117 protein-coding genes, 1 tRNA gene, 1 pseudogene and 1 riboswitch (1 of these 120 running past the window's edge) are annotated in these 110456 nt (G+C 63.8%); of the genes and pseudogenes, 75 read left to right on the top strand and 44 right to left on the bottom strand.

The window, feature by feature from the left end; genetic code table 11:
• The 9 genes from glgA to ACR65W_RS09770 all read right to left on the bottom strand — a co-directional run.
• Positions 1-1043, bottom strand: the 5' portion of a protein-coding gene (gene glgA, locus ACR65W_RS09810; protein WP_434499700.1) for a glycogen synthase GlgA. 415 nt of this gene lie to the left of the window's left edge; 1043 of the gene's 1458 nt are visible here — the first part of the coding sequence; the start codon lies at positions 1041-1043; the stop codon falls past the left edge of the window.
• Positions 1040-2302, bottom strand: a complete 1263-nt coding sequence (gene glgC, locus ACR65W_RS09805; RefSeq protein ID WP_434499699.1) for a glucose-1-phosphate adenylyltransferase — start codon at positions 2300-2302, stop codon at positions 1040-1042. Before glgC ends, glgA begins: the two co-directional genes overlap by 4 nt.
• 195 nt (positions 2303-2497) lie before the next feature.
• On the bottom strand, positions 2498-4690 hold the full coding sequence (gene glgB, locus ACR65W_RS09800) for a 1,4-alpha-glucan branching protein GlgB (protein ID WP_434499698.1): 2193 nt from the start codon (positions 4688-4690) through the stop codon (positions 2498-2500).
• 190 nt (positions 4691-4880) lie between these two features.
• Entirely contained in the window at positions 4881-7376 is a 2496-nt protein-coding gene (locus ACR65W_RS09795) for a glycogen/starch/alpha-glucan phosphorylase (RefSeq protein ID WP_434499697.1), read from the bottom strand.
• Between the two features lie 99 nt (positions 7377-7475).
• A complete protein-coding gene (locus tag ACR65W_RS09790; protein ID WP_434499696.1) occupies positions 7476-8342 on the bottom strand; it encodes an OmpA family protein in 867 nt (288 codons plus the stop codon).
• A 38-nt stretch (positions 8343-8380) separates the two neighbouring features.
• Entirely contained in the window at positions 8381-9499 is a 1119-nt protein-coding gene (dnaN, locus tag ACR65W_RS09785) for a DNA polymerase III subunit beta (protein ID WP_434499708.1), read from the bottom strand.
• Between the two features lie 337 nt (positions 9500-9836).
• Positions 9837-10613 (bottom strand): hypothetical protein, encoded by a 777-nt coding sequence (locus ACR65W_RS09780; protein WP_434499695.1) that lies wholly within the window; start codon positions 10611-10613, stop codon positions 9837-9839.
• Positions 10614-10685: 72 nt separating this feature from the next.
• Entirely contained in the window at positions 10686-10979 is a 294-nt protein-coding gene (locus ACR65W_RS09775; RefSeq protein ID WP_434499694.1) for a Fis family transcriptional regulator, read from the bottom strand.
• A complete protein-coding gene (locus ACR65W_RS09770; RefSeq protein WP_434499693.1) occupies positions 10979-11326 on the bottom strand; it encodes a type II toxin-antitoxin system RelE/ParE family toxin in 348 nt (115 codons plus the stop codon). Before ACR65W_RS09770 ends, ACR65W_RS09775 begins: the two co-directional genes overlap by 1 nt.
• Positions 11327-11559: 233 nt before the next feature.
• On the opposite strand from ACR65W_RS09770, the gene ACR65W_RS09765 reads away from it, so the two are divergent.
• Positions 11560-13815, top strand: a complete 2256-nt coding sequence (locus ACR65W_RS09765; protein ID WP_434499692.1) for a PBP1A family penicillin-binding protein — start codon at positions 11560-11562, stop codon at positions 13813-13815.
• Positions 13816-13847: 32 nt separating this feature from the next.
• Here the strand turns inward: ACR65W_RS09765 and ACR65W_RS09760 are convergent, their stop codons facing one another.
• The 3 genes from ACR65W_RS09760 to ACR65W_RS09750 all read right to left on the bottom strand — a co-directional run bounded on the left by ACR65W_RS09760 (position 13848) and on the right by ACR65W_RS09750 (position 15490).
• Positions 13848-14681, bottom strand: a complete 834-nt coding sequence (locus tag ACR65W_RS09760) for an FTR1 family iron permease (protein ID WP_434499691.1) — start codon at positions 14679-14681, stop codon at positions 13848-13850.
• A gap of 2 nt (positions 14682-14683) precedes the next feature.
• Complete coding sequence (locus ACR65W_RS09755) at positions 14684-14986, bottom strand: cupredoxin domain-containing protein (RefSeq protein ID WP_434499690.1); 303 nt, start codon at positions 14984-14986, stop codon at positions 14684-14686.
• A 162-nt stretch (positions 14987-15148) separates the two neighbouring features.
• Complete coding sequence (locus ACR65W_RS09750; RefSeq protein WP_434499689.1) at positions 15149-15490, bottom strand: hypothetical protein; 342 nt, start codon at positions 15488-15490, stop codon at positions 15149-15151.
• Positions 15491-15653: 163 nt separating this feature from the next.
• Between ACR65W_RS09750 and ACR65W_RS09745 the strand changes: the two genes are divergently transcribed.
• From ACR65W_RS09745 to nusG, 3 genes are all read left to right on the top strand, one after another.
• Complete coding sequence (locus tag ACR65W_RS09745) at positions 15654-16853, top strand: DUF2235 domain-containing protein (RefSeq protein ID WP_434499688.1); 1200 nt, start codon at positions 15654-15656, stop codon at positions 16851-16853.
• 186 nt (positions 16854-17039) lie between these two features.
• Positions 17040-17231, top strand: coding sequence for a preprotein translocase subunit SecE (gene secE, locus ACR65W_RS09740; protein WP_014891463.1), 192 nt, complete (start codon positions 17040-17042; stop codon positions 17229-17231).
• A 24-nt stretch (positions 17232-17255) separates the two neighbouring features.
• Positions 17256-17786, top strand: coding sequence for a transcription termination/antitermination protein NusG (gene nusG, locus ACR65W_RS09735; protein WP_018406586.1), 531 nt, complete (start codon positions 17256-17258; stop codon positions 17784-17786).
• Between the two features lie 3 nt (positions 17787-17789).
• Here the strand turns inward: nusG and ACR65W_RS09730 are convergent, their stop codons facing one another.
• Positions 17790-18050 (bottom strand): hypothetical protein, encoded by a 261-nt coding sequence (locus ACR65W_RS09730; RefSeq protein ID WP_434499687.1) that lies wholly within the window; start codon positions 18048-18050, stop codon positions 17790-17792.
• Between the two features lie 99 nt (positions 18051-18149).
• Here ACR65W_RS09730 and ACR65W_RS09725 point away from each other — a divergent pair, with 99 nt between their 5' ends.
• Entirely contained in the window at positions 18150-18497 is a 348-nt protein-coding gene (locus ACR65W_RS09725; protein WP_434499686.1) for a hypothetical protein, read from the top strand.
• 76 nt (positions 18498-18573) lie between these two features.
• Here ACR65W_RS09725 and ACR65W_RS09720 read toward each other — a convergent pair whose 3' ends face one another.
• A complete protein-coding gene (locus tag ACR65W_RS09720) occupies positions 18574-19296 on the bottom strand; it encodes an SDR family NAD(P)-dependent oxidoreductase (protein ID WP_434499685.1) in 723 nt (240 codons plus the stop codon).
• A gap of 311 nt (positions 19297-19607) precedes the next feature.
• Between ACR65W_RS09720 and rplK the strand changes: the two genes are divergently transcribed.
• From rplK to ACR65W_RS09690, 6 genes are all read left to right on the top strand, one after another.
• Entirely contained in the window at positions 19608-20054 is a 447-nt protein-coding gene (rplK, locus tag ACR65W_RS09715; RefSeq protein ID WP_196401094.1) for a 50S ribosomal protein L11, read from the top strand.
• A gap of 4 nt (positions 20055-20058) precedes the next feature.
• Complete coding sequence (gene rplA, locus ACR65W_RS09710) at positions 20059-20763, top strand: 50S ribosomal protein L1 (protein ID WP_434499684.1); 705 nt, start codon at positions 20059-20061, stop codon at positions 20761-20763.
• A gap of 257 nt (positions 20764-21020) precedes the next feature.
• Positions 21021-21905, top strand: coding sequence for a succinate--CoA ligase subunit alpha (gene sucD / locus ACR65W_RS09705; protein WP_175093938.1), 885 nt, complete (start codon positions 21021-21023; stop codon positions 21903-21905).
• Positions 21906-21973: 68 nt separating this feature from the next.
• Positions 21974-24961 (top strand): 2-oxoglutarate dehydrogenase E1 component, encoded by a 2988-nt coding sequence (locus tag ACR65W_RS09700; RefSeq protein ID WP_434499683.1) that lies wholly within the window; start codon positions 21974-21976, stop codon positions 24959-24961.
• A 27-nt stretch (positions 24962-24988) separates the two neighbouring features.
• Positions 24989-26278, top strand: coding sequence for a 2-oxoglutarate dehydrogenase complex dihydrolipoyllysine-residue succinyltransferase (gene odhB, locus ACR65W_RS09695; protein ID WP_434499682.1), 1290 nt, complete (start codon positions 24989-24991; stop codon positions 26276-26278).
• Positions 26279-26381: 103 nt separating this feature from the next.
• Complete coding sequence (locus ACR65W_RS09690; protein WP_175093935.1) at positions 26382-26651, top strand: DUF1150 family protein; 270 nt, start codon at positions 26382-26384, stop codon at positions 26649-26651.
• A 69-nt stretch (positions 26652-26720) separates the two neighbouring features.
• Here the strand turns inward: ACR65W_RS09690 and ACR65W_RS09685 are convergent, their stop codons facing one another.
• On the bottom strand, positions 26721-28031 hold the full coding sequence (locus ACR65W_RS09685; protein ID WP_434499681.1) for a hemolysin family protein: 1311 nt from the start codon (positions 28029-28031) through the stop codon (positions 26721-26723).
• Between the two features lie 38 nt (positions 28032-28069).
• Between ACR65W_RS09685 and ACR65W_RS09680 the strand changes: the two genes are divergently transcribed.
• Entirely contained in the window at positions 28070-28192 is a 123-nt protein-coding gene (locus tag ACR65W_RS09680) for a hypothetical protein (RefSeq protein WP_434499680.1), read from the top strand.
• A gap of 87 nt (positions 28193-28279) precedes the next feature.
• Here ACR65W_RS09680 and ACR65W_RS09675 read toward each other — a convergent pair whose 3' ends face one another.
• Complete coding sequence (locus ACR65W_RS09675; protein WP_123177288.1) at positions 28280-28705, bottom strand: Hsp20 family protein; 426 nt, start codon at positions 28703-28705, stop codon at positions 28280-28282.
• A 173-nt stretch (positions 28706-28878) separates the two neighbouring features.
• Here ACR65W_RS09675 and ACR65W_RS09670 point away from each other — a divergent pair, with 173 nt between their 5' ends.
• From ACR65W_RS09670 to ACR65W_RS09655, 4 genes are read left to right on the top strand one after another with little or no spacing between them, the layout of a single operon-like run.
• The gene (locus tag ACR65W_RS09670) at positions 28879-29325 is read left to right on the top strand and encodes a hypothetical protein (RefSeq protein WP_434499679.1); all 447 of its coding nucleotides are present in this window, start codon (positions 28879-28881) and stop codon (positions 29323-29325) included.
• Positions 29326-29361: 36 nt separating this feature from the next.
• The gene (locus ACR65W_RS09665) at positions 29362-29772 is read left to right on the top strand and encodes a DUF6460 domain-containing protein (RefSeq protein ID WP_434499678.1); all 411 of its coding nucleotides are present in this window, start codon (positions 29362-29364) and stop codon (positions 29770-29772) included.
• Positions 29773-29781: 9 nt separating this feature from the next.
• On the top strand, positions 29782-29988 hold the full coding sequence (locus ACR65W_RS09660) for a type II toxin-antitoxin system HicB family antitoxin (protein WP_434499677.1): 207 nt from the start codon (positions 29782-29784) through the stop codon (positions 29986-29988).
• Positions 29985-30197 carry a type II toxin-antitoxin system HicA family toxin gene (locus ACR65W_RS09655; RefSeq protein WP_434499676.1) on the top strand — a complete coding sequence of 71 codons (213 nt, stop codon included), beginning with the start codon at positions 29985-29987 and terminating at the stop codon, positions 30195-30197. Before ACR65W_RS09660 ends, ACR65W_RS09655 begins: the two co-directional genes overlap by 4 nt.
• Here the strand turns inward: ACR65W_RS09655 and ACR65W_RS09650 are convergent.
• Positions 30192-31145 (bottom strand): extensin-like domain-containing protein, encoded by a 954-nt coding sequence (locus tag ACR65W_RS09650; protein WP_434499675.1) that lies wholly within the window; start codon positions 31143-31145, stop codon positions 30192-30194. The genes ACR65W_RS09655 and ACR65W_RS09650 overlap by 6 nt on opposite strands.
• Positions 31146-32514: 1369 nt before the next feature.
• On the opposite strand from ACR65W_RS09650, the gene ACR65W_RS09645 reads away from it, so the two are divergent.
• Positions 32515-33000, top strand: coding sequence for an SH3 domain-containing protein (locus tag ACR65W_RS09645; protein WP_434499674.1), 486 nt, complete (start codon positions 32515-32517; stop codon positions 32998-33000).
• A 123-nt stretch (positions 33001-33123) separates the two neighbouring features.
• On the opposite strand, the gene ACR65W_RS09640 is transcribed toward ACR65W_RS09645, so the two are convergent.
• Positions 33124-33537: a DUF2852 domain-containing protein gene (locus tag ACR65W_RS09640; RefSeq protein ID WP_434499673.1), complete on the bottom strand. Its 414-nt coding sequence runs from the start codon at positions 33535-33537 to the stop codon at positions 33124-33126.
• A 351-nt stretch (positions 33538-33888) separates the two neighbouring features.
• Between ACR65W_RS09640 and ACR65W_RS09635 the strand changes: the two genes are divergently transcribed.
• Positions 33889-35034: a Fic family protein gene (locus ACR65W_RS09635; protein ID WP_434499672.1), complete on the top strand. Its 1146-nt coding sequence runs from the start codon at positions 33889-33891 to the stop codon at positions 35032-35034.
• A 116-nt stretch (positions 35035-35150) separates the two neighbouring features.
• On the opposite strand, the gene minE is transcribed toward ACR65W_RS09635, so the two are convergent.
• From minE to ACR65W_RS09610, 5 genes are all read right to left on the bottom strand, one after another.
• Positions 35151-35471 carry a cell division topological specificity factor MinE gene (gene minE, locus ACR65W_RS09630; RefSeq protein ID WP_434499671.1) on the bottom strand — a complete coding sequence of 107 codons (321 nt, stop codon included), beginning with the start codon at positions 35469-35471 and terminating at the stop codon, positions 35151-35153.
• Positions 35468-36283, bottom strand: a complete 816-nt coding sequence (gene minD, locus ACR65W_RS09625; protein WP_014891484.1) for a septum site-determining protein MinD — start codon at positions 36281-36283, stop codon at positions 35468-35470. The genes minE and minD overlap by 4 nt, the downstream gene beginning before the upstream one ends.
• 13 nt (positions 36284-36296) lie before the next feature.
• On the bottom strand, positions 36297-37097 hold the full coding sequence (gene minC / locus ACR65W_RS09620; protein ID WP_434499670.1) for a septum site-determining protein MinC: 801 nt from the start codon (positions 37095-37097) through the stop codon (positions 36297-36299).
• Between the two features lie 104 nt (positions 37098-37201).
• Entirely contained in the window at positions 37202-37822 is a 621-nt protein-coding gene (locus tag ACR65W_RS09615; RefSeq protein ID WP_434499669.1) for a TetR/AcrR family transcriptional regulator, read from the bottom strand.
• 43 nt (positions 37823-37865) lie between these two features.
• A complete protein-coding gene (locus ACR65W_RS09610) occupies positions 37866-38612 on the bottom strand; it encodes a YebC/PmpR family DNA-binding transcriptional regulator (RefSeq protein WP_434499668.1) in 747 nt (248 codons plus the stop codon).
• A gap of 104 nt (positions 38613-38716) precedes the next feature.
• Between ACR65W_RS09610 and ACR65W_RS09605 the strand changes: the two genes are divergently transcribed.
• From ACR65W_RS09605 to ACR65W_RS09565, 9 genes are all read left to right on the top strand, one after another.
• On the top strand, positions 38717-39655 hold the full coding sequence (locus tag ACR65W_RS09605) for a TIGR00730 family Rossman fold protein (protein WP_434499667.1): 939 nt from the start codon (positions 38717-38719) through the stop codon (positions 39653-39655).
• A 145-nt stretch (positions 39656-39800) separates the two neighbouring features.
• Positions 39801-40145, top strand: coding sequence for a YidB family protein (locus ACR65W_RS09600; protein WP_123177289.1), 345 nt, complete (start codon positions 39801-39803; stop codon positions 40143-40145).
• A gap of 211 nt (positions 40146-40356) precedes the next feature.
• The gene (gene gmd / locus ACR65W_RS09595) at positions 40357-41340 is read left to right on the top strand and encodes a GDP-mannose 4,6-dehydratase (RefSeq protein ID WP_434499666.1); all 984 of its coding nucleotides are present in this window, start codon (positions 40357-40359) and stop codon (positions 41338-41340) included.
• 14 nt (positions 41341-41354) lie between these two features.
• Positions 41355-42344, top strand: coding sequence for an NAD-dependent epimerase/dehydratase family protein (locus ACR65W_RS09590; protein WP_434502611.1), 990 nt, complete (start codon positions 41355-41357; stop codon positions 42342-42344).
• Complete coding sequence (locus ACR65W_RS09585; protein WP_434499664.1) at positions 42341-43765, top strand: glycosyltransferase family 4 protein; 1425 nt, start codon at positions 42341-42343, stop codon at positions 43763-43765. The genes ACR65W_RS09590 and ACR65W_RS09585 overlap by 4 nt, the downstream gene beginning before the upstream one ends.
• A 187-nt stretch (positions 43766-43952) precedes the next feature.
• A complete protein-coding gene (locus ACR65W_RS09580) occupies positions 43953-44483 on the top strand; it encodes a hypothetical protein (RefSeq protein WP_434499663.1) in 531 nt (176 codons plus the stop codon).
• A 160-nt stretch (positions 44484-44643) separates the two neighbouring features.
• Positions 44644-45666, top strand: a complete 1023-nt coding sequence (locus ACR65W_RS09575; RefSeq protein WP_434499662.1) for an adenosine kinase — start codon at positions 44644-44646, stop codon at positions 45664-45666.
• A gap of 41 nt (positions 45667-45707) precedes the next feature.
• A complete protein-coding gene (locus ACR65W_RS09570; RefSeq protein ID WP_434499661.1) occupies positions 45708-46145 on the top strand; it encodes an FKBP-type peptidyl-prolyl cis-trans isomerase in 438 nt (145 codons plus the stop codon).
• An 83-nt stretch (positions 46146-46228) separates the two neighbouring features.
• The gene (locus ACR65W_RS09565; protein WP_434499660.1) at positions 46229-48031 is read left to right on the top strand and encodes a patatin-like phospholipase family protein; all 1803 of its coding nucleotides are present in this window, start codon (positions 46229-46231) and stop codon (positions 48029-48031) included.
• A 48-nt stretch (positions 48032-48079) separates the two neighbouring features.
• On the opposite strand, the gene ACR65W_RS09560 is transcribed toward ACR65W_RS09565, so the two are convergent.
• The 3 genes from ACR65W_RS09560 to ubiE all read right to left on the bottom strand — a co-directional run bounded on the left by ACR65W_RS09560 (position 48080) and on the right by ubiE (position 51090).
• Positions 48080-48481 carry a DUF1398 domain-containing protein gene (locus ACR65W_RS09560; RefSeq protein ID WP_434499659.1) on the bottom strand — a complete coding sequence of 134 codons (402 nt, stop codon included), beginning with the start codon at positions 48479-48481 and terminating at the stop codon, positions 48080-48082.
• A 153-nt stretch (positions 48482-48634) separates the two neighbouring features.
• The gene (gene ubiB / locus ACR65W_RS09555) at positions 48635-50194 is read right to left on the bottom strand and encodes a 2-polyprenylphenol 6-hydroxylase (protein ID WP_434499658.1); all 1560 of its coding nucleotides are present in this window, start codon (positions 50192-50194) and stop codon (positions 48635-48637) included.
• Positions 50195-50319: 125 nt separating this feature from the next.
• Positions 50320-51090 carry a bifunctional demethylmenaquinone methyltransferase/2-methoxy-6-polyprenyl-1,4-benzoquinol methylase UbiE gene (ubiE, locus tag ACR65W_RS09550; protein WP_434499707.1) on the bottom strand — a complete coding sequence of 257 codons (771 nt, stop codon included), beginning with the start codon at positions 51088-51090 and terminating at the stop codon, positions 50320-50322.
• A 108-nt stretch (positions 51091-51198) separates the two neighbouring features.
• Between ubiE and mutM the strand changes: the two genes are divergently transcribed.
• The 8 genes from mutM (at position 51199) to ACR65W_RS09510 (ending at position 57869) form a co-directional block, all read left to right on the top strand.
• Positions 51199-52068, top strand: a complete 870-nt coding sequence (gene mutM, locus ACR65W_RS09545) for a bifunctional DNA-formamidopyrimidine glycosylase/DNA-(apurinic or apyrimidinic site) lyase (RefSeq protein ID WP_434499657.1) — start codon at positions 51199-51201, stop codon at positions 52066-52068.
• Between the two features lie 51 nt (positions 52069-52119).
• On the top strand, positions 52120-52488 hold the full coding sequence (locus ACR65W_RS09540) for a hypothetical protein (RefSeq protein ID WP_434499656.1): 369 nt from the start codon (positions 52120-52122) through the stop codon (positions 52486-52488).
• A gap of 54 nt (positions 52489-52542) precedes the next feature.
• Entirely contained in the window at positions 52543-53301 is a 759-nt protein-coding gene (locus ACR65W_RS09535; protein ID WP_434499655.1) for an ABC transporter ATP-binding protein, read from the top strand.
• Positions 53298-54110 carry an ABC transporter permease gene (locus ACR65W_RS09530; RefSeq protein WP_434499654.1) on the top strand — a complete coding sequence of 271 codons (813 nt, stop codon included), beginning with the start codon at positions 53298-53300 and terminating at the stop codon, positions 54108-54110. The genes ACR65W_RS09535 and ACR65W_RS09530 overlap by 4 nt, the downstream gene beginning before the upstream one ends.
• Entirely contained in the window at positions 54107-54841 is a 735-nt protein-coding gene (locus ACR65W_RS09525; RefSeq protein ID WP_434499653.1) for a TlyA family RNA methyltransferase, read from the top strand. The genes ACR65W_RS09530 and ACR65W_RS09525 overlap by 4 nt, the downstream gene beginning before the upstream one ends.
• Positions 54838-56106 (top strand): class I SAM-dependent RNA methyltransferase, encoded by a 1269-nt coding sequence (locus tag ACR65W_RS09520; RefSeq protein ID WP_434499652.1) that lies wholly within the window; start codon positions 54838-54840, stop codon positions 56104-56106. The genes ACR65W_RS09525 and ACR65W_RS09520 overlap by 4 nt, the downstream gene beginning before the upstream one ends.
• 153 nt (positions 56107-56259) lie before the next feature.
• Complete coding sequence (locus ACR65W_RS09515; RefSeq protein WP_434499651.1) at positions 56260-56409, top strand: hypothetical protein; 150 nt, start codon at positions 56260-56262, stop codon at positions 56407-56409.
• Positions 56410-56444: 35 nt separating this feature from the next.
• Positions 56445-57869, top strand: coding sequence for an FAD-binding oxidoreductase (locus ACR65W_RS09510; protein ID WP_434499650.1), 1425 nt, complete (start codon positions 56445-56447; stop codon positions 57867-57869).
• Here ACR65W_RS09510 and ACR65W_RS09505 read toward each other — a convergent pair.
• Together ACR65W_RS09505 and ACR65W_RS09500 are read right to left on the bottom strand one after the other, a co-directional pair.
• Positions 57866-58150, bottom strand: coding sequence for a hypothetical protein (locus ACR65W_RS09505; RefSeq protein WP_434499649.1), 285 nt, complete (start codon positions 58148-58150; stop codon positions 57866-57868). The genes ACR65W_RS09510 and ACR65W_RS09505 overlap by 4 nt on opposite strands.
• Before the next feature lies 1 nt (position 58151).
• Positions 58152-58601 (bottom strand): RT0821/Lpp0805 family surface protein, encoded by a 450-nt coding sequence (locus ACR65W_RS09500; RefSeq protein ID WP_434499648.1) that lies wholly within the window; start codon positions 58599-58601, stop codon positions 58152-58154.
• A 102-nt stretch (positions 58602-58703) separates the two neighbouring features.
• Here ACR65W_RS09500 and pdxH point away from each other — a divergent pair, with 102 nt between their 5' ends.
• The 4 genes from pdxH (at position 58704) to ACR65W_RS09480 (ending at position 61734) form a co-directional block, all read left to right on the top strand.
• Positions 58704-59318 (top strand): pyridoxamine 5'-phosphate oxidase, encoded by a 615-nt coding sequence (gene pdxH / locus ACR65W_RS09495; RefSeq protein ID WP_434499647.1) that lies wholly within the window; start codon positions 58704-58706, stop codon positions 59316-59318.
• Positions 59315-59953 carry a TIGR02301 family protein gene (locus ACR65W_RS09490; RefSeq protein ID WP_434499646.1) on the top strand — a complete coding sequence of 213 codons (639 nt, stop codon included), beginning with the start codon at positions 59315-59317 and terminating at the stop codon, positions 59951-59953. Before pdxH ends, ACR65W_RS09490 begins: the two co-directional genes overlap by 4 nt.
• Positions 59954-60140: 187 nt before the next feature.
• Positions 60141-60395 carry a hypothetical protein gene (locus ACR65W_RS09485; protein WP_434499645.1) on the top strand — a complete coding sequence of 85 codons (255 nt, stop codon included), beginning with the start codon at positions 60141-60143 and terminating at the stop codon, positions 60393-60395.
• A gap of 244 nt (positions 60396-60639) precedes the next feature.
• Complete coding sequence (locus tag ACR65W_RS09480; protein ID WP_434499644.1) at positions 60640-61734, top strand: histidine phosphatase family protein; 1095 nt, start codon at positions 60640-60642, stop codon at positions 61732-61734.
• A gap of 38 nt (positions 61735-61772) precedes the next feature.
• On the opposite strand, the gene ACR65W_RS09475 is transcribed toward ACR65W_RS09480, so the two are convergent.
• A complete protein-coding gene (locus tag ACR65W_RS09475; RefSeq protein ID WP_434499643.1) occupies positions 61773-62879 on the bottom strand; it encodes a cupin domain-containing protein in 1107 nt (368 codons plus the stop codon).
• A gap of 284 nt (positions 62880-63163) precedes the next feature.
• Here ACR65W_RS09475 and ACR65W_RS09470 point away from each other — a divergent pair, with 284 nt between their 5' ends.
• The 7 genes from ACR65W_RS09470 (at position 63164) to gcvPB (ending at position 70939) form a co-directional block, all read left to right on the top strand.
• Positions 63164-64495, top strand: a complete 1332-nt coding sequence (locus tag ACR65W_RS09470) for an Nramp family divalent metal transporter (protein ID WP_434499706.1) — start codon at positions 63164-63166, stop codon at positions 64493-64495.
• An 85-nt stretch (positions 64496-64580) separates the two neighbouring features.
• Positions 64581-65624 (top strand): HpcH/HpaI aldolase/citrate lyase family protein, encoded by a 1044-nt coding sequence (locus tag ACR65W_RS09465; protein ID WP_434499642.1) that lies wholly within the window; start codon positions 64581-64583, stop codon positions 65622-65624.
• Positions 65625-65717: 93 nt separating this feature from the next.
• Entirely contained in the window at positions 65718-66050 is a 333-nt protein-coding gene (hspQ, locus tag ACR65W_RS09460) for a heat shock protein HspQ (protein ID WP_123174367.1), read from the top strand.
• 104 nt (positions 66051-66154) lie between these two features.
• Positions 66155-66245, top strand: a riboswitch (glycine riboswitch).
• A 155-nt stretch (positions 66246-66400) separates the two neighbouring features.
• The gene (gene gcvT, locus ACR65W_RS09455; RefSeq protein ID WP_434499641.1) at positions 66401-67558 is read left to right on the top strand and encodes a glycine cleavage system aminomethyltransferase GcvT; all 1158 of its coding nucleotides are present in this window, start codon (positions 66401-66403) and stop codon (positions 67556-67558) included.
• Positions 67555-67929: a glycine cleavage system protein GcvH gene (gene gcvH, locus ACR65W_RS09450; protein ID WP_196399232.1), complete on the top strand. Its 375-nt coding sequence runs from the start codon at positions 67555-67557 to the stop codon at positions 67927-67929. Before gcvT ends, gcvH begins: the two co-directional genes overlap by 4 nt.
• 128 nt (positions 67930-68057) lie before the next feature.
• Complete coding sequence (gcvPA, locus tag ACR65W_RS09445) at positions 68058-69398, top strand: aminomethyl-transferring glycine dehydrogenase subunit GcvPA (protein WP_434499640.1); 1341 nt, start codon at positions 68058-68060, stop codon at positions 69396-69398.
• Positions 69398-70939, top strand: coding sequence for an aminomethyl-transferring glycine dehydrogenase subunit GcvPB (gene gcvPB, locus ACR65W_RS09440; protein WP_434499639.1), 1542 nt, complete (start codon positions 69398-69400; stop codon positions 70937-70939). Before gcvPA ends, gcvPB begins: the two co-directional genes overlap by 1 nt.
• Positions 70940-70942: 3 nt before the next feature.
• Here gcvPB and ACR65W_RS09435 read toward each other — a convergent pair whose 3' ends face one another.
• Both ACR65W_RS09435 and ACR65W_RS09430 read right to left on the bottom strand, forming a co-directional pair.
• Entirely contained in the window at positions 70943-72025 is a 1083-nt protein-coding gene (locus ACR65W_RS09435) for a cytochrome-c peroxidase (RefSeq protein ID WP_434499638.1), read from the bottom strand.
• Positions 72026-72129: 104 nt separating this feature from the next.
• Complete coding sequence (locus ACR65W_RS09430) at positions 72130-72774, bottom strand: S24 family peptidase (protein ID WP_434499637.1); 645 nt, start codon at positions 72772-72774, stop codon at positions 72130-72132.
• A gap of 166 nt (positions 72775-72940) precedes the next feature.
• Here ACR65W_RS09430 and ACR65W_RS09425 point away from each other — a divergent pair, with 166 nt between their 5' ends.
• A complete protein-coding gene (locus ACR65W_RS09425; protein ID WP_434499636.1) occupies positions 72941-74323 on the top strand; it encodes an anion transporter in 1383 nt (460 codons plus the stop codon).
• A 507-nt stretch (positions 74324-74830) separates the two neighbouring features.
• On the opposite strand, the gene ACR65W_RS09420 is transcribed toward ACR65W_RS09425, so the two are convergent.
• A complete protein-coding gene (locus ACR65W_RS09420) occupies positions 74831-76687 on the bottom strand; it encodes a cation:proton antiporter domain-containing protein (RefSeq protein ID WP_434499635.1) in 1857 nt (618 codons plus the stop codon).
• A gap of 259 nt (positions 76688-76946) precedes the next feature.
• Between ACR65W_RS09420 and ACR65W_RS09415 the strand changes: the two genes are divergently transcribed.
• Both ACR65W_RS09415 and ACR65W_RS09410 read left to right on the top strand, forming a co-directional pair.
• Entirely contained in the window at positions 76947-77210 is a 264-nt protein-coding gene (locus ACR65W_RS09415; RefSeq protein ID WP_434499634.1) for a type II toxin-antitoxin system ParD family antitoxin, read from the top strand.
• Positions 77207-77522, top strand: a pseudogene (locus ACR65W_RS09410) (type II toxin-antitoxin system RelE/ParE family toxin). The gene ACR65W_RS09415 and the pseudogene ACR65W_RS09410 overlap by 4 nt, the downstream one beginning before the upstream one ends.
• A gap of 134 nt (positions 77523-77656) precedes the next feature.
• Here the strand turns inward: ACR65W_RS09410 and ACR65W_RS09405 are convergent.
• A complete protein-coding gene (locus ACR65W_RS09405; RefSeq protein ID WP_434499633.1) occupies positions 77657-78859 on the bottom strand; it encodes a glycosyltransferase family 4 protein in 1203 nt (400 codons plus the stop codon).
• A 126-nt stretch (positions 78860-78985) separates the two neighbouring features.
• Between ACR65W_RS09405 and ACR65W_RS09400 the strand changes: the two genes are divergently transcribed.
• From ACR65W_RS09400 to ACR65W_RS09360, 9 genes are all read left to right on the top strand, one after another.
• The gene (locus ACR65W_RS09400) at positions 78986-79804 is read left to right on the top strand and encodes an alpha/beta hydrolase (RefSeq protein ID WP_434499632.1); all 819 of its coding nucleotides are present in this window, start codon (positions 78986-78988) and stop codon (positions 79802-79804) included.
• A gap of 104 nt (positions 79805-79908) precedes the next feature.
• The gene (locus tag ACR65W_RS09395; RefSeq protein WP_434499631.1) at positions 79909-80196 is read left to right on the top strand and encodes a ribbon-helix-helix domain-containing protein; all 288 of its coding nucleotides are present in this window, start codon (positions 79909-79911) and stop codon (positions 80194-80196) included.
• A complete protein-coding gene (locus ACR65W_RS09390) occupies positions 80193-80489 on the top strand; it encodes a type II toxin-antitoxin system RelE/ParE family toxin (protein ID WP_434499630.1) in 297 nt (98 codons plus the stop codon). The genes ACR65W_RS09395 and ACR65W_RS09390 overlap by 4 nt, the downstream gene beginning before the upstream one ends.
• Positions 80490-80655: 166 nt before the next feature.
• On the top strand, positions 80656-80805 hold the full coding sequence (locus tag ACR65W_RS09385; protein WP_434499629.1) for a hypothetical protein: 150 nt from the start codon (positions 80656-80658) through the stop codon (positions 80803-80805).
• A gap of 18 nt (positions 80806-80823) precedes the next feature.
• Positions 80824-81996: a homoserine O-acetyltransferase MetX gene (gene metX, locus ACR65W_RS09380; RefSeq protein WP_434499705.1), complete on the top strand. Its 1173-nt coding sequence runs from the start codon at positions 80824-80826 to the stop codon at positions 81994-81996.
• A complete protein-coding gene (gene metW, locus ACR65W_RS09375; RefSeq protein ID WP_434499628.1) occupies positions 81993-82661 on the top strand; it encodes a methionine biosynthesis protein MetW in 669 nt (222 codons plus the stop codon). Before metX ends, metW begins: the two co-directional genes overlap by 4 nt.
• 182 nt (positions 82662-82843) lie before the next feature.
• The gene (locus tag ACR65W_RS09370) at positions 82844-83656 is read left to right on the top strand and encodes a Crp/Fnr family transcriptional regulator (RefSeq protein WP_434499627.1); all 813 of its coding nucleotides are present in this window, start codon (positions 82844-82846) and stop codon (positions 83654-83656) included.
• A gap of 29 nt (positions 83657-83685) precedes the next feature.
• Positions 83686-84426, top strand: a complete 741-nt coding sequence (locus ACR65W_RS09365) for a M15 family metallopeptidase (RefSeq protein ID WP_434499626.1) — start codon at positions 83686-83688, stop codon at positions 84424-84426.
• Between the two features lie 50 nt (positions 84427-84476).
• Positions 84477-84767: a YARHG domain-containing protein gene (locus ACR65W_RS09360; RefSeq protein WP_434499625.1), complete on the top strand. Its 291-nt coding sequence runs from the start codon at positions 84477-84479 to the stop codon at positions 84765-84767.
• An 82-nt stretch (positions 84768-84849) separates the two neighbouring features.
• On the opposite strand, the gene ACR65W_RS09355 is transcribed toward ACR65W_RS09360, so the two are convergent.
• Positions 84850-84984 (bottom strand): hypothetical protein, encoded by a 135-nt coding sequence (locus tag ACR65W_RS09355; protein WP_434499624.1) that lies wholly within the window; start codon positions 84982-84984, stop codon positions 84850-84852.
• On the opposite strand from ACR65W_RS09355, the gene ACR65W_RS09350 reads away from it, so the two are divergent.
• Positions 84983-85459, top strand: a complete 477-nt coding sequence (locus ACR65W_RS09350) for a hypothetical protein (protein ID WP_434499623.1) — start codon at positions 84983-84985, stop codon at positions 85457-85459. The two genes, ACR65W_RS09355 and ACR65W_RS09350, sit on opposite strands and share 2 nt — an antisense overlap.
• 70 nt (positions 85460-85529) lie before the next feature.
• Entirely contained in the window at positions 85530-85892 is a 363-nt protein-coding gene (locus ACR65W_RS09345; RefSeq protein ID WP_434499622.1) for a DUF1636 family protein, read from the top strand.
• Here the strand turns inward: ACR65W_RS09345 and ppa are convergent.
• Both ppa and ACR65W_RS09335 read right to left on the bottom strand, forming a co-directional pair.
• On the bottom strand, positions 85889-86425 hold the full coding sequence (gene ppa, locus ACR65W_RS09340; RefSeq protein ID WP_434502609.1) for an inorganic diphosphatase: 537 nt from the start codon (positions 86423-86425) through the stop codon (positions 85889-85891). The genes ACR65W_RS09345 and ppa overlap by 4 nt on opposite strands.
• Positions 86426-86578: 153 nt before the next feature.
• Positions 86579-87100, bottom strand: a complete 522-nt coding sequence (locus ACR65W_RS09335) for a GNAT family N-acetyltransferase (RefSeq protein WP_175093883.1) — start codon at positions 87098-87100, stop codon at positions 86579-86581.
• Positions 87101-87544: 444 nt separating this feature from the next.
• Here ACR65W_RS09335 and ACR65W_RS09330 point away from each other — a divergent pair, with 444 nt between their 5' ends.
• The 4 genes from ACR65W_RS09330 to ACR65W_RS09315 all read left to right on the top strand — a co-directional run bounded on the left by ACR65W_RS09330 (position 87545) and on the right by ACR65W_RS09315 (position 94030).
• Positions 87545-89122 (top strand): 2-isopropylmalate synthase, encoded by a 1578-nt coding sequence (locus tag ACR65W_RS09330; protein ID WP_434499621.1) that lies wholly within the window; start codon positions 87545-87547, stop codon positions 89120-89122.
• A 465-nt stretch (positions 89123-89587) separates the two neighbouring features.
• Positions 89588-91420 carry a trypsin-like peptidase domain-containing protein gene (locus ACR65W_RS09325; protein ID WP_434499620.1) on the top strand — a complete coding sequence of 611 codons (1833 nt, stop codon included), beginning with the start codon at positions 89588-89590 and terminating at the stop codon, positions 91418-91420.
• 18 nt (positions 91421-91438) lie between these two features.
• Positions 91439-92317, top strand: a complete 879-nt coding sequence (locus ACR65W_RS09320) for a PP2C family protein-serine/threonine phosphatase (RefSeq protein WP_434499619.1) — start codon at positions 91439-91441, stop codon at positions 92315-92317.
• Between the two features lie 3 nt (positions 92318-92320).
• Positions 92321-94030 carry a serine/threonine-protein kinase gene (locus ACR65W_RS09315; RefSeq protein ID WP_434499618.1) on the top strand — a complete coding sequence of 570 codons (1710 nt, stop codon included), beginning with the start codon at positions 92321-92323 and terminating at the stop codon, positions 94028-94030.
• Here the strand turns inward: ACR65W_RS09315 and ACR65W_RS09310 are convergent.
• The gene (locus tag ACR65W_RS09310) at positions 94005-94331 is read right to left on the bottom strand and encodes a hypothetical protein (protein ID WP_434499617.1); all 327 of its coding nucleotides are present in this window, start codon (positions 94329-94331) and stop codon (positions 94005-94007) included. The two genes, ACR65W_RS09315 and ACR65W_RS09310, sit on opposite strands and share 26 nt — an antisense overlap.
• A 209-nt stretch (positions 94332-94540) precedes the next feature.
• Here ACR65W_RS09310 and ACR65W_RS09305 point away from each other — a divergent pair, with 209 nt between their 5' ends.
• The 3 genes from ACR65W_RS09305 to ACR65W_RS09295 all read left to right on the top strand — a co-directional run bounded on the left by ACR65W_RS09305 (position 94541) and on the right by ACR65W_RS09295 (position 99185).
• On the top strand, positions 94541-95581 hold the full coding sequence (locus ACR65W_RS09305; RefSeq protein ID WP_434499616.1) for an alpha/beta hydrolase: 1041 nt from the start codon (positions 94541-94543) through the stop codon (positions 95579-95581).
• Between the two features lie 165 nt (positions 95582-95746).
• Positions 95747-98023, top strand: a complete 2277-nt coding sequence (locus ACR65W_RS09300) for a L,D-transpeptidase family protein (RefSeq protein WP_434499615.1) — start codon at positions 95747-95749, stop codon at positions 98021-98023.
• A gap of 115 nt (positions 98024-98138) precedes the next feature.
• Positions 98139-99185, top strand: a complete 1047-nt coding sequence (locus tag ACR65W_RS09295) for a class I SAM-dependent methyltransferase (RefSeq protein WP_434499614.1) — start codon at positions 98139-98141, stop codon at positions 99183-99185.
• Positions 99186-99241: 56 nt separating this feature from the next.
• Here the strand turns inward: ACR65W_RS09295 and ACR65W_RS09290 are convergent, their stop codons facing one another.
• From ACR65W_RS09290 to ACR65W_RS09280, 3 genes are read right to left on the bottom strand one after another with little or no spacing between them, the layout of a single operon-like run.
• Positions 99242-99688, bottom strand: coding sequence for a cupin domain-containing protein (locus tag ACR65W_RS09290; protein ID WP_434499613.1), 447 nt, complete (start codon positions 99686-99688; stop codon positions 99242-99244).
• 57 nt (positions 99689-99745) lie between these two features.
• Entirely contained in the window at positions 99746-100447 is a 702-nt protein-coding gene (locus ACR65W_RS09285) for a VIT1/CCC1 transporter family protein (RefSeq protein ID WP_434499612.1), read from the bottom strand.
• Between the two features lie 42 nt (positions 100448-100489).
• Complete coding sequence (locus ACR65W_RS09280; protein ID WP_434499611.1) at positions 100490-101602, bottom strand: SbmA/BacA-like family transporter; 1113 nt, start codon at positions 101600-101602, stop codon at positions 100490-100492.
• A gap of 592 nt (positions 101603-102194) precedes the next feature.
• Between ACR65W_RS09280 and ACR65W_RS09275 the strand changes: the two genes are divergently transcribed.
• Positions 102195-102419, top strand: a complete 225-nt coding sequence (locus ACR65W_RS09275) for an antitoxin MazE family protein (RefSeq protein ID WP_434499610.1) — start codon at positions 102195-102197, stop codon at positions 102417-102419.
• Positions 102416-102772, top strand: a complete 357-nt coding sequence (locus ACR65W_RS09270; protein WP_434499609.1) for a type II toxin-antitoxin system PemK/MazF family toxin — start codon at positions 102416-102418, stop codon at positions 102770-102772. Before ACR65W_RS09275 ends, ACR65W_RS09270 begins: the two co-directional genes overlap by 4 nt.
• Before the next feature lie 167 nt (positions 102773-102939).
• Here ACR65W_RS09270 and ACR65W_RS09265 read toward each other — a convergent pair.
• Positions 102940-103029: transfer RNA gene (locus ACR65W_RS09265), tRNA-Ser, on the bottom strand.
• A 127-nt stretch (positions 103030-103156) separates the two neighbouring features.
• Here ACR65W_RS09265 and ACR65W_RS09260 point away from each other — a divergent pair.
• The gene (locus ACR65W_RS09260) at positions 103157-103474 is read left to right on the top strand and encodes a hypothetical protein (protein ID WP_434499608.1); all 318 of its coding nucleotides are present in this window, start codon (positions 103157-103159) and stop codon (positions 103472-103474) included.
• A gap of 31 nt (positions 103475-103505) precedes the next feature.
• Positions 103506-104156, top strand: coding sequence for a peptide-methionine (S)-S-oxide reductase MsrA (gene msrA, locus ACR65W_RS09255; protein WP_434499607.1), 651 nt, complete (start codon positions 103506-103508; stop codon positions 104154-104156).
• 4 nt (positions 104157-104160) lie between these two features.
• Here the strand turns inward: msrA and mepA are convergent, their stop codons facing one another.
• On the bottom strand, positions 104161-105099 hold the full coding sequence (mepA, locus tag ACR65W_RS09250) for a penicillin-insensitive murein endopeptidase (RefSeq protein WP_434499606.1): 939 nt from the start codon (positions 105097-105099) through the stop codon (positions 104161-104163).
• 157 nt (positions 105100-105256) lie between these two features.
• On the opposite strand from mepA, the gene ACR65W_RS09245 reads away from it, so the two are divergent.
• The 3 genes from ACR65W_RS09245 to ACR65W_RS09235 all read left to right on the top strand — a co-directional run bounded on the left by ACR65W_RS09245 (position 105257) and on the right by ACR65W_RS09235 (position 107879).
• Positions 105257-105808, top strand: a complete 552-nt coding sequence (locus tag ACR65W_RS09245) for a L,D-transpeptidase (RefSeq protein ID WP_434499605.1) — start codon at positions 105257-105259, stop codon at positions 105806-105808.
• Between the two features lie 149 nt (positions 105809-105957).
• Entirely contained in the window at positions 105958-106938 is a 981-nt protein-coding gene (locus ACR65W_RS09240) for a hypothetical protein (RefSeq protein WP_434499604.1), read from the top strand.
• Entirely contained in the window at positions 106935-107879 is a 945-nt protein-coding gene (locus ACR65W_RS09235; RefSeq protein WP_434499603.1) for a heparan-alpha-glucosaminide N-acetyltransferase, read from the top strand. The genes ACR65W_RS09240 and ACR65W_RS09235 overlap by 4 nt, the downstream gene beginning before the upstream one ends.
• Before the next feature lie 154 nt (positions 107880-108033).
• Here ACR65W_RS09235 and trpB read toward each other — a convergent pair whose 3' ends face one another.
• Positions 108034-109272, bottom strand: a complete 1239-nt coding sequence (gene trpB / locus ACR65W_RS09230) for a tryptophan synthase subunit beta (protein ID WP_434499602.1) — start codon at positions 109270-109272, stop codon at positions 108034-108036.
• Positions 109273-109461: 189 nt separating this feature from the next.
• Positions 109462-110103, bottom strand: a complete 642-nt coding sequence (locus ACR65W_RS09225; RefSeq protein ID WP_434499601.1) for a phosphoribosylanthranilate isomerase — start codon at positions 110101-110103, stop codon at positions 109462-109464.
• Between the two features lie 71 nt (positions 110104-110174).
• Here ACR65W_RS09225 and ACR65W_RS09220 point away from each other — a divergent pair.
• A partial coding sequence (locus tag ACR65W_RS09220; protein WP_434502606.1) for a GIY-YIG nuclease family protein occupies positions 110175-110456 on the top strand: 282 nt, incomplete at its 3' end.

The raw sequence follows: 110456 nt of genomic DNA, 5'->3' as shown, positions 1-110456 counted from the left end.
TGCGCCGCCTCCGCAGCCGCAAATCCCTCTTCAAGCGTCTTGTCGCCAGCGCCAAGCAGCGCGAGTTGCGCGCGGCCGCGCATGAGCTGCGGCAAAACGTCGAGCAGCAGGTCGAGCCCCTTCTGCCAGGACAGCCGGCTGACGACGCCGATGAGAAAGGCGTCGGGATCGACGCCCAGCCGCAAACGCTTCTGCAGCGCCGCCTTGTTCCTGGCGCGCGACGGCAGGCTCCAATGATCATAACGCGTTCCGAGATGCGCGTCGGTTGCCGGATCCCACGTCTCTTCATCGACGCCGTTCAATATGCCGCTCACGCGATCCGCGCGTGCGCGCAACAGCCCCTCGAGGCCCATGCCGAATTCCGGCGTCTCGATCTCGCGCGCATAGCTTGGCGATACGGTAGTGATGCGGTCGGCGAGTTGCAGGCCAGCCTTCAGGAAACCGATCGCGCCATAATATTCGACGCCGTCGATATCGAAGGCGCGCGGCGGCAGTCGCAACGGCTCCAGCAGTTCTTTGGGGAATTGCCCCTGGAAGGCGATATTGTGAATGCTGACGATCGTCGCCGGCCGCGGCCGCTCCGCATAATGCATATAGGCCGGCGCGAGCGCCGCCTGCCAGTCATGCGCATGCACGACGTCGGGCGCAAATTCATCGAGCGCGCCGAGCCCCATCTGCGCGCCCGCCCAGGCGAGCGCCGCGAAGCGGAAGGCGTTGTCGGGATAATCGGCGCCGTCCGGTCCTGTATAGAGTCCGCCTTCGCGCGCATAAAGATGCGGCGCGATCAACGTATAGATCGCGGTTCCGTTATGCCGCGCCGCGTGAATCCAGGCCGGGCCGCCGAAGAGATCATCGAACTCAAGAACCGTTTCGCCCGCGCCCAGCGTGGCGCGTACGTCGGGATAGCCCGGAATGAGCGTGCGCAGCTCGATGTTTTCGGCGGCGAGCGCATGCGGCAGCGCGCCGACGACATCGGCGAGTCCGCCGGTCTTGACGAAAGGCGCCATTTCCGAAGCGATGGCCAGCGCGCGCAACACGCTCATGCGCGGAGCCTGTCGATCATCGGCTGGGTGATGAGACAGATCCCGCCCTCGGTGCGGCGAAAACGCGCGGCGTCGAACTCCGGGTCCTCCCCGACGATAAGTCCCTGCGGGATCTGCACGCCGCGGTCAACGACGACATTGGTGAGTCGCGCCGAGCGGCCGACGTCGACATAGGGCAGGACCACGGCGTTCTCGACGGTCGCGTAGGAATTCACGCGCACGCCGGTAAAGAGCAGCGTTCGGCGCAGCGTCGAGCCGGAAACGATGCAGCCGCCGGAGACGAGCGACGACAGCGCCTGTCCGCGCCGTCCGACCTGATCGTGCACGAATTTCGCCGGCGGCGTGATTTCGGCGTGTGTCCAGATCGGCCAGTTGCGATCATAAAGATCAAGCTGCGGCGTGAAGTCAGTGAGATCGATATTTGCCGCCCAATAGGCGTCCACCGTGCCGACGTCGCGCCAATAGGCGTTCGGTTCGCTCGCCGCGCGCACGCAGGAGCGCTCGAAATGATGCGCGACCGCCTTGCCGTGCGAGACGATGTAGGGAATCACATCCTTGCCGAAATCATGCGTCGAGAGCGTCTCAGCGGCGTCGCGGCGCAATTGCTCGTAAAGAAACTTCGCCTCGAACACATAGATACCCATGCTGACAAGGGCGCGGTCGGGATGTCCCGGCATCGCCGGCGGATCGCTGGGCTTTTCGATGAACGACATGATCCGGTCGTTGTCGTCGACATGCATGACGCCGAAACCCGACGCCTCGGCGCGCGGAACTTCGAGACAGCCGATCGTCACGTCGGCGCCATGATCGACATGCTGCTGCAACATGGGCTCATAGTCCATCTTGTAGACGTGATCGCCCGCGAGCAGCACGATATATTTGGGATCATAGCTCTCGACGATGTCGAGGTTCTGATAGACCGCGTCCGCCGTGCCGAGATACCAGTGGTCTTCGGAAACGCGCTGGCTCGCCGGCAGAATGTCGAAGCTCTCGTTTCGCTCGGTGCGAAAGAAGCTCCAGCCGCGCTGCAAATGGCGGATGAGGCTGTGCGCTTTGTATTGCGTCGCGACGCAAATGCGCCTGATGCCGGAATTGAGCGCATTGGAGAGCGCGAAGTCGATGATGCGCGACTTGCCGCCGAAATAGACGGCGGGCTTCGCGCGCCTGTCGGTCAATTCCATCAGCCGCGCGCCGCGGCCGCCGGCAAGGACATAGGCCATGGCGTGGCGCGCGAGGGGCGGATTTTCAAAGGCGGACATCGCCAGTTCCCCGTAACTTGGCCCTCATGCTGAGGAGCCTGCGCAGCAGGCGTCTCGAAGCGCGAGGGCGAAGCTTGTCGCTTCTCGGGGTTTCCTCGTCCTTCGAGACGGCCCTTTCGGGCCTCCTCAGGATGAGGAACCCCCTGCCCCAGTCTCTTGAAGCGGACATCTTCATCATCTCACTCGATTCGATATTCATTTTAGTTCATCGCTTTCGAATGCGAAGAAGAGAGTCGAGAGCGGCGGCAGAAGAATATCGGCGCTCGCGGGAAAGTCGCGGAACGCTTCGGCGCGCGCATGAATGGCGCCGAGATTGCCAAGTCCCGAGCCGCCATAGACCGCAGCGTCGGAATTGACGAGTTCACGCCAGCGTCCCGCGCGCGGCAAGCCGAGCTTATAGGCATCGCGCATCACCGGCGTGAAATTCGTTACGACGACGATCGCGTGGGAACGATCCGCGCCAAAACGTGCGAAGGCGAATACCGAACTCTCCGCGTCGTCCGCGACGATCCACTGAAAGCCTTCGGCCTCGCAATCGCGCGCATAGAGCGCTTCGTGATCGCGATAGATGCGGTTGAGATCGCGGATGAACGCTTGAAGTCCGCGATGCGGGGGAAAATCGAGCAGGCGCCAGTCGAGGCCGCTTGCGAAATTCCACTCGCCCGTCTGACCAAACTCCTGGCCCATGAACAGGAGCTTCTTGCCGGGATGGCCCCACATGAATCCGTAATAGGCGCGCGCGGTCGCGAAGCGGCGCCATTCGTCGCCGGCAATCTTGCCGACGATCGCGCCCTTGCCGTGCACGACCTCGTCGTGGGAGATCGGCAGCACGAAATTCTCGGTGAAGGCGTAGAGCAGACCGAAGGTCAGCTCGTTATGACGCCATTTACGATGGACAGGGTCGGATGAGAGATAGCGCAACGTATCGTTCATCCACCCCATGTTCCATTTGAAGCCGAAGCCGAGTCCGCCCGCATAGGTCGGCCGGGTCACGCCGGCCCAGGCGGTGGATTCCTCGGCGATGGTGACGACGCCGGGATAAAGCGCGTAGACGAGCGCATTGAACCTTTGAAGAAAGGCGACGGCGTCGCGATTGTCATTGGAGCCGTCGGGATTGGGCGACCATTCGCCCGGCTTTCGCGAATAGTCGAGATAGAGCATGGAGGCGACGGCGTCGACGCGCAGCCCGTCGATGTGGAAGCGATCGAGCCAATAGAGCGCGCTGGCGATGAGAAAATTCGCCACCTCGCGCCGTCCGTAATCATAGATCGCGGTGTTCCAGTCGGGATGAAAACCGCGCTTGGGATCAGAATGCTCATAGAGCGGCCCGCCGTCAAATTGCGCGAGGCCATGTTCGTCGGTCGGAAAATGCGCCGGCACCCAGTCGAGAATGACGCTGAGGCCCGCCTGATGCGCGCGATCGACGAAACGGCGAAAGCCATAGGAATCGCCGTGCCGGCGCGTGGGCGCAAAGAGCCCGATCGGCTGATAGCCCCAGGAGGCGTCGAGCGGATGCTCGTTGATCGGCATCAGCTCGATATGGGTGAAGCCGAGATCGGCGACATAGGGCACGAGCTGATCGGCGAGTTCGTCATAGGTCAGGAAGCGCCCGTCTTCGCCACACCGCCACGACGGCAGATGAACCTCGTAAATCGATATCGGCGAACGTCGCGGGTCAAAATTGGCGCGCGCGCGCATGTGACTCTCGTCGCCCCAGTGATAGGACGCGCTCGACGCGACGACGGAAGCGGTCGAAGGGCGCAGCTCCGCCTCGAAGCCGAGCGGGTCGGCTTTGAGCGGCAAGAGCTCGCCATGCCGCCCGATGATTTCATATTTGTAATTCGCGCCGGCGCCGACGCCGGGAACGAAGATCTCCCAGACGCCGCTGTCGATCCGCTTGCGCATCTGCGCGCGTCGCCCATCCCATTGGTTGAAGTCGCCGACGACGGAGACGCGCCTGGCGTTCGGCGCCCAGACGGCGAAATGCGTTCCTTCCACGCCCTCATGCGTCAGCACATGCGCGCCGAGCTTGTCATAGAGCTTCTGATGCGCGCCCTCGACGAGCAGATGGTCGTCTGTGGGACCAAGCACCGGCGAAAATGCGTAAGGGTCGGCGAATTCCCATCGCGCCGCGTCGTGAGAGGCGACAAGGCGATAGGGCGCGCGCGCCTTCAGCGGCGTCACCCCTTCAAAGAAGCCATCGGCGTGAACGCGTTCGAGCGGCGCGATCATGGCGGGCGCAATCGCCTCCACTCTCGTCGCGCCTGGAACGAACGCGCGGATCACATAGCCCGCGGGCGTTTCATGCAGGCCGAGCAGCGCGAACGGGTCGCCATGGCGCGCGCCGACGATTGCGGCGATGTCGTCTGCGGAAGCGCGCCAGTCCATCAGTCGGAATCGTTTCGCGTCAACCCTCTCCCATTGGAAGAGGGTGGCTTGCGCAGCAAGCCGGGTGAGGGGCTACACACATGCAACTTATGAGAGCCGCCAACGGTTTGGCGAGGAAAAGCAAAAGCAACCCCTCACCCGACCCCGCTTCGCGGGGCCACCCTCTCCCATAGGGAGAGGGAACTGCGCCTCACACAGCGACATTCCAGATCTCTTGCGCATATTCGCGGATCGTGCGGTCGGAGGAAAACCATGCCACCCGCGCCGTGTTGAGAATGCTCGCCCGCCGCCACGCCTTCTGATCTCGCCAGCGCGCGTCGACGCGGCGCTGCGCCTCCCAGTAAGCGTCGAAATCCTTGGCGACGAGAAAGTGATCGTAATAGGTGAGCGTATCGACAAGCTGCGCGTAGCGATGCGGATCGTCGGGCGAAAAGACGCCGCCAGCGACGGCCCGCAACGCCTCGGCGAGACGCGGACTGGCGGCGATCGTCTCGCGCGCGTCGATGCCCTTCGCGCGGCATTCCTCCACCTCCTGCGCCGTGAGGCCGAAGATAAAGATATTGTCGTCGCCAACGCGCTCCCTTATTTCGACATTGGCGCCGTCCAGCGTGCCTATGGTGAGCGCGCCGTTGAGCGCGAATTTCATATTGCCGGTGCCCGACGCCTCCATGCCGGCGGTCGAAATCTGCTCGGAAAGATCGGCCGCCGGAATGATCGTCTCGGCGAGACTCACATTGTAGTTCGGCAGGAACACGATCTTCAAAAGCCCGCGCGCCGCCGGATCGGCGTTCACGACCTTCGCCACATCGTTCGCGAGCTTGATGATCAGCTTCGCCTGATGATAGCTCGCCGCCGCCTTGCCGGCGAAGATCTTCACCCGCGGCGCGAATTCGCGCGCCGGCTGCGCGATGATGTCCTGATAGAGCGCCACGGCTTCAAGCACGTTCAAAAGCTGTCGCTTATATTCATGGATGCGCTTGATCTGCGCGTCGAAGAGCGCGGCAGGATCGACGCTGACGCCGACGCGCTCGAAGATCGTCGTCGCCAGGCGCGCCTTGTTTTCGCGCTTTGCCGCCGCAAACCGGTTCTGGAACTCGACGTCGTCGGCGAATTTCTCGAGTTCGATCAGTCTTTCCGGCTCATCGAAGACGCCCGCGCCAATCGTGTCGGCGAGCAATCGCGACAGCGGCGGATTGGCCTCGAGCAGCCAGCGGCGGAAGGTGACGCCGTTCGTCTTGTTGACGATGCGGTCGGGGTAGAGCCGATGGAAATCCTTGAACACCGTCTCCTTGACCAGCGCGCTATGCAACGCCGAGACGCCATTCACCTTGTGCGAACCCAGAAACGCCAGATGGCCCATACGCACATGCCGTCCGTTATGCTCGTCGATGAGCGACACGGAGGAGAGCGTCGCCGGGTCGCTCGCGCCCTTGGCGCGCAGGCAGTCGAGATGCATGGCGTTGATGAGATAGATGATTTGCATGTGGCGCGGCAGCAGCCGCTCCATCAGCTGCACCGGCCAGGTTTCGAGCGCTTCCGGCAAGAGCGTGTGATTGGTGTAGGAGAAGGTCGCCTGGGTGATGCGCCAGGCCTCCTTCCACTCGACGCCGTGGACGTCGACGAGAAGCCGCATCAGTTCGGCGACGCCGATCGCCGGATGCGTGTCGTTGAGCTGGATCGCCACCTTGTCGGCAAGCCTGAGGATGTCGCCGGTCTGTCGCATGTGACGGCGGATCAAATCCTGCAGCGACGCCGAGGCGAAGAAATATTCCTGCCGCAGCCGCAGTTCCTGTCCCGCGGGCGTCGAGTCGCTTGGATAAAGAACTTTGGAAATCGCTTCGGCGCGCGCCTGCTCCGATTGCGCGCCCACGTGATCGCCCTGGTTGAAAGCGTCGAGGCGCAGCGCGTCAGGCGCTCGCGCCGACCACAGCCGCAGCGTGTTGACATGTTTGCCGCGCCACCCGACGACAGGCGTGTCATAGGCGACGGCGACGATGGTTTCGCCCGGCCGCCACACATGCGCCAACATGCCGTCGGCGAGGCGCGAACTTTCGACTTGGCCGAAGAAGCCGACGTCATAGGTGATTTCCGGCCGCGGGAATTGCCAGGAATTGCCGAAGGAGAGCCAGTCTTCCGGATATTCGTGCTGCCAGCCGTCCTTGAGCGTCTGGCGAAACAGGCCGTGGTCGTAGCGAATGCCATATCCCATGGCGGCGATTTCGAGAGTCGCCATGCTGTCCATGAAACAGGCGGCGAGGCGCCCGAGCCCGCCATTGCCGAGCGCCGCATCAGGCTCGAGCGCGCGCAGCATATCGAGGTCGACGCCAAGTTCGGCGAGCGCGTCGCGCATCGCCTCGGTCAGGCCGAGATTGGTTAGCGTGTCGATGAGCAGACGGCCAATGAGAAATTCGAGCGAGAGATAATAAACGCGACGCCGGTCTTCCCGATAATTGCGCTTCGTCGACGCGAGCCAAGAAGGTACGAGCCGGTCGCGGGTCGCAAGCGCGGTCGCGACGAACCAGTCGCGCGGACTGGCGTCGGCGTTGTCCTTGCCGACCGTATAGGTGAGGCGCCGCTGCACGTCGTCGCGCAGCGCGGCGACGACGGCCTTGTGAGCGGCCTCGGGCGGGTCAAAAGCGTTCAAGTCGATCCTTTCGCGACGGACCGGATTTCCGGTCCAAGACATCTCAGAAGGACATGTCTCAGAAGCGGCTGTTTTAGGTAGAATTGGAATTTGGCGCTACCGGGCCGCGCCGGCGCCTGAAGTTGAGGCGCCTAGGCGCGATCATCGCACCTCAAAAGTGAGGGCGCGGTTTTCCGCCTGATCCGGTTCGCCGTGGGATGCGAGGAGGCGGCGTCCGCCGACGCCCTGACCCTGGAGATAGCCGGTCGCCGCCGCCGCGCGCCGCTGCGCCAGCGCGTCATTGTGCGCTCTGGCGGCGGAACCGCGAACGTGGCCGCTAATCTCGATCGTCGCGTATTCCGGGCACCGACGAATGACCGCCGCCGCCTTGTCGAGCGCGCGCGCCGACGAAGACGTTAGCCGCGCGCTGCCTTTGGCAAAGGCGAGTTCGCCCGGAGTCGACGATTGTTCAAGCGCCGCTTTGCAATCGGCGAGCGTCATGCCGCCGGATACAGCCGTGGCTGACGCGCTCGGCCCTTGCGCGTGGACAGGCGATATGGTCGCGCCGGCGGTCGCCGTTTCATCGGCAGGCGGCGACGTCGCGGGCGGCGAATTCGCGGGCTGAATGTCGGCGCCCGCGCTTTTTGTCGGCGCGGCAAAGCGGCGACCCACTTCGCCGTCGGACTGGCCGATCACGACCGCTCCGACCCAGAGGAGCGACGCGGCGACCAGCCCTACGGCCCAGCCCTCATGCGCCCAGATCGACCGATGCCGCGCCAACGCGCCGAGCGCGGCGCCAATAATCAATGCCGCATAGGCCGCGAGCGCGCCTTCGACCAAAGGCGCGGCGGCCTCGAGCGCGCCGAGACGAACGACAAGCACGCCGACGCCGAAAGCGAGCGCGGTCCACACCAGCCAGCGGGCGACGATGCCGTTTTCGGGCGCGCGCCGAGTCAATGCCCCGGCGGCGGCGCCGATGGCGAAACAGGCGAGAAGCCATGGCCAGAGGCGAGAAAATTCAACAAGCACGCGCCGACCCTAACGGGCTGAACGCGTCTCTCCAAGACCTAAACGCGCATCGGCATCAGGACGTAGAGCGCGGTGGCCCCGTCGCGGTCCTGCACCAGCGTCGGCGATCCGGGGTCAGCGAGCTTGAACAGCGCCGTGTCGCTGTCGAGCTGCTGGGTGATGTCCAAGAGGTAGCGGGCGTTGAAGCCGATATCGAGCGGCGGCCCGTCATAGTCGGCTTCGAGCTCCTCGACCGCCGAGCCCTGGTCCGGATTGGTGACGGACAGCACGAGCTTGCTCTCGGAGAGCGAGAGCTTGACGGCGCGTCCGCGTTCCGAGGAGATCGTCGAAACACGATCGACCGCCTTGGCGAAGACGTCGCGCTCGACGGTGAGCCGCTTGTCGTTGCCGGCGGGAATGACGCGCCCGTAATCGGGGAACGTGCCGTCGATCAGTTTGGTCGTCAGCAGCGCGTCGCCGAACGTGAAGCGCATCTTGTTGATCGAAAGCTCGACTGAAACCTCACCTTGCGCGTCCTCGATGAGACGCTGCACTTCGGTGACGGCCTTGCGCGGCAGGATGACGCCCGGCATGCCCGCGCTGCCTTCGGGCGCGGGAAGCTCCAGCCGCGCCAGACGATGCCCATCGGTCGCGACGGCCCGGAGCATCGGCCGGCCCTCGACGTCGAGCGTATGGAGATAGATGCCGTTGAGGTAGTAGCGCGTCTCTTCGGAAGAGATGGCGAACTGCGTCTTTTCGATCAGCCGCTTGAGATCCGCCGGCACGAGCGCGAATTTATGGCTGAAGTCGCCGGAGGTGACGTCGGGAAAGTCGCTTTCGGGAAGACTCGAGAGGTTGAACCGCGAACGCCCCGAGCGCAACGTCAGCTGTCCCGCGTCGCCCGTCGCCTCCAAAGAGACCTGCGCGCCTTCCGGCAGTTTACGCACGATGTCATAGAGCGTATGCGCCGGCAGCGTCGTCGCGCCGGGTTGGGAGACTTCCGCCGGGGTCTTCTCGGTAATTTCCAGATCGAGATCGGTGGCCTTGAGCGTCAGCGCTCCGTCCTTGGCGGACAGCAGCACATTCGCCAGGATCGGAATGGTCGTGCGTCGCTCCACCACGCGGTGAACATGGCCGAGCGCCCGCAACAGCGCCGCTCTCTCGATGGTGACCTTCATCGCCGGGAAATCCGTCCGCATATTTTCTTGCGGCGCGGCAGGTCGCCGCGTCGGGGCGGAGACTTTGGCGCGGCAGGACGCGGAGCGCAAGGGCGGGTGACGATCTAAGCGAATGATTGTGCATAAGTGCGAGGGTCAGCGGAGCCGTGAGCGACCGCAATGAGTTTTGCGCCATCCGCCGAGGCGGGAGATAATAGAGCCTATCAGCTATGGGTTAGCGTTGGGAGCATGGGCTGGTTACACACCCGCTCGATGACAGCATAAGGAAGCTCAACTTTTGCAATGGGACTTGCTTGGCGGAAGTCACGAATTACGAGAAAGCCGGGATCGGTGCTTTCTATCCTTGAGGTAAATCCCCCTCAGGAACGTCGAAAAAATAAGGCAGTGAGAATTCAAATAAGTTAGGCGCGTTATGCAACTTTGCGACAACGGTTGCCTCAAACTCGTTCGCGACATTTTTCGACCACATGGCTGCAATCAAACATTGAAGCAACGTCACCATTTCATTGTTCGCTGTCCGGATATCGGATTGAAGGCGCTGCTGTGCTTCCGCAAAATTGCTGCATCCAGCGCTCTGTAAAACGCCGTGCATGACGATGATCTCGCTCAGAAAATAAAATGAGTTCCAGCCGGACTTCGCAAAATACCAATGCCAGTCTGCATCCGTCTCTGGATCAGCCGCCGCTAGCTGGCAAGCCGCCTCGATATCGTCGTCCTTGGGGTAGTGAAAAGCAAAGTCATTGCGGATTGCGGCCAACAAACCAGACTTGCCGAAAAGCTTTTTAAGATTGGCCAGCGCTTCTTTCCCCTGATTATCCATATCGTCAATATATACCCGCCCTTCTGGAGAATTCAAAAAATGCTTAGTGATTACGCCAGACCAAGTTTCGTGCAGAATACCCGCGACAGTACGAAGGATCATTATGCTTTGGGCTGCTGAAAGAGTGTTTTCAACGGCATCAGAAGAATTGTAGTTGGTCGATAGGATTGCGATCTTTGTGTAAAAAGCGACCTGATTTGCTGCGTATCCGAGCAATAAAAACATTGCTCTTTCACGCGCGGGCATCGCCATTATGCGCGCCTTCGGCACTGTGACCTTCAGAACGTCGCGCATTGTGATTCTCTGTTTTAGCCTACCGATCCCGCTTTGGACGTCTGTCGAGTGACGCTCGTATGGCGAAGATGCTCACACTAATTCGATACGCAGCGAACGGCCAACGGCCTGCGCCGCGCGGCGCAACGTGTCGAGCGTGACAGACGGGATAGCAGGGTCAAAAAGGCGGTCGAGCTGGCGGCGGCTGGTCTTCATTCGCGCGGCCATCTGAACCTTGGTTAGACCTTGCTCCGCCATCGCGGCGGCAAGCTGCTCCGCAATCATCTCCTTGATTGCGTGGTCTTCGCAAGCTTCCAACATGCCTTGGCTGGAGAGAAATTCATCGAAGGTCTCGTCGCTCACGTCGCCTTTCTTTTTTTGCGCCATTAGCTCACCTCCTTCTTGCGTTTCAGGGCAAGGTCTATGTCCGTCTGCGGCGTCTTTTGCGTCTTCTTGATGAAGCCGTGCAGCAAAATCATATGGCTTTCGCCCATGCAGAAAATCACCCGCGCAATGCGGCTGCTGTCCAGCGCACTGCGCACTTCCCACAAGCCATGTCCAAGTGGCGCGCAATGCGGTCGCCCGATCGGCCACCCAAATTCCACTCTCTGAATGTCGACGCCAATCCTGTGACGGTCGGCCTGCGGCAATTCGAGAATCCACTCTCGGACAGGTATCCGGCCTGCCGGGTTCACATAGAACCGCGCCGGCAATTTTTTGGTGCGGTCAATCATCAAGTGGCTTAGTGTGCCAAAATTGACACATTAATGCAAGCAAATTCTTCGCTGTTACGCTGCGTCATCGTCATGCGTCGCATCGTTATCCGACTATCTTCCTGATTGGTTTTCCTAAAATCTCACAAGATCACACAACGAAGTCCCGCCCGCCCTTAACCCGCCCTTAAACGGCCTTCGTTACGCTTCATCAGGCACTTCGGCCCGTGCGGCGGCGACAGGCGAGCAACCCGATGGCGCGCAGCGACAAGCGTCGCGAACCGCGGTTCGACGACGACGAAGACGGCGAATTGCGCGCCGAGCGCCGTCCGCCGCCCCGCCCGCGCGCGCGCAAGAAAACGCGGCGCTCGCGCTCGCTCTTTGGCGCGCTCATCTATTGGAGCTTCACGCTGGCGCTCTGGGGGGCGATCGCGGGAGGCGGCCTCGCCGTCTATTACGGCTCGCGACTGCCGCCGATCGACCAGCTGGCGGTGCCCAAGCGCCCGCCCAATATCGCCATCCTCGACATGAACGGCGAGCTTCTGGCCAACCGCGGCGACACCGGCGGCGCGGCGGTCCGGCTCGCGGACCTCCCGCCCTATGTCCCCAAAGCCTTCATCGCCATCGAGGATCGCCGCTTCTATTCGCATTGGGGCGTCGATCCGATCGGCATCGGCCGCGCCATTGTCCGCAACGTCACGGGGCGCGGCGGGATGCAGGGCGGCTCGACCCTGACGCAGCAGCTCGCCAAAAACCTGTTCCTGACCCAGGAGCGAACCATCTCGCGCAAGATCCAGGAGGCGATCCTCGCGCTCTGGCTCGAGCACAAATATTCAAAGGACCAAATCCTCGAACTCTATCTCAACCGCGTCTATTTCGGCTCCGGCGCCTATGGCGTCGAGGCCGCGGCCGAGCGCTACTTCGGCCATGGCGCGAAAACCATCACTTTGTCTGAAGCCGCCGTCCTCGCCGGGCTGATGAAGGCGCCGAGCAAGCTTGCGCCGGATCGCAATCCGGAGGGAGCGGCCGAGCGCGCGGCGCAGGTGATCGCCGCCATGGCGCAGGAGGGCCACATCACCGAGGCGATGGCGAAGGCGGCGCTTTCGCATCCGGCGCGCGCCCGCCAGGACATCGGCGGCGGGTCGATCAATTACGCCGCCGATTATGTCATGGACATGCTCGACGACACGATCGGGGCCATCGACCGGGATATCGTCGTCACGACGACGATCGACGCGCGCATGGAGATGGCGGCGGAAGGCGCGCTCAAGCAGGAACTCGACGAGAAAGGCGCGAAATTCGGCGTCACCCAGGGCGCGCTCGTCGCCCTCGATCCCTCCGGCGCGATTCGAGCGCTCGTCGGCGGACGCGACTATTCGGCCAGCCAGTTCAATCGCGCGGTCTCGGCGAAACGCCAGCCAGGCTCCGCCTTCAAACCCTTTGTCTATCTGACGGGGCTCGAACAGGGGCTCACCCCTGAGTCCGTGCGCGAGGATGGTCCGCTCGACGTCAAAGGCTGGCGCCCCGAAAACTACAGCCGCCAGTATCTCGGACCCGTCACCCTCGCCAAGGCGCTGTCGCTGTCGCTCAACACCGTCGCCGTGCGCGTCGGCCTGGAAGTCGGCCCCAAGGCCGTGGCGAAGACCGCGCATCGCCTCGGCGTCCAGTCCGACCTGCAGGCGAACGCCTCGATCGCGCTCGGCACGTCGGAGGTGACGCCGCTCGAACTCGTCGCCGCATATACGCCCTTCGCCAATGGCGGGATCGGCGTCCAGCCGCATGTCATTCTCAAGGTGAAGACCGCCGCCGGCAAGACTCTCTATCAGCGCAAGAACGCGTCGCTCGGCCGCGTCATCGCCCCGCAATATGTGGCGATGATGAACGACATGATGCGGGAGACGCTGCTCACCGGCACCGCCCGCAAGGCCGAGCTTCCGGGATGGGACGCCGCGGGCAAAACCGGCACGAGCCAGGATTTCCGCGACGCCTGGTTCGTCGGCTACACCGGCCGGCTGGTCGCCGGCGTCTGGCTCGGCAACGATGACAACTCGCCGACGAAAAAAGCTTCCGGGGGCAATCTGCCGGTCGAAATCTGGAGCCGCTTCATGAGCGTCGCTTTGAAGGGCCAGCCCCTCGCCGGACTGCCCTCGGGCGCCTGGCGGTCGGAGAACATTGCGCTCCCCGAGGAGATCGCCAAGCCGATGGATGACCTCATCGGCTTGTTCACCGGGGAGTCGAGGCCCGCGCCGCGGCCGCAATCCGCGAGAACGGCGCCGGCGCCGCGACCGCCTGCGCCAATCCCCGCCGGCTCGCCCGAGCAACCGCCTGTCGCCCAGGCGCAGCCGGCGTGGCCCGCGCCCCGCGACGCTCCGCCCAGGTCGCCGCCGCGCGCGATCGACGATCTTCTGCCGCCGGAAGACATCCCGACGGTCGGCTCGATCGAACGGCCGCGGCAGAGGCGCGGGGCGCCGGAAAGAAGCATTTTCGAGGATCTTTTTGGCGGCGGCTGAGACAGCGGTCGATCGCCGCGACCGGCCAGACGCTATTCCGCGGGGGCGCGCACCGAGGCCGAAGGCGGCCGCGCGGCGAAAAACTTGGTGGCGGCGACGATGGCCGCGAGCGTCGCGAGATACACCGCGACCTGCATGCCGGAAGGCTGGTCGGCGTAGCCAATCAGCGTGTGCAGCACCCGGCCGACGATGCTCTTGTCCGACAATAGCCATGAACTGTCCCAGGCGGTGTCGGAGAGCGCCGTCACAAAGCCCGCCTGCTGCAGAAAAGCGACGCATTGCGCCGCAAGGCCTGCGGCGAGCAGCGTGATGAGCCATGTCGTTACGGCGAACAGGCGGCGCGGAGGGATTGCGACGAGCCCATAGAATGTCGCGACGCTGGTCACCGCGCCGAGCGCCAGTCCGGCGAGCCCCCCGGCGAAGACGTCCCAGCCGGATTCGCCCGAGGCGAGAATGCCGTAAAGAAATAGCGCCACCTCGGCGCCTTCGCGCAGCACGGCCAGTCCGACGACGGCGGTCAGCGCGAAGAGCGTCTCGTCGCCGCGCGCGACCGCCCGCCCGACATCGGAAAGATTCTGCGCCAGCTCGCGCCCATGCTGCGCCATCCAGATGTTGTGCCAGACGAGCATGACGACCGCGACCGCGAGGATTGCGGCGTTAAAGAGTTCCTGGCCGCTGCCGGCGAAGGCTTGCGAGAGTCGATCGGCGAAGGCGGCGACGACGATTGCGCCGAGCGCGCCGATCCCGACGCCGGCGGCGACGAAGCCGCGCGAGCCGGCGACGCCGCGCGTCACGGCGAGAACGATGCCAACGATGAGGCCGGCCTCGATGGCCTCGCGAAAGACGATGATGAGCGCGCCGAGCATGCCTATTCCGCGATGACCTCGCCCTTGGCGGCGTCCTCGTGGAACTCGCCGACGAATTTGTAGCGGCCGGCTTTCAGCGGCCGAAGCGTGAAGGTCGCCTCGCTGTTGCCGGGGATCACCTTCTCGATCCGCAGGCTCTTGCTTTCAAACTCTTCGGGCGTGGCGTCGAGGTTCTTCACGGTCAGCGTCGCCGGCTGATTGGCTGGAACGCGAAGTTCGGCCGGTTCGAAGCGGTGATCCTTGATCGTGAGCGTGAAGGCGTTCTCAGCCGCAGCGGCGCTGGAAATGCCCAAGACCGAGGCCACGAGGACCCCCACAAAATGGTCGCGCTTCAAAAACCGCATCTCCCGAGTTCGCTGGGCGCCGACGGTCCCGCCGCGTCCATATCGAAAGTAAGAAGGCCAAAACATGAGGTCAATCAATCTAGTCTGGAGCGCTTCCAAGCTGATGCCGCAGGGCCGCGCGCCTTACCCTGGATAGCCATGCCGCGATTTCGAGGCGCGCAGCAGCGACAGCGCGCGGCCGTCCTGGCCGCTGGAGCAGGCCGACGCCGCCTCGCCGATCTCATTCGAGATCTGGGCGTGGACGCTCCGGTTGACGTGTCCCATCGCGAGATCATTGTCGATGACGGAGCGATAGCGGGCGACGGCGCCGGCGCAGCCCGGGGCGTCCGGCGGAAGCGCTTCGCCCATCCGCGCCGGCGGCGGGCCCGCTGGTCCGGGAGGAACGATCTGCGGTTGGCGCGCGGCGTTGCAGCCGGCGAGGCCAGCCGCGGCGCATGCGGCCAAGAAAAGCAAACCTGCGCGCATCCGTTTCTCCAATGCTTGGTTGAAGTTTCGCCTCTCATAACGGCGAGCGCCTTTCTTGGGCAAATATTTTCCTCTTCGCTTGCCGACGCCGCCAAACCGCGTCAGCATCGCAATGCGCCCTGACGCTCTTTTGTCCGCAGTTGCTTGAGCTGTTGGAGGAAAAATGATTCGCAACATTGTCTTGCTCGACGGCACATGGAATACGCCGCGCGATTTCACCAGCATCTGCAAGAAGTCCTGGGACGAGAAAGTCGCCGAAAAGCTCATCCCTCCGAAAGGCGCGGACGGCGTCGAACAGAATGTCCGCTACTTCTCGGGCGTCGGCGCCGAAGGATTCAAGATCGTCGGCGGCGCCGCTGGCCTCGGCCTGCGGACCATCGTGCAGGACGCCTACAATTGGGTCGTCGACAACTATCAGGACGATCAGGAGCTGTACATCTATGGATTTTCGCGCGGCGCCTACGCCGCCCGCGCCTTGGCCGGCCTGATCGGCGACTGCGGCATCCGAAAGACCAGAGACAAAAGCATCTTCGGCATCGCGCGCGCCAACAAGAGCGCGAAAAAAGCCTCCCGGTCGGGCGCGCCGCCGAGCGGTCCCGACATTCAGGCGAACAACCGCATCAAGCTGCTCGGCGTGTTCGACACCGTCGGCTCCTATGGGGTGCCCGCGGGGTTCAGCGGACTGGCCCCGCTCGGCCGCTATGTCACGCTGATGGTTTTCGGCGGGTTCGAGGATACGCAGCTGGGCGCGCATGTCGATCACGCGCTGCACGCGATCGGGGTCGACGAGCGCCGCCGTCCATTTACGCCGACCTTCTGGACGGTGAAGAAGGGGGCGCCGCATCCCGCGAACATCGAGCAGAACTGGTTTCCCGGCGTCCACTGCAACGTCGGCGGCGGCTATCCGGAATCGGGGCTGTCCGACATTGCGCTGATCTGGATGATCGCGCGCACGCAGGCGCTGACGGGGCTCTCCTTCGACGCGGCCGCAATTCGGCGCACGCTAAAGCCCAATATCGACGGCGACATTCCAGACTCGGCCGAGAAATTTCCCATCGACAGGAATTTTCCGCGCAGCCGCGAGATGTTTCCGGCCGGGGCGCCGGCGAATAGTCTTGTCAGCGCCGGCGGGGACCCCGGGGAGGAGCAGGTCAACGAAAAGGTCCATTGGAGCGTGCTCGCCAAGCTCAGTCGCAGCTGCAATATCTATGGCGCGGCGGACGCCCGCTACGATCCTCCGAATCTGAAGGAGGCGATGACGCGGCTTGGCCCCGACCTTGCGGGGAAGATCGCCGCGATCACGCCGGAAGAGCGGGACCTGCTGCCGCCGGAGCTGGCGGCGCTCGCCCGAGTCAGCGCGTGACCCTTCGGCTCGATCGTCCCGCCCAAGCGTTTTTCCGCTTGGCGGCGTGGCGGCGAGAGGCTATAAGCGCTGGAATTCGTGGCGCGCGGCCGGCAGGTCCCGCGCCGCGATCGTTTTGCGGCGCGAGTCATTCGCGACGCGAGTCAGAGGGGCGGGTCGCGCGCCCCCGCACAGCCCGGTAGCCGAATGGTCAATCCGTTTCAATTCCTACAGGAAGTCCGCGCCGAGGCGGGCAAGGTCACCTGGCCTTCGCGGCGCGAGACGCTCATCACGACCGGCCTCGTCATCCTGATGGTGCTATTCGCAAGCCTGTTTTTTGTCGTCGTCGATTCGGCGCTGCGTTTCGGCGTCGGACTGATGCTGGGCGTCGGTCAATAGACAATTGGAGCTAGTCGCGCCGCTATGAGCATGCGCTGGTATATCGTTCACGCCTATTCGAACTTCGAAAAGAAGGTCGCCGAGGCGATACGCGAGGGCGCGGCGCAGCGCGGACTCGCCGACCAATTCGAAGAGATTCTGGTCCCGACCGAACAGGTCATGGAAGTGCGTCGCGGACGCAAGGTCTCCGCCGAGCGCAAATTCTTCCCCGGCTATGTGCTGGTGAAATGCGAACTCACCGATCAGGTGTTCTCGCTCATCAAGAATACGCCGAAGGTCACGGGCTTTCTCGGCGCCGACAACAAGCCGATGCCGATCAGCGAGGAAGAGGCGCTGCGCATCAAGGGCCAGGTCGCCGATGGCGTCGAGCGGCCAAAGCCGACGATCATGTTCGAGGTGGGCGAGACGGTGCGCGTCGCCGACGGGCCCTTCGCCTCTTTCAACGGCCTCGTCGAGGAGATCGACGAGGCGCGTTCGCGCCTCAAGGTCGCCGTGTCGATCTTCGGCCGGCCGACTCCGGTCGAGCTGGAGTTCGCCCAGGTCGAGAAGGTTTAAGGCCTAACGCGCGGGCGATCTATCCGGCCCGCTTTCTCCCTTGGCGCCGCCGTCCGCGGGCGCATCTTTCCGCTCAGGGGGCGCCATGGCGCAACGCTGCGTTCGGCACGCCGGGCAAACGCCGCGCCATCCGTAATAATAGAACCCGATCCCCGCGAGCAGGCCAGCCCAGCCGAGCAGCGTCTCTCCCATGTATAAATTGGAGAAGATCATCGCCGCGAGTCCGGCGGCCATGAAGGCGAGGCGCTTTGCGTAATCTGACATGCAGGCTTCCTTTCCTCGATGGAGGTGGGAAGCCGGAGACAAAGGCGCAATGCGGCGCTATGTTGGGTCGGCACATTTCCGCAGTCGATGGAAGCCGCGATGAGCGACGAGCCCGAAAATTTCACGCTGGCGCTGCTGCGCAAGATCGACGGGAAGGTGGACGGCCTTCGCGAAGAAATGTCGGATATTCGCAAAGTGATGGCGACGAAGAGCGATATTGCTGATGTTCGCTCCGAGCTTCGGTCCGAAATTCATTCGCTGCGCGCAGACGTGGCCTCCGACATGATGGCGCTCGAAAAACGTCTTGGCGACCAGATTTCCGGTTTGCGCCGCTCGGTGATGGAATATCATTCCTCGCAAATCGGCCACGGCGTGCTGTTGACCGAATTCGAGGAGCGCCTGCGCCGCCTTGAGGAGCATGTGGGCCTCACGCCCGAGGGGCACTGAAGCCCCACGCTGGTCGACGCGCTCGCCTAGCGCCGACAGGGAGTCGTCGGCGAAGCGTCGAAATGCTGGGCGCGCGTTACGTCATATACCGCCCGGCGTTGAGATGGATCGTCTGTCCCGTCAGATATTCCGTTTCGATGATCATGCGCACGGCCGGCCAGATTTCGTCGGGACGTCCCATCCGTCCCAACGGCAGATCCGATGGCGGCGGCAGGTCCATTCCGGCCAGCATGTCGGTCTCGATCAGCAGCGGCGCGATGGCGTTCGCGGTGATGCGATCATCGCGCAGATAGAGGGCGTAATAACGCATCAGCCCTTCCATGCCCGCCTTGGACGCCGCATAGGCGGCGGAAACCCTGCCGCCGATGTGGGCCGCCCCGGATGACATGAAGATGAGCCGCCCGCCTTTTTGCTTGAGATGGGGAATGGCGGCCCGCGACACATAGAACGCCGAAAGGAGATTGGCGTTCAATGTCTGCTGGAAGGCGGCGCCGTCCAACGCGTCGATCGTTCGAATGACGCCCGCGCCCGCATTGTTGATGACGCAACCCAATCGTCCGAATTGGTCGATGCACGCGTCAACCAGCCGCTGCGCCTCGTGTTCGTCGCTCACATCCGCCCGGATCGCGCAGGCAAGCCCGTCCGCGCTGCGGATCTCTTCGACCACGTCCGCCGCCGCCGCCTCGTCCGATCGATAATTGACCACCACCGCCAGTCCGTATCGGGCGCAGTCCAGCGCCAGGCGCCGCCCGATGCCGCGCGACGCGCCCGTGATGATCACAACAGGCTCAATGCTCATGCTCACGCGCTTCGCCCTCCGACCGTCGTTCCGTCTTGCGGCGAACAAACATTGGTTCGTTGGTCATCCGCGAAAAAACGAGACTCCGTGGTACGGGCGTTTTTTGCAAAAGACAGGCGTTTGGTTGGTTCTTGCCCTTTCTCTCGCGTTCCCCTAAGAACCGCCATTCCTCGGGCGGTCCCGCCGCCTGAGGAGATCATACGTGGCGGGTCTGCCCTGACGCCATCGGGGAGCTCCAGACCGGACCACGAACTGCAACCGGCGCCGACGCGTGAAAAATCGCGGCGGGCGCCAATCGTTGGAGAAAGCAAATGGCGAAGAAAATCGCCGGCTATATCAAACTGCAAGTGCCCGCCGGCGCGGCCAATCCGTCGCCGCCGATCGGTCCCGCGCTCGGCCAGCGCGGCCTCAACATCATGGAGTTCTGCAAGGCGTTCAACGCCAAGACGGGACAGATCGAGAAGGGGACGCCGATCCCCGTCGTCATCACCGCCTATCAGGACCGCTCCTTCACCTTCGAGATGAGGCAGCCGCCGGTCAGCTTCTTCCTCAAGAAGGCGGTGGGCCTCAAGATCGGCAAGAAGCCCGCTTCCGGCTCCAAATTGCCGGGCCGCAACGTCGTCGGAACGATCACCCAGGCGCAGATCCGCGACATCGCGGAAAAGAAGATCGTCGATCTCAACTGCGCCTCGATCGAATCCGCGATGTCGATGATCGCCGGCTCCGCCCGCGCGATGGGCCTCGAGGTGGTGGAGTAAGATCATGGCGCACATCGGAAAACGTATTGCAAAGTCCCGCGAGGGCATTGAACGCACCAAGCTCTATCCAATCACCGACGCCGTGAAGCTGGTGCGCGAGCGCGCCAAGGCGAAATTCGACGAATCCGTCGAGATCGCCATGAATCTCGGCGTCGACCCCAAACACGCCGACCAGATGGTGCGCGGCGTCGTCAATCTGCCGAACGGCACCGGCCGCGTTCTGCGCGTCGCGGTCTTCGCGCGCGGCGCCAAGGCGGACGAAGCCAAGGCGGCGGGCGCCGACGTCATCGGCGCGGAGGATCTCGTGACGACGGTGCAGGGCGGAACGATCGACTTCGACCGCTGCATCGCGACGCCGGACATGATGCCGCTCGTCGGGCGGCTCGGCAAGGTGCTCGGCCCGCGCGGTCTGATGCCGAACCCGAAGGTCGGCACGGTGACGATGGACGTCGCCGGGGCGGTCAAGGCCTCGAAGGGCGGCGCGGTCGAGTTTCGCGTCGAGAAGGCCGGCATCGTTCAGGGCACCGTCGGCAAGGCCTCTTTCGACGACGGCAAGCTCGTCGAGAACATCAAGGCCTTCGTCGACGCCGTGGCCAAGGCGAAGCCGCAGGGCGCCAAGGGCACCTACATTCAGCGCATCGCGCTCAGCTCCACCCAGGGGCCGGGCGTGAAGGTCGACGTGTCGAGCCTGGGCGCAGCCCCGCACTGAGCGAAGTCCTTTCGACAAAAAAGCCGGCGGGAAACCGCCGGCTTTTTGTTTTGGTTCATCCAACGTAAAGACTCGCCGCGCCAAAACAGACGGCGAGAACGCGACGCGGCGGCCTGTCGCAGGCGTCGCTCCCCGCCTTGTGCGGCTGAGCTTTTGTCAATAGGTTCCGCGCGGGCGACGACGGGCGGCGGCTCCGGTTTTTCGCTTCATTCAAAGGCGCGCGCGCCGTTTTCGCTTGCTTTCGGGATTTGCGCTTCATGTCCGTGCTGATCGACAAGAACACCAAAGTCATCACCCAAGGCTTCACCGGCAAAACCGCCACCTTCCACTCCGTCCAGGCCCTCGACTACGGCACCAAAATGGTCGGCGGCGTCTCACCCGGCAAAGGCGGCTCGATCCATCTCGATCTTCCGGTCTTCGACACGGTTCTCGAGGCGCGCGAAAAGACCGGCGCCGACGCCTCCGTGGTCTATGTGCCGCCGCCGGGCGCCGCCGACGCCATCTGCGAGGCGATCGAGGCGGAGATCCCGCTGATCGTCTGCATCACCGAGGGCGTCCCCGTTCAGGACATGATCCGCGTCAAGCGCGCGCTTTGCGGCTCGAAGTCCCGGCTGATCGGTCCCAACTGCCCCGGCGTCGTCACCGCCGGCGAGAGCAAGATCGGCATCATGCCCGGCAATATTTTCTCGCCCGGCTCGGTCGGCGTCGTGTCGCGCTCCGGCACGCTCACCTATGAGGCGGTGTTCCAGACGACGCGCGAAGGCCTAGGTCAGACGACGGCGGTCGGCATCGGCGGCGATCCCGTCAAAGGCACGGATTTTATTGAAGTGCTGGAGTTGTTTCTCGCGGACGAGGCAACTAAGTCCATCATCATGATCGGCGAGATCGGCGGGGCGGCGGAGGAAGACGCGGCCCAATTCTTGAAAGACGAAGCGAAGCGCGGCCGCAAGAAGCCGGTGGTCGGGTTCATCGCGGGCCGCACCGCGCCTCCCGGCCGCCGCATGGGCCACGCCGGCGCGATCGTCTCGGGCGGCAAAGGCGACGCCGAAAGTAAAATCGCGGCCATGGAGTCGGCGGGCATCAAAGTGTCGCCCTCGCCTGCGAGGCTGGGAAAGACCTTGGTCGAAGCGCTGAAGGGCTAGCGCTGGCCCGTCATCGCTTCGAAAGTCGTCGGCGGCTTTGAGCGCCGGCGCTTTTGGGAAAGATTGAGATGGCGCGTTTTGAAACCAATGGCGGCGCCGGACCCGCCGCGCCGGTGGGCGCGCGCTCGCCGCAAAATGACTTTCTCGCTTCGACATCCTTTCTGCAGGGCGCGAACGCCGGCTATCTGGAGAGCCTGCTGGCGTCCTATGAGGCCGATCCCTCCTCGGTCAGCGCCGACTGGCGCAATTTCTTCGCCGAGATGGGGGTCAGACCGCAAGAGAAGGCCGTCGCCGACGGCCCGAGCTGGGCGCGACGCGACTGGCCGCAGCCGCAAAACGGCGAGTGGGTGAGCGCGATCATCGGCGAGGCGCCGGCGCCTGTTAAATCGCCAGTTGCCGTCCCCGCGCCGACGCCCGGCGGCGACGACGTGTTGCGGGCGACGCGCGATTCCGTCCGCGCCCTGATGATGATCCGCGCCTATCGCATGCGCGGCCATCTGCACGCCAATCTCGATCCGCTCGGATTGGAGCAGCGCTACGATCACGGCGAACTCAATCCGCAGACCTACGGGTTCACCGACGAGGACTACGAGCGCAAAATCTTCCTCGATGGCGTGTTGGGGATGCGATACGCCACGCTCTTTGAAATGGTCACGATCCTGCGCCGCACCTATTGCGGGACGATCGGCTTCGAATTCATGCATATCTCCAATCCGGAGGAGAAGGCCTGGCTGCAGGCGCGCATCGAAGGGCCGAAGAAGGAGATCGTCTTCACGCCGGAAGGCAAGCGCGCGATTCTGAACAAGCTCCTCGAGGCGGAAGGTTTCGAGAAGTTCCTGGACGTCAAATACACCGGCACCAAGCGCTTCGGCCTCGACGGCGCTGAATCCATTGTTCCGGCGCTGGAGCAGATCATCAAGCGCGGCGGCGCGCTCGGCGTGAAGCAGATCGTGCTCGGCATGGCGCATCGCGGCCGCCTCAACCTGCTCTCCCAGGTGATGGGCAAGCCCCACCGCGCCCTCTTTCACGAATTCAAGGGCGGCTCCTTCCTGCCGGACGAAGTCGAAGGCTCCGGCGACGTCAAATATCACCTCGGCGCGTCATCGGATCGCGTGTTCGACGACAACAAGGTGCATCTCTCGCTCACCGCCAATCCGTCGCATCTCGAGATCGTCGATCCGGTCGTGCTCGGCAAAGTGCGCGCCAAGCAGGACCAATATCATTGCGCAGACGGCGACCGCCGCGCGGTGATGCCGCTGCTCATCCACGGCGACGCGGCCTTCGCCGGCCAGGGCGTCGTGGCGGAATGTTTCGGCCTTTCCGGCCTCAAGGGCCATCGCACCGGCGGTTCGGTGCATTTCATCATCAACAATCAGATCGGCTTCACCACCTATCCGCGTTACTCGCGGTCCTCGCCCTATCCATCCGACGTGGCGAAGATGGTCGAAGCGCCGATTCTTCACGTGAATGGCGACGACCCGGAGGCGGTCGTCTTCGCGGCGCGCGTCGCCGCCGAATTCCGTCAGCAGTTCCAAAAACCCGTCGTCATCGACATGTGGTGCTATCGCCGCTTCGGCCATAATGAGGGCGACGAGCCGGGATTCACCCAGCCGCTGATGTATAAGAAGATCCGGGCGCACCGCACGGCGCTCGATATTTATGCGGACCGTCTGATCGCGGAAGGCGTGACGACTCGCGACGACGTCGATCGCATGAAGGAAGACTGGCGCACGCGCCTCAACGAAGAGTTCGAATCGGGCCAAAGCTACAAGCCCAACAAGGCGGATTGGCTCGACGGCCGCTGGGCGGGGAAAAAATCCGGCTGGCAACTCTCGGAGAACGAGCGTCGCGGACAGACCGGCGTGGCGCTCGAGACGCTGCAGCACATCGGCGCCGAGATCACGTCGACGCCGGCCGATTTTCACGCCCACCGCACGATCCAGCGTTTTCTCGACAATCGGAAGGCGGCCATCGAACATGGCGGGCCGATCGACTGGGCGACGGCCGAAGCGCTGGCGATCAGTTCGCTGCTCTATGAAGGCTACAATGTGCGGCTCTCCGGGCAGGACAGCGAGCGCGGCACTTTTTCGCAACGTCACAGCGTGCTCATCGATCAGGAGAACGAGGCGCGTTATTTGCCCTTCAATCACATCGCCGAAGGCCAGGGCCGCTACGAAGTCGTCAACTCGATGCTTTCCGAAGAGGCGGTGCTCGGCTTCGAATATGGCTATTCGCTGGCCGAGCCCGACGCGCTGGTGTTGTGGGAGGCGCAATTCGGCGATTTCGCCAATGGCGCGCAAGTCGTCTTCGACCAGTTCATTTCATCGGCCGAGCGCAAGTGGCTGCGCATGTCGGGACTCGTCTGCCTCTTGCCGCATGGCTACGAAGGCCAAGGTCCGGAACATTCCTCCGCGCGGCTCGAGCGCTATCTGCAGCTGTGCGCCGAAGACAATATGCAGGTGGCCAATTGCACGACGCCCGCGAACTACTTCCATATCCTTCGCCGTCAGCTGCACAGAAGCTTCCGCAAGCCGCTGGTGCTGATGACCCCGAAATCGCTGCTGCGGCACAAACGGGCGGTGTCGCGGCTCGGCGAGATGGGCATGGCGTCGAGCTTTCAGCGGCTGCTGCTCGACGACGCCGAAACGGCGCCGAACGAGACGTTCATCCTCAAAGCCGACGAAAACATTCGCCGCGTCATTTTGTGTTCGGGCAAGGTCTATTACGATCTCCTGGACGAACGCGAGAAACGCGGCGTCGACGACGTGTATCTGCTGCGGGTCGAGCAGCTCTATCCTTTTCCGCTCAAAGGCCTCGTCGCGGCGCTCGGGCGCTTCAGGAACGCCGACGTCGTGTGGTGCCAGGAAGAGCCCAAAAATATGGGCGCCTGGTCCTTCGTCGAATCCTATCTCGAATGGGTGCTGACGCAGATCGGCGGCAAGTCGAAGCGCGCCCGCTACATTGGACGCACCGCCTCGGCGTCGACGGCCACGGGCACCATGTCCCGGCACCTCGCACAGCTGAAATTATTCCTGGAGGAAGCGTTCGCGCCGTAAGACGCGACGCGAGCGAAGAGAGAGCCGATGGCTGAAATACGCGTGCCGACCTTGGGCGAATCGGTGACTGAAGCGACGATCGGCCGCTGGTTCAAGAAGGCGGGCGACGCGGTGCGCGCGGATGAGGCGCTCGCCGAGCTTGAAACCGACAAAGTCACGCTCGAAGTCAACGCCCCCGCCGCCGGCGTGCTCGCCGAGATCGTCGCCAAGGAGGGCGAAACTGTCGGTCCTGGCGCGCTGCTCGGACAGATCGCCGAGGGCGCCGTCGCGCCCGCGAAGAGCGGCGAGACCGCCGGCAAGAGCGCCGCGCCTAAACCGGCGCCGGCCCCCGCAGCGCTTGCGCCCAAATCCGCTTCGGCTCCGGCTGCGCCGGCCGCGACGACGATGCCGCCGGCGCCCGCCGCCGCCAAGATCGCCGTCGAGCAGGGGATCGACGTCGCTCAGGTTCCCGGCAGCGGCAAGCGCGGTCAGGCGCTGAAATCCGACGTCGTTCAATTCGCCGCGCGTCAGGCGGCTGCCCCGCAGCCCGCGCCAGAGGCCCGTGCGCAAGAGCTTCCCGCCCAGGAAGCGCGAGTCGAGGCGCCGGCGCCCCGCGTTCCTATTCCGCAGGAAGACGCCCGCCGCGAAGAGCGGGTGAAGATGACGCGCTTGCGTCAGACGATCGCGCGCCGGCTGAAAGAAGCGCAAAACACCGCCGCCATGCTGACGACGTTCAACGAAGTCGACATGTCGGCGCTCATCGAATTGCGCAAGCGCTACAAGGAGGCGTTCGAGAAGCGGCACGGCGTGAAGCTTGGCTTCATGGGCTTCTTCGTGACGGCCTGTTGCCAGGCGCTGGAAGAGATCCCCGCCGTCAATGCGGAGATCGACGGGACGGACATTATCTACAAGCGCTTCTGCCACATCGGCGTCGCCGTCGGCACGGAGAAGGGACTCGTCGTGCCGGTGGTGCGCGACGCCGACCGTCTGTCGCTCGCCGAGATCGAAAAAACCATCGCCGAACTCGGCCGCAAAGCGCGCGAGGGCGCGCTCGACATCGCCGATCTGCAGGGCGGCACCTTCACGATTTCCAACGGCGGCGTCTATGGTTCGCTGATGTCCACGCCGATCCTGAATGCGCCGCAATCGGGCATTCTCGGCATGCACAAGATTCAGGAGCGCCCTGTCGTCGTCGACGGCAAGATCGAAGCGCGGCCGATGATGTATCTGGCGCTTTCTTACGATCACCGTGTCGTCGACGGGAAGGAGGCCGTGACTTTCCTGGTGCGCGTCAAAGAGTTGCTCGAAGATCCTGCGCGGCTGGCGCTCGGCGTGTAGCCGCGACCCCTTCAAAATCTCCAAAGGCTACACATCTAATTTCAGACGGCGCGCCGCCTATGGGCGCCGTCGGCGGGGCGAAAGGACCGCCATGGAGGTAGAGATGGAAATGAAAACCGCCACCGAAACCAGAGAGTCTCCGCTGACGCCCGAGCAGTTCGCGCAGCTTGGCGATGGCCTCATCGCTTATGTGCGGTCAATGCGCTCGGAAGACGTCAACCGGCTTTACCCGCAGGCGCCACAGATTGCGCCAGGGCTGACGATCTTTGCGCTTTTCGGCGCCGATGGCGCGCCGATCGTGCTCGCGGATTCGGAAGAAGGCTGCATCGGCAACGCCCGTGAAAACCATCTCCAGATGGTGAGCCTGCACTAACCCTCCAACGACAGAGGCGCGCCGCCGGCGCGCCTGCCACCCGGCCCAAAACTAAGCGCAACTCATCCGTTAGCTTCTCTGCTGTGCGCCGTTGTGGCTCTCGGCGGTGAGCTTGGACGCGAGCACCTTGTCGAGTCGGCGTCCGTCGAGGTCGATGACCTCGAAGCGCCATCCGAGCTTCTCCACCGTTTCGCCGAGAGTCGGAAACCGAATGAGCCCGTCGAGCACAAGGCCGGCCACCGTTTCAAAGCTCCTGTTCTCGGGGAGCGCAACGTGCAGGAGCTCGGCCATTTCGTCGACCGGCATCCAGCCGGCGAGCAGCCAGCTGCCGTCTTCGCGCTGAAGCGCCTCGGGCTCCTCATGCCCCTCGTCGGATCTGAACGCGCCGGCGATGGCGTCGAGAATGTCCGCCGGCGTCACCACGCCTTCGAAATGGCCATATTCGTCGTGCACGAGCGCCATCGGCGTCTCGGCTTCGCGCAAAACATTCAGCGCGTCGAGCGCGTCGATCGAATCGGGCACGACCGGCGCCGAGCGAACATGGGATTCGAGGTCGAGCGGCTCGCCGCGCAGCGCGGGCCCGAGCAGGTCTCGAATCAGCAGGACGCCGATCATGTCGTCCATATCGCCCCGGCTGACGGGCAGGCGCGCATGGGACGTCTCGATGAGCTTTTCGCGCAGAAGGTTCTCGGGCTCGCCGAGATTGAGCCAGTCCACCTCCGTGCGCGGGGTCATCAACGCGCGCGCGGCGCGGTCGCCCAGCCGCAGCACGCCAGCGATCATCTGCTGTTCGTCGGCCTCGATGGCCCCCGCGGAATGCGCCTCGGCGACGAAGGTCTTGATTTCCTCGTCGGTGACAGAGGACTGAAGCTCATTCGCCTGGCCGACGAACAGCAAGATGAGCTTCGTCGACTCATCGAGCAGCCAAACCACCGGCGTGCCCAGAGTGGAAAGCAACGTCATCGGCGCCGCCATCCGGCAGGCGATGGCTTCCGCATGGCGTAGCGCGATGTTCTTGGGCAGCAATTCGCCGATCACGACGGAAAGATAGGTGATGAAGCCGATGACGCCGCCATAGCCGATCCAGTCCGCCGCACTGTCCGATAGACCAAGCGCGCGCAGCTCTTGCGAGAGCCGCTGACCGAGCGCTGCGCCAGAAAAGGCCCCCGCGAGGATTCCGACGAGCGTGATCCCGATCTGCACGGTGGAGAGGAAGCGTCCCGGATCTTCCGCCAGCGCCAGGGCGGCCGCGGCGCCGCGGCGACCTTCGGCGGCCAAAGTCTTCAGCCGCACTTTGCGCGACGAAACGATGGCGAGTTCGGACAACGAGAAAATCCCGTTGATAACTATCAACACAAGCGCGACGGCAAGCTCGAACATGACTCCTGATAGGGCTTTCTGCGCAGGCTCTCAAGCAAATGGCGCCGGCAAGCGTTGACGGCGACGACATTTGTCTCCTGGACGTCGATCCCGCCGAAGAGGACGGCCTCGATCGGTCCGAAAACGCCGATTTGCCGCGGATCGTCGTTCAGCCGACCTGAGCGCGGCGCTTGGAACGGCTTCCGAAAAAGTCAGACTTTTTCGATGAGAACCTGCTCCACCATTGATTTTGAGCGATTCCTTATCGATCAGTCGCGGGCCGCGATTTCGATCTTCTTGACGACCCGCGCCGGCTCGGGCCGCGCCAGATCGATGGAGAGCAGACCGTTGACGAGATCGGCGCCGAGCACCTGCATCCCTTCGGCCAGGAGAAAGGCGCGCTGAAACTGCCGCGCGGCGATGCCGCGATGCAGGAAATGGCGCTCTCGCTCTTCGGTTTGGCGCCCGCGAATGACGAGCTGATTTTCTTCGAGCGAGACGTCGAGCTGGTCGCGGGTGAAGCCCGCGACGGCCAGGGTGATCCGAAGCCGCTCCGGCGCGCTCTCGACGCGCGGAATGCGCTCGATATTATAGGGCGGGTAGCCATCGGAGGCGGTGCGGGCGACGCGGTCGAGCGCCCGTTCGATCTCATCGAAGCCGAGCAGAAACGGCGAATTGAGCGGCGGACGCGACATGTCGTTGAAGCCCTGTTGGCGCCTCTTCGGCCAGAGCCCGTGAAGCGCTCCGGCTACAGCTATATGATCGAGCCGGCCGCGCCATTCAAGCGCGGCCGATGCGCGCGGCCGCCATTGACGCGGGAACGACAAACGCCCATGTGCGAGCAAGCTTCCCCTTAAGAGCGGCGACCATGGGCAAAGCACAGCATCTCTTCCTCGCGATTGTCCTCGCCATCGCCCTCGCCGCGTCATTCGGAGCGGCGGCGGTCGCCGAAACGCCGCCGCCGATCATCGCGCCCGAGAGCGAACGCTTCACGCTGACCCCCGCCGAGGGCGGCTACGTCCGGCTGAATAAAGAGACCGGCGCCCTGTCCTATTGTTCGGTGAAGGACGGCGTCACGGCGTGTCGGCTCGGCGCCGAGGAGCGCGCCGCGTTCGAGGCGGAGATCGAGCGTCTGCGCAAGGAGAACGCCGCGCTCAAAGCGCGCGCCGAGGCCGCGCCCGTCCCGCCCACGGCAAGGCCGAACATGGCGCCGAGCGAGGAGGAATTCGAGCGCGCGCTCTCCTTTACCGAGCGCTTTCTGCGCCGCATAATGCGCCTCTTCCGCGAAGAGACGTCGCCCGGAGGCGCTCTGTGAGGGCCAGAGGGAAGATGCATCCGCAGGAGCGCCCCAATGGCTGATCAGGGACCTTTCGCCAATTGGCCGCATCTCGACAAGCCGGGCCGGCCTGAGCCGACGGAGGCCCAGCGCGACGTGCTGCTCCTGCCGAGTTCCGACAAAATATCACAGGAAACCAACGAGATGGCGTCGAACAACACGCTTGAAAATTTCCTCGGCGGCTCGCCGCTCAACACTTTCGCGCGATTGCTCGTCATTTCGCTGGTCGTGGGCGCCCTGCTGATGTGGCTGGAACTGCGGCCGATCGACATTTTTCGCGGCGTCCAGGCTTTCTTCGACCGCATCTATCAGCTGGGCTTCGGCGCGGTGCGGGAGCTTGTCAGCTATGTCCTCGCCGGCGCCATTTTCGTCGTGCCGGCGTGGCTCGTCCTGCGGCTCATCAATGTGGGCGCGAGCAAGCGGTGAGGAAGGGCGATGAAGCTGACTGTGGAGACCGAGCAGGAGGTGGACGGCCGCTGGATCGCCGAAATCCTGGAAATTCCTGGCGCGTTGAAATACGCGACGACCCGGGATGAAGCCATCGCTCAGGTGGAGGCGCTGGCCCTACGCGTTATCGCCGACCGCATTGAACATGGCGAACGCCCGACTGAGCCGATTCATATCACTTTCGCGGCCGCATGACGCCGTGGCCGAGCGTAAAGGCGAAGCGTCTTCGTGCAGCGCTGGCAAGAAACGGTTGGACGGAAAAGCGATCCGCCGGCTCTCACCGGACGTATGCCAAAAGTGGGTTTCCAGATTTCATATTTGCGTTTCACGACGGCGAGGAGATCGGGCCGCGAATGTTGGCGAGGATAGCCAAACGAACAGGACTGACGCGGGAAGATTTATAGTCGTCGCCGGTGGCCGATGCTCGATGTCTGATCCGGGTCGTCGATGAGCTGGCCGATGCCGTCGCGGCGCGGCGGCAGCGGCGGTGGAGGCGGCGCATAGGCCTCCGGTCCAGCGACGGCTCCAAACCCGTCCCGCGCGCCAACTCCAGGCCCCTCGAAGGCGGCGAGCGGCGGCTGGCCCGTCGTGTCATTGTCGGTTTCGTCGTCCGGCGCAGGCGGCGCGCGCCGCCCCTGAGCGATCAGCGGCGACGGGTCGGGCGGCGGCAGCGTCTCTTGCGGCTCGGGCTTGCAGATGCTGCGTCCCGAGCGGCCGTGCAGCGCCAGATCGACGTGAATATGGTTGTAGTGGAAGGCGTTGGAGCCTGGCGACAGCACCGTCGAGAAATGCCCGCATGAGCCGCGATGCACGTCCATCAGGAAGGCGCGCGTCTGTTCGTCGCCGCGGCGCCAGTCGCGCACGAGCGTGATCTCGCGGCCGTCGGCGAGCACGAAGCCGCCGATGTCCAGCGCATTGCCGAAGGAATGTTCAGAAAGCTGCGCGCCGCGCTGATTGTTCATGCCGCGGCAGGCGTAAGAGCCCATCGAATTGATCTGAACCACCTGCTGTCCGAAGCGCGCCTGAGCGGCGGGCTGGACGGTGTCGGCGAGCCAGGCGTCGAGCTCGGCGACCATCGAGCAGTCGAGGGTGGCGGTCGCGTTGAAGGAAACGGCCCCGCCCTGCAGCGCGGTCACCTTGAACGGCCTGGTGAGGCCGCAAATGCCCGGACCGTCGACTTCGGGCGCGAGCGCGATGTAGTCGGAAGGATTGACGCGCCTTTCGGCGAGACAGGCGTTTTCAGCCTGCGTGCGCCAGGCCGGCCGTTGCGGCTTTTGCCCGATCGAGCACGCGGAAAGCGTCGCCGCGACGAGCGCCAGCACAAGCAGCGAGTGATGGGCGCGGCGGACCATGCCGCGAGGATGGGCGCCAGGCCGTTAATTCAGGGTCGAGAATTGTGGTTAATGCTCAGATATTTGAGGACTGTGGCGGGCGATCCACACGCCCGCGCAAGCTGCACGGGATGCGCTGCGCATGAGCGCGGTAGGCGTGATCAGCGCGCAAATCTGCTCAAGCGCCGCTTCCATGTTTCGCCGGCCTTGAGTTCAGTCTTCAACACCCATTTCCTTCGAATCGTCCTGATTGCCCGCGACGATGTCTTGAGAATGACTTCCGGTTCCGGTTCTTTCGCGCGCGGCGCCGTGAGAATCGGGGTCGCCACTGCTGGCTGCGGCTTCACCTTTTTGGGTTCCGCAGGAACAGCCTCTGCAACTTTGGCCGGCTGACGCACACGACGCGTCCGAGTTGATGCGCCTCTCGCCGGCGGATCGCTAATGACGTCGTTTTCCAGTAGGTTCGGGAGCACGCGCCCCCGAGGGCCATTCGACTCCGGCGGAATTTGGGAACCTTCAGCCGCTCTGCCGCCGAAAACCGCGTCCGCCGCGTCTAGAGCCGCCAAATATGTGGCGTCACGTTCGACCTCGACGGCCGCCGCGACGCTCGGGTCCCTAAGACTCGGATCCCTAAGTGATATGCTCCCAGCAGCATTTTCAGCCTCTTTGATCTTCCAGGGATTGGAAATCCGAGATTTGGGAGACCGACCTTTATATGCCGTTATGAACGGACGCGTGGGTTGGCGCATTGAAGCTGAAGATCTTTCTGTTGACGTATATGGCAAGGAAGGTCGTTTGAAAGACCCGCCTCGGCACAAGCGTAATTGAGTATTGAGAAAACGCTCGGGCACGACGCTCAGTCCAAGCGTCCGGGACGAAGGACGTTTGCTACATATAACGGAAAAGGCGCAACACGTCACCGTCAAGGCGCGCTGATGGCGTAAATCGGACATTGCCGATTTGCGCCTTGTTCAGCTCCTTGAACCAATTGCGCGCTCCTTTTGCTTCCCTTTGCTGGCGGCGACCCTAATGGCGGACGATGTAGAGTCCGAACTTAAATTCGTCTTTCGCCAAGACGTGGCGCGCTCAAATCCGTTTTGAGCCGATCAGTCAGGTTGCAGACACACGCTGCGGCTGTAGGCGTGGTTGCGTCCTGCCATCTCGGAAATATTGTGCAACCCCTCTGGAAAAGCTTCAGGTCTATCCCAACTGAAAAGCCATCAAGCGCTGCGGTTTGTCTTTTTCTTGTCTCCTGAACAACGAATGAGTCGGGGCGTTGCTGAAAGACCCTCTAAACGGATCTCATTAGAACCCTCCATCCGCTCGCCTGATATGTCGGCGCAACGTGAGAAGACAGAAATCCGTTGTCGTTAATTTGGGAGATTTAGTCATGCGAAACATGCTCGCTGCAGCGACGGTCGGCCTCGTCGCTTTTCTTGTCCAGGACATTGCCCAGGCGGCCACCGCCCAAAGTCCGGCCGTGCTACGCTCCGGACCAGGAACGTCGTGGCGTAAAATCGGTCAGATCCCGGCCGGAGCCGATGTGCAGGTGTTGAACTGCGACCCGGGCTGGCGTCACAGCTGGTGCCAAGTCCGCTTCGGTTCGAAGACGGGGTGGGTGAACGCGCCTGCGCTCGGGACGTCCGGATCGCAGGTCGTCGTTGCGCCAGTTGTGACAACTGACGCAGCCAGTCTAAAACGGCGCGCCAGCATGTTTTCCTCCGTTATCACGGTGATTCCCGGCGGCAAAAAGGTCGATGTCCTTCGCTGTAGAAGTGGACTCGGCAGGGGCTGGTGCCGCGTCTCTTATCAGGGCAAGACCGGATTCGTCAGAGGGGGTCTTCTGACGCGCCAACGGTCCGTCATTCCCCGTTAAGGCGCGGGCGCGGCGAGAAAAAGCGGCCGCGAAGCCGGCGCAAAAACGTCAAGGCGCAAACCGGACATCGCCGATTTGCGCCTCTTCTGTTCAGGTCAGCGCTTGGCTCGCTCCCTTGAGCGATTACGCGCCTTTGCCCTCGCCGGTCTTGCGGCCGCGCATGAAGGATTCGAACTCCTCGCGGTCGCGGGCGCGGCGCAACTGGTCGATATGTTCGGCGAAGTCGCGCTCCGCTTCGGCGAGCTTGCGGCGCTCTTCCTCGAGACGCGCGAGTTCGCCTTCGCGCCATTCGTCGAAGGCGACATTGCCGGTCGAGCGCATGAAGGAGGGGCCGCCCCAAGCGGCCGAACCTTCTCGAGCGACGCCGCTCACGGCGTCCTTCACCCGCGTCCCCTGCTCCTGGGCGAAGGCGAAGAAATCGCCCTCAAAGCCCTGGCTGCGCTGCCAAAGCTTCCAGACCAGCATGGCCAGGCCGAGCGGCCAGAAGATCAAAAAACCGAGGATCACCGCCGCGATCTCGTAGGGCCTCCAGGACATTCGTCCGCAATGCCAGGAGGGCGATCCGCCCTCCCCGGATGACGACATGCGAGAATAACGATGGCAGCTCATGATGGGCTCCAGTTTGTCAACGGCGCGCCCGCCGCCAAAGCGGGGCCGACACCAATGTAATATGCATTAACATTGGTGCAAGGGAAAGCGCCGCGCCGCGGCTACGATTGAACTTACGGCTTATTAAGGAGGCGCGACACTATGGACCGAATCAGTGCCCGTAAGTTCGTTGAACGCATATATGGAAACCCGAAGCCATCCATATTAATGGATATGTTAAATATAGACAGGAAAAACGAATCATATTAACGTCCGCTGATAACAGAGGAGGCCGTCCACTTGTATGTAGCTCGATCAGGCCATTACGCGTTACAGCCGAGTGGATACAAGGCGTTCATACCGTCTTCCCTGCCCCCTGATCCAGCTGTTGATATCGATCCTGAAATGCAGCGGCTGCTATCTGAAGCCGATCGAGCATTGGGGCGCCTCGATGGATCAATTCAAACTCTTCCAAATCCAGACCTGTTCGTATTCATGTATGTGCGAAAGGAGGCGGTGTTATCCAGTCAGATTGAGGGCACTCAGGCGTCTATCAATGACCTTCTAAAGGCTGAAGCAAAGGTTTTTGATGCAGAAGCTCCCAGTGATGTGGATGAGGTTTTGAATTATGTAAATGCAATGAATTACGGATTGGCTAGACTAAAGGAGATCCCTTTATCAATACGATTGATTAAAGAACTCCATCAGCAACTACTGAAAGGTGTTCGAGGAAGAAATCTTCAACCAGGCGAACTTCGTCGTTGCCAAAATTGGATTGGTCCCCCCGGGAGCTCGCTTTTGACGGCGACCTTCATTCCCCCGCCACACCAACAAGCGGAAGCGGCGCTCGGAGAACTCGAACTATTTCTCCACGCCAGCGACCATCTCCCTCCTTTGGTCAAGATTGGATTAGCTCACGCTCAATTTGAAACTATTCATCCATTTCTGGACGGCAACGGACGTATTGGACGACTATTGATTACATTCTTCCTCTGCCAGCAAAATATACTGCAAAAGCCTGTTCTCTATCTGTCTCACTATTTCAAGCAAAATCGAAGCGAGTATTACGAGAAGCTGCAAAAAACACGAGATTCCGGCGATTGGGAGGGTTGGCTAAAATTCTTCCTCAGAGGCGTAGCTAACGTGGGAAAACAAGCCACAGATACTGCGCGTGAGATCGTCAATTTGAGGGAAAATCATAGACTGACCGTTATGAATGAATTTGGAGGTTCCGCGGCGAACGCCAATAAATTGCTAGAATATTTGTATTTGAGACCGACGGTTACCGTCAATGTTGTGAAGGAAATTTTACAAATTAGCTTTCCGAATGCGAATTCTCTAGTGGAAAGATTTTGCAGGAACCAGATATTATTTGAGATTACAGGGCAGGCTAGGAATAGAGTTTTTAGCTATTCTCCATACATTAACCTGTTCGCAAATTTATAGGGCGGCCGGCGCTCAAATGACCTTCCTCGGTCCGAGCGCCGACCCCTACATTTGCCTGCTTCGCGCTGAACGCCAGCGGCGGAGCGATTCCCAGTGCTTTGGCCTCGCGGGCTGGGTCAGGCCGCCTGGCCGCTCAGATCATCTTCAAGCACGGCGTCATCTGCGAATGGCGCGGTCGTTTCGCGCGTCGCCCCCGGCTCGATTTCGATGTCGATTTCGAGCAGCGACATGTCTTGCTTGCGATGCATCTTCACCATGACCTTTTCAGGATCGACGTTGATGTGCTTGGAGATCGCGATGAGGACTTCCTTGTGCAGCACGGCGATGAGATCCGAATCGCGCGCCGATTTGCGTTCATGCGCGAGAAGAATCTGCAGGCGCTCGCGCGCAACCGGCGCGGTGGCGCCGCGACGCCCGAACAATCCGAAAATATTCATGCCGCCCTCCGTCCAAAGAGCCGAACGAAAAGTCCCCTCTTGTCAGCGGGAATGTTCACCGGCAGTTTTTCGCCGCACAGCCTCTTCGCCGCTTCCGAATAGGCGCGCGCCGCGGGGCTCATGGCGTTGTGAAGAATGATGGGCGCCCCGACGTTCGACGCGCGCAGAACGTCTTCGCTCTCCGGCACGATTCCAAGCAGCGGTATCGAGAGAATTTCGAGCACGTCGTCGACGCTGAGCATCTCGCCGCGGCCCGCGCGCTGCGCGTCATATCGCGTCAGCAGCAGATGCTTCTCGACGCGTTCGCCCTTTTCGGCGCGTTCGGTCTTGGCGTCGAGCAACCCGATGATGCGATCGGAATCGCGCACCGAGGAGACTTCCGGATTGGCGACGACCACCGCGACGTCGGCGAAGCGCATCGCGAGCGTCGCGCCGCGTTCGATGCCGGCGGGACTGTCGCAGACGATCCAGTCGAATTTTTCGCGCAATTCGCCGATGACGCGCTGCACGCCTTCTTCGGTCAAGGCGTCCTTGTCGCGCGTCTGCGACGCGGGCAGCAGATAGAGATTGTTCAAGCGCTTGTCGCGGATGAGCGCCTGATGCAGCTTGGCGTCGCCCTGGGCGACGTTGATGAGATCAAACACCACGCGCCGCTCGGCGCCCATGACGAGATCGAGGTTGCGCAGGCCGACATCGAAGTCGACGACCGCGACCTTGTGACCCTGTTGGGCCAGCGCGGCCCCGAGAGCCGCGGTTGACGTTGTCTTTCCGACGCCCCCTTTGCCGGAGGTCACCACCAAAGTCTTGGCCATTTTTCGTCCTCTCTTAATCGAGCCGCGCGATCTTGACCGTCTCGTTTTCGAGCCAGGCCTGGATGGATTGGCTCTGAACACTCGCCGAGATCTCGTCGGCGGTCAGATAAACGCCGCAAACCGAGAGCAGCTCGGCTTCGAGCTTGCGGCAGAAAATTCGCGCGCGCTTTTCGCCATAGGCGCCGGCCATCGCGCGGCCGCGCAGCGTTCCGTAGATATGCACGGAGCCGCCCGCCATGATTTCCGCGCCTGACGCGACAGAGCCGATCACGGTCACGTCGCCATCCGGGTGATAAATCGACTGCCCGGAGCGCACCGGCTCCAGCAGGATCAGCGGCGTAGCCGATGGAGCCGGCGGCTCGGACGCCTTGACATCGACGGCCTGTGCGCCGCCGGCGCCGAGCGCGTTGGCGATATCCTCGAAGGCTGCTTCTTCGCTTGGGGTCAGCGTTCCAGGATTTGCGTCTTTGGCGCGCGTTGCGCCGGCGTCCGGCGGCGGTTGCGGGGTGGCGCGACCGCCGGCCAGAATCGGCGGCAGATCGTCGCCGGCCCATGACGGGTCGACGCCCGACAGTCCCATGACGCGTATGCCGCGCCGGGCGAGATTTTCGAGAAGCTCGGTGAGCTGCGGCCGCTCGAGCGTCAATTTGGCGAGGTCGATGACGATCGATTTCCGGCTGAAGAAGGCGGGCGACTGCTCAAGCAACGCGTCCAGCTGCTCGAACCAGCCTTCGATCGGCTGCTCAGGCTCCAGCGTCAGAACGGGAAAGGACCTGCCTCTGAAGCGGATATGTCGGGATGACGCTTGCGTCACGGGAGCCCTCACGCAATTGGGATTTGCGTCATTTGAGGGCGTTAACGTTAATGAAGGATTAAAGCGCGCGCGTAATTTGACGCTCGTCGCGCTTTATCAAGAGATTAAGCTGGCGCGGCTTTGGCGCGCGCCGCAGCGCTTTCCATGACGCCTTGCGCGGCGCTCTCGAGCACCAGCGCCGGATCCGCGCTTTTGACAGGGTCGAAATGGCCCGAGATGGTCAGCATCGCCACGCCATGCGCGAGCGACCATATTTGCAGCGCCGCGTAGCGCGCGCCCTGCGCCGGCGCGCCCGCCTGTTGCAGCCAGGCGACCACGGCGCGCCAAAGGATTTCGAGCGCATGGTCAGCGGCGCCGCCCGCTCCCGGATCGGCGAGCGTCTGCGCCTGCGCGAACATGGCTGCGTAAAGCCCCGGTTCGTCCCGCGCGAATTTGAGATAGGCGGCGCACATCGCCCGCATCGCGCTCTTGGCGTCGGGCCGGCCTTCGTGCCACGCCGTTTCAATTCGTGCGCCAAAAGTCTCGAAACCGCGGCGCGCCAGCTCGCTCATCAGCGCGTCGCGTCCGCTGAAGTGACGGTAAGGGGCGGCGGGCGAAACGCCGGCGCGGCGCGCCGCCTCGGTGAGCGTCAGCGCCGATGGTCCGCCTTCGGCGAGAATCTCAAGAGCGGCGTCGATCAGCGCCTGTTTGAGCGACCCGTGGTGATAGCCTCGCTTATTGTGCATCTCTCACCCCGGCGCGGATCGGCGTCATCGCCCCGTCGCCGGGTTATCCCGAGAGTTTGGCGACGAGCGCGTCGGAAACCTCGAAATTGGCGTAGACGTTCTGCACGTCGTCATTGTCCTCGAGCAAACCGACGAGCTTGAGAATTTTCTCGCCGGAATCATCGTCGACCTTGATCGTGTTCTGCGGGCGCCAGATGAGCGCCGCCTTGCGCGGCTCGCCGAATTTCTCCTCGAGAGCCTTGGCGACGTCGCGCAGCGATTCGACGGACGTGATCACCTCATGCGTCTCGTCGGTCGTCGAGACGTCGTCGGCGCCGGCGTCGATCGCCGCCTCCATCATCCCATCTTCCGTCGCCGCCTTCTTGTCGAATTCGACGAGGCCGACGCGATCGAACATGAAGGATACGGCGCCGGTCTCGGCGAGCGCGCCGCCGGCCTTGGTGAAATAGGAGCGCACCTCGCCGGCCGTGCGGTTGCGATTGTCGGTCAGGGCCTCGATGATCACCGCGACGCCGCCGGGCGCGTAACCCTCGTAGCGCACTTCATCGTAATTTTCGGCGTCGGCGCCGGAGGCTTTCTTGATCGCGCGCTCGATATTGTCCTTCGGCATGTTCTCCGCCCGGGCGGCGAGAACCGCGGCCCGCAGCCGCGCGTTCATATTCGGGTCGGGCAGGCCCATCTTTGCGGCGACGGTAATTTCTCGGGCAAGCTTTGAAAACAGCTTGGAGCGGATCGCGTCCTGCTTGCCCTTCTTGTGCATGATATTCTTGAATTGACTGTGCCCGGCCATGCGCTCTCGCCCTGCTCCTCGATCAATCTTCGCCTTTCGGCGTCCGGCGGGTCATATACGCCGGACGTATACGGAAATAAAGAAAAGCGCCAAGGAGAGCATGATTGAGCGCAAGCGATGAAGAGCGAAATTCTCGGCCTGAGCCCGATGGGCGGGCTCCGTCCGCCCTCCCCGCGCCGCACATCCCTGACCTCGCCGCCGCCAAGCGGCTGCAGGCGATTCTCGCCAGTCCGTCCTATCGCAAAGCCGACGAGGACATTCATTTCCTGACTTCGGCCCAAGCCCGCGGTCCCCGACTGGAGCTGGAATATCTCAAGGCCGAACTGCTGCTGCGACGCCATGGCGTCACCGATACGATCGTCGTCTTCGGCTCGACTCGCATCGTCGAGCCCGCCTTAGCAGAAAGCCGCCTCGCCGAAGCGCAGGCGCTCGCGACGGCAAATCCCGAGGACGCGACCCTCGCCAGACGGCTCGCGGTCGCGCAACGCGCCCGAGAAAATTCGCGCTATTATCAGATCGCCCGCGAGTTCGGCGGGCTCGTCGGCGCCGCCCGCGAGAGCGGCGACCAGCCGCGCCTCGCGATCGTCACCGGCGGCGGACCGGGCATTATGGAGGCGGCGAATCGCGGCGCCTTCGAAGCCGGGGCCGAGACGGTGGGGCTCAACATCACCCTGCCGCACGAGCAGTTGCCCAACAGCTATGTCACGCCATCGCTTTGCCTGCGCTTCCGCTATTTCGCACTGCGCAAGCTGCATTTTATGCTGCGCGCGCGGGCGCTGGTGGCCTTTCCGGGCGGCTATGGCACTTTCGACGAATTGTTCGAGACGCTCACGCTTGTGCAGACCGGCAAGGTCAAGCCGATCCCGATTATTCTGGTTGGTGAAAGCTATTGGCGACGCGCCTTTGACGTCGATTTCCTGGTCGACGAGGGCGTGATCGACGCGCAAGACCGCCAACTTTTCCGCTATGCCGAAACCGCCCCTGACATTTGGGAAGAAATCCGACGCTGGGGCGAACGCAAGGAGGATCTCCTATTTGAATGAAGGCCTTAGCCTGTGCCGGCGATCGCCTGCCGATCGCCTGCCCGATATCCCCTGCCCGATCCCCTGCCATTGTAAAGCCTATGCCCTGCCTTATCTCAGCTAACGCGGCGCAAGGCGCGCGCTTTTTTAAAATGGGAGAATGACCATGAGTTGGCTTAAAGCCATCGCGGGCGGCGTGATCGGCGCCGAAGCCCTGAATCTTATTAAGGATTATGTGGAGAAGCAGGGCGGCCTCGACGGCGTCGTCAAGAATTTCGAGAACTCCGGACTGGGGAAGCAGATCCACTCCTGGGTCGGCCTCGGTCCCAATGAAAAGATCAGCGAGATGGACATCAGCAAGGTGGTCAACGCCGACAAGCTGATGGAAATCGCCAAGAACGCCGGCGTCGACATCGACAAGGCGAAAGCGCTTCTCGCCCAGTATTTGCCCGAGGCCATCGACAAGGCGACGCCGGAAGGCAAACTGCCGCCGCCCGACAAGCCGGCGTAAGCGGACCAACGCCGTTCTCGACGCTGCGGACGGCGACGCCTGCCGCCGTCCGGCCCGTTCCCCCCACGCTCTTGCTTCAGGCGCCCTGATTCTGTAATTGCGTCGCGCGCGCCCTTTTGCGCCGCGCCAGGGCGAGAAACGCCCTGAGGCCGCGCGGCTGCGGGGGCTTCGCCTTCGCCACGGCCGCCGGCCAATTTGAATAGGATCATTAATGACCAAGCGCGCGCTGGTGACCGGCGTTACAGGACAGGACGGCGCCTATCTCTCCCAGTTTCTACTCGACAAGGGCTATGAGGTGCATGGCGTGGTGCGGCGCTCATCGCACCGAGGCGTCGAGGACCATCGCCTGCGTTGGCTCGGCATCAGCGGCAAGCTGAATTTGCACGACGCCGATCTCGCCGATCTCTCGAGCCTGCTGCGCACCGTCCAGGCCATTCAGCCGGACGAAATCTATAATCTCGCGGCGCAATCCTATGTCGCGTCTTCCTGGCGCCAGCCCCTCCTCACTGCGAACGTCACCGGCGTCGGCGTGACCAACGTGCTTGAGGCGATGCGGCTCGGCGCGCCCAAAGCGCGCTTCTACCAGGCGTCGTCCTCAGAAATGTACGGGCTCATCCAGGAGCCGATGCAGAGCGAGAAAACGCCCTTCTACCCGCGCAGCCCCTATGCCGTGGCGAAGCTCTACGGCCATTGGATCACGGTGAACTATCGCGAGAGCTTCGGCCTTCACGCCTCCTCGGGCATTCTCTTCAATCACGAAAGCCCGCTGCGCGGCGTCGAATTCGTCACCCGCAAGGTCACGACCGGCGTCGCCGCGATCAAACTCGGCCTCGCAACGGAGTTGCGGCTCGGCAATATCGACGCCAAGCGCGACTGGGGGCACGCCAAGGATTACGTGCGCGCCATGTGGTTGATGCTGCAGCAGGAGAAGCCGGACGATTACGTCGTCGCGACCGGCGTCACCACCACGGTGCGCGATATGTGCCACATCGCTTTCGAGCACGCCGGACTCGACATGGAGAAATTCGTCATCATCGACCCGGCGTTCTACCGTCCGGCCGAGGTGGACGTTTTGCTTGGCGACGCCAGCAAGGCGCGCAAGGTTCTTGGCTGGACGCCTGAGATTGATCTTCGCGAAATGATCTGCGAGATGGTCGACGCCGATCTCGAGCGGCTGCGGCGCGAGTCGGCCTGAAAAGGGCGCCCGCGATGGCCGCCTTCGAGCGCATCTTGGTGACGGGCGGCGCCGGATTTGTCGGCGGACACCTCTGCGCCGCGCTGGCCGCGGCCTATCCGCAGGCGACCCGCGCGGTCCTGCTGCGGCCGGGCGAGCGCGGCGGCCATCCAGCCTTTGAAGCGACCGCCGCCGACCTCACCGACGAGCCGGCGATCGACGCGCTGATCGCCCGTTTTCGCCCCGATCTCGTCGTCCATCTTGCGGGACAGGCCTCCCTCGGCCAGGCGCTGCACGCCGCGGAAACAACCTGGCGGGTGAATTTCCACGGGGCTTTCGCGCTCGGCGCGGCGATCGCCCGCCATGCGCCGGAGGCTGTCATGCTCTTCGCCTCGTCGGCCACCGTCTATGGCGCGAGCTTTCGCGACGGCGTCCTGACCGAAGAGGCGCCGTTGCGCCCCCTGGATGTCTACAGCCGCTCGAAGGTCGCCGCCGAGAGCGCGCTTTCCGATCTGCTGGCTGCCAAAGGGCGGCTCGTTGTGGCGCCGCCGGTCAATCATTCAGGACCCGGCCAGCGCAATCGCAACTTCGCTCTCGCCTCCTTCGCCGCGCAGATCGCGGCGATCGAGACCGGCCGCGCCGAGCCGCGACTCATGGTCGGCGATCTTTCCAAGGCCCGCGATTTCCTCGACGTGCGCGACGTCGTCGACGCCTATATGCGGCTGATCGAAAAAGCGCGGGATCTGCCCGCCTCCGTCTCGATCTTCAACATCGCCTCCGGAACGGCGCATCGCCTGGAAGCGCTGCTCGATCGGTTGCGGAGGCGGGCCAAGGCGCAATTTGCGATCGAGGTCGATCCGGCGCTGCTGCGCCCCGAAAGCGACATCGCCAGCGTCGCCTGCGACGCGACGAGACTGACCGAAGCGACCGGCTGGCGTCCCCGCCACGACATTGACGACATGCTGCAGGCGCTTCTCGACGACGCCCGCGCGGCCCAAGCGCAGGCCGCAACGGCGGCGTTATGAGCGAGCGGCAAAACCGAGATCCGGAGCAGGCGCGCGAACGCATCCGCCTGCTCGAATTTCAGCTCGATCATTTGCGCGCCGAACTCCTGCATCTGACTCATGAGCGCTACCGGCTGATCTACTCGGTCTCCGGCCACATCTACCGCTTTCTCCGACCGATCGAAGCGTTCCTCGCCGACGCCGCGAACGCTCTCGTCGCGCGTTTTCGCCCGCCGCCGCCCGACGCGACGACGCCATCGACGTCCGGTGAGGGCGCGCCGCCCGCTCGCGCGCCGCTGCCGGCGCGTAGGCTGCTGGTCGATGTGACGGGAACGATCAAGCGCGACGCCGGCACCGGCATTCAGCGCGTCGTCAAGGAAGTGACGCGAGGCCTCTATAGCGGCGAAAGCGTCGACCTGCCCGCGGTGGCGGTTCGCTGCGAAGGCGGCCGGCTGCTGACCGCCAACGGCTTTGTCGCGGAGCTTGTCGGCGGCGACGCCGCGCCCGACTCTGAGATCGCGATCGCCGGAGGCGACCGCTTTCTGATGCTTTCCGACAGCTGGAACGCCTTCGACGAACTCGCGCCGATTTTCGCGAAGATTCGGGACGAGGGCGGCGAGGTCGTCACCTGCATCTTCGATCTCATTCCGGAGCTTTATCCGCACGCCTGCCACGAAGTGACGGTGCCGCGCTATCGCGCCTGGCTGCGCAAGGCGCTCCTCGAGAGCGACAGTTTCCTGGCGATTTCGCAAACGGTCGCCGACGAACTCGCCGACTATGTCGCTGCGCATGGGCTGCCGCATCGTCCCGGCCTCAAGATCGGCTGGTTTCACTGCGGCTCCGATCTTGCGCTGCGCGCAGACGCCGCGCCGCGCGACAAGGTCAAAGCGGCGGTCGCCGGCGATGCGCCGGTCTTTCTCGCCGTGGGCACGATCGAACCGCGCAAGGGTCAGCGCGTCGCCCTTCGCGCTTTTGAAGAACTCTGGGCGCGCGGCCGCGACGTCCGCATCGTCTTCGTCGGCCGGCGCGGCTGGTTTGAAGAAGCGGTGGTGAGCGAAATTCTCGAACACAAAGAATTCGGTCGTCGGCTGTTCTGGTTCGACGATTCGGACGACGACGAGCTTTCGTTTCTCTACGATCACGCGGCGGCGCTGATCTTCCCATCCTATGCGGAAGGTTTCGGCCTGCCGATCGTCGAGGCGGCGCGGCGCGGCCGCCCGGTGATCTGCAGCGACATCCCGGTCTTTCGCGAGGTCGGAGGGGCCGGCGCGCTCTATTTTCGCGTCAATGACGCCAGGGCGCTGGCCGAGACGATCGCCGACTTTCTCGACGGCCGCCGCGCCGCCGACCCGGACCAGGTCTTGCGCGTCGCCTGGCGCGACGCCGCGCGGCGCATCGCCGAAGTGGTCGCGCGCGGGGATTGGAGCCGGCGCCTGCATTAGCCTGCCGGTTTGCGCTGCAGCATGAGAATCGCCGTATTTCCGCGCTCCGAGAAAGCATGGTAGAGAGGCGGCAATTGGTCGTGCGGCCCGGCCAGCGCCCTTGCGGCGCGCTGGGCCGCACGACTTTTCGCTTCCAATGCGGGTAGGGCTTTCGCCTTCTCCCGCGCCAAAAACGGAAACGCTCTCCATGCCGATCAATATTCCGCTTCTCAATCAGCAGACGCCGCAGACCGTGCTCAAGATGATCAATCTCGAAGCGTCGCAGCTCTCGCTGCCGGATTCGCGCGAATTGATGTGGGGCGCTTTCGGCGCTTACGGCGTGCTTCAGGCGATCGCGCAGTCGTTCAACCATTCGCTGCTCGGGAGCCTGATCTACGGCGTGATGAGCGTGGTCCTTCTCTACGGCGGGACATACGGCCTGCTGCGCGTTCTGAAAGAGGACGCAAAGTTTCAGCGCACCGCCACGGCGCTCGCCATCATGAGCGGGCTTGCGGCGCTCATCTACACTGTCCTGCACCTCCTCTTCGGCATCGCCCTGCCGCCGCCCTTGCCGACCGAAAAGCTACTGCGCTTTCTGCTCTTTCCGATTCTGATTTGGATGGTGTTCATGTACGCCTTCGTGTTCCGGCACGTGTCGCTGCGCCCGGCGCCGGCCTTCTTCGCGGCGGCGCTGTTCGTCATCGTCATCGAAGTGATCCTGTCGCCGATTAGCAGATAGCCGCAAATCCATATTCGGAAGGCGCGGCGCTCGGTCGCGTGATTTCGCGGATTTCGCGAATGCCTCCCATGTGATCGACGGGACCGCACCGCAATGCTAAACAACGCGCCTGCGGCGCGCAGACGCCCGATTGCCTACGCTAAACGGATTAACGACGCTCATGACCTTATCATTTGACGTTCTGGGCATTGGCAACGCCATCGTCGACACGATCGCGCGCGCCGAGGACGACGATTTGCTGCAGGCCGGACTGCGCAAAGGCTCGATGACGCTGGTCGACGAAGCGCGGGCCGCTGAACTTTATGCAGCGATGGGCCCGACGACGGTTATTTCCGGCGGCTCGGCGGCCAACACCATGGCGGGCCTTGCGAGCCTGGGCCGCGCCGCGGGATTCGTCGGCAAGGTCAAGGCAGACGACGCGGGGCGCGAGTTCGCGCATGACATCCGCAAGGCCGGAGTCGCCTTCGACACGCCGGCGGCCGCCGACGGCGCCGCGACCGCGCGCTGTTTGATTTTCGTGACGCCGGACGGCCAGCGCACGATGAACACGTTTCTGGGCGCCTGTCAGGCGCTCGCCCCCACGGACATCGACGAGGGGGCGGTCGCGCGCGCGAAGGTCCTCTACATGGAGGGCTACCTCTGGGACCCGCCCGGCGCCAAGGAGGCTTTCCTGAAGGCGGCGAAGATCTCGCGCGCCAACGGACGCAAGGTGGCGATTACCCTTTCCGACAGTTTCTGCGTCGATCGCTATCGCGGCGAATTTCTGTCTCTCATCCGCGATCGGGTGGTCGACATCGTTTTCGCCAATGAAAGCGAATTGCACGCGCTCTATCAGACGGGCGATTTCGAGACGGCCCTCGCGGCGCTGCGCGCCGAAGACGGGCTTCTTGGCGTCGTCACGCGGTCGGAAAAGGGCTGCGTCGTGGCGAATGGCGCGAGCGCCCTCGCCGCGCCGGCCTGTTCTGTCGATGCGGTCGTCGACACGACCGGCGCTGGCGACCTCTTCGCCGCCGGTTTTCTCGCCGGCTACACGCAGGACTTGCCGCATGAACGCAGCGCGATGCTCGGCGCGCTCGCCGCGGCGGAGATCATCTCTCACGTCGGCGCGCGGCCGCAGAAGGATTTGCTGCAGCTCGCCCGCGATGCTGGCGTGCTGGAATACGTTCGGGTTTCCTCGACCTGAGGCGCTCGATCGACGATTCAAACAAGCTGGAGGAACGAAAGATGCGCCTTGTCTCCAAAACAGTGCTGGCCGCATTTGCCGCAGTCGCGAGCCTCGCGCTCACCGTTGAGGCGCGCGCTGAAGAGCAGATGACGAAAAGCCTCACCGGCCTTCAGTACAAGGACACGAAGGTCGGGACCGGCGCGACCCCCAAGATCGGCCAGACCGCAGTCGTGCATTACACCGGCTGGCTTTACAACAATGGCGAGAAGGGCAAGAAATTCGACTCTTCCCGTGATCGCGGCCAGCCCTTCGAATTTCCGCTCGGCCAAGGCCAGGTGATCAAGGGCTGGGACGAGGGCGTGGAAACCATGAAGGTCGGCGGCAAGCGCACGCTGGTCATTCCGCCAGAACTCGGCTACGGGGCGCGCGGCGCCGGCGGCGTCATTCCGCCGAACGCCTGGCTGATTTTCGACGTGGAGCTGGTCGGGGTAAAATAAACGCCGCGTCGGCTGTTGACCGACCAAAGCGCCGCCCGCCATATTTGATGCGGGCGGCGTTTTTATTTTTTGAGGCAACCATTATGAGCAGCGATCAATCGCAAGCGGCGTTCGCCGCGCCGCAGGAATATTGCGACATCGTCATGAAGGGCGGCATCACGTCCGGCGTCGTTTATCCGCTCGCGCTGACCTCTCTCGCCAAGAAGTATCGTTTCTCGAACATCGGCGGCACGTCCGCCGGCGCCATCGCTGCAGCCGCAGCGGCCGCGGCGGAATATGGGCGCTTGTCCGACAAAGGCGGATTCCTAAGGCTCGCGACAGTGCCCGACGAAGTCGGGCCACATCTCAAGAGCCTGTTTCAACCGACGCCCGTGCTAAAACCGCTGTTCGATATTTTCGTCGCGCTGCTCGAATCGAGATCGGCGTTCGGGAAGATTGCCGGCCTGCTGCGCGCAGCCTTGCTTGGCTACCGTAAGGAGGCGATCATCGGGGGAAGCCTTGGGTTCTTCCTCGCGTTGCCGCTCGTCGCTCAGGGCGTCGCCTTCTGGCCGAGCCTTGTCCTTTTTCTTCTGCTTGTAGCGCTTGGAGTCGCCGTCGCGCTCGTCTGGCGTCTGATAGAAGCGTTCAAGCGCGACCTGCCCGACAACGACTACGGCCTCTGCCCCGGCCTCCGACAAGAGGGAGGCGAAGACGAAGGTTTTACGGACTGGCTCGCTCGGCTGATCGACGAAGCGGCAGGCCGCGCGCCCGACTCGGCGCCGCTGACATTCGGCGAGCTCAAGAAGCCGCCGCAAGACGGGCGTCCGATCACGCTGATGATGATGACGACCAGTCTGATGGAAAAGCGTCCCTATACGCTGCCGCTCGATAGCGGACGCGAGGGCGACGCCACCTATGGTTTCGTCTTTGAGATTGGAGAGTGGAAAAGGCTCTTTCCCCAACGGGTCATCGACTACCTCCTCAAGGTCTGCGAACGAGATTTTCAGTCGCAGGGGGAGCCCGGCGAATTTTATACATTTCCCCACCGGGACGATTTGCCGATCGTCGTCGCCGCGCGCATGAGCCTCAGCTTCCCAGGGCTAATTTCCGCTGTTCCGCTCTGGCGACGCGACTACAAATATGCCTCGAAGCCCGATCAGCAGACATTACGGCGCTGCCTTTTTAGCGACGGAGGGCTCTCGAGCAACTTTCCAATCCATTTTTTCGACAAGCTGCTGCCGAATTCGCCGACCTTCGCCATCTCGCTCGATCGCTTTGATCCGAAGCGGCATGATCCAGAGGAGGGTGACGGGCGCATCTGGATGTTCCGCAAGCCGCGCGAAGGGGCAAGCTTGCCCATTCTGCCTTTCTCGGGCTTCGGCGACTTCCTGTTCCGGCTCGTCGACGCAGCGAAGGACTGGCAGGATAATCTGCAGAGCGTTTTGCCGGGCTACCGTGAGCGTATCGTCCATGTCGGACTTTCGGACGACGAGGGCGGCCTCAATATCGCAATGACCGAGGAAACTGTCCGAAAGCTGGTTGCGCTCGGCGAAAGAGCGGGCGAACGGCTGGCGGATTTTGACGGCGACGACATGGACGCGCATCGTTGGCGTCGCTTCCTCGTCGCCATGGCCCGCATGGAGCAGACGCTCGACGATCTCACCCGTTCGTGTGAAGGGGTCGCGCAGACGAGTAGCGGACCGACTATCGAGTCCTTCGGTCGTTTTCTGGAGCGCTACCCCGCGCTTGCGCGGGAATACGAGCAAACGCCCGAAGTTCTCAACGCTCTGCTGACGCGCGCCGCGGAAATCCAGGAAATAGGCGCACAGTGGCGGGATTCGCCGACGATCCGATCAGGTAGGATTCCTCAACCAGACACCAATCTGCGCATCACGGCGAAGCCCTGAGAGCCGGCGGCAGATTCGTGAAACTTTGCCGCCTGCCCGGATCATTCGCTACTGAGGAAAGGGTTCAACGTGCGTCTCGGCTGTGCGGCCAAAATATACGGCGCGGCGACCAGAGAACGACACGACATATCCCGCGCAACCGCCTGCCATGACCTTCGTACAGAATCCCAAATATGTGTAGCCGGGCGCAGATTGTTGGGCTTCCCTTATGGCGGTCCGCACAATGTTTGTATCGAGCGTCGGAGCGATCGGCGCTTCGAGCCGATGCGTGGAAAAAACCACGCTTTCGCCATCCGTCAGGTAATAAGTCGCCGTTGCGCGGCGGAAATCGATCGCGTAGCTCTCAAACCCTGCCTGCATCAGCTTCCCGACGATTTCAGGAAAGCTCATGCTGTTGCTTTCGGCTCCGCGCAGGCAGCTTTCGGCGATTTCGATCGGTTGAGCGTTCATGGCATCTTCTATGTGTTGAGCTGAGAGTTCTCAGTCGAGCGGCATTCGCGTCAGGCCAAGTCGCGCAACGGTCTCTTTCAGGATTCGTTCGAGCGCGCGTCGATCTTCGGTGGCAAGGTGCGCTGTTAAGCAACGTTGGCTAAATTCGCCTCTTTAAAGTAGCCAGATCGCTAAAAGCGCCACGGCGATCACGGCCAGCACGAACCAGCGGTCGGACCGACGTCTCATCCCCTCGAGCGCGCTAAGTGAGCGGTCCGACAGTTCGACGCCTTCGTCCGCCATCTTCGAAAGGCGGTGGATGGCGAGCTCCGCCTCCGCCAGTGTTCGTGGCAGATGCGTCGCGAGTTTGGCCAGTTCAGTGACGCTTCTGCTCGCGTCCTCGATCTTCGCCTTGACGCCGAGATTCTCCTCGATCCAGGAGCGCACCACGGGATCGCAGGTCTTCCAGATATCGAGCTTGGGATCGAAGGCGCGGGCGACGCCCTCGGCGACGACCATGGTCTTTTGCAGCAGCACCAGCTCGGTGCGTGTGCGCATGTCGAACAGCGCCGTCACTTCGAAGAGCAGGGTCAAGAGATGCGCCATCGAAATATCGGCGGCGTTGATCATGTGCATCGGTTCGCCGATGGCGCGCAGCGCCTGCGCAAACTCTTGAATGGAATGGGCGGCGGGGACATAGCCCGCCTCGAAATGAACCTCGGCGACGCGCTTGTAGTCGCGAATGATGAAGCCGTAGAGAATCTCGGCGAGGAACCGGCGCTCCTTCAAGCCCAGCCGGCCCATGATGCCGAAGTCGATGGCGACGAGACGGCCCTTCTTGTCGACGAAGAGATTGCCCTGGTGCATGTCGGCGTGAAAGAAGCCGTCGCGCATGGCGTGGCGCAGGAAAGACTGCAGCACATTGCGGCCGATGGCCTTGAGGTCATAGCCCTCGGCCGCAACGCGCTCGATGTCCGAGAGAGGAACGCCGTCGACCCATTCGAGCGTCAGCACTTCGCGATCCGTGCGGCTCCAGTCGACGCTGGGCACGTGAATCTCCGGATCGCCGGCGACATTTTCGGCGAATTCGGACGCGGCCGCCGCCTCAAGACGAAAGTCGGTTTCAAGCCTGACGGTGCGCGCGAGCGTATCGACGACCTCGATCATACGCAGCCGGCGCGCTTCGGAGGAATAACGCTCAGCGAATCGCGCCACGCGATACATGTCGCGCAGATCGAGCGCGAATCGGCCTTCGATGCCCGGCCGCAGCACTTTCACCGCAACCTTGCGCACGCCCTCCTTGTATTGCGCCTGGGCGACATGCACCTGCGCGACGGACGCGGCGGCGACAGGCTCGCCGAACGACACAAACAGCTCGTCGATGCTGCGGCCCAGCGACTTTTCGATGATCGCGACGGCCTTGTCGCGGCCGAACGGCTCCATACGGTCCTGCAGCGCGGTCAGCGCATCGGCGATCTCGCCCCCGACGATGTCGGGGCGCGTCGCCAGAAACTGCCCGAGCTTCACATAGGAGGGGCCGATCTGCGCCAGCGCGCGCACCAGCGCCCGCCCGGTCCCGTCGCGCTTGCCGCCCGCGAAGAGATTGGCGAAGCGCACGAGCGGCGCCGCCGCCGGCGGCAGAAGCGCCGGATCGAGAAGCGCAAAGACGCCTTCGCGCGCCATGATGTAGCCGGCGCGCGCCAGACGATAGAAATGACCGACGCCAAGGATCACGAACGCCGCCGCTCTTTAGATCACGCTGCATTTGGACGGTATCGCCCAAAATAGCGTGATCGAATCCAAAAGATTAGAGCGCGGCGTCACCGGGTCCCGATTTTTCGCAGCGCGCTGTTGAGAGATCAGCTCTTCCAGCCGGAATGGATCGCCACCACGCCGCCCGTCAACCGCTCAAAGCCCGTGCGCCGAAAGCCCGCCTTGCGGATCATCCGTTCGAATTCTTCCGCGCTGGGGAATTTGCGGATCGATTCGACGAGATAGCGGTAGGGCTCCGAATCTCCCGCGACAAGCTTGCCGATGGCCGGAATGACGTTGAACGAATAGGCTTCGTAGAGCTTGTCGAGGCCCGGAACGGCGACCTGCGAAAACTCAAGGCACAGGAAACGGCCGCCGGGCTTCAACACGCGATGGGCTTCGGCAAGGGCGACGTCGATGCGCGGCACGTTGCGAATGCCGAAAGCGACCGTGTAGCTGTCGAAATGCGCGTCGGGAAAAGGCAGCGATTCGGCGTTGGCCTGCACGAACTCGACGCCGGAAACGCCGCGCTCGCGCGCGCGATCGCGGCCGACTTCGAGCATGTCGCCATTGATGTCGAGCACGACGATTTCCGCGTCATGCGCCGCGCCGGCGGCGATGCGGAAGGCGACATCGCCCGTGCCGCCGGCGACGTCGAGATGGCGAAAGCCCCTGCGCCCTCGCGCATTGACCTTGGCGGCGAGCGTGTCCTTCCACAGCCGGTGCATACCGCCCGACATGAGGTCGTTCATGATATCGTAGCGCCGCGCAACCTTGTGGAAGACGTCGTCGACGAGGCCCTGTTTCTCGTTCAAGGGAACCTCGGAATAGCCGAAATGGGTCGAGCCCTCTCGCTCGGAAGTTCGATCAATCATCAGGCGCTCGGGTGACGAGGAAGGAAGAGGACGGTATAGCCTGTCGCCGAGCCGGTGGCTACGCCCGCGCCGTCCCAGCCCGCCGGCGCTTTGATGGGGTCAACCCGCTTCATGCCAGAGCTGCCCGAAGTCGAAACCGTGCGACGGGGATTGGCGCCCGCGCTCGTCGGCGCGACCATCGAGGGCGTCGAGCTGAGGCGCCAGGATCTGCGCTTTCCCTTCCCCGAACGCTTTGCCGCGCGTCTTCAGGACCGGCGCGTCCTCGACCTTCGCCGTCGCGCGAAATATCTCCTCGCCGATCTCGACGACGGCCATTCGCTGATCATGCATCTTGGCATGAGCGGCTCGTTTCGGATCGACGAAGAGACGCGAGGCGCGTTTCACCCCAAGCGCGACAAAAACGCCGCGCATGACCATGTCGTCTTGCATCTCGATCATGCGCGGCGCGTCGTCTACAACGACCCGCGCCGTTTCGGCTACATGCTGCTCATCGCCACGCATGCGATCGACGAAGACAAGCTCTTTCGCGGCCTCGGCGTCGAGCCTTTGAGCGACGCGCTCGACGCCGCGTTCCTTGCCCGCGCCTTTCGCGGACGCGCGGCGCCGGCGAAGGCGCTGCTGCTCGACCAGCGCCTGATCGCCGGCCTCGGCAATATCTACGTCTGCGAGGCGCTGCATCGCGCGCATATTTCGCCGCTGCGCGCCGGGGGATCGCTCGTCACGGCGAGCGGCAGGCCGACGGCGGCGCTGGCGCGGCTGCCGCAGGCGATCAAGGATGTCTTGACGAATGCGCTGAAAGCGGGCGGCTCGTCGCTGCGCGATCATCGCCAGATCGACGGCTCGCTGGGCTATTTCCAGCACAGTTTCCGCGTCTACGACCGCGAAGGCGCCGCCTGCGGGGCGCCGGGCTGCAAGGGTACGATCACGCGCGTCGTCCAATCCGGCCGCTCGACGTTCTATTGTCCCGCGTGTCAGAAATAGTGAAGGCTTTTCATTGAAGAACGCGTCACTCGGCTAATTGGAGAAGGAAAAATGCGGCTTTTGCCCTTAACCATCGCTATCGTTGCGCTGCTTGTCGGCTTAAATCCCGCCCATGCAAAAAGCCGCGCCTACAGCGCGCCGCCCTGCTGGGCGGGAACAAGCGATATTCCGGCCTGCGCCGCCTATATGGCCTACGTCCACCAAACATTTCTTGAACAGACGCCGCCGGCCACAAGACTTGGTTATGGCGACGCTGGCGTCGACTTCAAGGTTTCGCCCTCCGGCCGCGTCACTGTAATGAGATATTACGGCTCGACCTTCGCGCACGTTCAAATGGCGCTTTGGATTCTCAAGTCGATCCGCTTGCGGCCTCCGCCGGGTCCTTATGCGCTCGCGAGACAGCAGTTCGTCTTTCATTGAGCGGCGCCGCGCCAATGGACTTGCGCCGCGGGAGAGCGACGATAATGTGCGCACATGTCCGCCACTCCCGCCGCGCCGACGCTCGCCGTCGCCGGCCTTTCCAAGAATTACGACAAGCGCAGAGTGGTCGGCCCGCTCGATTTCTCGCTTGAGGCCGGCTCCGTCACCGGCCTCCTCGGCGGCAACGGCGCCGGCAAGACCACGACCATCGGCATGGTGATGGGGCTGATCGAACCGACGCAAGGTTCGGTCCACGCTTTCGGCTGCGACATGTCGCGCGAACGCTACGGCGCGCTCGGCCGGATGAACTTCGAAAGTCCCTATGTCGACATGCCGCATCGCCTCACCGTGCGGCAGAATTTGCGCGTCTTCGGCATGCTCTACGGCGTCGAGGATCTCGACGCCAAGATCGAACAGCTTGCGAAGGATCTGGCGCTTGGCGATTTTCTCGACCGCCAGACCGGGCGCCTGTCCGCAGGCCAGAAGACGCGCGTCGCCATCGCCAAATCGCTGATCAACGACCCGCAGCTTCTGCTGCTGGACGAGCCGACCGCGTCGCTCGACCCCGACACGGCGGACTGGGTGCGGGCGCGTCTCGAAGCGCATCGGCGCACGCATAATTGCGCGATCCTGCTTGCCTCCCACAATATGGGCGAGGTCGAGCGTCTGTGCGACCGCGTGCTGATGTTGAAGGACGGGACGCTCGTCGACGACGATTCGCCCGCGAACCTCCTGGCGCGCTACGGCCGCGACACGCTCGAAGAAGTGTTTCTCGACGTCGCCCGCGGCCGCGTCGACGGGGCCCCGGCATGAACTTTTCCTTCAAGCGCATCGGCGCGATGGTGCTGCGCTACGCCTATCTCTTACGCGCGTCCTATACGCGCGTGCTCGACATCATCTATTGGCCGACCGTCCAGCTCCTCACCTGGGGATTTCTGCAGACCTATCTCGTGCGCGCCGGCGCGCTCGCGGCGCCCGGCGGGGCGGCGCAGGCCGCCGGCACGCTGATCGGCGCGATTCTTCTGTGGGACATTCTGCTGCGCGGACAACAGGGCTTCTGCTTCTCCTTCATCGAGGAATTGTGGTCGCGCAATCTACCGAACATTCTGATGAGCCCGCTGCGGCCGGCGGAGTTCGTCGGCGCGCTTGTCGCCATGAGCCTCATTCGACTTGCTGTCGGCGTGCTTCCCGTCACGATTTTTGCGATCCTGTTTTTCGGCTTCAATCTCTGGGCGCTCGGGATCGCCTTCGCCGCCTTCTTCGTCGTGCTGATGTTGTTCGCCTGGAGCATCGGCCTCTTCGTCTCCGGCATTCTGCTGCGTTATGGACTTGGCGCGGAAAACCTCGTCTGGTCGCTGATGTTCTTCGTGCAGCCGCTCGGCGCCGTCTATTATCCGGTGACCACGCTGCCCAACTGGCTGCAGCCGATCTCCTGGATGCTGCCGCCGACCTATGTGTTCGAAGGGCTGCGCGGCGTGTTGATCGATCACGTTATCCGCTGGGATCTGCTGACGCAGGGCTTCGCGATCGACGTTGTTTTGTTCGCGGCCGCATCGGCGGCGTTCGGCCTGCTGCTGAAAAGCGCGCGGCGGGCCGGCACGCTGCTGCAGACGGGAGAATGACATTGGCCGCGAGCCGCGCCGACGCGGCGCTCCATGCGCGAGGGCTCTTCGAGAGTCGCGCCAAGGCGCGCGAGGCGATCGAAGCCGGTCTCGTGAGCGTCGACGGCCGCATCGTCAAAAAGCCCTCCGAGCCGATCGCCGCCGACGCACATATTGTCGCGCGCGCGGCCTACCCCTGGGTGTCGCGCGGCGGCGTGAAGCTTGCGCATGCGCTCGACCAGTTCGGCGTCGATCCGACGGGGCGCTTCTGTCTCGACGTCGGCGCCTCGACGGGAGGCTTCACCGACGTTCTGCTGACGCGCGGCGCGCGCCAAGTCGTCGCCGTCGACGTCGGTCACGGGCAACTGCATGCGCGGCTGCGCGGAGAACCGCGCGTGACTTCGCTTGAAGGGCAGGACGCCCGCACGCTGACGACTGAGCATCTCACCGAGGCGCCGAGCCTGATCGTGATCGATGCGAGCTTCATTTCGTTGGCGACGCTCTTGCCGAAGGTTCTTTCACTCGCCGCGCCGCGCGCCGACTTTGTCGCGCTGATCAAGCCGCAATTCGAAGCCGGGCGCGCCGCCGTGAAGAAGGGCGTCGTGCGCGACGAGCAGATTCACGCGCAGGTCTGCGCGCGGATCGAAGGCGAAATCCAAGCTTTGGGCTGGCGGGTATCGGGGGTCATTCCCTCGCCGATCGAGGGCGGCGACGGCAATCGCGAATTCCTGCTTCACGCGGCGCGATCATGAGCATTGAGCGTCTTCGCGTCGAACGGCTCGGCAATCGCGGCGAGGGCGTGGCGCTGCTTGGCGAGCGGCGCGTCTTCATTCCCTATGCGCTATCCGGCGAGACCGTGACGGCGGAGGTCGACGGCGAGCACGCGCGCCTCGTCGACATCGTCGAAGCGTCGCCGCAGCGCATCGCGCCGATCTGTCCGCACTTTGAGGATTGTGGCGGCTGCGCCGTTCAAACGCTGCGCGCCGACGCCTATGCGGCGTGGAAGCGCAGTCTCGTCGAAACGGCGCTCGCAAATGCGGGGCTGACGCTCGACGTCGCGCCCACTGTCGACGCGCATGGCGCCGGCCGGCGGCGCGTAACGTTCCACGCGCGATATGACGCAGGCCAGGCGCGGGTCGGCTATATGGCGGCGCGCTCGCATCGAATCGTCGAGATCGAGGCCTGTCCATTGCTCGCGCCCGAACTTGCCGGAGCGCTGCCCGCCGCCCGCGCGATCGCCGCGATTCTCACGCCGCGCGGCAAGCCGCTCGACATCGCGGTCACGGCGACCTTCGGCGGTTTGGACGTCGAGCTGCGCGGCGCCGGGCCGCTCTCCGAGACGGAAACCGGCGCGCTGCTCGCCGCAGCTGACGCGCATGATCTCGCGCGGCTGACGAATCACGGCAAGCTTGTCGCGCTCCGCCGGGCGCCACAGATCAAAATCGGCGAAGCGACGCTCACGCTTCCGCCGGGCGCCTTCCTGCAAGCCACCCAGGCCGGCGAAGAAACGCTCGCCGCCCGCGTTTTAAGCGCGACGGCGAAAGCGCAAAACGTCGCAGACCTGTTCTGCGGCGTCGGAGCCTTTGCGCTTCGGCTGGCGCGGCGCGCGCAAGTGAAAGCCTATGATATGGACGCCGGCGCACTCGCGGCGATGCGCGCCGCGGCTCATGCGACGCCAGGCCTGCGCGCGCTCGAAGGCCTCGCCCGCGATCTCTTTACGCGTCCGCTCAGCGCCAGCGAACTCAATGGGTTCGACGCCGTCGTGTTCGATCCGCCGCGCGCCGGCGCGGCCGCTCAGGCGGCTGAAATTGCGCGATCGGACGTTACAATCGTCGTCGCCGTCTCCTGCTATGCACAAAGTTTCGCCCGTGACGCCGCAATTTTGCTCAAAGGCGGGTACGTCATCCGGGAGATCACGCCGCTCGACCAGTTCCGCTATGCGGCGCATGTCGAGATCGTGGCCGTTTTCGAGAAGACGAGCGGACGCAAATCCGCAAAACGGCGTCTGCTTGGATGAAATTGTCGGCGCCTGCGTCGCTCTTGCGTGCCAAGAATGTCACAGGATGGTCAAGAAACGCCGAGGCGCGGCGGGGTTCTGGCAAAGCGGAGTTGCCGGCCGCCCAAATCAGGCATAGGATTTGCGAGTCGTCCAGCGTAGCCGGAAATTCAAATGATTTCCGTGGTCTGGAAGGAGAACGTCATGATGAATGCGCTTATCGCCGCGACATTATGCAGTATCGTCCTCGCAAGCGCGCCGGTCGCCATGCGCGCTTATGTCTACGCCCGCCGCAAAGATGATCGCCGCCGTCACTATCGCTAAGGACAGCGCGACAAAAAGGGCGCATCTTACTGACTGTGACAGCCATTCGGTCTGACGCGCCTCTTTTGCTTTCTCGTCTCGCGGCCATTGTCGGCGAGGCGGCCGTCGTAACGGATGCGACGGCGATGTCCCCTTACCTGGCTGAGCCTCGCGACCTCTATCATGGCCGCGCGCTCTGCGTTCTCAAGCCAAGCGCCCCGCAAGAAGTCGCCGGCATCCTGGCGCTGTGCAATGAAACCGGCGCGTCCGTAACGCCACAAGGCGGCAACACCGGACTCGTCGGCGGACAGACCCCCGACGCGAGCGGCGCCTCCGTCGTCCTTTCGCTGGAAAAGCTCAATCGGATTCGCGCCGTCGACGCGACGGCCGACGCGATGACGGTCGAGGCCGGCGTAACGCTATCGCAGGCGCAAGACGCCGCGCAGGCCGCCGACCGCTATTTCCCGCTTTCGCTGGCCTCCGAAGGAAGCTGCACCATCGGCGGCAATCTCGCGACCAACGCCGGCGGCGTGCATGTCCTCGCCTATGGCTCGATGCGCGACCTGGTGCTGGGCGTCGAGGTCGCGCTTGCCAACGGCCGGCTGCTCTCGACCCTCGGCGCCCTGCGCAAAGACAACACCGGCTACGATCTGACCCGCCTTTTTGTCGGTTCGGAAGGCACGCTGGGCGTCATCACCGCCGCGACGCTGAAGCTTTTCCCCGCCCCGCGCTCCCACGCCGTCGCCTTTCTCGGACTCCGCGATCCCGCCCAAGCGCTTTTACTACTGAATTTCGTCAAAGGCCGCGCGGGTCCGATGCTCAACGCCTTCGAGCTCGTGTCGCGACTGGGGCTTGAGCTCGTCCTGCGTCACATTCCCGGAACGCGCGATCCTCTGGCGCAGCCGCACGACTGGTATGCGCTGATCGAGCTTGCCGCCTTCGCCGATGGCGAAGCCGAGCGCGCCGCCGCCGACATTCTCGCCGCCGCGATCGACGCGGCTTTGGCGCAGGACGCGATCCTCGCGCAATCGCTGGATCAGGCGCGCGCGCTATGGAAGCTGCGCGAAAGCCTGTCCGAATCGCAAAAGCGCGAAGGCGGCTCGATCAAGCACGACATCGCCGTTCCGGTGAACACGATTCCGCGCTTCATCGAGGAGGCTGGGCGACGGCTGCGCGCCGCCTTTCCGCAGGCGCGGCCGGTTCCCTTCGGCCACATGGGCGACGGCAACATCCACTATAATGTCTCGCAGCCTGTCGGCGCCGATAAAGCGGAATTCATCGCGCGCTGGGCGGAGGTTAACGCCATCGTGCACGGCGTCGTGCACGAGTTCGGCGGCTCGATTTCCGCCGAACATGGAATCGGACGGCTGAAGCGCGATCTCCTGCGCGCGACGAAGGACCCGGTCGCGCTCGACGCCATGCGCGCCATCAAGGCGGCGCTCGACCCGAACGGCATCCTCAACCCAGGCGTGCTGCTCTAGCTTCGTCCTTGCGGGCAGACGATCTTCACCGTGATCCCGTCCCTATAGATGAAATATTCGACGCAAGACTGACCATTGACGTCGACCGGCCGCTTGCCCACGTCAGCGGCGCGCAGGAAATCCGCGAGCGACGTATGACCCTTGTCGTCCCAATCCATTTCCGCCCAGTCGTAGCCTTGCCTCCAGGCCGTGATGGCGCGCGCGACGAAAAAGAACGCCGGAATCGCCAGGATCGCGGCGATGGTCGTCACAATGAGTCGTTTGCCGAAGGGCGCCGACATGTCATCCTTTCCTGGAGCGCTTCACCTCGGTGAGCGCCCACTCAGCGGTTTTTTCGCGACAGGCCGCGCCCTGAAAGCTTTCCTGAGTCTCGCTTACGACGATGTCTCCATGAAAGGCGCGGCAGATTCTGCCTTCCAACGGATAGGGCTGGCCCACCGGCGTGAAGGAGCCCTTGGCGCCGCTCTGCGGATTGTCCCAATTGACGCTCGCCCCGCTTCCTTGCGGGTCGAGCGCTGTGCTCAGCGCAGCAATCGCGCGGCGTTGGTCTTCCGAATCGAGCGCGCCGGACAGTTTGGGGGGAGATTGTGGAATCGCGCTTGTGACGTCCGACGCGACGCGCTCCGAATTCCACATGACGGAAGGGTCCGAGGCCATAGGCACGGCGATAGAACAGCCGGCGAGGCCGCCGGCCGTCGCCGTCAGGACGATGAGCGTTGCGCCGCGCGACATTTGAGCAATGACGCAAGCGGCGGTATGTCTGACGCACTGGAAGTGCAAAGCGCCACCTTTGAAGCGCCGATCTTTGAATCGGCTTTGAGAAAGGATTCTCGCTTGAACGCGTTAACGCCGGGTGACTTTGTCGAGGCCGCCGAACCTTTCGCATTGTTTGGCCAATGGTTCCAGGAGGCCCAACTCAAGGAGCCGAACGATCCCGAGGCGATGGTCTTGGCGACGGCCGACGCTCAGGGCCTGCCCGACGCGCGCATGGTGCTCCTGAAGGAATGGACGCCAGAGGGCTTCGTCTTCTACACCAACGCCGAGAGCGCCAAGGGGCGCCAACTTGAGGCCAATATGCAGGCGGCGGGGCTTTTTCACTGGAAGTCGCTTCGCCGGCAGGTGCGGCTGCGCGGACCCGTCAGCCGCGTCAGCGACGCCGAGGCGGACGAATATTTCGCCAGCCGGCCGCGCGACTCCCGCATTGGCGCCTGGGCGAGCCAACAGTCGCGCCCGCTGGAAAGCCGGTTCGCGCTCGAAAAGTCGGTCGCCGTCTTCGCCGCAAAATATGCGGTGGGCGGCATTCCCCGCCCGCCCTATTGGCGCGGCTTTCGAATTGCGCCGGTCGCGATGGAATTCTGGTCCGATCGGCCGTTCCGGCTCCACGACCGCGTCCGCTTTTTCCGGGCCGAGCCGGGCCAAGATTGGCGAAAGGAGCGGCTCTACCCATGACGGCACCCAAGATGGCGCCCAAGATGGCGCCCATGACGGCGCACAAGACGACGCGTGCAAAGCGCGCGACGGCGGCGCTCGCGGCGGCGGCGGCCGCGGCGCTTTTTTCGGCCGAGGCCGCCGCCCAGGACCCGTTCGATTTCCTCTTCGGCGGATTCGACGGCCCCCGCCGTTACCGGCGGGCGCCCGAACCAAGGCGATCCGAGCGCCCGCCGCCGCGCAAGCGAGACGGCGCCGCGCAGACCCAGACGAAGCGCCAAAATCAGCAGGCTCCCGGCGCGCCAGGGACGACCGGAGCGCCGGCGGCGCCGAGCGGACCGGAGGGGCCGCCGCCGCCCTATGATCCCCAGATCACGCGGCTCTCAGAAGTCCTCGGCGCGCTGGCCTTCTTGCGCGACCTCTGCGGGTCGGGCGACGGCGAGGAATGGCGGGGGAAGATGTCGGCGCTGCTCGACGCCGACGCCCCCAGCGGCGCGCGCCGCCAGAGGCTCATGGCGTCGTTCAACCACGGGTTTCGCGGCTATGAGCTGACCTATCGCGCCTGCACGCCCAACGCCAAAACGGTGATCTCCCGCTATCTGGCGGAGGCCTCGCGGCTGACCCGCGACATCACCTATCGCTACGGAAACCCTTAGAGCGCTTCCCGATCGCATGGGATCATGTGATCGATAAGGAATCGCTCAAAATCGAAATGTTGGAGCAGGTTCTCATCGAAAAAGTCTGTCAACTTTTTCGGAACCTGCTCGAAGCGCCGATGTGCGAAATTAACCTTTCGGCGAGCGTCGCCTCGCGCGGCGCGGGCGGCTTCTCTAGAGTGGCGTCATGAACGAATTGGACGTCGCCTCGCTCTACGACTTGGGCGGGGACCAGCACCGAGCGGCCCTTGCCTATGTCACCGAGGCCTTCGCCGAGGCGATTCTCGCGGGGATCGAAAGCGATTCCTTCGCGCATGCCGCCCTCTGCGCGGCGTTGCGCGAACTGGTGGCGACCTATGGCGAGGAATCGGTGGCCGCCTTCGCCGAAACGCTGCCCGCGAGGCTGCGGGCGGGGGAATTCACCACCGGCCTGAGACATTAGATCACGCCGCATTTGGCAAAATCGACCGAATACGCGATCAATCTCAAAAGTTTATGGCGCGCTCTACGCGAAAAAAAGCGAGGGCCACATTTGCGCAGCGCGCGCCAAGGCTTGCGGTTATTCGCCGCGACCCCGCGAATGCGGACTGACTTTTGCACTGCAAGGCCCTAGAACGCCGGACGCCGCAGGCGTAGACGCCCGGCGGCTTTGCACAGCGACTCCCGCGCCTTAAATCCGAAACGACATGCCCCGCACGCTTCTGTGTCTCGCGCGCCACGGCGAGACCAATTGGAATATCGAAAGGCGCTTTCAGGGCCAGTTCGACATCGCGCTGAACGCGCGCGGACGCGCGCAGGCGGCCGCCCTGGCGAAGGAGCTCGCCGGCGCGCATTTCGACAGAGTCTATTCGAGCGACCTGCGCCGCGCGCTCGCGACAGCGACGCCGATCGCCGGCGCGCGCGGCCTCGAGGTCGCCAAGACCCCAGCCCTGCGCGAGAAGGACGACGGCGTTTGGCAGGGCCACACGCATGCGGAAGTGCAGGCGACGCACGCCGACATCTATCCGAACTATCTGACGCGCCGGCCGGATTTCGCCGCGCCGCAAGGCGAAAGCCTGGAACATTTCGCCGCGCGGGTGCGCAAGGCCTTGACCCAGATCGCCAAGGAAAGCGCCGGCGAGACCGTTCTCGTCGTCGCCCATGCCGGCGTGCTCGACATCGCCTGGCGACTCGCCGCCGGCAAGACGCTCGACGAAAAGCGCGAGCATCCGGTGCTCAACGCCACGCCCAACTGGATCGCCTATGACGACGGAAAATGGTCGCTCGTCGACTGGGCGACTCCGGAGGGGCGGGCCGAAATCGCCGCGCCATGGGACGGCCGCGCGCTGCCGCGCCGCGAAGCCGCGCGCGCCCTGATCGTCGATCAGGACGACGACGTCCTGCTGATGCGCTACGCCGGCGGGCTCACGCCGCATTTTCTCGCGCTCGGACATCATCACTTCTGGGCGACGCCGGGCGGCGCGGTCATGGAGGGCGAGAGCTTCGAGTCGGCGCTGCGCAGAGAGGTCTATGAAGAGACGGGCCTCACCCTTCTCGATCCCGGTCCCGTCGTCGCGACGCGCGAATTTCCGATGGAGATCGGCGACGACTGGCATCAGGCGGTGGAGCGCTATTATCTCATCCGCACCGAACGCTTCGCGGTCGAGCCGCGCGACCTGACCGAGGAGGAAAAAATCCATGTGCTCGGCTGGCGCTGGTGGAGCGCGGACGAGATCGCGGTCTCGCACGATCTGATTTTCCCCGAAGGGCTTGAGGCGCTGCTGCGAAAGATCAGCAAGTGACGGACGCGGTCGAGGCGCGCTCACGCGCGCCTCTCCGGCTATTTCGTCATGAAGACGTCCCTGCGCGGGAATTTCTCGAAGACCGACGCATCCTGCCCGAAATTCGTCGCGAGAACGTCCGTCGGATTGCCGGCGATCCATTGTGACAGATCAATCGTCTGATAATGCGCGTTGTTGAAGACGATCAGCACGCGCACCTTATCAGTCCCGACATTTTCGAGCGAATGACCCATGCCCTGGGGAATATAGCCGACGTCGCCCTTCGAGAACGTCTCCTGGCGCCAGCGTCCCTTTGACCCAAACAGCGTAACGCAAAGCTGTCCGCTCAGCACATATTGCCATTCGGAAGCATTGGGGTGCCAATGCAGTTCGCGAAGCGCGCCGGGCTCCATTTCCAGAACCACGCCGGTCATCGTCGTCGAAATCGGGAATTGCGAGCCGTCGACGCGCCATTCGATTCCACCGGGAAACGTCTCATAGGGCTTTTGCGAAAGAAGGCTGTATTTGTGGGTGAGCGGCGGCGGCTTCCAGCCCTGCAACGGTCGCGCGGGGGTCTCCGGCGGAATATTGCCCCTGGCGAAATAGACCTCCTGCTTGGGGAAACTGTCGAAGGTCGACGCCGGGACGCCGAAATTCTTCGCCAGCAGCTCCTTGGGCGCATGGCCGATCCAGTCGCTGATGCTGAATGTGCCGAATTCGGAGAAATAGCCGTTGTCGAAGACGAGAATGAAATGACACAGGTCTTTTCCGAGCGTCTCGATGACATGGCCATGGCCGCGCGGAAAATACCAAAGATCGCCCGCCTCAAAGTCATTGGTCTCCGAGCAGCCGGCCGGATCGATGACGGTGGTGCGCACCCGTCCCTCGGTGACGAAGCCCCATTCGGCCGCGGTCGCGTGCCAATGAAGCTCGCGCATCACGCCCTGCTCCATGCGCATTGAAACGCCGGCGATATCCTTGGAGATCGGCAGCTGAGCGACGGTCGCTTCCTTGCCATAGCTGGCGCCGTCGACGCGTCCTTGAGATTTTTCAAGCTCGAATTTGAACGTCGGCAGCTCGGCGCCCGATGTCACGGGATCGGGCACATTATTATGGAAGCTCGTGTGTCCGCCTTCCGAGCTGATCGGGATCGTCAATGAGAACATTACCAGCCCCCGCTGTTCTGACTGTGTGTCGCAATCGAAACGACGATAAGCGCATCGGCTGATTTGAATCGCGACCGCTCAGCTTGCGAGCATGCCTGCTCGAACGGCGCGCGACAAGCCGCTGCCGCGGCGACTGCGCTTCGCCGCAGATGACATTCTCCCGTCACGATTTACATTGGTGACAAAGGGAAGCCTTAAGGCGAAAACTTCTTGCCGAGAAGCGGCCCTTGCCAAGAAGCGACCCTTGCCGAGAAAATCCTGTGTCCGGCCGTCGCCGGCGCCTCGTGGAGACAAATGTGACGCCAGCGACGACCGCCAACGCGCCCGCTCCGCAACGCGGCGACATGCGCCGCTCCGTGCATGTGCCCGAAGGCGGCAAATTTCTCCGGCGGCTCTTCGTATTTCTGGGTCCCGGCTATCTCGTCGCCACCGGCTATATGGACCCCGGCAACTGGGCGACGGCGCTCGCCGGCGGCTCGAAATTCGGCACGGCTCTGCTTTTCGTCGCGGTGCTGTCGAGTCTGATGGCGATCGTCTTGCAATCCCTTGCGGCGCGGCTCGGCGTCGGCGCGGAGCTGGACCTGGCGCAGGCCTGCCGGCGGCATTATCCCTTCCCGGCCGCGGTCGGGCTCTGGCTGCTGGCGGAAGTGGGCATTTTCGCCACGGATCTCGCCGAAGTGATCGGCACCGCCATCGGCCTGCAATTGCTGTTCGGCCTGCCGCTCGCCGTCGGCATCTTCATCACGGTGCTCGACACGTTTCTGGTCCTTGCTTTGGAGCGCGCCGGCTTTCGCAAGATCGAGCTTTTTGTCGTGGCGATGCTTGCGCTCATCGCCTTTTCCTTCCTCGCGCAACTCATCATGGCGCACCCCGATCTGGCGCAGATCGCGCAAGGACTCGTGCCGACGCGGCGTTTCTTCACTGACCCCGAGATGCTTTACATCGGGCTGGGCATTCTCGGCGCGACGGTGATGCCGCATAATCTCTTCCTGCACTCTTTCGTCGTGCAAACCCGCGCCGTCGCCGAGCCGCTCGAAAAGAAGCGCGAGGCGATTCGCTTCGCGGTGATCGATAGCACGCTGGCGCTGTTTCTCGCGCTGTTCGTCAACGGCGCCATCCTCGTTCTCGCCGCCGCCGTCTTCCACGCGACCGGCCATACTGAAGTCGCGGAGCTTGGCGAGGCCTATAGGCTGATCGCGCCATTGCTCGGGCAGCCGGTCGCGGCGACGCTCTTCGCCGTGGCGCTGATCGCCTGCGGGCTCAATTCGACCGTGACCGCCACCCTCACCGGCCAGATCGTCATGGAGGGATTTGTGCGGCTGCGGATGAAGCCGGCGACGCGCCGCCTCATCACCCGCTGCATCGCGATCGCGCCAGCGATCGGCGTGACGCTCTACGCCGGCGAGTCGGCGACGGCGCAGCTGCTCGTCCTGAGCCAGGTGGCGCTGAGCGTGACGCTGCCCTTCGCCGTCGTGCCGCTCGTGGCCTTCACGGCGCAGCGCAGCGTCATGGGAGAACTCGTCGCGCCCAGACGCACCACCGCGCTTGCGGCGATCATCGCCGCCGTGATCATCGCGCTGAACCTGAAACTGCTCTGGGACGCCGTCGCCGGCTGAACGCCTTGCGGACGTGACAGACCGCGCCATTGCCAAGCCGACGCATCTGGTTTAGCTCGACGCAGTTTTTTGGAGCTGCGTCGAGATGAAACTTCCCAATCAATTCTACCGTCCGCTCGCCATCGGCGCCCCGGCGCCGCTGCGCGAACCGCCCGTCAAGGTCGAGCGGATGATCCATTTCGTACCGCCGCATCTTGAAAAATTCCGCGCCAAGGTTCCCGAACTCGTCAAACAGGTCGACGTCGTGCTCGGCAATCTCGAGGACGCAATCCCGGCCGACGCCAAGGAAGCCGCTCGCGCCGGCTTTATCGAGATGGCCAAGGCGACCGACTTCGGCTCGACTGGACTGTGGACGCGCATGAATGCGCTCAATAGCCCCTGGGCGCTCGACGACATGATCGAGATCGTCGGCGCGGTCGGGAGCAAGCTCGACGTCGTCATGCTGCCCAAGGTCGAGGGCCCCTGGGACATCGCCTATCTCGACCAGCTCCTGGCGCAGCTCGAAGCGCGGCATGACGTGAAGAAGCCGATCCTTATTCACGCCATTCTGGAGACGGCGGAAGGCGTCAAGAATGTCGACGCCATCGCTTCGGCTTCGCCGCGCATGCATGGCATTTCGCTCGGACCGGCCGATCTCGCCGCTTCCCGGGCAATGAAGACGACCCGCGTCGGCGGCGGCCATCCGGATTATAAGGTGATCGCCGACGCCGAGCCTGGCCAGGGCCTTCGCGCATCGTTCCAGCAGGACCTTTGGCATTACACCATCGCCAAGATGGTCGACGCCTGCGCTTCCGCCGGCGTCAAGGCCTTCTACGGACCCTTCGGCGATTTCTCCGACGCCCCGGCCTGCGAGGCGCAGTTCCGCAACGCCTTTTTGCTCGGCTGCGCCGGCGCCTGGTCGCTGCATCCGTCGCAAATCGCCATCGCCAAGAAGGTCTTTTCGCCCGATCCGCAAGAAGTCGCCTTCGCCAAGCGGGTGCTGGAAGCGATGCCGGACGGGACCGGCGCGGTGATGATCGACGGCCGAATGCAGGACGACGCCACTTGGAAGCAGTGCAAGGTCGTCGTCGACCTCGCCAAGCAGGTCGCCGCCAAAGACGCCGACTTCGCCAGGATCTACGGATTCTGAGAGAATCTGGCTGTGCCGCGACGTCCGATTGACGGCTGTGCCCCGGCTGCGTTACTAAAAGGCAAGTAAACAGCGTGTTAAAGGCGCTTTCGAATGCCGCGAGAGAACATCGCTAAATTCGCTATTGGCCAAGTGGTCAAGCATCGCCGCTATCCTTTCCGCGGCGTGATCTATGACGTTGATCCGGTGTTCGCCAACACCGAAGAGTGGTGGCTTTCGATTCCCGAAGAGCTGCGTCCGAACAAGGATCAGCCTTTCTACCACCTCTTCGCCGAGAACGCCGAAACCGAATATGTCGCCTATGTGTCGGAGCAAAATCTGCTGCCCGACAACACCAACAGGCCGGTGCGCCATCCCCAGGTCGACGAGACCTTCGAGCGCGATGACGACGGCGTTTACCGCATGCGGGCGCCTAAGCGCCACTGAGCGGCGGCGCTTCCGATCAGACCGAGCGCTGCCGCATTGCGAAAAAAACGCGCAGCCGGCGGGATTGACGATCGCGCGAATCGGCCACATTTTGATTGCAGGTCAACTTCATCGCGGGAGAGACCGGCGCTCGCGCCGGCGCCGAAGGCGAAACCGCCCCGGAAACGCTCAGGCCCAAAGGACCGCGACGAAGTAGAAACTCTGGAAAGCGGCGAAGCGCGCAAGCGTTTTCGCCCACCGACGGGCGTAACCTGTCGCTTTTAGCGCAGGGAAATCTCTCAGGTCACCGGACAGAGGGGGCGCGTAGCGAAGTTTAAGCTTTGCTGCGCCAACCATGTCTGGCGGAGTTGATGGTGACCGAACTCGACGTCGCGACCGCTGCGCCTCCCGCGCTGGCCAAACTTCCGCTCGACGCCGTGCATCGACGGCTTGGGGCGCGCATGGCGCCTTTCGCCGGCTACGAGATGCCGCTGCAATATGAGCAGGGCATCGTCGCCGAAACGCTCCATACGCGTCGTCGCGCAAGTCTGTTCGACGTTTCGCATATGGGTCAGGCGATCCTCGCTGGAGCGCGCGCCGCACGGGCGCTTGAAAGCCTGACGCCGGCGGATTTGACGTCGCTTTCGCCAGAGCGCACGCGCTACACGCAGCTGCTCAACGAGCGCGGCGGCATTCTCGACGATCTTCTCGTCACCCGTCTGCCGGGCGTCGAGGAGCGGCTGCTGCTCGTCGTCAACGCCTCGCGCAAGCAAGACGATTTCGCGCTTATCAGCGCCGCGTTGCCCCAGTTCGACTTTAATCCATTGGACCGCGCGCTGCTCGCTCTTCAGGGCCCGCGCGCGTCCGCGGTCCTCGGCGCACTCCTCCCCGGCGCCGAGGACCTTCCTTTCATGGGCTGGCGCGCCTTCGATTTCGGCGGCGCGCCGCTCTTCGTGTCGCGCAGCGGCTATACGGGCGAAGACGGATTTGAACTGTCGCTGCGCGCCGAGCATGCCGAAGACCTTGCGCGCCTGTTGCTGTCGCATGAGGATGTCGCGCCGGCGGGCCTCGGCGCCCGCGACGCCTTGCGGCTGGAGGCCGGCCTGCCGCTCTATGGTCACGACCTCGACGAAACGATTGATCCGGTTGAAGCGGGACTCGGCTGGTCGATCGGCAAACGCCGGCGCGTCGAAGGCGGATTCCCCGGCTTCGAGCGCATACGGAACGCGCTTGAGCAGGGTCCTTCGCGCATGCGCGTCGGGCTTCTACCGCAGACGAAGGCGCCGCTGCGCGAAGGCGCGCAACTTTATGCCTCCGACGACCAAGCCGTGGGCCATGTGACGTCGGGCGGCTTTTCGCCGACGCTGCAGCGTCCGATCGCAATGGGCTATGTCGCAAGCGCATACGCCAAAATCGGCGCGACGCTTTCGGCGCCGCTGCGCGACAAACGCGTCGACGTCACGGTGGCGGCTCTGCCCTTCGTCCCTCATCGCTATTTCAAAACGCCGGCTGGAAAGGATGCGAGATGACCGATCTCCGCTACTCCAAGGATCATGAATATGTCGCGCTCGATGGCGATCTCGCGACGCTGGGCATATCGGACTATGCGCAGTCGCAGCTCGGCGACATCGTCTTCATCGAGCTGCCTGAGGTCGGCAAGAAGGTCGCAAAGGGCAAAGAGATCGCGGTCATCGAGAGCGTAAAAGCCGCGAGCGAAGTCTATTCGCCTGTCAGCGGCGAAGTCGTCGAAGTCAATCCGGAGCTGGGCGAAGCGCCGGCGCTCGTCAACGATGATCCGCTGGGACGCGGGTGGCTCATCAAGGTGAGAGTCAGCGATCCGGGCGAATGCGCATCGCTGATGGACGACGCCGCCTATTCGAGTTTTCTCAAGACGCTCTAGAGCAGGTTCCGAAAAAGGTGACAGACTTTTTCGATGAGAACCTGCTCAACATTTTGATTTTGAGCGATTCCTATCGATCACATGATTCCATGTGATCGGGAAGCGCTCTAAGCGCAAGGAAAAAAACGATGCGCTATCATCCGCTGTCAGAAGCCGACAGAAGCGCGATGCTCGCGGCGATCGGCGTGTCGTCGATCGAAGCGCTCTACGCCGACGCGCCGCCCGCGACGCTGCTAAAAGCTCCGCTCGACCTGCCGAACGGCAAGTCGGAGCTCGACGTCGAGCGTTTCTTCGCAAGGCTCGCCGCCCGCAACATGCCTGCGTCGCGCGCGGCCTTTTTCGTCGGCGCCGGCGCCTATAAGCATCACATTCCTGCAAGCGTCGATCATCTCATTCAACGTTCGGAATTCTTGACGAGCTACACGCCCTATCAGCCGGAGATCTCCCAGGGCACGCTGCAATATCTCTTCGAGTTCCAAACCCAGGTCGCTCTGCTGACGGGCATGGAGATCGCCAACGCCTCGATGTACGACGGCTCGACGGCGACCGCCGAAGCCGTGCTCATGGCGCATCGCGTGACGAAGCGTCGCAAGGCGCTGCTGTCCGGCGGCCTGCATCCGCATTACGCCGAAGTCGTGCGCACCATCTCGCGGCTCGCCGAAGACGAAGTCGAGACGATGGCGCCCGACATTCGCGCCGCCGAAGATCTCGTCGCGCGCATCGACGACACGCTTTCTTGCGTCGTCGTTCAGACGCCCGATTTCTTCGGCAATCTGCGCGATCTGACGAAGATTGTGGAAGCTTGCCATCGGAACGGCGCGCTTCTCATCGCCGTCTTCACCGAAGCCGTATCGCTTGGTCTGCTTAAATCGCCGGGCGCGATGGGCGCCGACATCGTCGTCGGCGAAGGCCAGTCCATCGGCAATTCGCTCAATTTCGGCGGACCTTACGTCGGACTCTTCGCGACGCGACATGAATTCCTGCGGCAGATGCCCGGCCGCCTCGCCGGCGAAAGCGTCGACGCCGACGGCAGGCGCTCCTATGTGCTGACGCTTTCGACGCGTGAGCAGCATATCCGGCGCGACAAGGCGACATCGAACATCTGCACCAACTCCGGCCTCTGCGCGCTCGCTTTCACTATCCATCTGACTTTGCTTGGCGAAGCCGGACTGACGCGGCTCGCGCGCGTCAATCACGCCAATGCGGTTTTGCTGACGCAGATGCTGGGGGACGTATCAAAGGTCGAAGTCCTCAACGAGACTTTCTTCAACGAGTTTACGCTTCGCGTCAAAGGCGACGCCGCCGCGCTTGTTGAGAGAATGGCGGCGCGCGGCGTCCTCGCCGGCGTTCCCGTCTCGCGGCTCCTGCCGCACGCCGGGCTTGACGATCTCCTCCTCGTCGCCACCACCGAAGTGAATACGCAAGAAGATCGCGACGCATTCGTCGCGGCGCTTAAGGAGTCGCTCTGATGCTCGACAGACCTGCAGTCGTCGAACCGCTCGATGACGACAAAACGCCTGCGATCTTCACCGGCAATCGCGGGCTCGATCAGGAAGAGCCGCTGATCTTCGAGATCGGCCGCATTGACGCGACCGGCGTCGATATCGACGATCCTGCGCCCGTCGCGACGCGGCTCGGCGCGCTGGAGCGCAATGCGCCCATCGGCCTTCCGGGACTCACCGAACCGGAGACGATGCGCCATTACGTGCGTCTGTCGCGCAAGAATTACTCCATCGACGCCGGGCTCTATCCGCTCGGCTCATGCACGATGAAGCATAATCCGCGCAGCAACGAGAAAATCGCGCGCTATGAAGGTTTCGCGGATCTGCATCCGCTGCAGCCGCAATCGACCGCGCAGGGCGCGCTGGAGTTGATGCAAATTCTCGCCGATTGGCTGATGACGCTCACCAATATGCCGGCGGTGGCGATGTCGCCGAAGGCCGGCGCGCATGGCGAGCTCTGCGGCATGATGGCGATCAAGTCTGCGATCGCCGCCAGAGGCGAAAGCGCGACGCGCAATGTCGTCCTCATTCCGCAGTCGGCGCACGGCACCAATCCGGCGACGGCGGCGCTGCTCGGCTTTTCGGTGCGCGTCGTTCCGGCGGCGGCGGATGGAACCGTGCGGGCGCAAGCCGTTAAGGACGCGCTCGCTCCCGATGTCGCGGCGATCATGCTGACCAACCCCAACACTTGCGGGCTGTTCGAGCGCGAGATCGTCGACATCGCCGACGCAATGCACGAGGCCGGCGGCTATTTCTATTGCGACGGCGCGAATTTCAACGCCATCGCCGGCGTCGCGCGGCCCGGCGACTTCGGCATCGACGCGATGCACATCAATCTGCACAAGACCTTCTCGACGCCGCATGGCGGCGGCGGACCTGGCGCAGGCCCGGTCGTTCTCTCAGAACGTCTCGCGCCTTTCGCGCCGGTCCCGTTCATCCGCCGCAACGGCGACTCGTTGCAGCTCGTGGAAGACGCAGAGGGCACGCAGAGCTTTGGACGCCTCACCGCCTTCCATGGGCAGATGGGCATGTTCGTGCGGGCGCTCGCCTATATGCTCGCGCATGGCGGCGACGGGCTCGCGCAGGCGTCGAAAGACGCCGTGCTGTCGGCGAACTATGTCCGCGCGTCGCTAAATGACGTGATGACTCAGCCGTTCGGCGATCGCATCTGCATGCATGAAGTTCTGTTCGACGACGCCTGGCTGCGCGGCGCCGGCGTGACGACGCTCGACTTCGCCAAGGCGATGATCGACGAAGGCTACCATCCGATGACGATCTATTTCCCGCTCGTCGTCCATGGCGCGATGCTCATCGAGCCGACGGAATCGGAATCGAAAGCCTCGCTCGATCTTTTCATCGCAACGCTGCGCGATCTTGCGCGCAGCGCCAAAGCGGGCGAGATCTCCCGCTTCGGCCCGGCGCCGCGATTGGCGCCGCGTCGGCGCGTCGATGAAGCGCTCGCCGCGAGAAAGCCGGTGCTGCGCTGGACGCCCAGCGCCGCAGCCTGATCGTCACTGCGCCTGGCTGACCGGCGGCCCGGTGCGCGGCGGTAGAATCGGCAGGACCACCTCAGGCTGGCGCCCGGTTAGCGAATCGAGGAAGGCGACGATCTTGTCGGTCTCGTCGGCGCCGAGTTCTATGCCGAGCTGGCTTGCGCCCATCACCGCCACGGCCTTCTTCAAATCGAAGGTCGCGCCGGTGTGGAAATAGGGCGCCGTCAGTTCCACATTGCGCAGCGAGGGAACCTTGAAGGCGTATTTGTCGGTGATCGCCTTGGTGACCGCGTAGCGGCCCCAGTCGTCCGGCGGCAGAAATTCCGCCGTCGGCTGTTTGACGACGCCGAAACGCGCATACATGCCGCCGCCGACGTTGACGCCGTTGTGACAAGTTACGCAGCCCTTATCGATGAAGAGCTTCAACCCGTCCTTCTGCGCGTCGGACAGCGCCTGATCGTCCCCCTTCAGCCAGCGATCGAAGGGCGCGTCGGGCGTGATCAGCGTCGCCTCGAAAAGCGCGATGGCGCGGCCGATGTTGGCGTAGGCGACGGGATCGCTCTGCTCGGGAAAGGCCTGTTTGAACGCCGCCACATAGCCGGGGATCTTCTTGAATTGCTCGACGGCGCGCTGCTTTGTGGCCGCATGTTCCGTCGGATTGATCGGCATCGGTCCGCCGCGGGTTTTCAGCATCGCCTTGGGATTGGCCATCACCGAATTGACCACCTGGTCGGAAAGATCGGCGGCGCGGCCGTCCCAATATTGGGCCTTGTTGAAAATGGCGTTCATCACCGTGAGCACTTCGCGGCCCGCGAGCTGCGCATTGCGCCCGCCGGAGAGCGCGCCGCCGTCGACGCCGCCCATGCTCAGATTGTGACAATCGGCGCAGCTGATGTCGTGGGTTTCGGAAAGTCGCGGCTCGAAATACAGCATCTTGCCGAGCGCGAGTTTTTCCGGCGTCGCCGTCTCTCCAGGAATCGCCGGCGGCGCTGACGGAATTGGCTGGAAAAGCTCCTTCGCCCGGTCCCTCAGGCCTGCGTCGGCAAACGCCGGGCCGCCGACAAGAAGCGCGACAAGAGAGACGATCGAAGAAAGACGCATGGCGGATTTCACCCGGGATGGAAGCGGCGCAAAAGATTGAAGATTATAACACAGCTGCCTCGGCGCGAGGCTAGATGCGTCGATCGGCGGCTAAGCGTCACACGTCATTGGCTCGCCCAGAGAATGCGCGCCATCCAGCTGACCTCGTCGCGGGCAATCGTGCGGTCTGGGTAGGCGGGATTGACCGAACGCAATTCGATCGTTCGCGCCGTTTCGCGCTTCAGCTCCTTGGCCATGATCTCGCCCGAGGTGGTCTTCACCACCACCCGGTCGCCGCGCCGCACCGGCGCCGCCGGCGAGACGATCACCACATCGCCGTCGCGATACAGCGGCGCCATGGAGTCGCCTGAGATCTCGAGCGCGTAGGAATGTTCGTCGGCCTCGGCCAAGACGTCGATTTCGTCCCAGCCGGCGCCGGTGGCGAAGCCCGCATCGTCGAAAAAGCCGCCGACCCCCGCCTGCGCCAAGCCGATCAGCGGCCGCGTATGGCGCAACCGGCCGGCGGCGCTGTTCGCCGTCACCAGGGACATGAATTCGTCGAGCCCGGCGCCGGTCGCCTGCAACACTTTGGCGATCGATTCGGTCGAAGGCCAGCGCTGGCGCCCGCTCGCCGTTTCGCGCTTGGAGCGATTGAAGGTCGTGGGATCGAGGCCGGCCTTGCGCGCCAGGCCCGACGGCGTCATGCCGTATCGCTCGCCGAGCGCGTCGATCGCCGCCCAGATCTGAGCATGGGTGAGAATGTCGGACATGGCTGGCCGCGGCTCGGAAGAATTTCCTAGCAGCTAGGAATATATCTATTAACTATGCCGCACAATAGGAAATCGGCGGTGCCGGCTTGGCCCGCGCTAGGCCAGGCGCCATAACCCTCCTCCCTGCGTCGTCTTCCACGCCGCGCGCTCCAACTCGCGGGGTTGAATGCCGCCGTCGCCCGAGCCCGCGCCAAATCGCCTGCGCCACCCTTTCCTCACACTCTGGCTTGGGATTCTCGTGACCATCATCGTCGCTGGGAGCGCGGCCTTGGCCGCTGTCGCGATTTTCGGGCTCGGCGAATTTCTGTCCCTTGTCAGCCGCCTGCCGACGCCGAAGCCGCAGACGGCGGCCATCGCAGCGATCTTCGCGGCGACCTATCTCGTGCTCGCGATCGGCAAGCTGCCCTATTATCGGCTCGACCGCGCCGGCGGCGCGCTGCTCGGCGCGAGCCTGACGATCGGCGTTGGCGCCTTGAGCCTCGACGAGGCCTACCGCGCCATCGATTTCGACGCCATCACTTTGCTGCTCGGCATGATGATCGTCGTCGCCAATCTGCGCCTTTCCGGCTTCTTCCGCCGCGCCGCCGATTGGCTGGCGGACGTCGCCCGGCGTCCGATCTTCCTGCTCGTCGCGGTCGCGGTCGCGACGGGGCTGTTTTCCGCCTTTCTCGTCAATGACGCGATCTGTCTCGTCATGCCGCCGCTGGTCATCGATCTGGCGCGGCGCCTGAAGCGCGATCCGACGCCCTATGTTCTGGCGATCCCGCTCGCCTCCAATGTCGGCAGCGTCGCGACGATCACCGGCAATCCTCAAAACATGATCATCGCGACCGCCTCGGGCATTTCCTATGGCGACTTCGCTCAAGCGCTCTGGCCCATCGCCTTCGCCGGGGTCGCGCTCACGATCCTTTTTGTGGCGCTCGCCTTCCCGCGCGAATTCTTTTCGCGCGAGAGACTGACGCCGATCGTCTCGGCGCCGCGCGCTTTTCATCGCGCGCTCGCCTCTAAAGCGCTGCTGATCACCGCGGCGATGATCGGGTTCTTTTTCGCCGGCGTTCCGCCCGCCAAAGCGGCGATCGTCGCCGGCGGGCTGCTGCTGCTCACGCGACGCATCGGCTCGAAGAAAATCTACAGCGAAATCGACTGGCCGCTGCTGCTGATGTTCGCCGGACTCTTCATCGTCGTCGGCGGCTTCGACAAGGTGGTGCTGACGCCCGGCGAGATCGCGGACGTCGGGCGGCTCCGACTCGATGACGCGTCGACGCTCGCGCTCGTCTCCGCCGTGCTGTCCAACATCGTCAGCAATGTGCCGGCGGTCCTCGCGCTAAAGCCGTTCATCATCGGGCTGAGCGATCCCAAGCGCGCCTGGCTGATTGTGGCGATGGCCTCGACGCTCGCCGGCAATTTCACGCTCGTCGGCTCGATCGCCAATCTCATCGTCGTCGAGCGGGCGCGCGCGCTTGGCGTCACGATCGGCTTCTGGACCTATTTCAAGGTCGGCGCGCCGCTGACCCTCGCGACGATCGCGCTCGGACTGTGGAGACTGTGAGGAACATAGGTCACACGCCTCGGGGACTCCCAGAACAACCGCCCAACTGTATTGCTATCGCGCCGCAGCTCGTCGCGACATCCCGCGCTCGCCCAATGCAATCACGCGCTCTCGCCGATCGGGGGAAGGCCGCGAAACATGCTGCGCCTCGCAAATCGAAGCGACGCACAGACCCCCGCATTCCAAATTCCAAAAGTCAAAAATGATTCCGATCACACGGGATATTGTCTAATGGGCTTGATCGTGAAACGAGCGCCGCAGCCTGAGAGAGACGGAGCAATCGCAAAGATGATGAGTATCGTCAACACGACCCGCAAACGCATTTCTCGTCTCCGATAATAGAGCGCCCCGTTATCAAAAAATCCGGGCCAACTCAAGCTGGACGTAAAGCAGGTTCTATAAGGAGCCTCCACGGTAGCGCAGCGTTTGGTTCCATAGTCGAATCTAAGGATGTGAGTAGTTGGTGATCACTCTAATGCCCGATCGCAAGGAGAAATGAGCCGCCCCCTACGCCTCCTCCCCGCTCTCTTCCGTGGCGCGGCCCGATATGCGCCGGCGCGTATGCTCGCGCCGGATCTTTCGATTGCGCTCCGCATGCCGCGCGCGCGTCTTGTCGTCGGACGGCTGCAGCAGCTTGCGAAACTCGTCGCGTTTCTCATGGATCGAGGCGATGACGAAGCCCATTGGGACGCCGATATCGACGAGCACGGTTTCGGCGAGCTGCAGGCTGGCTTCGACCGTTTCGGGAATCGCGTCGGTTGCGCCAAACTTGTAGAGTTCGGTCGCGTGATGCGCGTCGCGGGCGCGCGCGACGATGGTGAGATCGCCGCGGATGTCATGCGCCAGACGGACGATCTCTCCGGCCGCGTGAACATTTTCGATTGTCACGACGAGCGCGCGGGCCTGCGCCACGCCGCAGCGCATCAGAAACTCGCGCCGCGTCGCATTGCCCCAGTAGATTTCGACGCCGTCCTCGCGCCCCGCGGTCACCAGCGATACGACGTTTTCGACGGCGATGAACGGGATGTCGTGGCGCTTCAGCATTTCGCCGACAAGGCTGCCGATTCTGCCATACCCGACGATCACGACGCGGTCCTCGGCGATTTCCGCCGCCGGCGCGAGATCCGCATAAAGCAGTTCGTCCTCGGCTTCCGTCGCCGGCGGGACAAGAGCGGCGCCGATCCGGCCAAGAAGGGGAATGGCGAAAATGCTGATCGTGACGACGATCATCGCATCGGCGCCATAGTGACCCGGCAGCACGCCGACGGCCATCGCCGAGGTCAGCAGCGCGAAGGCGAATTCGCCGCCCGGCGCCAGCAGCAGCGACGCCTCGGCCGAGGGGCGCCATTCGACGCCAAAGAGCCGCGCGAGAACGAAGATGATCGCGCCCTTAACCGCGATCAGCCCGGCGGCGTATATGAAGATCTGATAGGGATCCGCGGCGACGGCGCCCATGTCGAGACCGGCGCCGACCGAAACGAAGAAGAGCCCGAGCAACAGGCCCTTGAACGGCTCGATCGTCACCTCGACCTCGCGCCTGAACTCCGTCTCCGCCAGCAGCAGCCCGGCGATGAAGGCGCCAAGGCCCATGGAGAAGCCGGCGGCCGCCGAAAGCGCCGCCTCGCCGATGACCACCAGAAGGCAGGCGGCCATGAACAGTTCGGTCAGCTGCACGGCCGCGACCATGCGAAACAGCGGACGCAGCAGCAGCCGTCCGATGAAGATCAGCGCGCCCATGGCGAGGAAGGCGCGCCCGAACGCCCACGCCGCCTGTTCGCCCGTGAAGCCGCCGTTCTTGGCTTCGGCGAGCGCGGAAACCAGGAAAAGCGCCGGCGCAACGGCAAGGTCCTGAAACAACAACACCGAGAACGCTACGCGCCCCGAGGTCTTGTTCAGCCGCCGCGCCTCGGCCAGCACCGGCAGGACCACCGCCGTCGACGACATGGCGAGAGCGATGCCCATCAACATCGAGGGGCCGAATTCGACGTCAAAATGATAGTAGCCGACAGCCGCGAGCACGGTTGCACACACCACCACCTGCGCGAGCCCCAGTCCGAAGACAAGCCGTCGCATGCGGGCAAGTCGCTCCCAGGACAGCTCGAGGCCGATCATGAACAGCAGGAAGACCAGCCCGAATTCAGCGAGATTGGAGACGCCCTCGACATTGGTGATGGTGAAATTGCGCGCCCATTCATGGTCGCTCGCCAAGCGGCCGAGACCGAACGGCCCGAGCGCAGCGCCGGCGAAGAGAAAGCCCAGCACCGGCGACACCTTGATGCGATGAAACAGCGGGACGACGACCCCCGCCGTGGCGAGAAAGACCAGCGCCTCGCGATAGGATTCAAGATGGATAGAGCTCGTCATGCCGCCTCGTTGCTCGCGCGCTGGTCCTTAGCGAAGGATAAATGGGTCACGCGGCGATTGGCGATGAAGACAGCAAGAGTCGCGCCGCCGGGCGAGCTTAGGGGAAGCCCGACCGGCGCGACCATAGCGCTGCTCGCGAGATCAGTCCGATTGACCGCCGAACTCTATCCGATTCGGCGGCTGTCTCGCGCCCGCAGCGTCGGAACGCTTGATAATAGTTATTGGTCCGTGACATGTTAATCACAAGGAGGCTCGCGTCATGGCCATCAGCGCAGACTTGGGAAGCCAGCTCGAGGCCTTCGTCGCCAAGCTGGTGGCGTCGGGCCGCTACAATTCCAAGAGCGAAGTCTTGCGCGAGGGGGTTCGCCTCATTCAGGAGCGCGAGGCCCGTCTTGCCGCCCTGGACGCCTCGATTGCGAGGGGCATTGCCGACGCTGACGCCGGACGCGCCAAGCCCGCGAAGGCGGTGTTCGATCGCTTGGAGGCTAAATTCAAGGCCAAGGCGCAAGCCAGGCGCGGATGATTGTCGTCATCACCCAGGAGGCCGAAGCCGATCTTGAATCGACCGGCGATCATATCGATCGGCGATCATATTGCGCAAGAAAGCCCCGAGAGGGCCGTGACGTTTTTGCGCGACCTCCGGGAGGCGTGCGAGGGACTGGGCGACATGTCGAAGCGATTTCCGCTCGTGGCGCGCTATGAACACGCCGGCATCCGCCGTCGCGTCCACGGCAATTATCTCATTTTCTATCGGGTCGGGATTGAAACGATTGAAGTGATCCATGTGCTGCATGGAGCCATGAACTATGAACCTTTGCTATTCCCCGAGGGATGATTGGCGGTCGCAACTCAGGGAACGCGATCGAACAGAGGCGGCTCCGCATGACCACCCCAAGCCGGCGAAACTCGTTCTGTTGGTGGATACATGCGTGTGGCAAACGTCAGCATGAACGGAGCTGATGACTTCGGCTAGAGCCCGAGCAGACGCTCATAGACCTGCAGCGTCGCCCGCTGCATCTCCTCGACGGAGAAGCGCTCCTGCGCGTTTCGGCGCGCCCGCAGCGCCAGGTCGTCGTGCGCCGAGGCCTGCAGGCTCAGCGCCTCGGCGATGGCGTCCGCCAACGCCGCCGGATCGCCGGGCGGGGTCCGCCAGCCTGTCGCAAGATGGCGCGGGGTCTGCGGCGGCGCCAGGACGATCTCCGGCGCGGCGCCGATATCGGAGATGATCACCGGCGCGCCCATCGCCTGTGCTTCGACGGCGATCCGCCCGAACGCCTCCGGCTCCGTCGCCGGCGCGACAATGACGGCGGCGGCCATATAGGCGGCGGGCATGTCTTCGCAGTAGCCGGCGTAGCGAACGACGTCGCGCAGGCCGGCGTGCTCGATCTGCGTTTCGAGGGCGCGGCGAAAGGAGTCGCTGCGCGGGTCGCCGACGAAAATGACGCGCAGATCGCAGATTCCTTCCTTGATCAGCCGCTTGGTCGCCTCGACCAGAACCGAATGGCCTTTGCGCGCGGAAAGCCGCGACGGCAGCAGCACGACGCGATCATGCGCCGCGACGCCCCACGCCGCGCGCAGGCGCTCGACGCGGCGCCGGTCGACGGCGGCGGGCGAGAAGGCGCGCAGGTCCGCGCCGCGCGGGATGACCACAATCCGCTCCGCGCTTTCCGGATGCAATTGCCGAATGCGCTGGGCGGCGAATTCCGAAATGGCGATCACCGCGTCGCCCGCCGACATGATGGCGTTGTAGCGCTGCTTGATCGGCGACGCGCCGCTATAGGCGCTGTGATAGGTCGTGACCAGCTTCGCGCCGGTCTGTCGCGCCGCGTAATAGGCGACCCAGGCGGGCGCGCGCGAGCGCGCATGCACGATGTCGACGCCTTCGTCGCGGATGATTCGCGCCAGCCGCACCGAATTCAGCGCCATCGCGAAGGGATTTTTCGTCGCCGCCGGAAACGGCGCCCAGACGCCGCCTTTCGACTGCAACTCGCTGACCATGCGGCCGCCGCGTGACGCCACAAGACAGCGGGCGCCGACCCGGCTTAGCGCCTCGGCCACGTCCACCGTCGCGCGCTCCGCCCCGCCCGACTGGAGATCGGGCACGATCTGCAGGATCGTTCGTCCGACCAGTCGCTGGTCGGGGGCGGCGATCGTGGCGTGCTGTTGCGACATCGCTGGCTAACGCAAGCCCCGGACAGAATCGTCCGGCTGCCGCATTCTGTTGCGAGATCCTTTACCAACTGTGAGCGAACCGCCTATTTTCAATCGCAACGCCTCTTCGATCATAAGTGAACCTGCTTGTCGGACACGCTCGACTTCCTCGACATTCCCAATCCGGCGGGCGGCGTCTGGCGCATCGCCCGGCGACGGCGCGCCGCGACGGCCGAGGCCGGAAACGCGCCGGGCCTCGTCTGGCTTGGAGGCTTCGCCTCCGATATGGACGGAACCAAGGCGGGCGCCCTCGACGCATGGGCGCAAGCGCGGGGGCGCGCCTTTCTGCGCTTCGATTATTCGGGCCATGGCCGCTCGGCGGGACGTTTCGAGGAGGGCTGCATCGGCGACTGGCTGGAGCAGAGCCTCGCCGTTTTCGAGCGCTCGACGCAGGGGCCGCAGATCGTCATCGGCAGCTCGATGGGGGGCTGGATCGCGCTGCTTCTGGCGCGGCGGCTGGCGGAAAAAGGCGAGAGCGCCCGGCTCGCCGGACTGATCCTGCTCGCGCCGGCGGTGGACTTCACCGAGGCGCTGATGTGGGAAGGCTTCGACGAAGCGACGCGCCGCGAACTGATGGAAAAGGGCGTCCTGCCCGCCAAGGAGCCGGATCACGGGCCGGTCACGAGAAGGCTGATCGAAGAGGGGCGCAATCATCTGCTGCTCGGCGGCCTCATGCGCGCTTATGCGCGCGTGCATATTCTGCAGGGCATGCGCGATGACGCCGTGCCCTGGCGGCATGCGCTGACGATCGTCGAGCATCTAAACGCCGATCCGGTGACGCTGACCTTTATCGCCGATGGCGATCATCGGCTGTCCCGCCCCGAAGATCTCGCGCAACTCGCCGCCGCGGTGGAGACGATGAGCGCCCCGCCGCCGGGCGAGCCGCCGCCCACGCTCTTTGATTGAGGAAGGCGACGGGCGCCGATGCGCGTTCGCGTCGTCGGGCGCATTGCGTTTCCAATCGCCTCATAAGTATGATAAAGTATGAACCTTGAGAAAGGGGGCCGAGCATGGCCGAGATCGAACGATTGACGATCACCCTCCCCGCTGACATGGCCGCCGTCGTTAAGGCCGCCGTCGCCGAGGGGAATTACGCCTCGACGAGCGAGGTTGTTAGAGAGGCTATCCGCGACTGGAAAATGAAGCGCATCTTGCAGCTTCAAGAACTGTCCGCGCTCAAGGCCGACATCGACAAGGGGTTAGCGGACGTGGCCGCCGGTCGCGTAAAGGATTTCGACGCCGACTCCATCGTTGCGCGAGGGAGGAAGCTATTAGCAGGCAGACCCGCCTCCGTTTGACGGACACGGCGGAAGCCGACCTCGCCGAGATTTGGGCCTACATCGCCGTCGACTCGGAATCCGCCACAACCCGCTTGCTCGATAAGATCAAAGCGACATGCACGCGGTTGCTCCACTTCCCTTCTTCGGGGGTTTCGCGCGATCGATTGGCGCGCGGCCTTCGCGTTGTGCTCCAAGGCAATTACGCCATCTATTATGCCCTCGCTGAAACCGAGATCATTATCGTCCGCGTCTTGCACAGGGCCCGCGACGCCGCCGCGATTGCAGAACATGGGGGCTTTTTCGTTCGATGATCGACGACCGCGCGTTTCGACCAACGGCCAGAGCATAGTCGCCATGGGACTCGGAACGGCGATATCTTACCCAATCGCAAGAGCCTTCTATATCGCTCTTGGCGATGGAGAAGCCTTCGCGCTTGCGGCCTTGGCGGCGCTTGTTCACATTTGATCGCGTCATCGCGTGGATGGCCACGACAAGCGCGGCCATGACGCGGCGAGAGACACCTTGTTAATCTGGATTCGAAATATTGTGCGCCGCCGCGCGGCGCTTGACACCTTCGCCGGCCCCATCGATGTTGCCGAACGAATTGTTCGGCATATCGAACGCTAGGAAGATCGCTTGTCCGTATTGTCAGAAGCGCGGCCGGCCTGCAGCGAGGGCTTCGCGCCGAAAACCGTCGTCTTTCAGCCCGACCGACCGCTTCTGACAGACGGCGGCGGCCGCATCGCGCCGCTCGCGATCGCTTACGAGACTTACGGGCAGCTCAACGCCGCGCGCAGCAACGCCATTTTGCTGTGCCATGCGCTCACCGGCGACCAATATGCCGCGGGCGTAAATCCCGTCACCGGCAAGTCCGGCTGGTGGGAAGCCATGGTCGGGCCCGGCAAGCCTTTCGACACCGACCGCTATTTCCTGATCTGCTCCAATGTCGTCGGCGGCTGCATGGGCACGACCGGCCCCGCTTCGCTCAATCCGACGACGGGCAAGTCCTATGGCGTCGACTTCCCGGTCGTCACCATCCGCGACATGGTGCGGGCGCAGGCGATGCTCATCGATCATCTTGGCATTGAGACGCTGTTTTGCGTCGCCGGCGGCTCGATGGGCGGCATGCAGGTGCTGCAATGGGCGGCGAGCTATCCGGAGCGGGTCTTTTCGGCCATGCCGATCGCCACCGCCGCCAAACATTCGGCGCAGAATATCGCCTTTCACGAAGTCGGCCGACAGGCGGTGATGGCCGATCCGGACTGGCGCTCGGGGCGCTATCAAGAGCAAGGCGTGCGGCCCGAGAAGGGGCTCGCGGTGGCGCGCATGTCGGCGCATATCACCTATCTCTCGGAAGCCGCGCTGCAGCGTAAGTTCGGCCGCAAGCTGCAGGACCGCAGCGCGCCGACCTTCTCCTTCGATGCGGATTTTCAGGTCGAGAACTATCTTCGTTACCAGGGCCTCGCCTTCGTCGAGCGGTTCGACGCCAATTCCTATCTCTTCGTCACCCGCGCCTGCGACTATTTTGATCTTGCCGCCGACTATGGCGGTTCGCTGGCCATGGCCTTCAAGGACACCAAGACGCGCTTTTGCGTCGTCTCCTTCACGTCGGACTGGCTCTATCCCACCTCGGACTCGCGCGCCATCGTTCACGCGCTCAACGCCGGCGGCGCGTCGGTGTCTTTCGTCGAAATCGAATCCGACAAGGGGCACGACGCGTTCCTGCTGCACGAGCCGATGTTCATTGCGACGACGCGCGGCTTTCTCGATTCAGCCGCAGACGCGCGCGGCCTCGCGCCTGACGGAACCTCGAAATGAACGTCGCACCTGCGGCGAACACGCCCGAGCGGCCCGCGCAGCCGCTCGAGCAACCGCGTCTCGATCTCGCGGTCATCGCCGAGATGGTCGCGCCCGGCGCGCGCGTTCTCGACGTCGGCTGCGGCGATGGCGCGTTGCTGAAGCTCCTGGCGCAGAAGAAGGGCGTCGACGGCCGCGGCGTCGAACTCTCGCAGCGCGGCGTCAATGAATGCGTGGCGAAAGGACTTTCCGTCATTCAAGGCGACGCCGATACGGACCTCTCCGATTATCCGGACGACGGGTTCGACTATGTCATTCTTTCCCAGACGCTGCAGGCGACCCGGCGCCCGCGCGCGGCGCTCGCCAATATGCTGCGCATCGGTCGGCGCGCCATCATCTCATTTCCCAATTTCGGCTATTGGCGCGTGCGCGCGCAGCTCGCCTTTAGCGGCCGCATGCCGGTCACTGGGCGCCTTGACTATCACTGGCATGACACGCCGAACATTCATCTTTGCACCATTCGCGACTTCGTCGAGATCGTCGACGAACTCGGCGCGCACATCGAGCGCGGCGTCGCCTTTGATCGCGCCGGCGCGCCGATCCGCTTCAGCGCGCCCTGGTGGGTGTGGAATCTCTTCGGCGAACAGGCTGTGTTTCTGCTGGAGCGCGGCGACCAACGACGCTAACCCATGCGACGGTTTGTCCCGCGTGCCTCGCCTTTCGCGGGTTGACGGTTCGCGTTAGCCTTCCCATTGGCGGCATTAAGAGAAACATGCGCGGGAGGGAGCGGCGGCGCCTCCGCTTCATGCGCCGTGTCATCCCTTGGATGACGCGCGTGATTCCGCGCGCTTCGGGAGGAGGCGCGAGCTTGACAGTCGACACCGGCCCCGCCGTGCGAAGCTATGGCAGCGCCTCGCAAAAGAGACGCGCCGGTCCGTGCGCGCCGCAGCCGGCAGGCCCGGGGGAGCTGCGCAGAGCGCCGCTCTTCGCCGGGGTCGACGAAGCGACATTGTCGCGTCTGTCGGCGGACGCCAGGATCGAGTCCCTCCAGGACGGCGACTCGCTTTTCCATCAAGGCGCTGTGGTCACAGATCTCGCATTCGTTTTGAACGGCTATGTGAAGCTGCTGCGCCTATCGTCTTCGGGACGCCAAACGCTCATCGGCATTCGCTCGGACGGCGAAATGATCGGCGAGGCGCCGACCGACGCCGATGAGATTCACACGCTCTCCGCCGAGGCGGTGGGCGCGACGCGCGCGCTCAAGCTGCCGGCGGCGCTCTTCGCTCGGCTTCTCCAGGAGTCGCCGTCGCTCAGCGCCGCGGTGATGCAGGACTCCAAGGAGAGCATCGCGCGTCTCCTCGGCGAGATCGAGTCGCTCAAGAGCCAGAACGCCGATCAGCGCCTCGCCCATTTCCTACTTGCACTTTGTCCGCCGGGCGAAGACCGGTGCCGCTTCCGCTTGCCCTATGACAAGCGCCTGATCGCCGCGCGGCTCGGCGTAAAGCAGGAGACGCTGTCGCGTGCTTTCGCCAAACTCCGCGCTCATGGCGTCCGCACGGAGACGCGCAACGTGCATGTCGAAAGCGTCTTGCATCTCGCGGACCAGTGCGACCGGCTCGGTCGGCCGCCGCGCCTGTCTTTGGGACGACGCAAGATCGAGACGCAGTGCGACGCCGCTTAGAGCGCGGCTCGCTCCTCGCGGGCGTCGCGATGCTTTTCTTTTCCATCGCCGCTCGCGGGCAGGCGATTTCGCCCGACGCGTTGACGCACGCCTATCCAGATCAAATCGCCGGTCGCGACGACGCCGGGATCATATTCCGCGACGGAACAAGACAAAATCTCTCTGACGGCAGGACCGACAAGAGCTTCGGCGAGAAACTGAAAAACGCCTCTCTCCTAGATCAGTTGAGCCTTCCCTATCCCAAGGGCGCGCTGACGAAGCCTCCCGGACCGCAAGAGGATCCGGGCCGCTTTCGCAACGCCGCCTTCTTCGACAAAATGTATGGGGATTGCGACAAGGGCGAAACGCAGAAGCATTTGACCGATATTCCCTGGTTCACTGGCAAGGTGCGAGTCACCACGATCAATGGCGTCGCCGAAAAGCTGCGCGCGGTCGCCACGGAAATCGATCGTCTGCCGCAGGACATTAAGCGTCACGCTTATCCGAGCGCCGGCGCCTTCAATTGCCGCGTTGTGAAGGACACTGGCAAACGCAGCATGCACGCCTATGGCGCGGCGATTGATCTCAACACCGCCTTCTCTGATTATTGGCTCTGGCGCAAAGGCGGTTACCGCAATCGGATTCCTTACGAGATCGTGGAGATTTTCGAGCGCCATGGGTTCATCTGGGGCGGCAAATGGGGGCATTTTGACACGATGCATTTCGAATACCGGCCCGAATTTTTTGACGCGCCGCCAGACGGCGAAGAGAAAAAACAACACAGCGATTGAAAAGAATGGCGTAGATCGTACGTAACCCCAATGACAGGAGGGGACTTCCGATGAGAACACAGAAGATTTTCACGGCGCTTAGCCTTATCGGCGCGATAGGCGTGGGATTGATCGTTGCTGCGCCGACCCCGGCGGCGGCGCGGGATCCGGCCTACATGTCTTGCGAAGATCTCTGGTACGCGCGCAACCGGATTTACGCGCGTAACGGCTATTGCTTCAATACCGACCGCGCGCGGGCCGTGTTCGGAGCCGGCTGTTTTCCACCTTACGGGCGGCTGAGCGGTTGGGAGAAAAGCCGCGTCAATCAGCTTCAAATGTGGGAGCGCCGTAAGGGGTGCTGAGTTCCATGTGCGGGCCAAAATTTCGCGGTTCAACAAGGGCCGCGACATCAAATCGAGCGGTCTAAACGCTCCGCCTGCGCCTCTAATTTTCAGACGTGTATTCACGGTCGCGGAAATGGCGGATATGTTCGTCGCCGTCGACTGAACGCGCCTGCGTCGCAAATTCGGCGTCGGCTCTTGAGCAAATGCGCAGATGCATTTGTCGGGGAATCGCCATGATCGCTCATAAATCCATTGGGCTGCTTTTCTTGTCCATCATCGCGCCGGCCGCCGCTCCAGCAGGGGCGAGCAACGGCTCCAATGCGCTCGCGCTCGCGGCGATCGTTGGCGAATTGGCGCCCCAGACGAGCGCCCCCAATAAAAAGCTTCTTGCGGCGTTCTTCAGCGGTCAGGCGGACGCGCCGCACGCCAAGGATCTGCGCATTGCGGTCAAGGCTGACGCGATCGACTGCCGCGCCGGCAACGTCGACATCACCTCCCGCGCCTGCGAGCTGACCTTCGGCGCCAAGAAGATCGAATTGCGCGGCCGCAAGGCGCATGAGCTCTATGCGACCTTGATCGAGAATGGCGTCGCCCTGGACGGCGCCGCCGGCGCCTCGCACGCGGCGCTCACCGGGCTCGACTGCATCGTCGACGCCGACGAAGTGGCGGAAAAGGGCGGCGGCGGCGCGCGCTGCGCCTTCAACCCCTAAAGGCTGCGCCGACCCTTGTCTTTGGCGCGGCTTTGGTCGAGAAGGCGCGTCCATAGACAGGAGTGCTGAAATGGCTGCGCCGGGCGTCACGGTCTTTGTTTGCGTCTCTTGCCGCGACGGCGGCGACGCCGACATGCGTCCCGGCGCGCTTTTGCTGGAGGCGCTGCGCACGCGGCTTAACGAGCGCAATCTCGATATCGCCGTCGAACCGGTGGAATGCCTCGCGGTATGCAAGCGCCCGGCGACGGTCGCCTTCGCCGGCGGCGGCAAATGGACGTATGTGATCGGCGATCTTGACGGCGGCGTCCATGTCGACGAGCTGATCGATTCGGCGCAAAGCTTCGCCGCGACGGAAAATGGCATCGTCGCCTGGAAGGACAGGCCGGCGTGTTTCAAGAAGGGCGTGGTGTCGCGCACGCCGCCGCTTCGCTAGTTTTTCGCCGCTCTGGCCCGTTCGATCGCCTCGCTGATCAGCGCGCGCGCGTCGGCGGCATCGCCCCAGCCCGCGATCTTGGCCCATTTGCCGGGCTCGAGATCCTTGTAATGCACGAAGAAGTGCTCGATCCGACGCCAGGTCATCTCCTGCAGATCGGTGTAATTCTTGACGTCGATATAGCGTTGCGTGAGCCGCGCCGACGGCACGGCGACGATCTTCTCGTCGCCGCCAGCCTCATCCGTCATGCGCAGCACGCCGATCGGCCTGACCGCGATAACGGCGCCCGGCGCCACGGGACGGGTGTTGGCGACGAGCACGTCGCAGGGATCGCCGTCGTCGGAAAGCGTATGCGGAATGAAGCCGTAATTGCCGGGATAGCGCATCGCCGTATAGAGGAAGCGATCGACGAAGAGCGTGCCGGAAGCCTTGTCGAGCTCATATTTGATCGGCTCGCCGCCAAGCGGCACCTCGACGATGACATTGACTTCGTGCGGCGGGTTCGCGCCGATGGGAATGGCGTCGAGACGCATTCAAGTGCTCCGATTGCGATAGATGGCGCAGCCTGAACGGCTGGCGCAGTATTGGGTTGTGTCGAGGAAGGTCGCGCAACAAACTTGGCGAGGATCGCGGCGCTGCGCGGTCTGTATCCTCACATTGCTTCGCGTTTATGTCGCCAAATATGCTTATCGCACCGGGGCGGAAACGAAGCCGAAAGCGACGCGCGTCAGCATGTCCGCGCCGAAGCGCTCCTCGGCGCGGCGGACGGTCTGACCGCCGAGGCTGCGATAGAAGGCGAGCGCCTTCTCATTGTCGGCGAGCGCCCAGACGATGGTGGAGAGATAACCGTGCTCGGCGAGTTCGCGCCGGGTGGCGTTGAACAGCCGGCGTCCCAAGCCAAGCCCCTGCTGCTCCGGCGCCAGATAGATCTCGAAGATCTCGCCGGAATACGGCATCGACGGAACGCGGTTGCGCCCATAGGTCGAGTAGCCGACGATATCGTCGTCGAAGTCGAGCACGAGAAGACCGGTGCCGCGCACAATCGCCGAATGCCACCAGTTGGGGCCGCGGCGGGCGATCATCCGCTCAAGCTCGGCGCCAGGTATGACGCCGCGATAGGCGTAGCGCCACGAGGCGTCGTGAACGCGCGTGATCTGCTCTGCGTCTCCGGGACGCGCATGGCGGATGGAGAAGGCGGTTTTGACCATAGCTGAATGTTAGGTCCCATCGGCTCGTTTCGGCAAGAGCCATAAGCGTTTCGGCGCAAAAATTCTCCTCGTCGAGACGCTTAGGCGTTTGGCGTCCTTGTCTGTTTCACTTTATGACGGCCCGCGAGCCGCGCGCGATGGCAGGCGCCGATGCGGCGCTTGCGGCGAGGGGCGCTCTTGCGCTATTCTTGCTGCGATTGCGGCCAACGCCGCCGGAACGGGACGAGATCGTTGCCCCACGCAACCGCCTTTGCGAATGACCCTGCGACGCCCGCGCGTGCGCACGGATTCGCTCGGCCGCGTTCCTTGCCGCTTTTCGGCCTGCTGCTTCTTAGTCGCCCCTGAGCGCCCGACGGGCTCGCGCCCAGGCTTTCAGGGGACATGTCATGCAGTCAGACGACAAGAGCCCCTCCGCGGGCGCGGCAAAGCAGGATTTCAAAACCGATGAGCAACACGTCACAGCCCGGCGCCGTCGCAGATAATGACGCGCGCGTCCTGATTTTCGACACCACCCTGCGCGACGGCGAGCAATCGCCCGGCGCCTCGATGACCCTGGAAGAGAAGCTCGAGGTCGCCGATCTCCTCGACCAATTGGGCGTCGATATTATCGAGGCCGGCTTCCCGATCGCCAGTCCAGGCGATTTCGAGAGCGTCAGCGAAGTGGCGCGGCGGGTGAAGAACGCCTCCGTCGCCGGATTGGCGCGCGCTTCCGAGAAGGACATCGACCGCTGCGCCGAAGCGCTGCGCGAGGCCAAGCGTCCGCGCATCCACACCTTCATCTCCACCTCGCCGGTGCATATGAAATACAAGCTCCAGCTGGAGCCGGAGCGCGTCTTGGAGATGGTCTCCGCCTCGGTGACGCGCGCGCGCAATCACGTCGCCGACGTCGAATGGTCGGCGGAGGACGGCACGCGCACGGAGTTCGATTTTCTCTGCCGCTGCGTGGAGGCCGCGATCAAAGCCGGCGCGACCACGATCAACATTCCCGACACCGTCGGCTACATCACGCCGGCGGAATATGAGCAGCTGTTCCGCACGGTTCGCGAGCGGGTGCCCAATTCCGACAAGGCGATCTTCTCGGTGCACTGTCACGACGATCTGGGGCTGGCGGTCGCCAATTCGCTCGCGGGCGTGCGCGGCGGCGCGCGGCAGGTGGAATGCACGATCAACGGCATCGGCGAACGGGCCGGCAACGCCGCGCTCGAAGAAATCGTCATGTCGATGAAGACGCGCGCCGACGCGCTGCCGTTCTTCACCAATATCGACGCCAAGCTCTTGACGCGCGCCTCGAAGCTCGTGTCGGCGGTGACGTCCTTTCCAGTGCAATACAACAAGGCGATCGTCGGGCGGAACGCTTTCGCGCATGAAAGCGGCATCCATCAGGACGGCATGCTCAAGAATGCGCACACCTATGAAATCATGACGCCCGAAAGCGTCGGGGTCTCCAAGACCTCGCTCGTCATGGGCAAGCATTCGGGCCGCCACGCCTTCCGCGAAAAGCTGAAGGAGCTCGGCTATGATCTCGGCGAGAACGCGCTGCAGGACGCCTTCAACCGCTTCAAGGATTTGGCCGACCGCAAGAAATTCGTCTATGACGAAGATCTGGTCGCGCTGGTCGACGACGAGATCGTCAACGCTCATGATCACATCAAGGTCGAGGCGTTGATGGTGATGGCCGGCACGCATGGTCCGCAATCTGCGGCGCTCACGCTCGACATCGACGGACAGAAGCTGACGCATCAGGCGACCGGCAACGGCCCTGTCGACGCGATCTTCAACGCCATCAAGGCGCTCGCCCCACATGAGGCGACTCTGGAGCTGTTCCAGGTCCACGCCGTCACCGAAGGCACCGACGCGCAGGCGGAGGTCTCCGTGCGCCTGAGCGAGAACGGCAAGTCGGTGACCGGCCGCGGCGCCGATCCCGACACGCTCGTCGCTTCGGCGCGCGCCTATGTCTCGGCGCTCAACCGGCTGATGGCGAAGCGCGCGCGCGGCAAGCCCGAAGCCATGCAGGCGATCTAGGCGGAGCGGCGACGCCTGACGCATACGGCGGCCGCGAGCGGAATTGACGATCCTGCTCGCGGCGCCAATCGGCCGTCCTTGAAATTCGACGCGCAGCCAACCCGTGATGTTTGGTGACGCATAACGCCGGCACGACGGTGAAGCTGTTGACGAGACGGCCGCGCGCCTCCGTTGCCGCAAATATATTCAATCGGTCAAAGATCGCGATTGCGCAAACGGACAGTGTCCGTGCGGGTCGCCACGCGCGCGACTACCATCAAGATATCTTTGAAGAAATAGCACAGCGCTCGCCCAGCGTCTGAGCCGCTTGATCGCCGCCGCATAGGAACCGCGCGCGCGCGCCTGCCGCAGCCATGGCCAAGCGGCCTTGCCACCCGAGGAAAGTCGGGTCTATCCTCGAAATTGGGGCAATTTGCGCATTTTCAAACGGCGAAGACGAGCGCGCTTTTGGCGCAGGGGGCTGAAATGACGACTCCAATCGAGCGTATCATCATACGACATCTGTCGGGCTCCAAAGCCAATCAGATCGAACAGCTTCCCGTCGGCGACTCGCGCGAATTCACCATCGGCCGCGATCCTGCGTCGAAGATCGCTTTCGATCCTGTCGGCGACAGCGTCGTCAGCCGCAAACACGCGCTCATCCGCATCATGGGCGAAGGCGACAATATCTCCTTCAAGCTCTCGGACGCCGGCAGCAGCAATGGCACCTTTCTCAATGGCGAGCGGGTGAACGGCGAAGTCGAACTTCTTCCCGAAGACACGATCGAACTTGGCGCCAAGGGTCCGAAATTCACCTTCGACGTGCAGCCGCGGCCCGCCAATTTCGCCGCCAGAACTAAAGTGATCGGCGTCAGCGACACGGCGGCGACCCGCGTCATCAAGACCGCCGAAGCCGCCGCCTCGACGGCGGTGAACGCCGCCGCCACCGGCGCCAGCACGGCGGCAGGACCGAACGTCGACGGCGGAGCGCCGAAGAAGATCGGAATCGGCCACGAAACTGTGCAGCGGCTCATCGGAGAAGAGCGCGGCAAGGCCAATCGAACCGTGACCGGCGCGATCGCCGCGGTCGTCGCCTTCTTCGTTCTGGGCGGCGCGGCGCTCTACTGGGCTCAGCATCGCGAACTCGAGCGGAAAGACGCGGAAGACAAGCTCGCCCAAACCGAGACGGATGAAAGGCTGTCGCGCATCCCCGGCGACGTCAACCTCAAGATCGGCATGAAGCCGCGCGAGATCTATGACAAGTTCGCGAAGGCGACCGTCCAAGTCGGCATGATGTGGCGGCTGTACGATAAGCAGACCGGAAGGCCTATTCAGCACAAGACCGTCGACTACAAAGGCCGGCGCTATCCCGCCTATGTGCAGCTGCCGAATAATCTCGGCGTCGTGCGCTGGCTGACCCTTGAGGACGATCACATCACCAATCTCATGGTCGGCGGCGGCGGCACGGGCAGCGGCTTCGTCATCAGCGAGCAGGGCTACATTCTCACCAACAAGCATGTCGCCGCCGGCTGGCAGGTCGCCTATGGCGCCGAAGGCGGCAGGGACGGCATCCTCTATGACTACGTCGTCGTCGCATCGGGAAAGAAGCGCAAAGCCAAAATCAAGGAGCCGAAGCTCATCGATCTTTATGATTCGGCCTATGCCGACGTGTTCCATTGGATTCCCGAATCCGGCGGCTACATTTTCAAGACCGACGATCCGACGACTGCGCTCGCCGGCAACACCCCTGATCCAAATTCCAACAACAAGGCGTCTTTCGTCGGCCGCAATGAAGTTTTCGAGGTCAAATTTCACGGCAGCCGTTTGGGCGTGAACGCCAGTCTGGTGAGGACGTCGGCCGATGCCGACGCGGCGCTCGTCAAGATCGATTCGCCCCAGACTTTGACCAAAGTGGATATGGCGCCCAACGCCGCCGTCGAGATCGGCGAGAACATCACCGTGCTCGGCTATCCCGCCGTCTCGGTCGAAAATTTCGTGCTGCGGCAAACCGAAGAGCGCGGGCGCATTCGCAGCCAACTCGAAAAGATCACCGAGGCGACCGTCACCGAAGGCATCGTGTCGAAGACCGCGAGCGGCGTGAAGTCGACCGAAGGCGGCACCTTCGCCAGCGATATGGGCGACGTTTACCAGCTCAGCGTCGTCGCCACCGGATCGGGCAACAGCGGCGGTCCGGTGTTCAACTCCTCCGGCAAGGTCATTGGTCTGTTCACCTACAGCCGCAATGTCGGCGACACCAAAGCGACCATGGCGGTTCCGATCAAATATGGCGCCGAGCTCACCCAGGCGCAGCGCGAATAGCAAAGGGTCCGTCTTCCCATGACGGCGAACCGGCCAGAAGACCCGTTGCGCATCGCAGGCGCCATCCGCACGGATGTCGGATGCGTCAGGCAGCTCAACGAAGACTCCGTCGCCTTCATCGCAAGCGCCGGCCCCTCGCAGGCGCGCGACTACGGCGCGCTCGCGCTTGTCGCCGACGGCATGGGCGGCCACGCCGCCGGGGAGGTGGCGAGCGCGCTCGCGCTCGAAGTCGTGCGGCGCGTCTATTATTCGCTCGACAAGATCCCGTCCGAGGCGCTGCGCGCCGCTTTTGACGCCGCCAATCGGGCGATATTCGACTACGCCGCCAAACATCCTGACTGCGCCGGGATGGGGACGACCTGCACGGCGATCGGCGTCAGGGACAGTCTTCTATGGCTGGCGCATGTCGGCGACAGCCGCGCCTATCTGATGCGCGACGGACGGCTGACCCAACTTTCCGACGATCAGACGCTGCACGCGCAATTGGTGCGCGACGGCGTGATGTCGCCGGAGGACGCAGGCAAAGGCGCCGGAAGCAATGTCATTCTGCAGGCGCTCGGCACGCGTCTCGACGTCGAGCCGACAATCTGGACGGAAGGCCTGCCGCTGCGACAGGGCGACATCGTGGTCTTGTGCTCCGACGGTTTGACCAATCTCGTCTCAGACGCAAGGATCGCCGAAGTGGTCGCAAAAAACCCGCCGCCGGAGGCCTGCCGGCTATTGATCGAAGCCGCGCGCCGCGGCGGCGGACACGACAATATTTCAGTCGGCGTCTTTGTGACGGAGACCGACGCCGCCGATCGGACGGCCGATCAAGCGGCGACGAAGCGGATTAACATCGCCGACCCGCCGACGGGCGCCCTGACGGCGAAGATCGACGCCATCGCGGAGGGTTGAGCCATGACCGACCCGCAGATGATTGGACACTATCGCATCGTCAAGCTGCTCGGCGTCGGCGCGATGGGCAAGGTGCACGCCGCGCTCGACACCTTTCTCGAGCGCGAAGTGGCGATCAAATCCCTACGCGCGGAACTCACGCAGGATCCTGATTTCGTCGGGCGATTCCGCGCCGAAGCGACGAGTCTCGCCAAACTCAACCACCCCAACATCACGACGCTCTATTCGCCGGTGCTGCAAGGCAGCGACCTTTACATGGTCATGGAGCTCGTAAACGGCCGCCCGCTCGACGAGATATTGAGGGAGCGCGGCAGGCCGCTCGGCGTCAAGGAAAGTCTCGCCGTCATCGCGCAGGCGGCGGACGGACTCGCCTATGCGCATCAGATGGGCGTCATCCATCGCGACATTAAGCCGTCGAACCTCATGGTCGCCGACGACGGCCGAATCAAGATCATGGATTTCGGCATCGCGCGGGTGCGCGGCAGCGTGCGTCTGACTCGCGCCGGCACGGCGGTCGGCACGCCGCTTTATATGTCGCCGGAGCAGTGCCGCGGCGGCGAAGGCGACGAGAGGAGCGATCTCTATTCGTTGGCCGTCGTGCTTTACGAGATGCTTGCCGGCGCGCCGCCTTTTTCCGGCGCGACCGAATATGACCTCACCCAGGCCCAGATTCACGCCGAGGCGCCGCCGCTCGTGCCGCGCATATCTGGCGTGACGCCGGAAATTGAATCCGCGATCATGACGGCGCTGTCGAAACGTCCGGAGCAACGCTTCCCGAATATGCGCGCCTTCAGCGACGCGCTCGGCGCCACGGCCCTGCGCATCGACGCTTCGAGCATCGTTCGAAGCGCGGGACATCTCGTCCAGGATTCGACGGCCGAGCGCGACGTGCCGACGCCCGAGCACATGTCGACGAAGCTTATCGCCCTCGCCAAAAGTCGCAGCGCGACGCTCGTGCGCCGCTTCAAGCGGCTGCATCCTGCGGCGCAAGGCGCTTCCCTCGGCATCGCGGCTGCGGCGCTCGCCACCTTGGCTTTTCTCGCGCTGATCGAGCCATCGTCGCCGGCACGGGACGAACGCCAGACCCGAACAGATTCGGGCGACGGCGACCACCGCCCAATCAGCAGAGTCAACGATGCGCCAATCGCTCGGGGCGGCGACTGCAATTCGCAATTTGCGACGCGGAACGATCCTTTGGGCTGCAATTGGCGCCAGCCATCCTCTTCAAACTCAAGCGCTTCTATTTACGAGCTGCGCGCGGCGATGAAGGATCGCGGACGATGGGACGTCGCCTTCCCTCTCGCGCAAAAACTGGCGGAGTCCGGCGATAAGGAAGCGCAATATTGCCTCGCTACGCTCTACGCCAAGGCGCCGGGCCGGCAGAATTTCTCGGAGGCTTTCAACTGGTTCAAAAAATCCGCGATGCAGGGCTATGCCGACGCGCAGGCGTCGCTCGGCGTCATGTACAAGGACGGCATGACGCCCGACGGCAGGCAAGACCCGACCGAAGCGGTGCGTTGGTTTGAGCAGGCGGAAGCGCAAAACAACGGCAGAGCGCAATATTGGCTCGGCGAAGCCTATGAGAAGGGCTTGGCCGGACTGGACGTTAGTCGCAGCAAGGCCGAAGAGCTCTATTACAAGGCGAGTCTCCAGGACGTCCCCGACGCCGCCGAAGCCTTGCAGAGACTCAAGCGGCGACGCGGCCGGCGTTAAAGCCCGCCTTTGCTAAATTGTCCGCCGCCGCCGCTGTCCCCTCCGCCACCGCCGCCGCCATGACGGCGCCGGTTCGCGACATGTGCGCGTCCGCGATGACGCGCGTAGTGGGGCCGCGCATGATAATGATGATGGCCGCCAGAATGGCGGCGGTGAAATCGGAAGCGAAACCCTCCGAGCATCGCGCCGATGAGACCCAGCTGCGCGGACGCCGGCTCCGGGTCCAAAATGACAAGAGGCAGCGTGAAAGCGCCGAGCAAGAGGGCCCGGCGCGAAAGCCGACGGTCGGCGCCGTCGTCATTGTCAGTCATGGAACTCGCCCCCGCAGACGGTAGGCGACGATATTGTTCTCGCGGCTGCGTCCTGTCAATTTGCCGCGCGCTTCGTCAGAGTTCGCATCGGCTCTTGAAAAATCGCGCTTGGGCGGATGGTCGGCGTTGGCCGCGCCTTTCCATTGTATCGTGAGCGCGCAGGATAATCTCGAAAGCGCAGAGTTTTGGAGAAGAGTTGATGGGCGACATCGAGAATCGCGGCGACGCGCCGTCCGACTTTGTCGACGCGCGCGCGGACGGACCGGGAGTCGTCCGCATCTTTGAAGATGATCCAGCCGCGCCCTTCTATCGATTGCTGTCGAAACTGCGCGCGCCCGTCGCGATGCGAGACATGATGATGGCGCCTGTGCGCGCCTGCTACAGAGGCGAGGGGCTGGCGATCGACCCGGCGGAACTGCCGCCGAGCGCCGCGAAGCTCTATCCGCAGGTCTCGGTTTCGACCCTTGCCGTTCCTTCGGACGCAGGTCCGATCCGCTGCGAATGTTATGCGCCGCCCGGCGACGGCCCGAAACCGCTGATGCTGTACGTGCATGGCGGCGGCTTCGTCGTCGGACGATCCGAGGACACGGCCTATGTCACCAGCCGCATCGCCGCCGAAAACAACGTCATCGTGGTCAGCGTCAATTATCGCTGGGCGCCCGAATGGCCCTTTCCCGCCGGCCTCGACGATTGCATGGCGGTATTACGCTGGATGCGCGACGCCAGCGCCGACATCGGCGGTGACGCATCGCGCATATTGGTCTGCGGCGATTCCGCCGGAGGCAACCTCGCGGCGGCATTGCCGCTAAGAGGGCGCGAGGAACGCATATCCATTCTCGCGGCCGTGCTTTTATGTCCGGTCACGGATTTTCACTTCGAAGAATTTCCCTCCTACGAGCGGCTGGCGCCGACCGGCGTCGTGATCGACGCGTCCTTCATGGGATTTGCGCGTGGCGCCTATCTTACGAAATCGCAGCAGTGGCGGGACCCCTGGGCGAGCCCGGCGCTCGGCGATTTGAACGGCTATCCGCGAACTCTGCTCATCAGCGGAACCGCCGATCCGCTCGTCGACGACAATCGCGCCTTTGCCGAGAAATTGACGACGGCGGGCGTTGAGGTCACGCATTTTTTTGGCGAGGCCATGCCGCACGGCTTCTATTTCTTCCCCGGCGTCTTGAAGGAGTCCGACGCAGCCTTCACGGCGATCACCAGATTCGTCGCCGTTGCGCTGCAAAGTTAGGTCAAAACAATCCTCTCTTCCCTCTCTTCGCTGCGTACGAAGCAAAGCTCAAGCATTGGGTCTTGATCTTGGTCGCTGTTTGGCCACGTATTAGCCATTCATTATCGTTTAAATAACAAATTCGCCTTAGTAACGAAGGTGCTCAACCGCAGTTTGGAGCGGCACATGCGCTTGCGAACGCGCTCTCGCGCCGGGGTTTTTTCGAAGGTGGCGGTGACCGCCGCCGCAGCGCTCGGCTTTGCGCGGACGCCCGTCATGGCGCAGGGCTATTATTTCTGGGGCGACCGCGAGCCTCTCATCAACGCGGTTCCTGAGCCACAGCGCGTCGCTCGGCCGCAGCGCCCGGCCGCGCGAAAAAAAATCTCCCGTCCGGCGAGCGACAAAAGCGGCGCGGCGTCTTTGCGCGACGCTAAGCCCGAGGTCGCACCGCTCGACCGGCCGCTCTTCCTCATCGCCTCCATCGCCGACCAGCGGGTGTCGATCTACAACCATAGCGGCCTCGTCGCCCGTTCGGCGATCTCGACAGGCGTCGCCGGACATCCGACGCCGAAAGGCATTTTCACCATCATCGGCCGCGAACGTTTCCACCGATCCAACATCTATTCCAGCGCCCCGATGCCGTTCATGCAGCGGATCACCTGGTCCGGCATCGCCATGCATCTTGGGGTCGTGCCGGGACATCCGGCCTCGCACGGCTGCATCCGGCTTCCCGCCGCATTCGCGGCGAAGCTCTGGGGCATGACCAGAATCGGCGAGCGGGTCGTGATCTCGCCGCACGACGTGTTTCCCGCCGAATTCGAACACCCGCTGCTGCCCGCGCCTAAGATGCGCGCGTCCGCAGAAGCAGAAAAAGACGCGCCAGCGGCTGACTCTCAACAGCCTCTCCACGTCGCAGCGGATCGCCCGGCGATCATGGCGCAGCCGCAGGCGGAGCAGCCTAAAGCCGAGGCGGCCGAAACAGATGCGACGTCGGCAAGCGCCGCGGATCGGGAGCCGTCCCTCGTCGAGTCCGATCCGCCAGGGGGCGCGCGGCGCGAAAACGCAGAGCAGCCCAAGGCCGAAACCAGCGAAACAGCTGCGGATACGGACCCGCTAAAGCAGCCCCTTGCCGCGGGCGACCCGCCGGCGGCCAATCCGCAGAACCAGGCGGAGACGCCTAAAATCGACCCCGGGGCCGACGTAACTGGAACCGCCAAAGCCGCGACGGCCGCTGATCTGCAGCAGCCCTCCCCCGTCGAAGCCGACGCGCCTGCCGCGCATTCGCAGCAGCAAGCGGAGCAGTCCGAAGTGGAAACCGGCGACAGGATCGCTTCGGGCGACGCAGCCGCGCCCGCTGCAGACCAGCAGCAGCCGGCGCTCGACTCGGCTGAAACGCCTGCCATCAAGGTCGAGCACAATGCGGACCAGCCGAAAGGCGAAGCCTCGGCTGACAAACCGGCGTCCTCGGCTCCCTCGAGCCCAGCCGCCGTCGCCGAACGGCTGACGGTGAATCCGCGCCAATATGCCCAGCAGCTCAAGGCCAAGGCCGTGGCTGAAGCCGCCGCCGCCAACAGAGCCGTCAAGGCGTTGTCGGCCGAAGTGGCGCTCAAGCAAAAAGAGGCCGTGCGCGCCACGGCGGAACTCCGCGCCGCAGAAGCCGCTCAGGCCTCGGCCCGCGTCAAAGTGGACGCGGCCGCTGCATTATCCGCCGCCGCAACGGCGGCGGCCGCCAGCCAGCAGGAGCCGGCCGTGGCGGCGGAACGCAGCGCGGCGGCGGGCGATGCGCCGGCCAAAGCCAAAGCCGACCGTCTGACGAGAGCCTATGGAAAAGCTCTCCTCGCTCAGGACGCGGCGCTGCTGGCGAAGACGAACGCCGACTCCGCGCTTGCCGAAGCCGCGGCAAAACTCGAACAGGCGAAAACGGCGTTCGCCGCCAGCGACTCGGATCTGGCGGACGCCGATCGGCGTTTGGAGGAGGCGAGAACGACCGCCGCCGCCGCCGCAACCGCTCAAAGAGAAGCCGAGCGGCGCGTGGCGCCCATCTCGGTGCTGATCAGCAAGAAGGATCGGCGGATCTATGTTCGCCAGGCCCTGTCGCCGCTTTTCGATGCGCCAATCGAGATCCGCGATCCGGACGCTCCGCTCGGCTCGCATCTTTATATTGCGACGGCGGCCAAGGAGGACGGGAGCTCGCTCAAATGGTCGGTCGTGTCGATGCCGGAGGCGCAGACGGTGCGCAGGAAGAATGTGGCGTCGGCCGATGCTAAAGCCGACATATCCTGGGATTGGCGCCCCGCCGGCGCGAGCCCGTCCGAAGCGCTGGAGCGCGTCGACATTCCGAAAGACGTTCGCGAGCGGATCGCGGAGCGGCTGTGGACTGGGGCGTCGCTCATCATCTCGGACCAGCCGGTCAGCGGCGAGACCGGAAACGACGGCACGGATCTGACGATCAAATTGCGCTAAAGCGGCAGCCTCGGCTGCGGCGATCGAGTCGAGCGGACTCGAGCGACATCGCACGACGCCGGCGCGCAATAGCCAAAGGCGCATCCCGCCGGCCATCCATAATGAGAGGTGAGCGATGAACCTGGACATGAACAAGCTCGACTCGCTGCTCGGAACGGTCGTCAATGAACTGGGCGCCGCTTCCAACGCGGCTCTGGTGATCATCGGAGACAAGCTCGGTCTGTTCCGCGCGCTCTCACAAGGCGCCGCCACCTCCGCCGAACTCGCCGATAAGACCGGCACGCATGAACGCTATGTGCGCGAATGGCTCTCCGCGCAAGCGGCCTCCGGCTTCGTCGATTATGACGCCGAGAGGCGCAAATTTTCGATGTCTCCCGAGCAGACGGCGGTGTTTGCGGCCGAGGACAGCCCCGCCTTCATGGTGGGAGGCTTCAGCCTGATGTCGGCGATTTTTCACGACGAGCCCAAACTCGCCGAGGCTTTCAAGAGCGGCAAGGGCGTGCATTGGGGCGACCATTGCAATTGTCTGTTCTGCGGCGTGGAGCGCTTCTTCCGGCCGGGCTACCGAACCCATCTCGTCGCCGAATGGCTGCCGGCGCTTGACGGGGTGACCGCCAAGCTCGAACGCGGCGCGAACGTCGCCGACGTCGGCTGCGGACATGGCGTCTCGACCTTGCTCATGGCCGACGCCTTTCCGAATTCGGAATTTGTCGGGATCGACTACCATGAGGGCTCGATCGTTCATGCAAGGGAGAAGGCCAATGGCCGCAAGAACGTGCGCTTCGAAGTGGCGCGGGCGCAGGATTTCGCCGGCGCGGGCTATGACCTCGTGACGATGTTCGATTCGCTGCACGATATGGGCGATCCCGTCGGCGCCGTCGCGCATATTCGCGACGTCCTGGCGGAAGACGGAACGCTGATGCTGATCGAGCCCGCGGCCGGCGACAGTCTCGCGGAAAATCTGAATCCTGTTGGGCGGGTCTATTATGCCGGCTCGACCCACATCTGCGTCCCGACGTCGCTCAATCAGGACGTCGGACTCGCGCTCGGCGCCCAGGCCGGCGCCAAGCGCATCGGCGAGGTCGTGCGCGAAGGCGGCTTCTCCCATTTCCGCAAGGCGGCGGCGACGCCGTTCAATATGATCCTGGAGGCGCGGCTCTAGCGCGAAGCGACGCCCTGCCGACGTCTAACGGACGGGCGGTCGTGTTCTGACTGCCGTTACGGCGCCGTTGGTCGATTGACGGTGACTTCACCGCCTGGCGGCGACTGATCGATCACCAGCAATTTGACCGGAACGGCCCCGACCGTCGCGCCGAAATGCCAGCGGTCGACGCTTTCAATGACGAATTCTCCAGCATGATAGACGCGCGACGAGGAATCGGCCTGCTGGACCATCAGTTCGCCTTGAAGAATATAGGCATAGCGCTGATACGGATGCTTATGTTCCGGCAATCTGACGCCGGGCGCCAGAGTGTAAATCGAGGCCACGACCTCCAAGGGCCCCTGCGGAAGCGTGATCGGCTGCCCAGTGGCGGTTTTTGTCGCCCTGGCGATTTCCGTCACGATTTCGGCTGGCGCAGGCTCCTTCGCGACGGCCGCGCCGACTATGCTGAAAGCGACGCTCAGGACCGCGACAAACCCCAGGCGAATCATCTGCTGCTCCATTCGCAATCCACTTCTTGCAGTCGCCATATAGAACCGTTTCCGCGATCGCCGGTTCTTTTAAACGGCCAATCCGAATATCTTGCCGACGCCCGCCGTCAGCGCCAGCGCCAATGCGCCCCAGAACGTCACGCGCACCGCGGCGCGCAGGACGCCGGCGCCGCCGGCTTTCGCGCCGATGGCGCCGAGCAGCGCCAGGCACCCTAAAGACGCGGCCGAGACGATGGGAATGATCGCGTCTCGCGGCGCGATCCCGACGACGAGGAGCGGCAGCGCGGCGCCAGCGGCAAAGGTTGCGGCCGACGTCAAGGCCGCCTGCACCGGCCGCGCGCTGGCGATCTCCGAGATGCCCAATTCGTCGCGCGCATGCGCGGTCAGGGCGTCCTTCTCCATCAATTGCGAAGCGACCTGCCGCGCGAGGTCAAGGTCGACGCCGCGCTCGACGTAAATATGCGCGAGTTCCTCCCTTTCGAGTTCGATTTGCTCACTCAATTCCTTGCGTTCGCGCGCGAGGTCGGCCTTTTCGGTATCGGATTGGGAGCTGACCGAAACATATTCGCCGGCGGCCATCGACATCGCGCCGGCTACTAACCCCGCCACGCCGGCGATCAGCACCTCACTGCGCGTCGCTTGCGCCGCGGCGACGCCGACGATGAGGCTCGCCGTCGACACGACGCCGTCATTGGCGCCGAGCACCGCCGCCCGCAGCCAGCCGATGCGCTGAACGAGATGACTCTCCCGGTGCATGCGAAGTCGGCTCATGTTCCCTCTTGGTTGGCGCGGCGTCGCAAGCGCACGCGCGCGCTATTCCCGTGTCGTGTCGATCGCTAAATCAAGGGCCGCGACGCGCCGCGCAGACGCCGACCAGTTCGCGATGCTCAGGGCGTTGTCGGCGAGCCAATTGAGGGAAAGTTGCACCTGCAAGAAGGCTGCGGCCGCCTGCATCAGATCTCCGAGCGTCAAATCGCCAGCAAGATATTTCGGCGCGCCAAGCAACAGGGGGACGGCGGGAGCCAGAAGATTGTTGGCATGCGTTAAAAAAACGATCTTTGTCTGCCCCTGGATGACGCGCCCCCAGGTCGCTGCGAGCAGAAAGAGAAATCTGTCGAAGGGATTTCCGCTCTGGGCGTCGATCTTGGGCAACCGATCCGGAATGATCGGAACCCCCTTAACGACGGGATGACGCAGGTAATCGCCAATATCGCGATCTATGTCCTCGTCGGCTTCCACCACCGCTCTCGACTCGAACTCATGACGGGCGCGGGTGAGCGCATAGCGGAAGTTTCCCTCCGCCGCGGCCTTTGCTTCGACGCTTGCCACCAGCGGTCGCCCCAGCACCCACATGCAAAACGACGTCACCACTGAATAGACGAAGACCGCGAGCACCAGATAGCCGGGTATGACCACGCCGAAAAACTCATAGGATCCCCCGACTTGCCAGAGAACGAGGATGAAGGCGGCCGACACCAAAAAAATATTGATGACGCCTCCGGCGAGATCGACAAAAAGCTCGATCGCCAGCCGGCCGTCATCGGCGATGCGGGCTTCAGGATTATCGATTGCGGGGGATATGGCGCAGGCTTGGCGCGATTCGTTGACGAGCCATTTCTCGATGAGCGAGGCGGTGAGCCACAATCGCCAGTTGACCTGAAGTCTCATGCGAAACTGCGTTGTGGCGATTGAGGCAAGACCGACGCCGACGGCCAGAATGGCGAGTTGCAGAATTCCCCCGGTCACTTCATCGACTTTATGCGTTTGAAGCGCGTCGAAGAAACTCTTGCTCCAGCGATTCACGGCCAGAGCCATGTAAGTGTTCACAACCAAGCAGATGAGGAATCCGACCGAGAGAACCCACGCCGGGCGTTGCGTTTGGCCTTTCCAATAGCCCATCGCCAGCCAGAGGAACCGCTGAATCACGTCGTTCCCTTTGAGCGAGATTTGTGAGATCGGCTTGAGGAATGCGCTGCGCGCGCGAGCGACAAGACCCTATCCATGCTTCACTTTGTATCTGGTCTCGGCGCAGCAGGAAATGCGAATGGCTTGCGGAAAGCATTTGGCGCCCGGCGCGACGTTCTCAGGCGGACCGATGAGGCTGGCGCGGGGACGCAGAGCGCCGAAGGGCGTCGACGTCGGGCTCCAGATCATTCGTGACGGAGTGTTGGGGTCCTCCGCGCCAACGCAATCGCATCCAGCACTGCCGCCGGGCGACGATTTCTCGGGCGCTCCCTCTCGGCGGCGCGCTTGGGCGCAGGGCTTTCGCCGTGCTGATCGCTGAGGCCCAGCGCGACGGCGATGTGTTCGGCAAACACGGGGATCCGCTCGGAGTGATCGGCCACTCGCGGGCTGGGTATTCCGCATGTCGGTCGGATGGCGCGTATGGTACACGACGCATTTTATCCAATGATTTCAATAGCGCTTTAGGGCGTCCAGCGCGGGCTCCGGATGGAATCTGCTTCCCATGTCCAGCGCTGAGTGATAAGTTACATGTAACTGAATTGGAGAACAGGCCATGGCAGCGGCGAGAGGCGCGAAGCCGACGCGCGTGAAGGTGCAGGAGCATCGCGAGCGGCTGCGCGCGCAGGGCCTGCGGCCGATCCAGATTTGGGTGCCTGACGTGCGCGCATCGTCCTTCCGGGCGGAGGCGCACCGGCAATCGCTGGCCGTAGCGGCCGGCGCGCATGCACCCGAGGATCAGGCGTTCATCGATGCGGCGTCCGACTGGGACGACGAATGAGGCGCGGAGACATCTGGACTGTCTCCGGCGGCAAGGATTATGCGGGCAAGCCACGCCCCGTCGTCATCGTGCAGGACGACGCCTTCGACGGGACGGACTCGATCACGGTCTGCGCCTTCACCACGGACCCGACCGAAGCGCCGCTGTTTCGGCTGCCGGTAGAGCCGAACGAGCGCAACGGGCTGCGTTCCTCCTCCCGACTGATGGTGGACAAGATCACCACTGTTGCGAAGTCCAAGGTGCGCGAGCGGATCGGGCGACTGGACGACGAGGACGTGGTCCGGCTCAACCAGGCCGTGATGGTGTTCCTAGGCCTGGCATTGTCGCCGAAGACCGGCCGGAAAGGGCAATGATCGAAGCGCCGCGACCGAGGTGAGCGCCACCTGCGCGCTCAGAGGTTCGAGGTCCCGCCGACCGCGAGGTCCGCATCCTGGGATCAAAGAGCGATTTGCTCAGAACTCTTGCTGCCATTACCGGCGCAAAATCGGCGGCAAGCGGCGTTCGCGCTTCTACTCTGAACTGGCGGAGGGGGCGGGATTCGAACCCGCGATACGGTTTCCCGCATACACACTTTCCAGGCGTGCGCCTTCAACCACTCGGCCACCCCTCCGCGAAGCGCGCACTATATTCACGCGCGACCGGAACGCAACGCCAAGCATGGACAGACGCGGCCGCGGCGCCTATTCTCCCCACGCTTTTTCGACCCATCGCAACATTTACATTCGCACGAAGAGACCATGCTGCGACTCCTCATCCGACTGATCGGCCTTCTCTTGCTCGCTGGCGGCTTCATCGCCCTCATCGTCGACGGCACGCGCTCGATCGCCGCCGGCCGCGTCATGGTGACGAGCGTCAGCAGGGGAACGTCCTCGGTGTTTCCCGGCCTCTATCAGTCGCTGCAGTCGAGCGTCGAGAATGTCTCGGCCTTTCTGTGGGACCCGGTTCTGACCACGCTGATGCTGGCGCCGGTCAGCGTCGCCTTCGGCGGCGTCGGGGCACTGCTGATCCTGCTCAGCCACCGGCGCTCGGCGCCTCTCTATTACGCCCGCCGCTAGTTTCCTCGAGCCGCCACACTATATCGCTGCCATGACCATCTTCGATGAACTCGGTCTTTCCGAGCTGCTCGGGCCCATACCCGACCGCGAGACTCCGGTGGCGCATGGGGCGCGCCATTTCGTCAACGGGCGGCCGCTCGACCCGCCGTTTCCGCTGGGAACCGAACAGGTCCTCTTCGGCATGGGCTGCTTTTGGGGCGCGGAGCGCAAATTCTGGCAGGCGGGCGAAGGCGTCTATGTGACGGCGGTCGGCTATGCCGGCGGAACGACGAAAAATCCTACCTATGAGGACGTCTGCAGCGGCCGCAGCGGCCATGCGGAGGTGGTGCGCGTCGTCTACCAGCCGCCGGTGATGACCTTCGACCAGCTGTTGCGCATCTTCTGGGAGGGCCATGATCCGACCCAGGGCATGCGCCAGGGCAATGACGCCGGCACGCAATATCGCTCGGCCATCTATATCTCGACGCCGGAACAGCTCGCCGCCGCGAAGGACTCGCTCTCCATGTATCAACGCGTATTGACGCGGGCGAGCCTCGGCGCGATCACGACGGAAATCCGCGAGAGTCCGCCGTTTTATTACGCCGAGGAGTATCACCAGCAGTATCTCGCCAAAAATCCCGGCGGCTACTGCGGACTGGGCGGAACCGGCGTCGCCTGCCCGCTCGGCGACTGCTCCGGCTGAAGGCCTATTGCGCGCGCAACACGTCGCGGCAGGCGGCGGGCAGGCCCGCCATCGTCATCGGCGGCCAGCTTTTTCCAGATTTGTTGGGGTGCAAAATCTCGCGCCTAAACCACCAGGCGAGCGAGGCGTCGCAGCCGTCGCCCGGCGGCGTCGGGTCCTGGTCGCGGCAGTTGGAGCCGTTCGGGCAGTGAAGCCGGATGTGGAAATGGTAGTTGTGCCCCCACATCGGCCGCACCTTGTGCATCCAGCTTTCGCCCTGCGCCGAGCGGCAGAGCGCACGTTTGATCGCGGCGTTGACGAAGATGCGCTGCACGGCCGGCTCCATCGCCGCCGCGCGGATCACGGCGATGTGGCCCGCGCTCCAGACCTCGGGGCGGACGTCGAGCCCGTCGTCGCGCACGACGTCCGTCGACATCAGCTCTTCGCGCTCTTCGCGGGTGAGTTCGCGGTTGGGCATCGGCGCAAGCCAAATATCGGCGTCGAGCCCGATCTGATGCGACGCGTGGCCAGAGAGCATCGGCCCGCCGCGCGGTTGCGATAGATCGCCGACGAGAAGGCCCGGCCAGCCCGATTCGCGCGCCGCTTTCGACGAGAAATGTTTCAAGAAGGCGATGAGATTGGGGTGTCCCCAATTGCGGTTGCGCGACAGGCGCATGACCTGCCAATGGGGGCCGTTGATCGGCAGCGGCTCGCCGCCCGCGAGACAGCCGCGCGAATAGAAGCCGATCGGATCGGGATGGAGCGGCGCCGCCGCGTGCGCGCGGCCAAACAGCTCTCGCGCCGGCGTCACCGGACTGGACGGATTGGCGAGCGGCGGCAGCGGTTTTGGATCGAGCGTGCCCCTATCCTGCGCCAGAGCGCCATCTGTCGTCGCCAATGACGCCAAGCCTGCTAAGGCGAACAGCGCCACGCGCAGCGCGCGCAATATCGAATCTGTCGTCATGGGCGTTTCGCCCCCCACTCGAAGCGCGCGTCGCCGGCGCAAAGGTTTGCGATTCATCCTTGCCGGGAAAGCTTACCGCTTCATTTAGTTTGATGGAGCGCCAAGCCACAGCAGAAACGTCGGCGAGGCCGCTTGTGCGTTCGGTTAGGAGTCCGTCATGCGTCTTCCCGTCATCCTTCCTTTCATTCTTTGTCCGTTTGCGTGGGCGAGCGCGGCGAACGCCGCCGCCCACATCCACATCAATCTTTCGACGCAGACCATGCATGTGCAGTCTTCGTCGGGCAGCTATTCATGGCCGGTGTCGACGGCCCGCGCCGGCTATTCTACGCCGCGCGGCTCGTTTGCGCCCACCGGCATGCAGCCCATGCATTATTCGCGAAAGTATCACATGTCGCCCATGCCCCACTCGATCTTTTTCCGCGGCGGCTATGCGATTCACGGCTCTTATGAGACTGGGATGCTCGGCCGGCCCGCTTCGCACGGCTGCGTGCGCCTGTCGCCCGGCCACGCGGCGATGCTGTATCAAATGGTGCGGAATGAAGGCGGCCGCATTTCGATCACCGGCTCGCCGCCACACGGCCAATACTACGCCAGCGCGCGGCGGGGCGGCAGGGTCGCCTATGCGGCGCCACGCAGCCGTCAAGCTTATGGCCGGAGTTACGTGGTGGCTGATCCCTTGGCTCTTCTCTTCGGGGGAGGCCTTTTCTGAACGTTAGGGCATGGGCCTGTCTCTAGCGCGACGGCCCCGCCCGCTTTTCCTTGTTTTCGCCTCTTGCGGCCCGTTAATGAATCGCGACGCTTGCTGCACGCTTGCTTTGCGCGCGATATGGACCTCAAAAGCAACAGGGAATCTTCCGCTTGACGATATTCGATCGCCGCCGCTTTCTTTTGGGAGCCGGCGGCTTGGCCTTCGCCGGCGCAGCCTCGGCGGAGCTTCCCGAACCAGCCGAGGAGTTGCAGGTTCGCGTCGAGAACAATTCGGCGCCGGAGCTCTGCGCCGAGAAGGACAATGTCGAGCTCGACTTCATCTCGCCGCGCGTGCGCAGTCTGCAAATCCAAGCGGTACACCCATCCTACATCAACACGATCGCCTCGGATCGCTGGGCGCCCGACTGGTCGAGCTGCGATTTCACCGTGGACCCCAAGGCGTTTTCGCAGGCGCGCCGCAAGACCTTCTGGGAGACGCCGGAATTCTGGCTGACGGGCTACACCTTTCCCTCGTTCTGGCGCCCCAACGACGTGCCGATCCGCGTCGGCGATTCCGTCGAGCACGGCTTCCACCTGATCCAGCTCTGGATGTGGCGCCGCGAGCGCGCCGAAGAGATCATGGTGCTCTATCCGCCTGACGGCTATTGGCGGGCGCGGCCGCTGCCCTTCGACGACATGCGCTGGACGGCTTACGGCTCGTCCTTTCTCGTCGGGCCGGTCGAGACGCAGGAGCGGCCGATCGTCGATATCGAGGAAATCGTCTTCGAGCCTCAATCGCGCAGCCTGATCCTCAAATTCAGGCGCGGCGGCGAAGGCCGCCTCTCGATCAAAAGCGTCGATCAGGATCGGATAACGCTCGATGTCTCCTTCAATCGAGCGATGCCGAACGGATTGCCCTTCGCGGCGCTGCGTTCGATGTATGCGATGGAGACGATGAGCGACGCCGCCATTGTCGCCTGGCGCAGCAAGCGCGGGAAGAGTTGGGAGGAAGCCCCCGTCATTCGCTTTCCTGGCGCAAGCGCGGCAGAAGTGTGGGTCGGCCGCCATCTACCCTCGCGCCACAATCTTTCGGCGCCCGACATGGTGTTCGGCAAATTCCAGGGCGCGCCGCCGGCGTCCGCGCGCCGATGAGTCAGGGCCGATGGTGGGCGCTCGACGCGGCGCGCGGGCTCGCCGTCCTGGCGATGGTCGTTTTTCACGTCATCTGGGATCTCGCGCATTTCGGCTATGCGCCGGCTAATCTCCCCTGGTCGGCGCCCGTCAAAATATTCGGCCATTCGATCGCCTTCGCCTTTCTCTTCATCGCCGGCGTCGCGCTGGTCCTGGCGAATCGCGATTCAATGCGCTGGCCGGCCTTTTGGCGCCGCTTCGCGCTCATCGGCGCGGCGGCGGCGCTGGTGACGGCCGGCACCTATGCCCTCTTTCCCACCTCCTATGTGTTCTTCGGCATTCTGCATTGCATCGCGGTCGCCAGTCTGATCGCGGCGCCGTTGCTTTTCGCGCCCTGGCCAGTCGCGTTCGCTTGCGCCGCCTTTTTCCTTCTCGCCGGGGAGTTCTTCGCGTCGTCCGCCTTCAACGCCGATTGGCTGCAATGGATCGGGCTTTCGACCAGCGAACCGATGACCCAGGACTGGCGTCCGCTTTTTCCCTGGGCGGGCGCGCTGCTGCTCGGCGTGGCGATGGGAAAACTCGCTATCCCCGTTTACGAGGAGAGGCTTGGCGTGAGCGGCGAGGGCGCTAACCCTCTCCCCACACGCGCCAAGGGGGAATGGCTTCCCTTCCTTGGCCGACACAGCCTCTTCATCTATCTGGCGCATCAGCCGGCGCTCTTCGCGCTCCTTATGGGACTCGCCTATCTCATTCCGCCCGCCGTCGACGCGACGGAATTCGTCGCCTCATGCGAAGCGCACTGCATGGAGGAGGGCGGAGAAGGAAAGACTTGCCACGACGCCTGCGCGTGCACGGCGCGGGAAGCGATCAGCAGCAAGGCGCTCACCGGCGTGACGGACGAGGCCGAGCGCGGGCGAAGGCTCAACGAGATCGCGCAAAAATGCGTCACGAACGGCAGATAAGCCTTGCATTGCCCTCATGCTGAGGAGCGCTTCCCTTCTCCCGCTTGCGGGAGAAGGTGGCCCTCGCGTAGCGAGGGTCGGATGAGGGCCCTCACCCGTCACGCGTTCCGCGTGACATCCTCTCCCGCAAGCGGGAGAGGGTTCCCGCCCCCCTTCACATCCCGCCGAGATGCTCGGCGACGGTGAAAATGTCCTTGTCGCCGCGGCCGCACATATTCATCACCATCAGATGATCGCGCGGCTTCTGCGCCGCGAGTTCGAACACTTTCGCCAGCGCGTGAGAGGGCTCGAGCGCCGGGATGATGCCCTCGAGCTTCGAGCAGAGCTGAAAGGCGCTCAACGCCTCCTGATCGGTGGCGTTCAAATATTTCACGCGGCCGATCTCATGCAGCCAGGAATGTTCCGGCCCGATGCCGGGGTAATCCAGTCCCGCCGAAATCGAATGGCCTTCGAGAATCTGGCCGTCGTCGTCCATCAGAAGATAGGTGCGGTTGCCGTGCAGCACGCCCGGACGCCCGCCGGTGAGCGACGCCGCATGGCCGTTCGGCACATCGACGCCATGCCCCGCCGCCTCGACGCCGTAGATCTCGACGCTGGCGTCGTCGAGAAACGGATGGAACAGGCCGATGGCGTTGGAGCCGCCGCCGATGCAGGCGACCAGCGAATCGGGAAGCCGCCCCTCCATCTCCTGCATCTGGACGCGCGTCTCATTGCCGATGATCGACTGAAAATCGCGCACCATCGCCGGATAGGGATGCGGTCCCGCCGCCGTGCCGATGCAATAAAAGGTGTCGGCGACATTCGTCACCCAGTCGCGCAGCGCCTCATTCATCGCGTCTTTTAATGTCCGCGCGCCCGACTGCACGGGAATGACTTCGGCGCCGAGCATCTTCATGCGGAAGACGTTCGGCTTCTGCCGCTCGACGTCGACCGCGCCCATGTAGACGACGCAGTCGAGGCCGAAGCGCGCGCAGGCGGTGGCGGTGGCGACGCCATGCTGGCCAGCGCCCGTCTCGGCGATGATGCGCTTCTTGCCCATGCGCCGCGCGAGCAGGATCTGCCCGAGCACATTGTTGATCTTATGCGCGCCGGTGTGGTTGAGCTCGTCGCGCTTGAAATAGACCCTGGCGCCTTTGCCCTCCCCCGCGCGCTCGCGCACATAGTCGGTGATGCGCTCGGCGAAATAGAGTGGCGAGGGCCGCCCGACATAGTGCTTGTGGAGGCTCGTGAGCTCCTCGTGAAAAGCCGGATCGATCTTCGCCTTCTCGTACGCCGCTTCGAGGTCGAGCACGAGCGGCATCAATGTTTCGGCGACGAAACGCCCGCCAAAAATGCCGAAGCGGCCGTTTTCATCCGGGCCGGCGCGGAAGGAATTGGGAATCGGCTTGTTCACGGGGGGCGTCCTCGCTCTGCGTCGCTACCCCCTCCCCAGCCCTCCCCCGTGGCGCGGGAGAGGGAGTCAGATACGGCGCTTCATCGAGTTTGCCGCAGCGCGGCTCGTTGGCGTCCCCTCTCCCGCGGAGCGGGGGAGGGACAGGGAGGGGGCCGATCCGTCGGCGCAGTCTTAAACTGTCAAACGCCGCTATGAAAGCCGAGCGGCGGCCAGGAAGGCTGCAATCTTCGCCGCGTCCTTGACGCCGCGTTCGCGCTCGACGCCGGAAGAGACATCCACCGCGCGGGCGCCGGTTCGGCGCATCGCTTCCGCCACATTCTCGGGCGTCAGTCCTCCCGAGAGCATCCAGTGTTTCGCAACGACGCCGCGCAGCAGAGACCAGTCGAAAGCGACGCCGGCGCCGCCGGGAACCGCCGCGTTCGGCGCGGGCTTGGCGTCGAACAGAATGACGTTGGCGACGTCTTCATAGGCGCGCGCCGCCTCGACATCGGCGGGCGTCGCGACGCCCGCCGCCTTGATGACCGGCAGGCCGAAGCGGGCCTTCACCTCGGCGACCCGCGCCGGCGTCTCATTTCCATGAAGCTGGAGATAGTCGGGCGCGAGCGCCTCGACGATGTCCTCGAGCGCTTCGTCGCCAGCGTCGACGGTGAGCGCGACTTTGCTGATGCGCCCGTCGGCGAGGCGCCCAAGGGTGCGGGCAGTCTCAAGGTCGATATGGCGCGGGCTTTTCTCGAAGAAGACAAAGCCCGCCATGTCCGCGCCCGATTCGATCGCCGCAGAAAGCGTCTCGGGCGAGGAAAGACCGCAGATTTTGACGATGGTTGACGACATTCCGTTCCGTAGACGAAGGTTTCCTCATCCTGAGGAGCGCCGAAGGCGCGTCTCGAAGGAGGAGGACTGCGATGCAGATCGAGGGCGCAAGCGTCTACATCGTGCTCTGCGCCGACGGCAGCTATTACGCCGGGCTGACGCGCAAGGAGGTCGAAACGCGGGTCAGCGAGCATAATCTCGGGATCAACGCCGACTACACGACGCGGCGCCGACCGGTGGAGCTGGTCTGGTCCGAACATTTCGAGCGTCTGACCGACGCCATTGCGATGGAGCGCCAAATCAAAGGCTGGAGCCGCGCGAAGAAGGAAGCGTTGATCAGAGGCGACTACGATGCGCTGCCGGCGCTCGCGGCG

The sequence above is a fragment of the Methylocystis sp. genome (assembly GCF_051062815.1).
Lineage (GTDB): Bacteria > Pseudomonadota > Alphaproteobacteria > Rhizobiales > Beijerinckiaceae > Methylocystis.
The sequence above is the reverse complement of the archived record's forward strand: the minus strand, read 5'-3'. Positions and strand labels throughout refer to the sequence as shown.

Coding starts and splice junctions, on each gene's coding strand:
- ACR65W_RS09760 (WP_434499691.1), bottom strand. CDS start 14,681: ATGCTCGGCGCGCTCATCATCGTCTTTCGCGAGGCCATCGAGGCCGGC.
- ACR65W_RS09600 (WP_123177289.1), top strand. CDS start 39,801: ATGAGTTGGCTTAAAGCCATCGCGGGCGGCGTGATCGGCGCCGAAGCC.
- ACR65W_RS09745 (WP_434499688.1), top strand. CDS start 15,654: ATGATTCGCAACATTGTCTTGCTCGACGGCACATGGAATACGCCGCGC.
- ACR65W_RS09675 (WP_123177288.1), bottom strand. CDS start 28,705: ATGTCGCGTCCGCCGCTCAATTCGCCGTTTCTGCTCGGCTTCGATGAG.
- ACR65W_RS09425 (WP_434499636.1), top strand. CDS start 72,941: ATGCCGCCGTCGCCCGAGCCCGCGCCAAATCGCCTGCGCCACCCTTTC.
- metW (WP_434499628.1), top strand. CDS start 81,993: ATGAACGTCGCACCTGCGGCGAACACGCCCGAGCGGCCCGCGCAGCCG.
- ACR65W_RS09770 (WP_434499693.1), bottom strand. CDS start 11,326: ATGATTGACCGCACCAAAAAATTGCCGGCGCGGTTCTATGTGAACCCG.
- dnaN (WP_434499708.1), bottom strand. CDS start 9,499: ATGAAGGTCACCATCGAGAGAGCGGCGCTGTTGCGGGCGCTCGGCCAT.
- ACR65W_RS09350 (WP_434499623.1), top strand. CDS start 84,983: ATGATCGCTCATAAATCCATTGGGCTGCTTTTCTTGTCCATCATCGCG.
- ACR65W_RS09570 (WP_434499661.1), top strand. CDS start 45,708: ATGCGCCTTGTCTCCAAAACAGTGCTGGCCGCATTTGCCGCAGTCGCG.
- ACR65W_RS09655 (WP_434499676.1), top strand. CDS start 29,985: ATGACGCCGTGGCCGAGCGTAAAGGCGAAGCGTCTTCGTGCAGCGCTG.
- ACR65W_RS09665 (WP_434499678.1), top strand. CDS start 29,362: ATGGCTGATCAGGGACCTTTCGCCAATTGGCCGCATCTCGACAAGCCG.
- ACR65W_RS09590 (WP_434502611.1), top strand. CDS start 41,355: ATGGCCGCCTTCGAGCGCATCTTGGTGACGGGCGGCGCCGGATTTGTC.
- ACR65W_RS09415 (WP_434499634.1), top strand. CDS start 76,947: ATGGCCATCAGCGCAGACTTGGGAAGCCAGCTCGAGGCCTTCGTCGCC.
- odhB (WP_434499682.1), top strand. CDS start 24,989: ATGGCTGAAATACGCGTGCCGACCTTGGGCGAATCGGTGACTGAAGCG.
- ACR65W_RS09320 (WP_434499619.1), top strand. CDS start 91,439: ATGACGGCGAACCGGCCAGAAGACCCGTTGCGCATCGCAGGCGCCATC.
- mutM (WP_434499657.1), top strand. CDS start 51,199: ATGCCAGAGCTGCCCGAAGTCGAAACCGTGCGACGGGGATTGGCGCCC.
- ACR65W_RS09260 (WP_434499608.1), top strand. CDS start 103,157: ATGCTGCGACTCCTCATCCGACTGATCGGCCTTCTCTTGCTCGCTGGC.
- ACR65W_RS09405 (WP_434499633.1), bottom strand. CDS start 78,859: ATGTCGCAACAGCACGCCACGATCGCCGCCCCCGACCAGCGACTGGTC.
- ACR65W_RS09355 (WP_434499624.1), bottom strand. CDS start 84,984: ATGGCGATTCCCCGACAAATGCATCTGCGCATTTGCTCAAGAGCCGAC.
- ACR65W_RS09700 (WP_434499683.1), top strand. CDS start 21,974: ATGGCGCGTTTTGAAACCAATGGCGGCGCCGGACCCGCCGCGCCGGTG.
- ACR65W_RS09235 (WP_434499603.1), top strand. CDS start 106,935: ATGAGTCAGGGCCGATGGTGGGCGCTCGACGCGGCGCGCGGGCTCGCC.
- ACR65W_RS09610 (WP_434499668.1), bottom strand. CDS start 38,612: ATGGCCGGGCACAGTCAATTCAAGAATATCATGCACAAGAAGGGCAAG.
- ACR65W_RS09245 (WP_434499605.1), top strand. CDS start 105,257: ATGCGTCTTCCCGTCATCCTTCCTTTCATTCTTTGTCCGTTTGCGTGG.
- ACR65W_RS09275 (WP_434499610.1), top strand. CDS start 102,195: ATGGCAGCGGCGAGAGGCGCGAAGCCGACGCGCGTGAAGGTGCAGGAG.
- ACR65W_RS09720 (WP_434499685.1), bottom strand. CDS start 19,296: ATGAGCATTGAGCCTGTTGTGATCATCACGGGCGCGTCGCGCGGCATC.
- ACR65W_RS09730 (WP_434499687.1), bottom strand. CDS start 18,050: ATGTCAGATTACGCAAAGCGCCTCGCCTTCATGGCCGCCGGACTCGCG.
- ACR65W_RS09615 (WP_434499669.1), bottom strand. CDS start 37,822: ATGCACAATAAGCGAGGCTATCACCACGGGTCGCTCAAACAGGCGCTG.
- ACR65W_RS09225 (WP_434499601.1), bottom strand. CDS start 110,103: ATGTCGTCAACCATCGTCAAAATCTGCGGTCTTTCCTCGCCCGAGACG.
- ACR65W_RS09335 (WP_175093883.1), bottom strand. CDS start 87,100: ATGGTCAAAACCGCCTTCTCCATCCGCCATGCGCGTCCCGGAGACGCA.
- ACR65W_RS09480 (WP_434499644.1), top strand. CDS start 60,640: ATGCCCCGCACGCTTCTGTGTCTCGCGCGCCACGGCGAGACCAATTGG.
- nusG (WP_018406586.1), top strand. CDS start 17,256: ATGAGCATGCGCTGGTATATCGTTCACGCCTATTCGAACTTCGAAAAG.
- ACR65W_RS09515 (WP_434499651.1), top strand. CDS start 56,260: ATGATTTCCGTGGTCTGGAAGGAGAACGTCATGATGAATGCGCTTATC.
- ACR65W_RS09750 (WP_434499689.1), bottom strand. CDS start 15,490: ATGCGCGCAGGTTTGCTTTTCTTGGCCGCATGCGCCGCGGCTGGCCTC.
- glgB (WP_434499698.1), bottom strand. CDS start 4,690: ATGGACTGGCGCGCTTCCGCAGACGACATCGCCGCAATCGTCGGCGCG.
- ACR65W_RS09465 (WP_434499642.1), top strand. CDS start 64,581: ATGAAACTTCCCAATCAATTCTACCGTCCGCTCGCCATCGGCGCCCCG.
- minE (WP_434499671.1), bottom strand. CDS start 35,471: ATGAATATTTTCGGATTGTTCGGGCGTCGCGGCGCCACCGCGCCGGTT.
- ACR65W_RS09310 (WP_434499617.1), bottom strand. CDS start 94,331: ATGACGACGGCGCCGACCGTCGGCTTTCGCGCCGGGCCCTCTTGCTCG.
- ACR65W_RS09475 (WP_434499643.1), bottom strand. CDS start 62,879: ATGTTCTCATTGACGATCCCGATCAGCTCGGAAGGCGGACACACGAGC.
- ACR65W_RS09490 (WP_434499646.1), top strand. CDS start 59,315: ATGACGGCACCCAAGATGGCGCCCAAGATGGCGCCCATGACGGCGCAC.
- ACR65W_RS09725 (WP_434499686.1), top strand. CDS start 18,150: ATGAGCGACGAGCCCGAAAATTTCACGCTGGCGCTGCTGCGCAAGATC.
- ACR65W_RS09315 (WP_434499618.1), top strand. CDS start 92,321: ATGACCGACCCGCAGATGATTGGACACTATCGCATCGTCAAGCTGCTC.
- ACR65W_RS09530 (WP_434499654.1), top strand. CDS start 53,298: ATGAACTTTTCCTTCAAGCGCATCGGCGCGATGGTGCTGCGCTACGCC.
- ACR65W_RS09660 (WP_434499677.1), top strand. CDS start 29,782: ATGAAGCTGACTGTGGAGACCGAGCAGGAGGTGGACGGCCGCTGGATC.
- gmd (WP_434499666.1), top strand. CDS start 40,357: ATGACCAAGCGCGCGCTGGTGACCGGCGTTACAGGACAGGACGGCGCC.
- ACR65W_RS09765 (WP_434499692.1), top strand. CDS start 11,560: ATGGCGCGCAGCGACAAGCGTCGCGAACCGCGGTTCGACGACGACGAA.
- rplA (WP_434499684.1), top strand. CDS start 20,059: ATGGCGCACATCGGAAAACGTATTGCAAAGTCCCGCGAGGGCATTGAA.
- ACR65W_RS09685 (WP_434499681.1), bottom strand. CDS start 28,031: ATGTTCGAGCTTGCCGTCGCGCTTGTGTTGATAGTTATCAACGGGATT.
- ACR65W_RS09305 (WP_434499616.1), top strand. CDS start 94,541: ATGGGCGACATCGAGAATCGCGGCGACGCGCCGTCCGACTTTGTCGAC.
- ACR65W_RS09535 (WP_434499655.1), top strand. CDS start 52,543: ATGTCCGCCACTCCCGCCGCGCCGACGCTCGCCGTCGCCGGCCTTTCC.
- ACR65W_RS09690 (WP_175093935.1), top strand. CDS start 26,382: ATGGAAATGAAAACCGCCACCGAAACCAGAGAGTCTCCGCTGACGCCC.
- ACR65W_RS09365 (WP_434499626.1), top strand. CDS start 83,686: ATGCTTTTCTTTTCCATCGCCGCTCGCGGGCAGGCGATTTCGCCCGAC.
- ppa (WP_434502609.1), bottom strand. CDS start 86,425: ATGCGTCTCGACGCCATTCCCATCGGCGCGAACCCGCCGCACGAAGTC.
- ACR65W_RS09500 (WP_434499648.1), bottom strand. CDS start 58,601: ATGTCGCGCGGCGCAACGCTCATCGTCCTGACGGCGACGGCCGGCGGC.
- ACR65W_RS09575 (WP_434499662.1), top strand. CDS start 44,644: ATGACCTTATCATTTGACGTTCTGGGCATTGGCAACGCCATCGTCGAC.
- ACR65W_RS09285 (WP_434499612.1), bottom strand. CDS start 100,447: ATGAGCCGACTTCGCATGCACCGGGAGAGTCATCTCGTTCAGCGCATC.
- ACR65W_RS09645 (WP_434499674.1), top strand. CDS start 32,515: ATGCGAAACATGCTCGCTGCAGCGACGGTCGGCCTCGTCGCTTTTCTT.
- ACR65W_RS09485 (WP_434499645.1), top strand. CDS start 60,141: ATGAACGAATTGGACGTCGCCTCGCTCTACGACTTGGGCGGGGACCAG.
- ACR65W_RS09670 (WP_434499679.1), top strand. CDS start 28,879: ATGGGCAAAGCACAGCATCTCTTCCTCGCGATTGTCCTCGCCATCGCC.
- gcvPA (WP_434499640.1), top strand. CDS start 68,058: ATGCGCTATCATCCGCTGTCAGAAGCCGACAGAAGCGCGATGCTCGCG.
- gcvH (WP_196399232.1), top strand. CDS start 67,555: ATGACCGATCTCCGCTACTCCAAGGATCATGAATATGTCGCGCTCGAT.
- ACR65W_RS09290 (WP_434499613.1), bottom strand. CDS start 99,688: ATGGAGCAGCAGATGATTCGCCTGGGGTTTGTCGCGGTCCTGAGCGTC.
- ACR65W_RS09295 (WP_434499614.1), top strand. CDS start 98,139: ATGAACCTGGACATGAACAAGCTCGACTCGCTGCTCGGAACGGTCGTC.
- ACR65W_RS09680 (WP_434499680.1), top strand. CDS start 28,070: ATGGCGCCGGCAAGCGTTGACGGCGACGACATTTGTCTCCTGGACGTC.
- hspQ (WP_123174367.1), top strand. CDS start 65,718: ATGCCGCGAGAGAACATCGCTAAATTCGCTATTGGCCAAGTGGTCAAG.
- ACR65W_RS09580 (WP_434499663.1), top strand. CDS start 43,953: ATGCCGATCAATATTCCGCTTCTCAATCAGCAGACGCCGCAGACCGTG.
- ACR65W_RS09270 (WP_434499609.1), top strand. CDS start 102,416: ATGAGGCGCGGAGACATCTGGACTGTCTCCGGCGGCAAGGATTATGCG.
- ACR65W_RS09505 (WP_434499649.1), bottom strand. CDS start 58,150: ATGTCGGCGCCCTTCGGCAAACGACTCATTGTGACGACCATCGCCGCG.
- ACR65W_RS09325 (WP_434499620.1), top strand. CDS start 89,588: ATGACGACTCCAATCGAGCGTATCATCATACGACATCTGTCGGGCTCC.
- secE (WP_014891463.1), top strand. CDS start 17,040: ATGGTCAATCCGTTTCAATTCCTACAGGAAGTCCGCGCCGAGGCGGGC.
- rplK (WP_196401094.1), top strand. CDS start 19,608: ATGGCGAAGAAAATCGCCGGCTATATCAAACTGCAAGTGCCCGCCGGC.
- ACR65W_RS09300 (WP_434499615.1), top strand. CDS start 95,747: ATGCGCTTGCGAACGCGCTCTCGCGCCGGGGTTTTTTCGAAGGTGGCG.
- ACR65W_RS09520 (WP_434499652.1), top strand. CDS start 54,838: ATGAGCATTGAGCGTCTTCGCGTCGAACGGCTCGGCAATCGCGGCGAG.
- ACR65W_RS09330 (WP_434499621.1), top strand. CDS start 87,545: ATGAGCAACACGTCACAGCCCGGCGCCGTCGCAGATAATGACGCGCGC.
- ACR65W_RS09345 (WP_434499622.1), top strand. CDS start 85,530: ATGGCTGCGCCGGGCGTCACGGTCTTTGTTTGCGTCTCTTGCCGCGAC.
- ACR65W_RS09775 (WP_434499694.1), bottom strand. CDS start 10,979: ATGGCGCAAAAAAAGAAAGGCGACGTGAGCGACGAGACCTTCGATGAA.
- ACR65W_RS09640 (WP_434499673.1), bottom strand. CDS start 33,537: ATGTCCTGGAGGCCCTACGAGATCGCGGCGGTGATCCTCGGTTTTTTG.
- ACR65W_RS09540 (WP_434499656.1), top strand. CDS start 52,120: ATGCGGCTTTTGCCCTTAACCATCGCTATCGTTGCGCTGCTTGTCGGC.
- ACR65W_RS09435 (WP_434499638.1), bottom strand. CDS start 72,025: ATGCGTCTTTCTTCGATCGTCTCTCTTGTCGCGCTTCTTGTCGGCGGC.
- minD (WP_014891484.1), bottom strand. CDS start 36,283: ATGGCCAAGACTTTGGTGGTGACCTCCGGCAAAGGGGGCGTCGGAAAG.
- ACR65W_RS09430 (WP_434499637.1), bottom strand. CDS start 72,774: ATGTCCGACATTCTCACCCATGCTCAGATCTGGGCGGCGATCGACGCG.
- ACR65W_RS09420 (WP_434499635.1), bottom strand. CDS start 76,687: ATGACGAGCTCTATCCATCTTGAATCCTATCGCGAGGCGCTGGTCTTT.
- glgC (WP_434499699.1), bottom strand. CDS start 2,302: ATGTCCGCCTTTGAAAATCCGCCCCTCGCGCGCCACGCCATGGCCTAT.
- gcvT (WP_434499641.1), top strand. CDS start 66,401: ATGGTGACCGAACTCGACGTCGCGACCGCTGCGCCTCCCGCGCTGGCC.
- ACR65W_RS09650 (WP_434499675.1), bottom strand. CDS start 31,145: ATGGTCCGCCGCGCCCATCACTCGCTGCTTGTGCTGGCGCTCGTCGCG.
- sucD (WP_175093938.1), top strand. CDS start 21,021: ATGTCCGTGCTGATCGACAAGAACACCAAAGTCATCACCCAAGGCTTC.
- ACR65W_RS09560 (WP_434499659.1), bottom strand. CDS start 48,481: ATGAACGCTCAACCGATCGAAATCGCCGAAAGCTGCCTGCGCGGAGCC.
- ACR65W_RS09565 (WP_434499660.1), top strand. CDS start 46,229: ATGAGCAGCGATCAATCGCAAGCGGCGTTCGCCGCGCCGCAGGAATAT.
- ACR65W_RS09360 (WP_434499625.1), top strand. CDS start 84,477: ATGAGAACACAGAAGATTTTCACGGCGCTTAGCCTTATCGGCGCGATA.
- mepA (WP_434499606.1), bottom strand. CDS start 105,099: ATGACGACAGATTCGATATTGCGCGCGCTGCGCGTGGCGCTGTTCGCC.
- ACR65W_RS09395 (WP_434499631.1), top strand. CDS start 79,909: ATGGCCGAGATCGAACGATTGACGATCACCCTCCCCGCTGACATGGCC.
- msrA (WP_434499607.1), top strand. CDS start 103,506: ATGACCATCTTCGATGAACTCGGTCTTTCCGAGCTGCTCGGGCCCATA.
- gcvPB (WP_434499639.1), top strand. CDS start 69,398: ATGCTCGACAGACCTGCAGTCGTCGAACCGCTCGATGACGACAAAACG.
- ACR65W_RS09780 (WP_434499695.1), bottom strand. CDS start 10,613: ATGCGCGACGTTCTGAAGGTCACAGTGCCGAAGGCGCGCATAATGGCG.
- ACR65W_RS09585 (WP_434499664.1), top strand. CDS start 42,341: ATGAGCGAGCGGCAAAACCGAGATCCGGAGCAGGCGCGCGAACGCATC.
- ACR65W_RS09795 (WP_434499697.1), bottom strand. CDS start 7,376: ATGTCTTGGACCGGAAATCCGGTCCGTCGCGAAAGGATCGACTTGAAC.
- ACR65W_RS09525 (WP_434499653.1), top strand. CDS start 54,107: ATGACATTGGCCGCGAGCCGCGCCGACGCGGCGCTCCATGCGCGAGGG.